We start from the raw sequence: 113,989 nt of genomic DNA, 5'->3' as shown, positions 1-113,989 counted from the left end.
CGCTGATCGAGCGCGGCGACGTGCATCTGTCGCACGACATTCCGGCGAAGGACGCGAAGGAGCTGGCGGCACTGAAGAGCGTGAAGGTGGTCGGCACGCCGATCGAGAACTGCCTGCATGTGCTGTGCCCGAACCTGATCTTCGAGCCGTTCAAGAACAAGCTGGTACGCCAGGCCATCGCCTATGCGGTGCCCTATGAGGAAATCCACAAGAACGCCGCCTATGAGCGCGGCGCCAAGATGTGGGGCGGCGCCAGCATGGAGCCGACGGATATCGCCTGGCCGCAGCCCTTCCCCTACACCACCGACTACGACAAGGCGAAGGAACTGCTGGCCCAGACGCCCTACAAGGATGGCTTCGAGGTGCCGCTGTCCTTTGACCTCGGTACCGCCTCCTGGGGCGAGCCGACGGCCCTGCTGATCCAGGAAGGGCTGGCGAAGATCGGCATCAAGGCGACCATCGACAAGATCCCGGGCGCCAACTGGCGCACCGTGGCGCTGGTCGAGAAGAAGCTGCCGCTGCTGCTGGACAATTTCGGCGGCTGGCTGAACACGCCGGACTATTACTTCTTCTGGGCCTATGTGAAGGGCAACCTGTTCAATGCGTCGAACTATGACGATGCGGAGATGATGCAGCTCATCAACGAGACGCTGCACATGCCGATGGACAACCCGGACTACGCCCCGAAGATCAAGCGGATGATCGCCAAGGCGTTCGACGACGTGCCGCGCATCCCGCTCTACCAGCCCTATCTCGACACCGCCATGCGCCCGGGCGTGGAGGGTTACGAGTTCTGGTTCCACCGCATGCCGGACGTGCGGACGCTCACCTTCAAGACCGCGTAAGGGAGGGCCGGACCCATGGGCATCTCCATCCTGGTGGCCATGCCGCCCAAGGTCCGGCTTGTCGGGCGCCGCCTGTTGCAGGCGGTGCCCGCCCTCGCGGGCATCGTGATCGTTACCTTCCTGCTGACCCGCGCGCTGCCCGGCGACCCGGCGGTCTATTTCGCCGGCCCCGCCGCCGACGCCGCCTCGATCGCGGAAATCCGCAAGAGTCTGGGCCTCGATCAGCCGCTGCCGATCCAGTTCCTGGCCTATCTCGGCGACCTCGTGACCGGCAATCTCGGCATGTCGATCTCGACCGGCCAGCCGGTGCTGCACGAAATCCTCACGCGCCTGCCCGCCTCGGTCGAGCTGACGCTGATCGCCCTGATGATGTCCATCGCCATCGCCGTACCGCTGGGCGTGCTGGCCGCCACCCGGCCGGACAGCTGGATAGACCATCTGTGTCGCTTCGTGGTGACCGCCGGCGTGTCGCTGCCGACCTTCTTCACCGGCCTGGCGCTGGTCTATCTGTTCTATTACCTGCTGGGCTGGGCGCCGCCGCCAATGGGCCGGCTGGATATCCTCTACCTGCCGCCCGCCCATGTGACCGGCTTCTACACCATCGATTCCCTGCTGGCCGGCGATATCGGCGCCTTCGGCAGCGCGCTGGCCCATATTGCCCTGCCGGCGCTGACGCTGGCGCTGTTCACGCTCGCCCCCATCGCCCGCATGACGCGCGCCTCCATGCTGCAGGTGCTGGGCAGCGACTTCATCCGCACCGCCCGCGCCGCCGGCCTGTCGAAGCGCAAGGTGCTGTTCGCCTATGGCTTCCGCAACGCGCTGCTGCCGGTCATCACAACGCTGGGCATGGTGTTCTCCTTCGCGCTGGGCGCCAATGTGCTGGTCGAGAAGGTATTCGCCTGGCCGGGCATCGGCTCCTACGCCATCGAGGCGCTGGTGGTCTCCGACTATGCCGCCGTGCAGGGCTTCGTGCTGGCGATGGCGCTGTTGTTTGTCGCCCTGAACCTGACCATCGACATCGTCTATACGCTGGTCGATCCGCGCCTGCGGCTGGAGGACTGAGCCATGACCACGCTGACCGATCCGGCCGCAGTCCCGGCAACGAAGCGCAACAGCTTCTGGCGGCACTTCCGCTATGTGCTGGCCAGCAACCCGGTGACCGCCCTGTCTTTCGCCCTGTTCGGCATGTTCGTCCTGGCCGCGCTGTTCGGCCCTTGGCTGGTGCCCTATGATCCGCTGGCGACGAGCGGCGACCGCGCGTTGCAGCCCCCCTCCTGGAGCCACTGGTTCGGCACCGACCATCTGGGCCGCGACGTGTTCTCCCGTGTCGTCATCGCCACAAGGCTGGACCTGTCGATCTCCGTCGCCGCCGTGGCGCTGTCCTTCCTCGCCGGATCGGTGCTGGGCTCGCTCGCCGGCTATTATGGCGGCTGGACCGACCGTATCGTCGGGCGCTGCCTCGATACTATCATGGCCTTCCCGCTGTTCGTGCTGGCCATGGGTATCGTCGCGGCGGCGGGCAACACCATCGAGAACGTGATCTACGCCACCGCCATCATCAACCTGCCCTTCTATGCCCGCATGGCCCGCGCCGAGGTGAACATCCGCCGCGAGGCCGGCTTCGTGCAGGCCGCCAAGCTGTCGGGCAACAGCGATCTGCGCGTGCTGGCAGTACATATTTTCCCGAATGCCCTGCCGCCAATGATGGTGCAGATATCGCTCAATCTCGGCTGGGCGATCCTGAATGCCGCCGGCCTGTCCTTCATCGGTCTGGGCGTGCGTCCGCCGACACCGGAATGGGGCATCATGGTCGCCGAGGGGGCCAACTTCATCATGTCCGGCGAATGGTGGCTGGCGCTGTTCCCCGGTGCCGCGCTGATGCTGGCGGTCTTCACCTTCAACCTGATGGGCGACGGTCTGCGCGACCTCGTCGATCCGCAGCGCCGCACCTGAGGGAGGACGGAACCATGAACGCCATCCCGCTGCTCGACGTTAAGGACCTTACGGTCGAGTTCGCCACGCGGCGCGGCACGGTGCGCGCCATCGAACGCGTCAGCGTCGCCGTCGGCAAGGGCGAGACGGTCGGCATCGTCGGCGAATCCGGCTCCGGCAAGTCCGTCACCTCCTTCGCCGTCATGCGCATCCTAGACCGCGCCGGCCGCATCGCCGAGGGCAGTATCGTGTTCGGCGGCGTGCCGGTGCACAGCGCGCCCGAGAAGGTGATGACGGAGCTGCGCGGCCGCGAAATGTCCATGGTGTTCCAGAATCCGCGCGCCGCGCTGAACCCGATCCGCAGCGTCGGGCGGCAGATCGAGGATGTGCTGATCGAACATGCGCTGGCCGTGCGCGCGACGGCGAAGAAGGCCGCCATCGAGATGCTGCGCGCGGTGAAGATCGCCAACCCGGAGGAGCGCTACCACGCCTATCCGTTCGAGCTGTCGGGCGGCATGTGCCAGCGCATCGTGATCGCCATCGCGCTGGCCTGCCGGCCGCAGCTGCTGATCGCCGACGAGCCGACCACCGGCCTGGACGTTACCACGCAGAAGACGGTGATGGATCTGATGCGCGAACTGACGCGCGAGCGCGGCATGTCCGCCATCCTGATCACCCATGACCTTGGCCTCGCGGCGGCCTATTGCGACCGCATCGTCGTCATGGAGAAGGGCAAGGTGGTGGAGCAGGCGCGCACTGCCAGCCTGTTCGACCGGCCATCCCACCCCTATACGCAGCGTCTGCTGCGTGCCACGCCGCGGCTGGATTCGCGCATCCGCGACCTGCTGCCGGAACCACGCCCGGCCCCCGCCGCCGTGCCACGCGGCAAGCCGCTGCTGGAAGTGCGCGAGCTGGTGAAGGAATTCCCGCCGCGTGGCGACAGCCCCGCCTTCCGCGCAGTCGATGGCATCTCCTTCACCGTGCATGAGGGCGAGAGCCTGGGGCTGGTCGGCGAGAGCGGCTGCGGCAAATCCACCACCTCCGCCATGGTGATGCGGCTGACCGACCCGACATCCGGCAGCATCCTGTTCGATGGCGAGGATATCGGCGCCATGCCGGCCGCGCGTTTTGCCCGTGCGCCGAAGCGCAGCAAGCTGCAGATGGTGTTCCAGGACCCGACCGACAGCCTGAACCCGCGCTGGAGCGCCTTCCGATCCATCGCCGACCCGCTGCTGCTGATGGGCGGGCTGAAGGGCACGGATGCTGCCCGTCCCCGCGTCGAGGAGCTGGCTCGGCTGGTGGGATTGCCGGTGGAGTTGCTGGACCGTTTTCCGCACCAGCTGTCCGGCGGGCAAAAGGCACGCGTCGGCATCGCGCGGGCCATCGCGCTGGACCCGAAGCTGGTGATCCTGGACGAGCCGACGGCGGCGCTGGACGTCTCGGTGCAGGCGGTGGTGCTGAATTTGCTGGCCGACCTGAAGGTCGAGCTGGGCATGAGCTACCTGTTCATCAGCCACGATCTGAACGTGGTGCGGCTGATCTGCGACCGTGTCATGGTCATGCGTCAGGGGGTGATCGTCGAGGAAGGCGAGACCGAGACCGTGCTGAAGGCGCCCGCCAGCGACTATACCCGCACGCTGCTTGACGCGATTCCGCACCCGCCGGAAATTCATCAGGGGATCAGCCTGGCAGGAGAGATGCCCGCATGATGCAGCAAAAAAGAAGGCTGCTGCGCACCGGCACCACGGTGGACGAGATGGTGCGCGCGCTGGCCGACGACATCGTGAAGGGATTGCTGCCGCCCGGCGAGAAGCTGGACGAGCCGAAGATGGCGGAGCGCTTCGGCGTCTCCCGCACGCCGGTACGCGAGGCGCTGGGCCAGCTCTGCGCCATGGGGCTGGCGAAGCGTAGGCCGAACCGCGGCTGTGTCGTCGCCACCATCACCGACCAGCGCCTGACCGAAATGTTCGAGGCGATGGCAGAGCTGGAATCGGCCTGCGCCCGGCTTGCTGCCCAGCGCATGACCGCCGGCGAGCGAAGGGCGCTATCCGACATGCACCAGCACTCGGCGGAGCTGGTGCGCGACGGCGCGCTGGAGGACTATTCCGCCTTCAACATGCAGTTCCACGGGCTGATCTATGAGGGCTGCCATTCCGGCTATCTGGCCGATCTGGTGAGTTCCACCCGCAGCCGGCTGGCCCCGTTCCGCCGCGCCCAGTTCCATGTGCTGGGCCGCCTGCGCAAGAGCTGGGACGAGCATGAGGCCATCGTCACCGCGATCCTGCGCGGCGATGCGGAAACCGCCGCCCTGGCCGCGCGCTCCCACGTCATCGTGGTCAGTGCCGCCAGCGCCGGCTTCGTGAACGACCGGAACCTCTCCCAGACGCAGGATGCCTCCGATGCGTGATCTCTCCTTCGACCTGTCCGCGCTGTCTGCCTTCTATGAGGAGGGCGGCAGCCCCGCCGATGTAGCGCTGGAAGCCCTGCGCCGTGCGCGGGCACAAGCGGAGCTGAATGGCTGGATCCTGATCCGTGAGGAACAGGACATCCTCGCGGAGGCGGAGGCGCTGAAGTCCCGTGACCGCGCGGAGCTGCCGCTTTATGGCGTGCCCTTCGCGGTGAAGGACAATATCGATGCGGGCGGCCTGCCGACGACCGCCGCCTGCCCGGAATTCGCCTATGTGCCGGCGGCGGATGCGCCTGCCATCGCGCTGCTGCGCGAAGCTGGAGCCATCCTCATCGGCAAGACCAATCTGGACCAGTTCGCCACCGGGCTGGTCGGCGCGCGCTCGCCCTACGGGCCGGGCCGCAACCCGTTCGACCCGGACTATGTGTCGGGCGGCTCCAGCTCCGGCTCCGCCATCGCGGTGTCTGGCGGCGCGGTCAGCTTCGCGCTGGGCACCGACACGGCGGGCTCCGGCCGGGTGCCCGCCGCCTTCTGCAATCTCGTCGGCTGGAAGGGCAGCCTAGGGCTGGTCAGCACGCGCGGCGTGGTGCCGGCCTGCCGGTCGCTGGACTGCGTGACCGTGTTCGCGCTGACCTGTAGCGACGCCGCCGCCGTGGCGGCGGTCGCCGGCCAGTATGATGCGGGCGAGCCCTTCTCCCGCGCCATGCCGGCGGTCCCGCCTGCCCTGCCCGGCTGGGCGGGCCTGCGCCTTGGCGTGCCGCGCGCGGCGGACTTCGCCTTCTTCGGCAACCCGCACACGCCGGCCCTGTTCGAGGCGGCGAAGCGGCGCTGCACCGATCTGGGTGCGACGCTGGTGGAGATCGACCTGACACCCTTCCTGGAAGCCGCAAGGCTGCTCTATGAAGGGCCGTGGGTGGCAGAGCGCACCGCCGCCGTCGGCGATTTCCTGAAGGCCAATCCCGATGCCGGCCATCCGGTGGTGCGTGGCATTGTCGAGGGCGGCTGGAAATTCGATGCGGTCGATTCCTTCCGCGCGCAATACAGGCTGCGGGAACTGGCGCAGGAAGCGCGCAAGGCGTGGGAACAGGTCGATGCCATGCTGACACCGACCGCCGGCACCATCCACCGCATCGCCGATGTGGAGGCCGATCCGGTGCGCCTCAACAGCCAGCTTGGCTACTACACCAATTTCATGAACCTGTTCGACCTCGCCGCCGTCGCGGTCCCGGCAGGTTTCCAGCCGGACGGGCTGCCCTTCGGCGTCACCCTGTTCGCGCCGGCCTTTACGGATGCCTCACTGCTGGCGCTGGGCGCGTCGCTGCACGAAGCTGCTGGCGTGACCATGGGCGCCACCGGCAAGACGCTGCCGAAATCCAGCCTGGCCATGCCGGCGGGCGACCGCATCGAACTGGCGGTGTTCGGCGCCCATATGAGCGGCCTGCCGCTGAGCGGGGAATTGCTGGCCCGTGGCGGCACGCCGATCTGCGAGATCGAGACAGCCCCCCACTACCGGCTCTATGCGCTGGATAATCTGGTGCCGCCGCGCCCCGGCCTGGTGCGGCAGGAGTCCGTCGGCGCCCCCATCGCCGGGGAGCTGTGGAGCCTGCCTGCCAGCGAACTGGGCGGATTCCTGGCCGGCATCGGCGCGCCGCTGGGTATCGGCAAGGTGGAGCTGGCGGACGGGCGCTGGGTGCCGGGCTTCCTGTGCGAGGCCTGTGCCGTGGCCACCGCCCGCGACATCACCGCCAGCGGCGGCTGGCGCAGCTGGACGATGCGGAAATCAGCCTGAGGAAGGGCGATCAGGCTGCCAGGCGGCCGGTTTCCGCCGCGCGGACGATATCGGCGATCTGGGTGAGTTCATCGGCAAGCGGGTTGGTGCGGCGCCAGACCATGCCGATGGTCCGGGTCGGCCGGGGTGCCGGCAGGCGGACGACGGAGACCGGTGCCGAGCGCGTCTCGACCGGCACCGCCATTTCCGGGATCAGGGTGACACCGATCCCCGCACCGACCATCTGCACCAGGGTGGACAGCGAGTTGCCCTCGATCATGTCACGCGACGGCGAGACCGATATCTTGCAGAAGGAAATCGCCTGGTCGCGGAAGCAGTGCCCCTCCTCCAGCAGCAGCAGCCGCATGTCATGCAGTGTCTCGGCGCTCGGCACCGGCTGGTCCGCATCGGCCTGCGGGCGGACCAGGAAGAATTCCTCCTCGAACAGCGAGACGGCGGCCAGCGCCGGCTCCGCCACCGGCAGCGCCAGGATCGCGGCGTCCAGCCTTCCATTCATCAGCTCGCCGATCAGCCTTTGCGTCGTCGATTCTCGCGGCTGCAAATCCAGCCCCGGATAGGTCTGCGACAGGCTGTTGATGACTGAAGGCAGCAGATAGGGTGCGATCGTCGGGATCACGCCAAGGCGCAGGCGCCCGGTGAAGGGCCGGTGCGAGGCGCGGGCGAGATCCCCCAGCTCCTCCACCGCGCGCAGGATGACCCGCGCACGCACCGCAAGGGTCTCGCCCAGGCTGGTCAGGCGGACCTGCCGCGCGCCCCGTTCGACCAGCGGCGCGCCGATGATCTCCTCCAGTTCCTTCACCTGCAGGGACAGGGCCGGCTGAGAGATCGCGCAGGCCTCGGCGGCGCGACCGAAATGGCCGTGCTGGGCCAGTGCCTCGAAATAGCGCAGCTGTTTCATGGAGATATCAGTCATAAGTTTTTCATATCATACAGATTTGAAAATGCAATTTTATCTTATAACACATCTCGACCATACTTCGATGGCAAGGAAGCGGCGTACAGCAAGAACAACAAGCGCTGAATGACGAATTTCCCGTAATTCCGCAAACCAAGCGTCGGAGACGAACGATGAACGCACCAAGCAAGGGAGCCGCCGGCAAGTGTCCGGTCATGCATGGCGGTAACACCGCCACCAGCACCTCGGTCATGTCCTGGTGGCCGAACGCGCTGAACCTCGACATTCTTCACCAGCACGACAGCAAGACCAACCCGATGGGGAAGGGCTTCAACTACCGCGAGGAGCTGAAGAAGCTGGATGTCGCGGCGCTGAAGAAGGATCTGCACGCGCTGATGACCGACAGCCAGGACTGGTGGCCGGCCGACTGGGGCCATTATGGCGGCCTGATGATCCGCATGTCCTGGCACGCCGCCGGTTCCTACCGGCTGGCCGATGGTCGTGGCGGCGGCGGCACTGGCAACCAGCGCTTCGCGCCGCTGAATTCCTGGCCCGATAACGTCAATCTCGACAAGGCGCGGCGCCTGCTGTGGCCGATCAAGAAGAAGTACGGCAACAAGGTCAGCTGGGCCGACCTGATGGTCCTGGCCGGCACCATCGCCTATGAGTCGATGGGGCTGAAGACCTTCGGCTTCGGTTTCGGCCGCGAGGATATCTGGCACCCGGAGAAGGACGTCTATTGGGGTGCCGAGAAGGAATGGCTCGCCCCCAGCGATGGCCGCTATGACAGCGTCGATGATCCCTCGACGATGGAAAACCCGCTGGCCGCCGTGCAAATGGGCCTGATCTATGTGAACCCGGAAGGCGTGAACGGCCAACCGGACCCGCTGAAGACCGCCGGCCAGGTGCGCGAGACCTTCAAGCGCATGGCGATGAACGACGAGGAGACCGTGGCGCTGACAGCCGGTGGCCACACCGTCGGCAAGACCCATGGCAATGGCGATGCGGCACTGCTTGGCCCCGATCCGGAATCGGCCGGCCTTGAGGAGCAGGGCATGGGCTGGAACAACAAGACCACGCGGGGCATCGGCCGTAACACCGTAACCAGCGGCATCGAGGGCGCCTGGACCACCCACCCGACCAAGTGGGACAATGGCTACTTCCACCTGCTGCTGAACTATGAGTGGGAGCTGAAGAAGAGCCCGGCAGGCGCCTGGCAGTGGCAGCCGATCGATATCAAGCCGGAAGACATGCCGGTCGATGTCGAGGACCCCTCGATCCGCTGCATGCCGATCATGACCGATGCCGACATGGCGATGAAGATGGACCCGGCCTATCGGGCGATCTCGGAGCGGTTCGCGAAGGATTTCGACGCCTTCTCCGACGCCTTCGCCCGCGCCTGGTTCAAGCTGACCCACCGCGACATGGGCCCGAAGGTGCGCTATTTCGGCCCGGACGTGCCGCAGGAAGACCTAATCTGGCAGGACCCGGTTCCGGTCGGCCCCACCGGCTATGACGTTAAGGCGGTGAAGGCGAAGATCGCCGCCAGCGGCCTGACGGCCAGCGAGATGGTCGCCACCGCCTGGGACAGCGCGCGCACCTATCGCGGCTCCGATATGCGCGGCGGCACCGACGGTGCCCGCATCCGCCTGGCCCCGCAGAAGGACTGGGAAGGCAATGAGCCGGCCCGCCTGAAGAAGGTGCTGGGTGTGCTGGAGGGCATTGCCACCCAGAGCGGAGCCAGCGTGGCGGACGTGATCGTGCTGGCCGGCAATGTCGGCGTCGAGCAGGCCGCCAGGGCCGCCGGCTTCGACATCGAGGTGCCGTTCTCGCCCGGCCGCGGCGACGCGACCGACGAGATGACCGATGCCGAATCCTTCGAGCCGCTGGAGCCGATCCATGACGGCTACCGCAACTGGCTGAAGCAGGATTATGCCGTCAGTGCGGAGGAGCTGCTGCTCGACCGCACGCAGCTGATGGGCCTGACCGCCCATGAGATGACGGCCCTGATCGGCGGCATGCGCGTCATCGGCACCAACCATGGCGGCACGACGCACGGTGTCTTCACCGACCGCGCCGGGGCACTGACGACCGACTTCTTCGTGAACCTGACCGACATGGCCTACACCTGGAAGCCGGCGGGCAGGAACCTGTACGAGATCGTCGAGCGCAAGACCGGCAAGACGAAATGGACCGCGACCCGCGTCGATCTGGTGTTCGGTTCCAACTCGATCCTGCGGGCCTATGCCGAGGTCTATGCCCAGGATGACGGTAAGGAGAAGTTCGTGAAGGACTTCGTTGCCGCCTGGACCAAGATGATGAACGCCGGCCGCTTCGACATCGCCTAAGCGACGCCATCCCTCTCATCCGGGAAGCCGGCCGCCATACCCTTGGCGGCCGGTTTTCTTTTGCGCTGACCGAACGCCGAAAAGATCAGAGACGACGCGCGAAAATAATGTCCTGATAGCTAAGGCTTTCATCGACGCGCGGCACCCAGTCGCCAGGCGCCACCCGGTCCAGCGTCAGGCCGGCCTCTTCCAGCATCGCCATGACGATATCCTCCCGGAAGGCGATGGCCACTTCGGGACAGTCCTCGGAATGCGCCCAGAACCGGTCCGTCCGATAGGGCAGTTCCAGCCGGGGCGTACCGGCCTCCAGTGCGGCACGGCTTTCCGAATCCAGCAGGAAGAAGGTCGCCATCAGGCGGCCGCCCGGGGTCAGCACACGTCGGATTTCAGCCAGATAGGCCCGGATATCCGCCTCCCGCATATGGGTGAAGACCGAGGCCAGGAAGACGAAATCGAACGCCCCATCCGCGAAGGGGAGCCGGTAGTCGGCTGCCGATACCGCCCCGCTGGGGTTATAGGCGTCGTTCCGGATATCGGCATGGTGGAAGCGGAAGTTCGGGTAGGCCGGGGTGATGTGGGTGGCGCACCAGTCCACATGCGGCTTGTGAATCTCCACCCCGTCATAGCGGCCGGCGGCGTCCATATACTCGCTCAGCGCATGGGCGATGCGGCCGACGCCGCAGCCGACCTCCAGCACCCTGTCCGTCGGCAGGAGACCGCCCTGCTGCACCAGCACATCGCGGATCGACCGGCCGACCGCCTGGTAATTGTCGCTGCCGCCGACAAGCTGTACCAGTTCCTCGGGCGGCAAGGGCAGTGACGGCTTCTCCCGCCACGCCTCGATGGCGGCGCCGGCATGCACCGCGATCAGCTTTTCCAGCCGGCCCATCTCTTCCAGCACGGCAGGCCGGAACCGGAGGATCGCCGCATCCTCCACCTCGTTGCGGTCATGCAGCTCGAACTCGCGGTCAGAGCGCACCCGCGCCGGCATGTCGAGCGCGAGATCGGCCCGGCCGCGCCGGCGCTTCGCGTCCCATTCCGCCCGCGACTTGGTCATGTAATGGTTGACCTGGATCAGGTCCGTGCTGGCCTCCGGATGCTGTCCGCCCCGTCCCAGCGGGATCGCGCGGCGATGCTCGTCCACCGTCACCCCATCCACCAGATGGTGCAGATGGATGATCGGCCGCTTCAGATAATCGGCCCGCACGATGCTCTTCACATGCCGGTTGATCGGATGCGCTGGCGGGGCGCACCGCCGGAACCTGTCCATCACCAGGCCGGGCTCCCGGCTTTCCGCGCCGGAGGAGCCGAACAGCCGCCAGCCGACCCCGAGGGCCGGTACATCGGGATAGAGCCGCAGGAACTCCGGCAGGGAGGCGGCCTCCCTCGGCACCAGGAATTCGTCGAGATCGATGAAGGCGATCCATTCCGTCACGTCGCGCAGGCGGAACATGGCGCCCATATAGGCGGCGGCCTGACGGTTTTCCGGGAAAGCGGCGGAGGGCCAGGGCAGCAGGTCGATGATGCCGGCTGCCCTCAGCGACGAGAGCATCCTAAGGCTGCCATCCGTGCTTTCATTGTCGAAGATCAGGAAATGATCCACCCCGACCGCCCGGTGATAGGCGATCCATTCCAGCAGGTACGGCCCTTCGTTTCGGACGATGGCGCAGATTGTCAGATAATGCGGCTTCGGGCGTTCCCGCACCGCCATGCCCGGAACCACGGACCGGGCCTCGTCCGCCAGAAACGCCTGCTGAGCGGGGCCAATGGGCACGCCCAGCGATGGAATAAGGGCCGAAACAGTATGAACCTTGTTGTCCAGCAGGGATGCCGGCAGACGGAACTGGAAGGCGTGCCGGCCATCGCCGATGCCGGCATCGCGCAGATCCGGCCGGAAGATATCGGCGATACAGTTGCCGATGCTGACGCCGTCGAGCTGGATATCGACGCTGACCGGCTGGTCCGGCGCCTGCGGATTCCAGGCCCAGCCATACACCAGCCCCAGTTCCACCGCGTCGAGACAGCCGTGCATACGGTTCCTTCGGACAGTCCGGGGAAAGATGGTGGGCCCGGCAGGATTCGAACCTGCGACAACGCCGTTATGAGCGGCGGGTTCTAACCGCTGAACTACAGGCCCGTTAGGTGGCAGACGCCGTGTCCGGCTTTATCCCGCATGGGACAGGCGCCGTCAACCGAGGCGCGCATTCCGCCCGCGCCAAAGAGAAACCCGCCGGCGGAAAGTACGGCGGGTCTCTTTATCCATGACGGAAGCAGCGTCTCAGGTATCGAGGAAGCTGCGCAGCTTGCGGCTGCGGCTGGGGTGCTTCAGCTTGCGCAGCGCCTTTGCCTCGATCTGGCGGATACGTTCGCGCGTCACCGAGAATTGCTGGCCAACCTCTTCCAGCGTGTGGTCGGTGTTCATGCCGATGCCGAAGCGCATGCGCAGCACACGCTCCTCGCGCGGCGTCAGGCTGGACAGCACGCGCGTGGTGGTCTCGCGCAGGTTCGCCTGGATCGCCGCATCCACCGGCAGGATGGCGTTCTTGTCCTCGATGAAGTCGCCCAGATGGCTGTCTTCCTCGTCGCCGATGGGGGTTTCGAGGGAGATCGGCTCCTTGGCGATCTTCAGCACCTTGCGCACCTTCTCCAGCGGCATGGCCAGCTTCTCGGCCAGCTCCTCCGGGGTCGGTTCGCGGCCGATCTCGTGCAGCATCTGGCGGCTGGTACGCACCAGCTTGTTGATCGTCTCGATCATGTGCACCGGGATGCGGATGGTGCGCGCCTGATCGGCGATGGAACGGGTGATCGCCTGCCGGATCCACCAGGTGGCGTAGGTCGAGAACTTGTAGCCGCGGCGATATTCGAACTTATCGACCGCCTTCATCAGGCCGATATTGCCCTCCTGGATCAGGTCCAGGAACTGCAGGCCGCGGTTGGTGTATTTCTTGGCGATGGAGATGACGAGGCGCAGGTTGGCCTCGACCATCTCCTTCTTCGCCCGGCTCGCCTCACGCTCACCCTTCTGGACGGTCTGCACGATGCGGCGGAACTCGCCGATCGGCAGAGCCGCTTCCGAGGAGATATCGGCGACCAGCTGGCGCAGCTTGCGCACCTCTTCTTCCTGGGTGGTCAGGAACTTGTCCCAGGCCTTGGAGCGGCCGGCCAGCGTCTCCAGCCAGTTCGGGTCCAGCTCGTTGCCGAAATAGGCCTTCAGAAAGTCCGGGCGCTTCACGCCGGCCGTCTCGGCCAGACGCAGGATGCGCCCCTCCAGCCCGGTCAGGCGGCGGTTCAGCTCGTAAATCTGCTCCATCAGCGCTTCGATCCGGCTGTTGTTCAGCCGGATCTTGTTCATCATCTCTACCAGCTCGGAGCGCTGCTGTTCGTATTTGGCCTCCGACTGCTTGGTCAGCGCCTCGCCCTTCTGGATCTTCAGCAGGCGGCGCTCCTGCAGCTTCTGCAGCTTGCCATAGGATTCGGCAATCTGGTCGAGCTGCTCCAGCACCATCGGCTTCAGCTCGGCTTCCATCGCCGAGAGCGACATGGTGTTGTCGTCCTCGTCGCCTTCCTCGGCCTCTTCCGACTCGCCTTCCGGCTGATTTTCCTTGGCCTCGGCGGGCGCCGCTTCCTCGTCGCCCTCGCCGTCGCCCTCCGCCTCCTCGGCATCGGGACCGGCGCCATAGGTCGCGTCCAGATCGATGATGTCACGCAGCAGGATACGGCCATCCAGCAGCGCATCGCGCCAGGCCAGGATGGCATCGAAGGTCAGCGGGCTTTCGCAGATGCCGCCGATCATCGCCTCGCGGCCGGCCTCGATCCGCTTGGCGATGGCGATCTCGCCCTCGCGCGACAGCAGCTCGACCGAGCCCATCTCACGCAAATACATGCGCACCGGGTCGTCGGTGCGGCCGATATCGTCATCGTCGATATTGCCGCCCTTCACGACATCTTCGTCGTCATCGCCGGCGGCACCGCGATCCTCGCGCTCTTCCTTGTCCTCATCATCGATGACGTTCACGCCCATCTCGGAGAGCTGGGTCATGATGTCCTCGATCTGCTCCGACGACATCTGGTCAGACGGCAGCGCGGCATTCAGCTCGTCATAGGTGATATAGCCGCGCTCCTTACCCTTCTGGATAAGGCGCTTCACAGCGGCACCGATATTGTCGATCAGCGGCGCATCATTCTGATCGTCGCGGGAATCGTCCTTATCGTCGGTCGTCGCCGGTTTGGTTGCCATTCGCTACTGCCCTCTCGATAAACATATGCGGAACGGACACCCCCCAGCATCCGCCGCATCATTCCCACAACTAAGACTGCTGACCGGACCCGCGTCCGCCGTTTCGCGATCCCGCACTCACGTCGGCAAAAGCCTGATCACCGAAATCCGGGCCGGTGACGAGTTCCTGCAAGGCTTGCCTCAGCGACTCCATGCGCGTCCAGTTTTCCTCGGTCATCTCGCCGGCGAGGGCCGCCTGGGCCTCCGCCAACTGTGCTTCAAGTTCGGCTTGCGCGGATGCCCGCGACAGCAGTTCCTGAAGCACGCTTCGCGCCCTGTCGGCAGAAGCCGAGGCGCCAATGAAACGGGCCGTCTCCTCGACCTCGGGCGACCGCAGCCGCTCCAGGGCCGTGGAATAACCCTGCGCAATTAGGTGGCTCTCGACATGCGGAACGTCAAGGTCGGAAACGCTAGCGGGGACGTGTAGAATCTCCTCCCGCAACCTGTCAAGCTCGGCATCCGCGAAGGGCAGCAGCGAGACGGCCTCCGAAAACTCGTCGATCAGCGCCGGATGATTGATCAGCGCGGCGAGCAAAATCTGCTCGGACCGGCGCGAGCGCAGGGCGAAGGCGAAGCGCCGGCTGCCGGTGCGCTCGATATGCTTCGCCGCCAGATCGGCCTGGGTTTCCGGCTCCCGCCGGCGGGCGCGCGGATTGTACTTGCCGCCCGGCCGGTCGCGCCAGCCGCGCCGGTAGCCCTGTAGATGGCCATCCTCATAGCCATCGCCATAGCCCTGGCGGTAGCCGCCAAGATCGGCATCGCCAGCGGGCCGCGCCCCAGCGGCCGGAGTCGGCGCCGCCTCCCCCATCAGCCCGGCCAGCGCCGGATAGGCCTCGTCCATCTGCCGCAGCAGGGCTGCGCGGTAGAAGCCCTGCACCGTGCGGTCGGCGATCTTCGCCGCATGCTCCTCCAGCGTCTGGCGCAGCAGGGCCAGTTGTTCCGGCGTCTCGTTCTGCAGCTTCGCCTGCTCGATCCGCCACAGCGCCGTGACCATCGGCGCGGCCTCGTCGATCAGCCGGCGCATCGCGGCGGAGCCCTGCTTGCGGATCAGGCTGTCAGGGTCTTCCTTGGCCGGCAGGGTGACGAAACGCAGGGAATAGCCCGGCTTCAGCAGCGGCAGGGCGCGTTCGGCCGCGCGCGCGGCCGCGCGCTGGCCGGCGGAATCGCCGTCGAAGCACAGCACCGGCTCCGGCGCCAGCTTCCAGAGCTGGAGAATCTGCTCCTCGGTCAGGGCGGTACCCAGCGGCGCCACGGCGTAATCGAAACCGCCCATGGCGAGGCCGATCACATCCATATAGCCTTCGGTGACCAGCACGCTGCCGGCCTTGCCCGCCGCCTCGCGTGCCTGGGCCAGGCCATAGAGCACCCGCCCCTTGTGGAACAGCGGGGTTTCCGGCGAGTTCAGATATTTCGGCTGTCCGTCGCCCATGACGCGGCCGCCGAAGCCGATGACTCGGCCGCGCCGGTCGGTGATCGGGAAGATGACGCGATCGCGGAAATAATCGATGGCGCCGCGCGCCCGCTCGCCCGGCCGATCAGAAGCTTCCTCCGCCGGCTTGTGCAGCCCGCCCTCGATAATCAGCGCTTCCTCGAAGCCCTCGGCGACCAGATGCGCCTTCAGCGCGCTGCGCTCGTTCGGCGCATAGCCCAGGCGGAAGCGTTTCAGCGTCGCCTCGTCGAGGCCGCGCCCCTTCAGATATTCCATCGCCTGCTTGCCGACCGGCAGGCGCAGATTGCGCTCGTACCAGCGGCAGGCCGCCTCCATCATCTCTTCCAGCGTGCGGCGCTTCTGGTCGCGCGCGCGCTCCTCCGGGTGCTGGACCGGCACCTGCAGGCCGGCCATCTGGGCCAGCTTCTCGATGGCTTCCGGGAAGCTCAGCGCCTCGGTGTTCATGGCGAAGGTGATGACATCGCCATGCGCCCCGCAGCCGAAGCAATGGTAGAATCCCTTGTCGTCATTGACGGTGAAGGACGGCGTCTTTTCGTTATGGAACGGACACAGACCCTGGAATTCCCGGCCCTTGCGCTGCAGGCGCACGCGCCGGCCAACGATCTCCGACACGGCCAGCCGGTCGCGCAGTTCGTTCAGGAATTCGGGCGGAAAAGACATCTAATCCCAGCGGTTCGTCAAAGCGGTTCGTCGTCGTTCAGCGACACCGTGCCAAGATGCGGGCGCCATCATACGCCGATTCGGCCGATGTGCGAGTCACTATAAGCCACGAAAAGACGAAGCCCCCGGACCGGCCGGGGGCTTCAGCGCAAGAACAGATATGTGCGGTCAGGCCGTCAGATGGCCACGCACCATGCCGGACGCCTTGCCGAAATCCATCTGGCCCGGATAGTTCTGCTTCAGGAAGGCCATGACCTTGCCCATGTCCTTCACGCCGGCAGGCTGGACATCGCTGATCGCCTTCTCGACCACCTTGGTCAGCTCCGACTCGTCGAGCTGACGCGGCAGGAACTTCTGGATGATCTCGATTTCGCCGCGCTCCTGCTCGGCCAGCTCGCAGCGGCCGCCGCGCTCATACATCTCGATCGAGTCATGGCGCTGCTTCACCATGCTCTGCAGCATCTGCTGAATCTCGGCCTCGTCGATGCCATCCGCGTTGCCACGGCCCCGCGCGCAAATGTCGCGGTCCTTGAGGGCCGCCAGGATGAGCCGCAGGGTGGACACGGCGCGCACGTCACGCGCCTTCATCGCTTCTTTAAGCGATTCGTTAAGTCGTTGGCGAAGCATTAAGTTCCTCGCATTCAGGGGCGAAGTCATGCGACGGTAATGCAAAACTGCGTCCCGCGCAAATTGATAAAAATTACCAACTCATTGGTTTTGTTGAGAAAATTTTATTTCTCAACACTTGACGGCGGCACGCGATTTGCTTATCACTCCGGCAATTTGCCCGCCGCTGCCATTCGTGCGCCCGCAACTCCTGCGGTGCGCGGGCGCTCGATATAGGATAGGCCCGATGCCAAATCAATATGGTTTCAACGTCCCGCCCCGGCCAGAGGGGGCGACGGCGGCGCTGGTGCTCGCCGACGGGACGGTATTCTGGGGATATGGACTGGGGGCCGCCACGACGAAGGTGGGCGAGGTCTGCTTCAACACCTCGATGACGGGCTATCAGGAGATCCTGACCGACCCGTCCTATGCCGGCCAGATCATCACCTTCACCTTCCCGCATATCGGCAATGTCGGCGCCAACGATGCCGATATCGAGACGATCACCCCGCCGGCACGCGGGCTGGTACTGCGCGCGCCGGTGACCGACCCGTCGAACTACCGCGCCACGCGGCATCTGGACGACTGGCTGAAGAGCCACGACCTACCGGGCATCAGCGGCATCGACACCCGCAAGCTGACCCGCCGCATCCGCGACCAGGGCGCGCCGAACGGCGCCCTGTGCCACGCGCCCGACGGCAATCTGGATATTGCCGAGCTGCACCGGCTGGCCGCCGAATGGCCGGGGCTGGAGGGCATGGACCTGGCCAAGGAAGTCTCCTGCCGGCAGACCTACAAATGGGAGGAGACCCGCTGGGCCTTTGCCGACGGAGAGCGCCCGGAAGGCTATGGCACGCTCAACAGCCCGAAGAAGCGCGTCGTCGCCATCGATTACGGCGCCAAGCGCAACATCCTGCGCTGCCTGGCGAGCGCCGGCTGCGAGGTCACGGTGGTGCCCGCAACCTCCACCCTTGAAGATATATTGCGCCACGAGCCGGACGGCGTGTTCCTGGCCAATGGCCCGGGCGACCCGGCAGCGACCGGCGACTATGCCGTGCCGGTGATCCGCGAACTGGTCGAGCGCGACATGCCGGTCTTCGGCATCTGCCTCGGCCACCAGATGCTGGCGCTGGCGATGGGCGGCAAGACCGGCAAGATGGAACGCGGCCATCGCGGCGCCAACCATCCGGTGCGCGACAACGAGACTGGCAAGGTGGAGATCACCAGCCAGAATCACGGCTTCGTGGTGCTGCCCGACACGCTGCCCGACAATGTCGAGGTCACCCATGTCTCGCTGTTCGACGGCACGGTCGAGGGGCTGAAGGTCAGGGGCAAGCCGGTCTTCTCCGTCCAGCATCACCCGGAAGCCAGTCCCGGCCCGCACGACAGCCACTATTTGTTCACCCGCTTCGTTGACATGATGGATCGGAAGTAAAGAGAATGCCGAAACGTACAGACATCTCCTCGATCCTGATCATCGGCGCCGGGCCCATCGTCATCGGCCAGGCCTGCGAGTTCGACTATTCAGGCACCCAGGCCTGCAAGGCGCTGAAGGATGAGGGCTACCGCGTCATCCTGGTGAACTCCAACCCGGCCACGATCATGACCGATCCGGGCCTGGCGGATGCGACCTATATCGAGCCGATCACACCGGCCATCGTCGCCAAGATCATCGAGAAGGAGCGCCCGGACGCGCTGCTGCCGACCATGGGCGGCCAAACCGCGCTGAACACGGCGCGCGATCTTGCCCGCGACGGCACGCTGGAGAAATTCGGCGTGGAGCTGATCGGCGCCGATCTGGAAGCCATCGAGAAGGCGGAGGACCGCCAGCTGTTCCGCGAGGCGATGGACCGCATCGGCGTGCCCTCGCCCAAGAGCAGCCTGATCAAGTCGATGGAAGCGGCCGACGCGGCGCTGGCCGATGTCGGCCTGCCGGCGATCATCCGCCCCTCCTTCACGCTGGGCGGCCAGGGTGGCGGCATCGCCTACAACCGCGAGGAGTTCGAGCAGATCGTCCAGCAGGGCCTGCGGCTGTCGCCGGTCCATGAGGTGCTGATCGAGGAATCGGTGCTGGGCTGGAAAGAATTCGAGATGGAGGTGGTCCGCGACCGCGCGGACAATTGCATCATCGTCTGCTCCATCGAGAATATCGATCCGATGGGGGTGCATACCGGCGATTCCATCACCGTCGCCCCGGCCCTGACGCTGACCGACAAGGAATACCAGCGCATGCGCGATGCCTCCATCGCCTGCCTGCGCGAGATCGGCGTGGATACCGGCGGCTCCAACGTACAGTTCGCGGTGAACCCCGAGGATGGCAGGCTGGTTGTCATTGAGATGAACCCGCGCGTCAGCCGGTCCTCCGCGCTGGCCTCCAAGGCGACCGGTTTCCCCATCGCCAAGGTCGCGGCCAAGCTGGCCGTCGGCTACACGCTGGACGAGCTGGACAACGACATTACCGGCGTGACCCCGGCCTCCTTCGAGCCGACCATCGACTATGTCGTCACCAAGATGCCGCGCTTCACCTTCGAGAAGTTCCCCGGTTCGGAGGCGATCCTCAGCACCTCCATGAAGTCGGTCGGCGAGGCGATGGCCATCGGCCGCACCTTCCAGGAAAGCCTGCAGAAGGCGCTGCGCTCCATGGAAACCGGCCTGACCGGCCTGAACGAGGTGGAGATTCCGGGCGCCGAGGGTGACCAGGTGGACCGTGCCGCCATTGTCGCGGCGCTGACGAAATCGACGCCGGACCGGCTGCTGCGCACCGCCCAGGCCCTGCGCCTCGGCCTCACGGTCGAGGAGATTTACGACGCCTGCGCTATCGACCCGTGGTTCCTGCGGCAGATCGAGGAGATCGTGGCCGCCGAGGCGGAAGTCCGCAAATCCGGCCTGCCGGAGAACAAGCAGGGGCTGCACCGGCTGAAGCAGATGGGCTTCTCCGACGCGCGCCTGTCGGAGCTTGCCGGCCTGTCGGAGGATGAGGTTGCCGCGCGCCGGCGCATCCTCGACATCCATCCGGTCTATAAGCGCATCGACACCTGCGCCGCCGAGTTCGCCAGCCGCACGCCCTATATGTACTCGACTTACGAGGGCAACGGGCTGGAGCCGGCGGAGTGCGAGTCCGAGCCGAGCGACCGCAAGAAGATCATCATCCTGGGTGGCGGGCCGAACCGCATCGGCCAGGGCATCGAGTTCGACTATTGCTGCGTCCATGCCGCCTTCGCCCTGTCGGAGGCCGGCTTCGAGACCATCATGGTCAACTGCAACCCGGAAACCGTCTCCACCGACTACGACACGTCGGACCGGCTGTATTTCGAGCCGCTGACGGCCGAAGACGTGATCGCGCTGGTGCGCCGCGAGCAGACCAACGGCACCGTGCTGGGCGCCATCGTGCAGTTCGGCGGCCAGACCCCGCTGAAGCTGGCGGCGGCGCTGGAAGCGGCGAAGATTCCGATCCTCGGCACCTCGCCCGATGCCATCGACCTGGCGGAGGACCGCAAGCGCTTCCAGCAGCTGCTGAAGCAGCTGGGCCTGCGCCAGCCCGCCAACGACACCGCCTTCTCAGCCGAAGAGGCGGAGAAGATCGCGGTGGAGATCGGCTTCCCCGTCGTCATCCGCCCGTCCTATGTGCTGGGCGGCCGGGCGATGGAGATCGTGCACGATGTCAGCCAGCTGCGCCGCTACATGCGCGACGCGGTGAAGGTATCCGGCAAGAATCCGGTACTGATCGACGATTTCCTCAGCCACGCGACCGAGGTTGACGTGGACGCGCTGGCCGATGGCGACGACGTGCATGTCGCCGGCATCATGGAGCATATCGAGGAGGCGGGCATCCATTCCGGCGACAGCGCGTGTTCCCTGCCGCCGATCACGCTGCCGGTCGATATCGTCGAGGAAATCCGCACCCAGACCCGGCTTCTGGCCCAGGGGCTGAAGGTGGTCGGGCTGATGAATGTGCAGTTTGCGGTGAAGGGCCGGGACATCTACATCCTTGAGGTGAACCCGCGCGCCAGCCGCACCGTGCCCTTCGTCGCCAAGGCGACCGGCGTGCCCATCGCCAAGATCGCCTCGCGCGTCATGGCGGGCGAGAAGCTGGCCGGCTTCAACCTGTCCACCCGGCCGCTGAAGCATGTAGCGGTGAAGGAGGCTGTATTCCCCTTCGCCCGCTTCCCCGGCGTCGATCTGATCCTGGGCCCGGAGATGAAATCGACCGGCGAGGTGATGGGCATCGACATGGATTTCGGCCTTGCCTTCGCGAAGTCGCAGCTGGCCGCCGGCGTGGAGCTGCCGCAGTCCGGCACGGTCTTCATTTCGGTGAAGGACGACGACAAGCCGCTGGCCACGATTCTTGCCAAGAAGCTGGTCTCCTTCGGCTTCAAGATCATCGCCACCAGCGGCACCGCCAACCACTTCAAGCAGGAAGGGCTGACGGTTGATCGGGTGAAGAAGGTGCTGGAGGGACGCCCGCACATCGTGGACAACATGCTGAGCGGCCATGTCGATCTGGTGTTCAACTCGACCGAGGGTGCCCAGGCCATCGCCGACAGTTTCAGCTTGCGCCGCACCGCGCTGACCCACAATATTCCTTATTACACGACCGTGGAGGGTGCGAGAGCAGCCGTACAAGCCATCGAAGCCCTGCGGTCGGGGCGGATTGAAGTGGCACCGCTGCAATCCTATGTTACCGGTTCGTTCTAGGTTCTGACCCTGTCGGGACCGGGCGGTAAATATTGACCGCGCGGGCATTTCGGTTTTGCCCCGCGCTTTACTTTTTTGCTTACGGGATGAGGGGACATGGAAAAGATCCCGACGACCGCGGAAGGCTATGAACGTCTCGTGGCGGAACTGAAGACGCTGAAATCGGTGGAACGGCCGGCGGTGATCCGCGCCATCGCCGAGGCGCGCGAACATGGCGATCTTTCCGAGAATGCCGAGTACGCCGCCGCGCGCGAACGCCAGAGCTTCATCGAAGGCCGCGTGCTGGAGCTGGAGGACAAGATCTCGCGGGCCGAGATCATCGATCCCTCGAAGCTGTCCGACGACAAGGTGACCTTCGGCACCACCGTCACGCTGGCGGACGAGGATACCGACGAGGAGACCACCTATACGCTCGTCGGTGCCGAGGAGAGCGACGTTTCCGCTGGCCGCCTGTCGATCCAGGCCCCGCTGGCCCGCGCCATCATCGGCAAGTCGGTCGGCGACACCATCGAGGTGACGACGCCGCGCGGCTCAAAATCCTACGAGGTCGTGAAGATCGAGGTGCGGTAAACCGCATGCTCTGACTGTTTCGGGAAAGGCCGCTTCGTGCGGCCTTTTTCATGGCGGGGTTTGACGGTCCCGTCCGCTTGCCTATTATCGCTTCAGTTCCACCCAGTCGGGCCGGCGTCAGCGCCGTGTTCCTCCAGCCAGTTACCGCGTAGAAAGCCAGGGAGTATCCAGATGGGTCAGTTCGGGATCGGCCAGCCGATGACGCGCAAGGAAGACCAGCGCTTCATCACCGGGACGGGGCGCTACACTGACGATATCCGCCTGCCCGGCGAGGCGCACGGCTTCGTGCTGCGCGCGCCCTTCGCCCATGCCAATTTCACGATTGGCGACCTGTCCGCCGCGAAGGCCGCCCCCGGTGTGCTGGCGGTTCTGACCGGCGAGGATGTCGCGAAGGACGGCATCGGCGACATTCCCTGCCGGGTGCCGATCAAGAATATCGACGGCTCGATGAGCATCCTGCCGCCCTTTCCGATCCTGGCGCAGGGCACGGTGCGGCATGTCGGCGACGCGGTCGCCTTCATCGTCGCCGAGACGGTGGAGCAGGCGCAGGACGCAAGCGAGCTGATCGAGGTCGAGTATGACGAGCTGCCGGCCATCGCCGACACCGGCCGCGCCACCGCGCCGGATTCGCCGCTGGTCTGGCCGCAGGCGAAGAATAACCTCTGCTTCGACTGGGAGATGGGCGACGGCAAGGCCGCCGAGGCGAACGCCGCCAAGGCCCATCACATCACCCGCATCCGGCTGGTGAACAACCGGCTGGTGGTGAACTCCATGGAGCCGCGCAACGCCATCGGCACCTATGATGCGGCGAAGGACAGCTACGAGCTGTACACCACCTCCCAGGGCTCGCACACGCTGCGCGGCCTGCTGGCGGAGAACATCTTCAAGGTGGCGCCGGAGAATATCCGCGTCGTCACGCCGGATGTCGGCGGCGGCTTCGGCATGAAGCTGTTCCTCTACCGCGAACATGCGCTGACCATGTATGCGGCGAAGAAGATCGGCCGCCCGGTGCGCTGGGTCGCCTCGCGCTCCGACGGGTTCGTCAGCGACACCCAGGGCCGCGACCATGTGACGGAGGCCGCCCTGGCGATGGACAAGGACGGCAATTTCCTGGCGCTGCAGGTGAACATTACTGCCAATCTGGGCGCCTACCTGTCGAACTTCTCGACCTATGTGCCGACCATGGCCGGCTCCAACATGTATCAGGGGCTCTACAAGACGCCTGCCGTGCATGTGCATGTGCAGGGCGTGTTCACCAACACCGTGCCAGTGGATGCCTATCGCGGCGCCGGCCGGCCGGAAGCGGCCTATCTGGTCGAGCGGCTGGTGGACAAGGCGGCACGCGAAATGGGCCTCAGCCCCGACGAAATCCGCCGGCGCAACTTCATCCCGCCGGAGGCGATGCCCTACAGCACAGCCCTGGGCGACGTCTATGACAGCGGCGAATTCACCGCCCATATGGAGCTGGCGATGCAGAAGGCCGGCTGGGACGGCATAGCGTCCCGCAAGGCCGAGGCGCGCAAGCGCGGCAAGCTGCGCGGCATCGGCATGTCCACCTATGTCGAGGCATGCGGCGGCGGCTCCGACGAGACCGCGACCGTCAGCGTGAACGAGGATGGCGGCGCGACCGTGCTGATCGGCACCCAGTCGAACGGCCAGGGCCACGAAACCGCCTATGCGCAGATCGTCTCCGAACATCTCGGCCTGCCGCTGGACCGGATCACGGTGAAGCAGGGCGACACGGCGGAGATCGCCACAGGGCGCGGTACCGGCGGCTCGCGCTCCGTGCCGGTCGGCGGTGCGGCGCTGGACGGCGCCTCGCTGAAGCTGAAGGAAAAGGCACAGAAGCTGGCGGCCCATCTGCTGGAAGCCGCCGAGGCGGACATCGAGTTCGAGGATGCGGTCTTCACCATCGCCGGCACCGACCGCCGCATGACGCTGGCCGAGGTCGCCACCGCCGCCAGCGACCCGGCGAAGCTGCCCGAAGGCATGGAGCCGGGCCTGAAGGTCGAGAATGCCTGGAAGCCGCCGGCAGCCACCTTCCCCAACGGCACCCATATCTGCGAACTGGACATCGATGCCGACACCGGAACGGTTGAGTTCGTGAAATACACGGTGGTTGACGATTTCGGGAAGATCATCAACCCGCTGCTGCTGGCCGGCCAGGTGCATGGCGGCGTGGCGCAGGGCATCGGCCAGGCGCTGTACGAACACACCATCTATGACGGCGATACCGGGCAGCTGGTCACCGGCTCCTTCATGGATTACTGCATGCCGCGCGCCGACCAGATTCCCTTCGTCGATTTCGACATGCACAACGTGCCCTGCACCACCAACGCGCTGGGCATCAAGGGCTGCGGCGAGGCGGGCGCCATCGGCGCGCCGCCGGCGGTCATCAACGCCCTTGTGGACGCGCTGCAGGAGTATGGCGTCGATCACATCGACATGCCGGCCACCGCGCCGGTGATCTGGCAGAAAATCCAGTCCGGTAGCGCCAAGGCCGCGGCGTGAGCGCGCCGGACCTCGCCGCCCTGCTGGGGCCGGTGAAGCAGATCGCACGGGAAGCCGGGGAGGTCATCCTCGGCTTCTACCGCGACGGATTCAGCGTCGAGGGCAAGGCGGACGGCTCCCCCGTCACTGCCGCCGACCGCGCAGCCGACGACCTGATCGTCGCCTGCCTGCGCGAGATCGCCCCGGACATCCCCATCGTCTCCGAGGAATCGCACGCTGATGGCGCGCGGCCGGATGTCTCCGGCGGGCGCTTCTGGCTGGTCGATCCGCTGGACGGCACCAAGGAGTTCGTGAACCGCAATGGCGAGTTCACCGTCAATATCGGCCTGATCGACAAGGGCGTGCCGGTGCTGGGCGTGATCCTGGTGCCGGTCACCGGCAGGCTCTACTGGGGTGCCATCGGTCTTGGCGCCGGGCTGGAGACGGAGGCGGGCAGCCATGCGATCACGGCGCGCAAGGCTCCCCAAGATGGGCTTACGGTCGCCGCCAGCCGGTCCCATAGAAATCCGGCGCTGGAAACCTATCTTGCTACCGTTCCGATGAAGGACCAGAAGGTTGCCGGCAGTTCGCTGAAATTCTGCCTGGTGGCCGAGGGCGAGGCCGATCTGTACCCCCGCACCGGGCCGACATCGGAATGGGATACGGCGGCTGGCCACGCCATCGTGCTGGCTGCCGGGGGGCATGTGGAGACCATGGACGGCGCGCCGCTGGCCTATGGCAAGCCTGGCTTCCTCAATCCCGAGTTCGTCGTCAGGGGGAAGAACTAGGAACACGGCATTCCGATGAGCGAGGCAGTTGCCGGCCCGGCCGGCTCACCCAGCACACTCGACCGCGCCTATGAATTTCTGAGTGGCGACGATGCGGCGGACCGCAGCTGCGCCGCGATTCCCGACAGCGCCTGCACGGCGCTGCCGCGCAATTACCTGCTGAATGTCGCGAACGGCGCCTGTACCAAACTGGCCGAACAGCTCGCCAGCCCCGGTCTCGTGCTGCCCTGGGTGATTGGTGCGCTGGGCGCGCCGGCCTTCCTGGTCGGGCTGCTGCAGCCGGTAAAGCAGGCCGGCTCTCTGCTGCCGCAACTGGCCGCCGCCGGTGCCATCCGCCGACTGGCCCGCCGAAAATGGGCCTGGGTCACTGCCGGCATCACGCAGGCATTCTGCCTGCTGCTGATGATCCCCGCCGCCCTCCTGCTGCCACCGATGGCCGCCGGTATCACCATCGTCGCCTTGCTGGCGCTGTTCTCCGCCGCCAGCGGTGTCGGCTCCGTCGCCTTTCAGGACGTGACCGGCAAGACCGTGCCGAAGGGCCGCCGGGGCCGCATGCTGGCCAACCGCGCCGCCATTGGCGGGGCGCTGACGCTGGCTGCCGGCATCGGCCTGCGCTGGGGGCTGGAGGGCGAGGCTGAGAGCCTGTTCCCCTATCTGATGCTGATCGGCGCGGCGGCGATCCTGTGGGCGCTGGGCGCGCTGTGCTTCGCCGCCATCGCGGAAGAGGAAGGGGCGAAGGAAGGCGGGCAAACGCCGCTCGATTCCTTCCGCGAGGGGTTGCATCTGATGCGCGACAAGCCCGGTTTCCGCAAATTCCTGCTGGCCCGCAACCTGCTGCTGTCAGTCGAGCTGGCGATGCCGGTCTATGCGCTGCACGCCCAGCGCACCGTCGGCGAGGGGCTGGGCGGGCTTGGCCTGTTCGTCATCGCGGTCGGTATTGCCGCCATCATCTCCAGCCCGTTCTGGGGCCTGTTCGCCGACCGGTCGAGCCGCCTGGTCATGGCCCTGAGCGGCCTGGTGGCCACGCTGGCTGCCTTTCTGGCGCTGGCCTTGCCGCATCTGGGCGATGCCTATCAGACGCCGGCGGCCTATGCGCTGGTGTTCGTCATCATCGGTATCGCCGAGGCCGGGGTGCGGCTGGGCCGCAAGACCTATCTGGTGGATGGCGCGCCCGCCGACCAGAAGGGCCTCTATGCCGCCTTCAGCAATACGGCGACCGGCGCGCTGACGGTGATCGCCGGGGCGGTCGGCGCCTCAGTGCTGGCGCTGGGCGTGGACAAGGCGATCCTGCTGCTGGGCGTCCTCGGCGTCATCTCTGCGCTGGCCTGCGCGCGGCTGCCGGAAGCTGACCGGATGGCGGCCTGAACCTTTCGTGAGCCTTTCGGGGGCCTTCCGTGGGCTTCGCAGGTCACGCAGCGCTCACCGTCTGGTGATTTGCCCTCCCGGCAGCACGGGCTATCTTGGTTTCCGACAGTGCCGCGAAAGCAGGAGACGGAACCATGCTGATCAAACGCAAGAAGGGCTGGGAGCTGCCGGAATCGGCGGCAACGCCGGAAGCCCTGTTCCGCGACCGCCGCCGGCTGATGAAGGGTCTCGCCGCCGGCTCCATCCTCGCCGCCATGCCGGGGCTGACCGCCTGCGGCAGCGAGGCTGCGCCGATGAAGGACCCGTCCGCCTCGCTCTATCCTGCCATGCGCAATCTGCGCTACCGCGTGGACCGCGAGATGACGGCGGAGGAGCTGGCCACCACCTACAACAATTATTACGAGTTCGGCTCGCACAAGAATATCTGGCGCGCGGCGCAGAGCCTGCCGATCCGCCCCTGGACCGTGACGCTGGACGGCATGGTGGAAAAGGAACAGCAGATCGCCATCGACGATCTGCTGGCGATGGTGAAGCTGGAGGAACGCGTCTATCGCTTCCGCTGCGTCGAGGCCTGGGCGATGACCGTGCCCTGGACCGGCTTTCCGATGCGTCGGCTGGTGGAGATCGCCAGGCCGCTGTCGGGTGCGAAATATGTGCGGATGGAGACCTTCAAGGACCCGTCCATCGCGCCCGGCCAGAAGCAGAGCTGGTACCCCTGGCCCTATGTCGAGGGGCTGACCATGGCCGAGGCCACCAACGAGCTGACGCTGATGGCGACCGGCATCTATGGCCAGCCGATTCCGGCGCAGAATGGCGCGCCGATCCGCCTGATCACACCGTGGAAATACGGCTTCAAGCAGCTGAAATCCATCGTCCGCTTCACCTTCACGGATGAGCGTCCCAAGGGTTTCTGGGAGGAAATCCAGGGCCGCGAATATGGCTTCTGGGCGAATGTGAACCCGGAAGTGCCGCATCCGCGCTGGAGCCAGGCCACCGAGCGGCTGCTGGGCCCGGACACCCGCGTGCCGACCCTGCTCTATAACGGCTATGCCGATTTCGTGGCCGATATGTACAAGGGGATGGAGGGCGAGCGGCTGTTCATGTAGCCCCCGCCTGAAGACCCTAGTTCTTGGCGGCCTTGTAGATTTCCTTGGCCAGCGCGGCGATTTCCCGACCGGCAACGCTGGACGGTGCCGTCTCCGCAATGCCCTTGCCGTCCAGCAGGGCCGCCGCCAGCGCCACCCGGTTGCCCAGCCGCGTCTTTGCCAGCTTCACGCCCAGCTTCGCCGCCGCCTGTTCCATGACATCGGCCAGGTTGGCGCGCGGCGGCACCCGGTTCAGCACCAGCAGCACATCGGTCTTTTCCTGCCTGGCGAGGTCGAGCGTGGCCTGCGTCGCCCACAGATCCATCGGGCTGGGCTGTACCGGCACCACCACCAGGTCGGCGACTCGCACCGCGACGCGTGCCTCTGTCTCGGCGTGCGGCGGGCTGTCGATCACCAGCACGTCGAACTGCTTCTTCAGCTTGTCCACCTCGCCGGCGACGCGCCAGCCGGTCAGCGCGCGGATATCCGGCTGCTCCGGCGCATCGGGCAGCGCACGGCGGATATCCGCCCAGGCGGTGATGCTGGCCTGCGGGTCGATATCGAGCAGCGCCACGCTGCGCCCGGCCTTCGCCCAGGCCACCGCCAGATGGGCGGCGAGCGTGGTCTTGCCGGCCCCGCCCTTCTGCTGCGCGATGGTGATGATGCGTGCGCTCATGGCCTTCTCCCGCTGGCTGTCGAGTGTGCTCATGTTGCACTGCAAAGCAGCGGATAACAAGGCGCGCTCTTGACGCCGCCGCCGCCCTGCGCCATGGCTTCGCGGCCATGACAGAAGCTGTGCGCATCCTGCCCGCGACCGACGCCGCCATCGACGAGGCGGCTGCACTGCTGCGCGCGGGCCAGCTGGTCGCCTTCCCGACCGAGACGGTCTATGGGCTGGGCGGCGATGCGACCGACGACCGCGCGGTGGCCGCCATCTTCGCCGCCAAGGGCCGGCCCAGCTTCAACCCGCTGATCTCGCACCTGCCCGATGTGGCCCACGCGCGGGAACTGGCGCTGTTCACACCGCTCGCGGAAAAGCTGGCCGCCGCCTTCTGGCCGGGGCCGCTGACCATGGTGCTGAAGCGCCGGCCGGACTGCCCGGTCTCGCATCTGGCCTGCGCCGGTCTTGATACCATCGCCTTGCGCGTGCCGGCCCATCCGGTGGCAAAGCGGCTGCTGGAAGCCACTGGCCGCCCGGTGGTCGCGCCCAGCGCCAACCCGTCGGGCCGGGTCAGCCCGACCAGTGCCGAGCATGTCGCCGAGGGGCTGGCGGGCCGGCTGGCGCTGGTGCTGGATGGCGGACCCTGCGCCATCGGCCTCGAATCCACCGTGGTCGATGCAACCGGTGACCGGCCCGTGCTGCTGCGCCCCGGCGGGGTGACGCTGGAAGCGCTGGAGCAGGTGGCCGGTCCCGTCATTACCCCCGAAAGCGATCCTGACGCGCCGACCTCTCCCGGCCAGCTTGCCAGCCATTACGCCCCTGCCCTGCCGGTACGGCTGAACGCGGCCGATGTGCGGCCCGGCGAGGCGCTGCTGGCCTTCGGCCCGGCGCTGCCAGGGGCTGCCATCACGCTGAATCTGAGCGAGACTGGCAACCTCGAAGAGGCCGCCGCCAATTTGTTCGCCCTGCTGCGGGCACTGGACCGACCGGGGCTGGCCGGCATCGCCGTCATGCCGGTACATGAGGCCGGCCTCGGCCTTGCCATCAACGACCGCCTGCGCCGCGCGGCAGCCCCGCGATAGCCCCCTTTTTTCTCCCCCCTCAAGATACCCCCCCTCCCTGACCCTCCCCCGCAAGAGGGGAGGGAACTAAGGATGCTGCCTCTCTTCTCCCTCCCCCTCGACGGGGGAGGGTTGGGGTGGGGGTGACCAACGGAGTGAGAATATGCAGCAACGGCAGCCGGTCGGGGGGCGCGAATGACCTATGCCGCCCCAACGGCCCCTCCCCGCGCTGAGCGGCCTTGTTCCTGCCAAACTGGCGGGTAACATGGGACCAGAGGAAAACGCGACCCCAAGGGAGTTGACCGCCATGAAGGCGCTGGCCGAAACCGTCATCGACGACACGCTGCAACGCATCCGCGCGCTGGTCGGCGACAAGGGCTACATCACCGCCGCCGACGCGATGGAGCCGCATCTGGTGGAATGGCGCGGGCTGTGGCGCGGCCAGGCGCGCGCCGTGGTGAAGCCGGCGGACACGGCGGAAGTGGCCGAGGTGGTGAAGCTGTGCGCCGAGGCCGGCATCCCCATCGTGCCGCAGGGCGGCAACACCTCGCTGGTCGGCGGCTCCGTCCCCTATGAGGATTTCGACGGCATCATCCTGTCGCTCGCCCGCATGAACCGCGTGCGCGCCATCGACCGCATGAACTACACCATGACCGTGGAGGCCGGCTGCGTGCTGGCCGATTTGCAGCGCATCGCGGAAGAGAATGACCGCTTCTTTCCGCTCAGCCTCGCCGCCGAGGGCAGCTGCATGATCGGCGGCAACCTCTCCACCAATGCCGGCGGGGTGAATGTGCTGCGCTACGGCAACACGCGAGAGCTGGTGCTGGGGCTGGAGGTTGCGCTACCCGACGGCACGGTATGGGAAGGGCTGCGCGGGTTGCGCAAGGACAATACCGGCTACGATCTGAAGCATCTGTTCGTCGGCGCCGAGGGCACGCTGGGCATCGTCACCGCGGCGGTGCTGAAACTGTTCCCGAAGCCGACACGGCGCGAGACGGCGATGGTCGCGATTTCCGGCCCGGACGCCGCCATCGAGCTGCTGGCCCGCGCCCGCGCCGCCAGCGCCGACGGTGTGACCAGCTTCGAGCTGATGCCGCGCATCTGCTTCGACTTCGTGCTGGCGCACATCGCCGATACGGTCGATCCGCTGCCGCAGCGTTACGACTGGCATGTGCTGCTGGAACTCAGCTCGACTTCGCCGGAGGATGACGGCCTCGCCGAAAAGCTGCAGAACCTGCTGGAAAAGGCGGCGGAGGATGGCCTCGTGTTGGACGCCGCCATCGCGCAGAACCAGGCGCAGGCGAACGCCATGTGGAAGCTGCGCGAGACCGTCTCCGAGGCGCAGAAGCCGGAGGGGGCGTCGATCAAGCACGATGTCTCGGTGCCGGTCAGCCGCGTGCCGGAATTCCTGCGCCGCGCCGACGAGGCGGTTGCGAAGGCGGTGCCCGGCATCCGCGTGGTCGGCTTCGGCCATGTCGGCGACGGCAACATCCACTACAATTTGTCGGTGCCGAAGGGCGGCGACAATCAGGCCTTCCTGGCGCGCTGGGAGGAGATCAACGAGATCGTCCACGACATCGTGCACGATATGGGCGGCAGCATCTCCGCCGAGCACGGCCTCGGCCGGCTGAAGCGCGAGGAGATCACCCGCTACAAGAGCCAGACCGAGATGGAGCTGATGCGCAAGATCAAGGGCCTGATCGACCCCAAGGGCATCATGAACCCCGGCAAGGTGCTGTAGGCCACCACCCACTCCGACCGTCACCCCCGCACTTGTTGCGGGGGTCCAGGCGTCAACCTGCTGGATCATTGGTCGAGTGAGCTGAACCCTGGATTCCCGGCACCCAGTGGGCTTGGGGCCGGGAATGACAGGTGCGGTGCTGCATTGACAATCCCGCCGGCTTGCCCGTCAGATGACGCAAAACAGCCGTCAGGGAGTCCCGCCGCATGACCGCCTATTCAGCGCCCTTGAAGGACATGGCGTTCGTCCTGAACCGCGTGCTCGACCTGAAGGGGGTATCCTCCCTGCCGGGCTATGAGGCGGCGGAGCCGGCGCTGGTCGAACAGGTGCTGGAGGAGGCCAACAAGCTGGCGCGCGATGTGCTTGCGCCGCTGAACGCGCCGGGCGACCGGGCGGGCAGCCGGATCGAGAATGGCGTGGTGCGCACGCCCGACGGCTTCAAGGCGGCCTATGGCCAGTTCACGCAAGGCGGCTGGAACGGCGTGCCCTTCGATCCCGATTATGGCGGGCAAGGCCTGCCCTGGCTGGTGCAGCAGGCGCTGGCGGAGATGTGGCAGTCGGCCAACATGTCCTTCGGCCTGTGCCCGCTGCTGACACAGGGCGCTATCGAACTGCTGCACGCCCACGGCACGGCGGAGCAGAAATCGCTCTACCTGCCACGCATGATCGCGGGCGACTGGACCGGCACGATGAATCTGACCGAGCCGCAGGCCGGCTCCGATGTCGGGGCGGTGAAGACCCGTGCGGTGCCGGAAGGGAGCCATTACCGGATCACCGGCCAGAAGATCTACATCACCTATGGCGACCATGACTGGACGGAAAATGTCATCCACATGGTGCTGGCCCGCCTGCCCGATGCGCCGGAGGGCACCAAGGGCATCAGCCTGTTCCTGGTGCCGAAATTCCTGGTGAACCCGGATGGCAGCCTGGGGGAGCGCAACGACCTCCGTCCCGTCTCGCTGGAACACAAGCTGGGCATCAATGCCAGCCCGACCTGCGTGATGGCCTATGGCGATAATGGCGGGGCCATCGGCTATCTGGTCGGCGGCGAGAATCGTGGCATGGAATGCATGTTCACCATGATGAACAATGCCCGCCTCGCGGTCGGCACGCAGGGCCTGTCCATCGCCGAGCGCGCCTACCAGCAGGCGCTCGATTACGCGAAGACCCGCATCCAGTCGCGCGATGCCAATGGCTCCGCTGGCCCTGTGGCCATCATCCGGCATCCCGATGTGCGGCGCATGCTGATGGGCATGAAATCAGGCATCGAGGCAATGCGCGGCCTGTCCTACCTCGCCGCCTGGGCGCTGGATCATTCCAAGCGGAACCCCGAAAACGCACAGCGCGCCCGCGCGCAGCGGCTGATCGACCTGCTGACGCCCATCGTGAAGGGCTGGTGCACCGACCTTGGCATCGAGATCGCCTCGACCGGCGTGCAGGTGCATGGCGGTATGGGCTTCATCGAGGAGACCGGGGCGGCGCAGCATTACCGCGATGCGCGCATCCTGCCGATCTATGAGGGCACCAACGGCATCCAGGCGAACGACCTTGTCGGCCGCAAGATCGTGCGCGACGAGGCCGCCTCGATGCATGAGCTGATCGCCGAGATGGCCGGCACGCTCGATGTGCTGCGGCAACAGCCGGGCGATGACATGGAGGTGGTTGCCCGCGCGCTGGAGGATGGCATCGACGCGCTGGAACTCGCCACCGGCTGGCTGATGGCGACCTTCCCGGAGGACCGTTCGCTGGCGCTGGCAGGGGCCGCCTATTACCTGAAGCTCAGCGGCATCGTCATCGGCGGCTGGATGGTGGCGCGCGGCGCGCTGGCGGCGCTCGACGGGCTGTCGTCCGGCGGCGAGGATGCGTCCTTCCTCGAGGCCAAGCTGGTCACCGCACGCTTCTATGCCGAACATTATCTGCCGCAGGCGACCGGCCTGCTGGCCGCCATGGTCGAGGGTGGCCGCAGCACGCTGGCGCTCGACGAGGGGCAGTTTTAGGGGGAGTTTCCCCCTCACCCGGCTCGCTATCGCTCACCACCCTCTCCCGCAAGGGGAGAGGGTTTTCTGGGCGCCCTTTCCTTCCCTCTCCCCAACGCGGGAGAGGGTTGCGGAGCCTTATGAGCGAAGCGAATTCGGCGGAGCTGGGTGAGGGGGACATTTCAATTATCACCACCCTCCCCGCCACCCCTCAGCAGTTCCGCCAGCGTGGCGGCGACAACCAGCGTCGCCTTGTCGAGGTCGGCCAGCACCAGCCTTTCGTCGGCGCGGTGGCCGTTGGCTTCCAGGATGCTGCGCGGCCCGGCGCCATACAGCACGGTCGGCACGCCCGCCGCCATATAGTGGCGGGCATCGGTGTATATCTGCAGGCCGCCGGTGCCGATCTCCTCACCCAATACGGCGCTGGCATGACGGGAGAGCGGGCCGGTCAGCCGTTCCACGCCGGGCAGCGGTCCCAGTGGCGTCGCCAGCAGCAGCCGGTGGATCGCGACGGAAATGCCCGGCAGCGCCTCGACGGCATCCTCGATGGCGAGGCGCAAGGCGGCCTCCACGACGGCGGCATCCTCCTCCGGGATCAGCCGTCGGTCGAGCCGCAGGACCACCTTGTCCGGCACCACATTGGTGTTGATGCCACCGGCGATCAGCCCGACCACCAGCGTCGGGTGATCGATGCCGGGTACGGCAGAGCGCGTTGCCTTCAGCCCGTCGCGCAGGCCGTAGAGCATGGTTAAGATCGCCGTCGCCGCCTCCAGCGCGTCATGCCCTGTCTCCGGCTTCGCGGCATGCGCCGACCGGCCGTTGACCGTCACCTCCAGATGCAGGCAGCCATTATGCGCTGTCACGACCTGATAGGCGAAACCGGCGGAAATCGCGAGGTCCGGCTTGCTGATGCCGGTGTCCAGCAGCCATTGCGGGCCGATGGCGCCGCCGACCTCCTCATCATAGGTCAGGTGCAGTTCGACGGTACCGTCCAGCGCAGCGCCTTCCGACTCAAGACCTTCTAGCGCCTTCAGCGCATAGGCGTAGGTGGCGAAGTCGGATTTCGAGACCGCCACGCCGCGCCCGTACATCACGCCGTCGATGATCGCGGCACCATAGGGATCGGTGCTCCACCCCTCACCGGGCGCGACCACATCGCCATGCGCGTTCAGCGCGATCACCGGCCCCTGCCCGCTGCCGAAGCGTTTGCGGATCACCAGATTGGTGGCGGAGATCATGCCGTTCGCAGCGCACAGTTCGGCGGGCACCGGATGGCGTTCCACCGTAAAGCCCATCTCTTCCAGCAGCTTTGCCGCCGCTTCCGCATGCGGCGCGCAATCGCCCGTCGGATTGTCGGACGGCACGCGCACCAGCGCCGCCAGGAAATCCCGCTGCGCCCGCCGCTCAGTATCCAGAAAGCCACGCAGCGTGTCGTACATATCGTCGCCGGGGTGTGTCACCTTGCCGTCTCCATCCGGTTTTGCCCTACTGTACCGTGGCATTTGACAGGCGGCGATAGTTGCGGACGGAAAAGGGAGCGGGAAAATGGCGGGCTGGCTGATCTTTACCGGACTGAACGGCGCCGTGCTGGTGGCGCTGGGGGCCATCGGCGCCCATGCCTTCGCCGGGGAGGGGCAGGCAAAAGCCTGGTTCGATACGGCCTGGCGTTATCAGGGGCTGCACGCGGTGGCGCTGCTGGCGCTGTCGCTCGCCCTGCTGAAGCTGGAGCCGGGCCTGCCGCGAACCGCGCTGAGCGCCGGCATGGCGCTGTTCGTGCTGGGCACGGTGCTGTTCTGCGGCAGCCTGTACAAGCTGGCCTGGACCGGCAGCGGGCTGTTTCCGATGTCGGCGCCGCTGGGCGGCGGCAGCCTGATCCTCGGCTGGCTGGCGGTCGCCGTCGCTGGCGCGCTGTATCTGCGGCAGGCTGCTTAGGCCAGCAGCGTCTCCAGCGCGTCGTCCACCGCCTCGACCGGAATCGAGCCGATGACCGGTTCGCCATAGGCGCTGGCCTGCAGGAAGATCGAGCGCCGCGTCACCGGGCCGAATTTCTCCGCGCTGGTATGGCCGTACAGTACCACCAGCGGCGTGTCCGCAGCGGCCAGCATGTGACTGACGCCGCTGTCATTGCTCAGCGCACCGGCCAGCCGCGTGCCGATCGCCATGCTGCGCATCGGGTTGAACCCGTCGCCCCACAATTCCGTATCCTGCTCCGGGAACAGGGCGGTCGGTACCGCCGCACGGATATCCAGCAACTCCGCCGCTTCCGCCGGCCCCAGGATGAAGACCGGCACCCGGCCACGCTTCGCCTGAAGCCGCGCGATCTCGATGAAGCGTTCCAGCGGCCAGCGCTTGCGCGCCTCGCCCGCCCCCGGCGCGAATCCGACATAGGCAGGACCATCGGGCAGCTGTTGCCGCGCCTTGTCCAGCAGGTCGGCTGGCAGCGGCAGCGCCCGGTCCAGCGCCGGGCGACGGCCGGCCGCCATCTCGATCATGTCGAAGAACCGCGTCAGGATATGACGCGGTCGCTGATACCCCTTCGGCGGCCGGATGCCGGACAGCCAGAACCGGGCCGCCCCCGACAGGAAGATACCGTCGCGCGCCTTCAGCCGGCGGGCGCACAGGCTACGCCACACCACCTGCTGCGTGTCAAAGACAAGGTCATAGCCGCCGTCAATCGGCAACGGGCGGAACAGGTCAGCCTTGTTCTGGCCGAGCGGGATATTGGCATGGACATGGTCCAGCAGACCCACGGTCAGCGGCGCGATGCGGTCGGCATAGACAGTGGGGCCGGGACACACCCAGTCGATCACCGCATCGGGGAAGGCGCTGCGCAGCGCGCGCAGGAAGGACAGCTTGTAAACGCCATCGCCGATGATCTCCCCGCCGCTATAGACGGCGATGCAGCGATAGCGGCTCGATTCAGCCATTACTCTTGGCCTTGTGCGCGGCGACGGCTTCCATGACCGCCTCGACCGTGATCCGCATCATGCCGTCTGCCTTGTCGGGCACACCATCGGGCGGCAGGAGGGCGGTGATGGCGGTGCTGTGAGTCAGCGGCGGCGTCGCGCCGAACAGGCCGATGGCCGGCACGCCGGACGCAGCGGCGAGATTCAGGAAGCTGGTGTCATTGCCGACATAGAGGTCCATCGCGCCCAGGAAGGCGAGAATCTCGCCCATCTTCATGTCGAAACTCTGGACCAGCCGGCCAGGGTCATCGCCCAGCGCCGCGCGGATCGCCGGCAGGAACGGCTTTTCGTCTGGCCCGCCCAGCAGGAAGAAAGTCCCCCAGCCCGCTTCGGAAAGGGCGGCGGCCAGCGCCGCATAGCGCTCCGCGCCCCATTGCTTGTAGGGCTCCGAACTGCCAAGGCCGAGGGCGATCCACGGCCGGGGACGGTCGGCATAGGCGGCCTGCGCCTGCGCCACCGCCGCCGGATCGAGGCGCAGAAGCGGCTCCTGTTCCGGCTGCGCGATGCCCGCCGCCTTCAGCCATGCGGTGGCGAGGTCGAGCGGATGATCGCGGCGCATCGCCTCCGGCAGGAACGGTACCCGATTGAGGAAACGGCGCTGCCGCCCCATGCCATAGCCGAACCGTTCGGGAATGCCGGCCAGCCAGGCGGCGCAGGCATAGCGCCAGCTATGGTGCAGCACATACACCCGGCGAAAATGTTGGGACCGCAGCAGGCGCGCGAGGCGCAGGACGCCCAGCACGCCGTCATGCGCGCCGCCATTACCATCCTGCGCCCGGTCGAGCCAGATAACCTCGGATACGGCGGGGTCTGCGGCGAACAGCTGGTCGGCGCGGGAGCGCGGCTTGGTGATCACGGCGACAGCGCCTTCCGGCTGTGCCTCGGCCAGCGCGTGGATGTGCGGCAGGTGCCATACCATGTCGCCGACGCCGGGCAGCGGCTGGATGATGGCGACCTTCCCGTCGGCTGCCACCACGTCAGCCATCAGCTTGTCCCGTCCGCGCCAACAAACGCTCGGCGGCGTCCTGGGCCATCTCCACCGTCACGCCGTCCATCAGACGGTCGCCGGGCACGGCGCCACTGTCCACGGCGGCAATAAGCTCGCGCCAGCCCTGCGGCGCGCGCACGAAATCGCACTGCTCGCCCCACGGGCGGTAGCGGCGGTCGTCGGTCGGACCGAACAGCCCCAGCGTCGGCGTGCCGACGGCAGCCGACATGTGCATCAGGCCGGAATCATTGCCGATATAGAGCCGGCAGCGCGCCAGCGCGGCGGCAGTGGAGGGCAGATCGGCACCAATGAAATCGATAGTCTGCTGGTCGGCAAAGGCATCCAGCACCGGCTGGGCGACATCCCGTTCATGCGCGGCGGCGGTCACCAGAATGGCGGCCCCCTGCAGCGGCGCGCCCGGCGCGGTCAGCCGCTTTGCAAGGTCGATGAAACGGTCCACCGGCCATTGCTTGCCGGCCCAGTTGGCCGCCGGCCCCAGCGCCAGCACAGGCTGGTCAGCCGGCAGGATGGCGGCAGCCGCCTCCTGATGCGCGGTGGAGAGATAAAGCCGAGGCGGCGTTGGCACCGCTTCGCCGATCAGCGCGGCCTCTTCCTCCACCACATGGCGGTCGGGGCGGTGGCGGCCCAGCCGGATGAGCCAGAGGCGCGGCAGCAGATAGCCGATCACCGAATTGCGCAGATCGACCGCCATGTACCAGAAAGTGCCGGCGACCTGGCGCCACAGTTTCAGCCAGTGCAGCCCGTGGCGTCGCTTGACCACCGGCAGCACGCGGACAACGCCCGGATGATGTGCAAACAGCGGGGCCGGCAGCGAGCCGCAGGCGACGGTGATCCTTGCCTTCGGGTAACGCGCCGACAGCGCCGACAGCAGCCCCATCGACAGGATCGCATCGCCAACCCGATTGGAGGTAATGAACAGCAGATTCAAGATCGTCCTCAAGCGCTATGCGCGCCTTTCTACTCCTGCACCGCGACCGGAACAACCTTGATGGGCTTGACCCCTGAGGAGGCGATTTCCGGCCGGGCTGGCGCGGTCCGATCGCTGGACAGGTTGTTTTCGATGCCGGCGCCTTCAGGAACGATTGCCTGCTGCGCCGTCAGCCAGTCGCGCGCCATCGAAAGCGAGCGGGCAAGCCGTTCCGCCCGACCGGTCTCAGGGACCGTCACGAGGCTCTTGTCCTTGGGCGCAAGCGCCTGGAAATCCGCAACCGCCTGCGCCGGCAGGCCGGAGCCGTCCCAGGACAGCATCAGGAACTGTCCGTCGAGATGCGGCAGATGCGCTGCCGGCTCAATCGGCTCCAGCAGCCTGTCCGCCGTCAGGCCGAGGAAAGGCCGCGCCCAGGCCGGATGCAGGGCGGTCGTGTCCGCGATCATGGTGCCAAGGCCGGCACCGCCATTGATGAGCACGGTCCAGCCGACACTATGGCCGCCCTCCTGCAACATACGCTGCACGCTGGGCGCAATGACCGCTCCCTGAGAATAGCCGACCAGGCTGACCCGGCTGGTGTCGGCCCAACTCTGACCATCCAGCCAGTCGAGCACGGCACGTACCTGCCCCGGCACGCCAAGTGCGCGGCGGCGCATGTCCGGCGTCAATGCCGCCAGCGCATCGCCATCGAATGCCTGCCGGGAGAACGGCCAGTCATAGCCGATCATCACCGTACGGCCCATATCGCCGAACGGCGCGATATTGTCCCGCCCTTCCCATGAGGAGCCCAGCACGACAACCACCGGCATCGCCTCCCCGGTGATGGCCTGGGGCATGCTGATGGTCACGCCGATCCGGCCCAGCCGGGCGTCCCGGAACAGGATGTGCCGGTCAATGCGGGCACCGGAGACGGACTGGTGTTCCTGCTCGAAGATCAAACGCCCGTCGGCCCGCGGCAGGGAGTCGAGTTCATCCTGCTGCGACAGCCACAACAGCCAGCCGCCGGCAAGCAGCGCCACCGCCGTGACAAAGGCAGCGACCAGCCGCAGTCCGGTTGCCAGACGGCGCGCCAGGGGCCGCGGCAGGAGGGTGCTATATCTGACAAAATCCACCATTACAGCGTCGATTCTTGCCGTCACTTCTTGACGCAAAAGTGACGGCCCCAAGGTGAATCATGGGCATTTGGCGCAAACTGCAGGGCACATCGAAAGGCGAAAAGCCGCACCCGCTTGCTGTCAGTTTTGTTGACAACCAGAGAGGGTTCCTCGAAAACTTGGAGTATCTTCGCGCGCGGTTTCCCCGCGTCTATAAAAGACGGCGGATCTAACCGCGTACAGCCGCAAACTAGGGAGGAACGGTCCGTGACCGGCCAGCAGAATACCCGCACGGGCGGGCAGCTTATTGTCGACGCCCTGAAGCTGCATGGCGTCGAATACGCCTTTGGCGTTGCCGGCGAGAGCTATCTCGAAGTGCTCGACGCGCTTGTGGACGTGCCTTCCATCAAATACATCACCTGCCGCCAGGAAGGCGGCGCGGCCAACATGGCGGAGGCCTATGGCAAGCTGACCGGCAAGCCCGGCGTGTGCATGGTCACGCGCGGCCCCGGCGCCACCAACGCCTCCATCGGCATTCACACCGCCCAGCAGGATTCCACGCCGATGGTGGTGCTGATCGGCCAGGTCGCCCGCGACCAGTTCGGCCGCGAAGCGTTCCAGGAGATCGATTATCGCCGCTTCTTCGCCCCCATCGCGAAATGGGTGGAGCAGATCGACGATGCCGAGCGCATCCCGGAGATCATGCACCGCGCCTTCCACATCGCCAGCTCCGGCCGTCCCGGCCCGGTGATCGTGGCGCTGCCGGAGGACATGCTGCGCGACCATGTCTCGGCCCCCACTGCCCGGCCCTACCAGACATCCCGCCCGCATCCGGGTGCGGGCGAAATCGAGGCGCTGCGCGGCATGCTGGCCAAGGCGAAGAAGCCGATGCTTCTGGTCGGCGGCAGCGGCTGGAGCGATGCGGCGGCGACGGACATCAGCGCCTTCGCCGAGGCTAACAACATCCCGGTCTGCTGCTCCTTCCGCCGCCAGGACGTCGTCAGCACCAAGCATCCGGGCTTCGTCGGCGATCTCGGCACCGGTACCGGGCCGAAGCTGCTGGCGCGCGTGAAGGAGGCCGACCTGCTGATCGTCGCCGGCGCGCGGCTCGGCGAGATGACGACCCAGGGCTATACGCTGATGGGCCTGCCGGAACCGGCAAAGACCATGGTGCATGCCCATGTCGATCCCATCGAGATCGGCCGCACCTTCCGGCCGGAGCTGGGCATCGTCTCCGGCATGCCGGAACTGGCCGCTGCCCTGAAGGCGATGAAGCCGGTTGACGGTTCGGCCTGGGCCGACTGGACCAAGGGTGCTCGCGCTGAATTCCTGGAGTGGTTCCAGCCCGAGCCCTACAAGGGTGACAAGCTGGATGCTGGCAAGTGCATGCTCGCCTTGCGCGACCGGCTGCCGGAGAACGCCATCGTCACCGTCGATGCCGGCAATTTCAGCGGCTGGCCGCAGCGCTTCCTGCATTTCGGCCGTCCCGGCCACCTGCTCGGCCCGACCAGCGGTGCCATGGGCTACAGCGTGCCGGCGGGCGTCGCCGCCTCGATCACGCATCCGGACCGCATCGTGGTCTCCTGCGTCGGCGATGGCGGTTTCGGCATGACCGGCCAGGAGCTGGCGACGGCGATGCATCACGGCGCCAAGCCGATCATCCTGGTGTTCAACAACAACATGTACGGCACCATCCGCATGCATCAGGAGAAGCGCTACCCCGACCGGCGCAGCGCCACCGACCTGACCAACCCGGACTATGCAATGCTGGCCAAGGCGCATGGCGCGCATGGCGAGACCGTCACGAAGACCGAGGAATTCATGCCGGCCTTCGAGCGGGCGGTGAAATCCGGCACGGCGGCGATTATCGAGCTGCGGACCGATCCGGAACAGATCAGCACCCGCACCACCATCACGGCGCTGAAGGCGTCGGCGAAGAAAGGCTGACGGGACACCATGAGCAGCAAAGCCAGAAAGAAGCCGGAAGAGCTTCGCAGCCACCGCTGGTTCGGCGTCGATGACCTGCGGTCCTTCGGGCACCGGTCGCGTGCCAAGCAGATGGGCTACGCGAAGGAGGATTGGGCCGGCAAGCCGGTCATCGCCATCGTCAACACCTGGAACGACATCAACCCCTGCCACAGCCACTTCAAGGTGCGCGTGGAGGAGGTGAAGCGCGGCATCTGGCAGGCCGGCGGCTTCCCGATGGAGCTGCCCGCCATCTCGCTGTCGGAACCGTTCCAGAAGCCGACCACCATGCTCTATCGCAACCTGCTGGCGATGGAGACGGAAGAGCTGCTGCGCGGCTACCCCGCCGATGGCGTGGTGCTGATGGGCGGCTGCGACAAGACCACACCGGCGCTGATCATGGGCGCGCTGTCGATGAACCTGCCGGCGATCTTCATGCCGGCCGGGCCGATGCTGCGCGGCTACTGGAACGGCACGGTGCTGGGCAGCGGCTCGGACAGCTGGAAATACTGGGCGGAGCTGCGCGCCGGCAACATCACGCAGGAGGACTGGGAAGGTGTCGAGGATGGCATCGCCCGCACGCCCGGCACCTGCATGACCATGGGCACGGCGGCGACGATGATGTGCGCGGCCGAGGCCATGGGGCTGACCCTGCCCGGCTCCGCCTCGATCCCGGCGGCCGATTCCAACCATGCCCGCATGGCCACCGCCACCGGCCGGCGCATCGTGGAGATGGTGTGGGAAGATTTGAAGCCGTCCGAGATCGTGACCGAGAAGGCCATTGAGAACGCCATCGCCACCGTGGTGTCGATGGGCGGCTCGACCAATTCCGTCGTGCATCTGGTGGCGATGGCCCGGCGCGCCGGCATCCCGCTGGACCTCGACCGGTTCGACGCGATCTCCCGGCGCACGCCGTTCCTTGCGAACATCCGGCCCTCCGGCAAGTACATCATGGAGGATTTCTACTATGCCGGTGGCATCCGCGCGCTGCTGGAGGAACTGGGCGACGGGCTGCACCGCGACTGCATGACAGTGAACGGCCGCACGCTGGGCGACAATGTGGCCGGCGCGCGCATCATCCAGGACGATGTAATCCGCCCGCGGGCCAATGCGCTGAGCAAGGAAGGCGGCCTCGCGGTCTTGCGCGGCAGCCTGGCGCCGGACGGGGCGGTCATCAAGCATTCCGCCGCCGACCCGAAATTCTGGAAACACACCGGCCCTGCCGTCGTGTTCAAGGATTACAACGACATGGCGCGGCGCATCGACGATGTGAATCTCGATGTCACGGAGAATTCCGTTCTGGTGCTGCAGAGCGCCGGGCCGAAGGGCGGGCCGGGCATGCCGGAATGGGGCATGCTGCCGATCCCGCAGAAGCTGCTGAAGCAGGGCGTGCGCGACATGGTGCGCATCTCCGACGCGCGCATGAGCGGTACCAGCTACGGCACCTGCGTGCTGCATGTGGCGCCCGAGAGCCATGTCGGCGGACCGCTGGCGCTGGTGCAGGATGGCGACCTGATCGAGCTGGACGTGGCCGGGCGCAAGCTGAACCTGCTGGTCTCCGAGGACGAGCTGGCGAAGCGCAAGGCGGCCTGGACGCCGCCGAAGCCGCATTACCAGCGCGGCTATGGCGCGATCTTCCAGAATCACATCACCCAGGCGGACAAGGGCTGCGACTTCGACATTCTCGAAGCCGGCGAACCGACGCCGGAACCGGAGATCCACTGATGGAACTGCCCCGCAACGCATTCAAGAAGAACCTTGCCGAGGGCAAGCTGCAGCTGGGTTTCTGGTCGGCGCTGTGCAGCCCGATCGTCGCCGATATCCTGTCCGAGGCCGGCTATGACTGGCTGGTGCTGGATGCCGAGCATTCGCCGAACGATCCCGTCGATCTGATGCACCAGCTGATGGCGATGGAACATCAGCAGACCACCATGCCGGTGATCCGCGTGCCCTGGAACGATCAGGTGTTTATCAAGCGTGTGCTGGATGTCGGCGCGCGCACCCTGCTGGTGCCAATGATCGAGACTGCCGAGCAGGCCCGCGCCGCGGTCGCCGCCTGCCGCTATCCGCCCGAGGGCATGCGCGGCGTCGCCGGATCCGTGCGCGCCAGCCGCTATGGCCGGATCAAGGACTATCACAAAAAGGCCAATGCCGAGATTTGCCTGCTGCTGCAGGTCGAGACCAAGCCCGGCCTCGACGCGCTGGAGGAAATCGCGGCGGTCGAGGGCGTGGATGGCGTGTTCATCGGCCCGGCCGACCTGTCGGCGGCGCTGGGCTATCTCGGCGACAACCGCAACCCGGCGGTGCGCGAGGCGATCCTCGGCGCGCTGTCCCGGCTGAAAAAGGCCGGCAAGCCGGCCGGCATCCTGGCGCCGGTCGAGGAAGATGCGAAGTTCTGGATCGACCAGGGCTTCGGCTTCGTCGCGCTCGGCAATGACGCGGCGCTACTGGCGCGCCAGGCAGAGGCGCTGTGCGCCCGTTTCAAGGGGAAGTGAGCATGAGTGGGGAAATCACGGTCAAGGCAGATGTCCTGGCCGAGCAGATGACGGCGATCTTCCGGGCCTGGGGCATGGCGGAGGACGCTATCGGCAAGTGCGTCGAGATCATGCTGGAAGCCGACCTGATGGGCATCGATTCGCACGGCGTGACCATGCTGCCGACCTATGAGCAGCTGTTCAAGGATGGCCGGCTGGAGATGAATCCAGAGGTTAAGGTGGTAAAGGAAACGCCGGTCATGGCGATGATCGATGGCGGCGGCAGCCTTGGCCACTACCCGTCCAGCATTGCCATGGACCTTGCCATCGAGAAGGCCAAGAAGGTCGGCATGGCGGCCGTCACGGTGCGTCACTCCAACCATTACGGGGCGGCCGGCGTCTACGCGTTGCGCGCAGCACGGCACGGGCTGATCGGCATCTCCACCTCGTCGGTGTGGAATCCGGCCATCGTGCCGACCCGCGCGGCGGAGCCGATGTTCGGCACCAACCCCTTCGCCTTCGCCGCGCCGACGCGCAAGAACCGGCCCTTCCTTCTGGACATGGCGACCAGCACGGTCGCCATCGGCAAGCTGAAGCTGGCCTGGCTTGCCGGCAAGACCCTGCCCGAGGGCTGGGCCCTGACGCCGGAAGGCAAGCCTGAGCTGAACCCCGAACAGGCGATGGCCACGCGCCTGATGACCCCGCTGGGCGGTTCCGGCACGATGAGCAGCCACAAGGGCTATGGCATGGCGGCCATGGTGGAGATCCTGTCCACCATGCTGGCCGGCGCCACCTATGCGCCGCTGCGCAACCGGCCGGAAGGGCATTACGATATTGGCCATTTCTTCTTCGCCCTCGATCCGCACGCCTTCCGCGACGAGACGGATTTCGAGGACGAACTCGACGCCATGATCGACCGGCTGCACAATGCGCGCCCGGTGGATCCGGCGGAACCCGTGCTGGTTCCCGGCGATCCGGAATTCGACCGCCGGGCCAAGCGCGAACGCGACGGCATCCCCATCGCCGGACCGATGGTGGAGATGCTGGCCGGCATCGCGGAGCGGGCCGGCGCACCCTTCACGCTGGCACGGTTGGCGGCCTGATAGGTTTGTGCGACAATTGATTAGGGATATCATGTGCACGCATGGTATTTTTAGAACACTACTTCAATCGGGAGGATAACAATGAGCTTTAAAGTGAAGACGTCTCTTCTGGCTGCGGGCATGGGTGTCGCCCTGCTGGCGTCCGCCGGTGCGCAGGCCCAGACCGTTAAGCTGATGACCGGCCCGCAGGGCGGTTCCTGGTATCCGCTGGGCGGCGCCATCGCGAACTTCGCCGGCAAGGACGGCATGAAGGTGATGGTCCTGCCGGGTGCGGGTATCGCCAATGTGAAGGCCGTGCAGGCCGGCAAGGCCGACATGGGCTTCGCCAACTCTATCTCGACCGTGGACGGTGTCGCCGGCCGCGCGCCGTTCGAGGAGAAGGCGACGAACGTCTGTAACGTCGCGACGCTGTATCCGCAGTATTTCCAGATCGTCGTGAACGCCGATTCCGGCATCAACTCGGTTGCTGACTTCAAGGGCAAAGCGATCGCCGTGCAGCCGAAGGGCAACACCGCCGAGTTCATCAGCCAGCAGATCCTCGGCGTCTATGGCCTGAAGTACGAGGATATGAGCAAGGTCAGCTACGTGTCCTACACCGACGCCGTGTCACTGATGAAGGACAACAACGCCCAGGCCTTCACGCTGGGCACCACGGTCCCCGCCTCGGCCATCATGGACCTGGCCTCGGCCCGCGACATCAAGCTGGTCAGCGTCGGCGACGACAAGTTCGCCGAGATGCGCGCCCTTAACCCCGGCTACACCAAGCTGAACATCAAGGCCGGTTCCTATCCGAAGCAGGACAAGGACGTTCAGGCCGTCGGCTATGCCACCCATGTGATCGCGCGCTGCGACCTGGATGAGGACGTCGTCTACAAGATGACCAAGGGCCTGGCGGAGAACAACGAAGACCTGACCTCCATCGTCCGCGTGATGAAGGACACCGATATCAAGGTCATGTCGACCGATACCGGCGTTCCGATGCACAAGGGCGCCGAGAAGTTCTACAAGGAAAAGGGCGTGATGTAATCCATCGCCCGTTTACCGCGTAAAGCCCGCCATTTCCTTCCACGGAAGTGGCGGGCTTTTCCCTATAACCTCAACCGCGCGGCAAAGACGCGGATCGCGACGCCCCGACCGGGCGGTCATCAAAGCCCTTGACGACGTAAAATCGTGGCGTCCTGGGGGAGAGCCCAAACAATGTTCCTTCCTGTTTCCCTGACCCGCTGGATCATAACTCTGGTGGCCGTCAGCATGTCCGCGTTCCACCTTTACATCGCTTTCTTCGGCTCGCCGGACGCCTATGTAATGCGCGGCATGCACCTGGCCTTCGCGCTGGTGCTTGCCTTCCTGATCCTACCGGGCTGGAAAGGCACGGCGGACCGCCCAAGCCTGATCGACATTGCGCTGCTGCTGGCAGCCGCAGCCTGCGCGATCTATCCGATGGCGAACCTGAACTACATCGTCAACCGGATGTACTATGTCGATGATCCGGTCATGCTGGACTACATCTTCGGCATCGGCCTGATCCTGCTGGTTATGGAGGCGACGCGCCGCGCCACCGGCTGGGCGCTGCCGATCACCGCAAGCGCCTTCCTGCTGTACGGGCTGACTGCCGGCGGCCAGTCGGTCGGGATCATGCTGGATCAGCTGTATCTGACGACCGAGGGCATCTTCGGCATCCCGCTCTACGTCTCGGCGACCTATGTGATGCTGTTCATCCTGTTCGGCTCCTTCGTGGAGAAGAGCGGCGCCGGACAGCTGTTCATGGATTTCGCGCTGGCCCTGGCCGGCCACACCGCCGGCGGCCCCGCCAAGGTCGCCGTCATCACCAGCAGCCTGTTCGGCACCGTGTCGGGCAGCGCTGTCGCCAACGTTATGACCACCGGCACCTTCACCATCCCGCTGATGAAGCGCACCGGCTACCGCCCGGCCTTCTCCGGCGCGGTCGAAGCTGTCGCCTCCACCGGCGGCCAGCTGATGCCCCCGATCATGGGCGCGGCCGCCTTCGTGATGGCGGAGTTTCTGGGCACCTCCTACCTGGCTGTCGCCGCCTTCGCGATCCTGCCAGCCGTGCTGTACTACGTCGCGGTCTTCGTGGCCGTGCATTTCGAAGCGAAGCGCGTCGGCATGGTTGGCCTGCCGAAGCCTGACCTGCCCCGCCTGGGCAAGGTCCTGAGCGAGCGTGGCCACCTGTTCCTGCCGCTGTTCATCATTGTCGGCGTGCTGCTGGCCGGCTACAGCGCCGCCTTCGCCGCGCTGTGCGGCATCGGCTCGGTCATTCCGACCACCTGGCTGCGTGCCAGCACCCGCAGGACCTTCACCCCGATGGTGATCCTGGACGCGCTTGAATCGGGTGCCCGCAACACCCTCGTGGTGGCGCTGGCCTGTGCCTGCGCCGGCATTGTCATCGGCACCATCACCCTGACCGGCCTTGGCCTGGACTTCACCGGCATCGTGCTGGCGATCTCCCAGAACTCGCTGATCATGGCGCTGTTCCTGACCATGGTCGCGGGCATCATCCTGGGCATGGGCCTGCCGACGACCCCGGCCTACATCGTGCAGGTAGCCCTGCTGGTGCCGGCGCTGGTGAAGCTGGGCGTGCAAGTGGAGGCGGCGCATCTGTTCGTGCTGTACTTCGCCGTGCTGTCGGCCATCACCCCGCCGGTGGCGATGGCAGTCTATGCCGCCAACGGCATTTCCCGCGCGGGTCTGGTGGAAAGCAGCTGGGCGGCCGTGAAGCTGGGCCTGACGGGCTATATCATCCCGTTCATGTTCGTCTTCGGCCCGTCCCTGTTGCTGATCGGCGACTGGGACCGCATCCTGCAAACCGTTGTCACCGCCACCGTCGGCGTCGTCTGTCTGGCCGGCGGCCTGCACAGCTACTTCTTCTGGGGCCGTGCGCGGATCTGGGAGCGGGTAATGCTGATCGCCGCGGCGTTCGTGCTGATCAAGCCGGGCCTGCTGACCGATCTGGTCGGCGCTGGCCTGGTTGCGCTGACCATTGCCAGCCAGATCCTGCTGCGTCCCTCGGAGCCGCAGCCGGTTCCGGCCTCGGAGCGCTCCGACGGGAACTAAGGGCGTAAACTAGACCAAACAAGAAGCCGGCCGGCGCTCGACAGCCCGGCCGGTTTCGCGTTAAGGGATTGCCGCTTCAGTACAGACGATGGATACCCAGCCATGACCGACCCGTTCGCCGAATTCGGCATCGACCTCGCCGATCCGGCCGCCTATGCCTTCTGGAACGAGGAGAATGTCCGCTTCTCCGATGTCGATATGCTGGGGCATGTGAACAATGTCAGCTATGCCGCCTATTGCGAATCGGGCCGCGTGCACATGATCCGCGAGGTGGCGGCGCGCTGTGGCGTGAAGAACGCCTGGGTCCTGGGCCGCCTGACCATCGACTATGGGGCGGAAGTCACCTTCCCCGCCGTCATGCGCATCGGCACGCGCACGGTGAAGGTGGGCACCAAGTCGGTGACGATGGGCCAGGGCCTGTTCGTGGACGGTCGCTGTGTCGCCCGCTCGCTGGCGGCTGTCATCGCCTTCGATCTGGAAACCCGCAAGACCATCGCCGTACCGGAACCGGTGAAGCAGGCGATGCTGGCGCTCAGCCCGCAGCCGACTGTCGCGGTGTAGAACAAGAAAACCCCCGCCAGACCGGCGGGGGTTTTGTCTATAAGCTATAAGCCGCTCAGCCCTTTGTCTCAGGCACCTCGGTCAGCAGCGGCTTGCCGGCGAAATGCGCCTTGATGTTGTCGATCATCAGCTGGCCCATCGCCGTGCGGGTGGCGTGAGTGGCGCTGCCGACATGCGGCTGCAGCACGACATTCTCCGTCATCTCGATGAGGGCCTGGGGCACTTGCGGCTCCTTCTCGAACACGTCGAGGCCGGCCGCACCCAGCTTGCCCGACTTCAGCAGATCGATCATCGCCTGCTCGTCCACCACCGTGCCGCGCGCGACATTGATGAGGATGCCGGTCGGGCCCAGCGCCTCCATCACCTCGCGGCTGATCAGCTTCGAGGTTTCCGCACCGCCGGGGATGATGACCATCAGCACATCCACATCGCGCGCCATGTCCACCAGGTTCGGATAGTACTTGTAGGGCACATCCTTCTTCGATCGGTTGTGATAGACGATGTTCATCTTGAAGGCTGTGGCCCGGTCGGCGATGGCCTGGCCGATGCGGCCCAGACCGACGATGCCCATGGTCTTTCCGGTGATGTTGGTGGTCAGCGGCATCGGCCCCTTCAGCCACTTGCCCTCGCGCACGAAGCGGTCACCGACGACCAGCTGGCGCGCCGTGCACAGCAGCAGCCCCATCGCGGTGTCCGCCACCTCATCATTCAGCACGTCGGGCGAGTTGGTGGCGCGGATGCCGTGCTTCTTGCAGTACTGCACGTCGATGGTGTCGTAACCGACGCCGAAATTGGCGACCAGTTCCAGCTTCGGGAACTTCGCCAGGAAATCCGCATTGCAGCCATAGCCGCCGGCGATCACGCGCAGCGTTGGCGCCAGCTCGACGACCATCTTGTCGGGATCGGGGGCCAGCCAGAGCTTGTGGAGGTTGAACTCCTCCTCCAGCGTCTTCACGGTGCCGGGATAGACGGCACGGGTCAGCAATACATCGGGTTTGTTGCTCACGAATTTTCCTCCGCTTGTTCGGGAATTTGGCAATATGGTTGCGATTTATAGCGGAGATCGCAATCGCCGTCGCGGAAAGGTGCCCTGATGTCCCTGCAAAAGATACTCGGCCAGGTGCCGGTCATCCCCGTGCTGGCAATCCGCGACACAGCGCAGGCGGTACCGCTGGCCCGCGCGCTGGCGGAGGGCGGCCTCACCATCCTGGAGGTCACGCTGCGCACGCCGGTGGCGCTGGAAGCGCTGCGGCTGATCCGTGAGGCTATGCCGGATATCATGCTGGGAGTTGGCACCGTCCTGCAGCCGGAGGATATGGATCGCGCGGCCAATGCCGGCGCCACCTTTGCCGTCAGCCCGGGCCTGACCAAGACACTGGCCGATGCCGGCCGCTATAGCGGTATCCCGCTGCTGCCGGGCGTGGCCACCGTCTCGGAGATGATGCTGGCGCGCGAACTGGGCTACCGCTCGCTGAAATTCTTCCCGGCCGGGCCGATGGGCGGACCGGCGGCACTGAAGGCCATCGCGCCGGTCATGCCGGACCTCGCCTTCTGCCCGACCGGCGGCGTGACGGCGGAGAACATGGCCGACTATCTGGCCCTGCCGAACGTGTTCTGCGTCGGCGGGTCGTGGGTGGCCCCCGACACGCTGGTGCAGGCTGGCGACTGGAAAGGCATCACCACCCTGGCCCGCAAGGCGGTCAGCGCCGCCGGGCGGTGATACGCGCTTGGCCTCGCCGGAATCGATGCCCATATCCTTAAGACCTATTGATTACAGAGGCCTTTTCCCATGCCTGCTTTCCGGCGCCCCCACCGCCGCATCGCCCTGCCGGCCCTGACCGTCCTGCTTGCCGCCTTCGTGCTGGCCGCCTGCACCGGCCCCGGCAGCGTCCGCACGGTGCGTGGCGGGATGAGTGACCCCGGCCCCTTCGTGCGCGACCATCTGCAATATGCGGGGCGTGAAGGCCCGGTGCTGGTCGAGGTGCCCGTCGGCGCCATGGGGCTGACCGGGCAGCAGCTTGCGCCGCGCGTCGCCGACATCATCAGCGGAACGGTCTTCGGCATGACGACGCAGTTCACCGCCGACCGTGCGGCGGTGCAGGAGCCGAACTGGCGCATCATCTTCCTGTTCAACAACGCGCTGAACCTGCGCGCGGACGAGGTCTGCGCGGGCGAGACGCGGCAGAATACGGAAAGGCCGAGCATGAACACCCTGGCCGTGTTCTGCCACCGCGACAGGATGTACGCATCGGTCAGCGGCTATGCCCAGAATTTTGGAGGTGTCGACGATCCTGCCTTTCGCGCTTACGCGCGGCAGCTCGTCGACGAGCTGTTTCCCCGCAACTCGGATGAGATGCTTCGGCTTGGCGGCTGGGATGATTAGGGGCTGTGACCGCTGGTGATGAGGACGGAAATATGAAGGCGCAGGCAATTCTCCGCCCGCTGACCGAAGGGGACCGCCCGGTCTGGCAATCGCTCTGGGATGGCTATTGTGCCTTCTACAAGGTGAGGTTGCCGGCCCCGGTCATTGACGGGCTGTGGGAGAAGCTGACCAGCGGCGATCCGGCGATCCACGGCATGCTGGCGGAGAGTGCGGAAACCGGCGAAGCGCTGGGGCTGATGCATTATGTACTGCATCCGCACACCTGGAGCCTGAAGACAGTCTGCTATCTGGAGGATCTGTTCGTGACCGAGGCGGCACGCGGCCAGGGTGTCGGCCGGGCGCTCATCGAATGGCTGGCCGCCCGGGGACGTGACGAGGGCTGGTTCCGGCTCTACTGGCACACCGACGAGGATAACGAGACCGCCCGGCTGCTCTATGACCGCGTGGCCGGTCCCGCTACCATGGTGCGCTACGCCATTCCCCTGACGAAATAGGGCGGGCCTCAGCTCAGCCGGCGCAGCATCGACAGGAAGGTTTCGCGCTCAGTCTCGGAGAGCGGTGCCAGCGTGTCCTGGCTGATACCGAAGGCGGCACCGTAGAGCCCGTCCACCAGCCTTTCGCCGGCCTCCGTCAGCCGCAGCACGGCACGGCGGCGGTCATCGGGGTCGGCCTGCCGGCAGACCAGCTTGCGCGCGATCAGCCGGCGCGAGACACCCTGGATCGTCGCCGGGTCCATCGCCGTCAGCCGGCCCAGATGGTTCTGCGAGAGGCTGCCCTCTTCGCGCAGCTTGGCAAGGGCGGCCCACTGCGTCGGCGTGACCTGATGTTCCTGCATGGCGGCCAGGAAGATCGCCGTCGCCCGCTGATGTGCCCGGCGGAGCAGATGCCCCACCTGAGCCTCCAGCGCGTAGCCAGCCTCCCCCGGTTCCGCCATCCGCCTCAGTTCTTCTTTTCAGGCGGCAGCACCGAACGGATGTGCAGCTCGCGCAGCTGTTCCGGCGTCACCTCGCTGGGGGCGCCCATCAGCAGATCTTCCGCCTTCTGGTTCATCGGGAACAGGATGACCTCGCGGATGTTCGGCTCGTCAGCCAGCAGCATGACGATGCGGTCGATGCCCGGCGCAATGCCACCGTGCGGCGGGGCGCCGTAATGGAAGGCGTTCCACAGGGCGGGGAACTTCGCTTCCACCACCGCTTCCGAATAGCCGGCGATCTCGAACGCCTTCTTCATGATGTCCGGGCGATGGTTCCGGATGGCGCCGCTCGACAGCTCCACGCCGTTGCACACCACGTCATACTGGTAGGCCAGGATATCCAGCGGGTCCATGGTCTCCAGCGCCTCCTTGCCGCCCTGCGGCATGGAGAAGGGGTTGTGCGAGAACTCGATCTTGCCGGTTTCCTCGTCCAGTTCGAACATCGGGAAATCGACGATCCAGCACAGCCGGAACACATTCTTTTCCAGCAGGTCGAGGTCCTGGCCCAGCTTGGTGCGGGCCTGGCCGGCGAGTTGTGCCGCCTTCAGCGGCTTGTCGCAGGCGAAGAACACCGCATCGCCATCGCCAAGGCCGGTGCGCTGCTTCAGGTCGGCCAGCTTCTCCGGCGACAGGAACTTGGCGATCGGGCCGCGCCCCTCGCCCTCGGCGAACATGATGTAGCCCATGCCCGGCGCGCCCATGCCCTGCGCCCAGCTGTTCATGCGGTCGCAGATCGCGCGGCTGCCGCAGTTCGGCCCCGGAATGGCGCGCACAACGGCGCCCTTCTCGATGTTCTTGCGGAACACGGTGAAGTCGGTGTCGGCGAAGATGTCGGTCACGTCGCTGATGATCAGCGGGTTGCGCAGGTCCGGCTTGTCGGAGCCATATTTCAGCAGCGCCTCGGCAAACGGGATGCGCGGGAACTGGTCCGGCACGCTCCAGTCGGAGAATTCGCGGAAAACGCCGGCGAGCACTGGCTCGACCGCTGCGAACACATCCTCCTGCTCGACGAAGCTCATCTCAAGGTCGAGCTGGTAGAACTCGCCGGGGCTGCGGTCGGCGCGGCTGTCCTCGTCGCGGAAGCAGGGCGCGATCTGGAAATAACGGTCGAAGCCGGAGATCATCACCAGCTGCTTGAACTGCTGCGGCGCCTGCGGCAGGGCGTAGAACTTACCCGGATGCAGGCGGCTGGGCACCAGGAAGTCGCGCGCGCCTTCCGGCGAGGAGGCGGTCAGGATCGGCGTCTGGAATTCGGTGAAGCCCTGAGCCACCATCCGGTTGCGGATCGAGGAAATGACCCGGGAGCGCAGCAGGATGTTCTGGTGGATGCGCTCGCGCCGCAGATCGAGGAAGCGGTAGCGCAGGCGGGTTTCCTCGCCGGCATCCTCGTCACCCGCCACCTGCAGCGGCAGCACATCGGCAGCCGATTCCACCTCGAAACTATCGACGCGCACCTCGATATCGCCGGTCGGCAGCTTTGAATTCACCGTCTCCGCATCGCGGCTGACGACACGGCCGGTGACGATGACCACGCTTTCCGGTCGCACCGTTTCCACACTCTTGAAAACCGGCGATTCGGTATCGACCACGCACTGGGTGATGCCGTAATGGTCACGCAGGTCGACGAAGACGAGCTGTCCGTGATCACGCTTGCGATGCACCCAGCCGGACAGGCGGACGGTCTCGCCGACATTCTCGGCACGAAGCTGGGCGCAGGTATGGGTACGATAGCGATGCATGGCGTCTTCCGGGGCATACGATGTCCGAAGGGCGGACCCTAGACCATTCCGGGCCAGCCTGAAAGCGCGGGGAGTATGCACTTCGCCCGCCGCTAATCAACATCGAAGTGGGTGGGACGCTACCGCACCGTGAAGCTGTAGCGGATTTCACGCTTGCCAGCACCCAGCCCGTCCTTGCGTTCGACACTGGCGCGGCCGGCATAGGTTCCCTTCGGCCAGGGCTGCTGCCCGCGCTTCTTGCCGATGAACAGGAACTGGCGGACCTTCGCCGCTGGCATGGTCTCGCTGGCGCTGGCCATTTCCTCACCGCCCGGACCGGTCAGGGTCATGCGCAATATGTCGCCCGGTGCCAGCCCGTTGAATTCCGCCCAAAGCACGATGGCCTCGGCGCTCTCCGGCAGGGTGTCCGCCGGGAACTGGCCCTTCAGCACCTCGTCATATTTCGGGGCGCGGGGGGCGACGCCGATGGCATAGGGTGCCGGACCGTAGGCCAGCGCCTGCTGCGCAGCGGCATCCCAGAGCGGTTTGTCGCCAGGGCCGCAGGCCGGCCCGCCCTCCAGACCGCGGAACGGATCGACCGTCTTGCCATCCTTGCGCAGGATGAATTCGAGATGCGCGAAATCGGTGGAGCCGGACAGCCCAACCTCCCCCAGCCGCGCGCCCTTCTCGACCTTCTGGCCGGCGCGGACCGCAACCGAGCCCTTGCGCAGATGGCAATATTGCGTCTGCCAGCCACCGGCATGCTCGATCAGCACGCCATTGCCGCATTCGCGGTCCTTCACCGCCTCCTTGCCGATCTCGGAGACCAGCGCATCCTGCATGCCGTCGCGCACGCCCTTCACGATGCCAGGGGCGGCGGCGAACACCGGCACACCGCGTGCAATTTCCGCCAGGCCGGCAAGGGCGATATCGGTGCCGTCATGCCCGTCATAAGCCAGCTTGCCGCAGGCATAATCCATACGGTCGGGGCCGGGATCGACATCGGGCAGCTGGAAGACCCAGCAATCCTTGCGAAGCTCGCAGCCGATGGGCAGCGACAGCGAGATATCCTGCGCCGCGAGGGGGCCGGACAGGAAGAGCAGGAAAAAGGCAGGGATGAGACGCTTCATTTTCAGCATGTCGGATCGCAGGGCGGCAAGATCAACCGCAGGAACGAGAGCGTTTGCATCCTATCGGAAAATTAGCATATGATCGTTATGTCAAATATTGACATAACGGGAGAGAGCGCATGACCACCAATGTCAGCCTGACGCAGGAGCTGGAGGATTTCACCCGGCACTGCGTCGATAGCGGCCGGTTTGGCAGCGTCAGCGAGGTCGTCCGCCATGCGCTGCGGCTGATGCAGGAACAGGAAGGGCGCAAGGCCGCCTTCCTGTCCGCCCTGAAGGAGGCGCGGGCCGGCGAGGCACGGGAACTCGATCTGGTCCTACGCCAGGCCGATACCATCATCGACGGAAGACGCTGATGATGGAGGCCTGCTTCACCCCGGCCGCAGCGCGGGATGTCCGCGCCGCCATCGCCAATATCGCCGACGAGAGCCCGGCCACGGCGCGCGCCTTGCGCAACAGCATCAAGACCGCAGGGCGTCGCATCGGCACCGATCCGGACTCAGGCCTTGAAAGCCCGACGCTGGCCGACCCCCCGATCCGCTTCCTGATCCTGACCGGCTTTTCCTATGTGCTGGTCTATGATGCGGCGGCCAGCCCGGCGCTGATCCTGCGCATGCTGCATGGCGCCAGCGACCTGCCGGAACTGTTCGTCGTCTAGTCGGTCAACACCCGCAGCAGATATTCGCCATAACCGCTCTTCGCCAGCGGCTGCGCCAACCGTTCCAGCTGAGCCGCATCGATGAAGCCGAGGCGGTAGGCGATTTCTTCCGGACAGGCAATCTTCAGGCTCTGGCGCGCTTCGACCGTGCGCACGAACTCACCGGCCTGGATCAGGGAATCGTGGGTGCCGGTATCCAGCCAGGCGAAACCCCGGCCCATCTGCTCGACATTCAGATCGCCGCGTTCCAGATAGACGCGGTTCACATCGGTGATCTCCAGCTCGCCGCGCGCCGACGGCCTGATCGACCTGGCGATCTCCACCACGTCATTGTCGTAGAAATAAAGGCCCGTGACCGCCCAGCGCGAGCGCGGCTGCTTCGGCTTCTCCTCGATGGTCAGCGCCTTATTGTCGGCGTCAAACTCGACCACACCATAGCGTTCCGGGTCGCTGACCAGATAGGCAAAAACCGTCGCCCCGCTGTCGCGCGCGGCGGCACGGCGCAACCGGTCGGTCAGCCCGTCGCCGTAGAAAATGTTGTCCCCCAGCACCAGCGCGCAGGCATCGCCGCCGATGAAGTCCTCGCCCAGGATGAAAGCCTGCGCCAGCCCGTCCGGCGAGGGCTGCACGACATAGGAGAGGTTCAACCCCCATTGCGACCCGTCGCCGAGCTGTGCCTGGAACAGCGGCTGGTCCTGCGGCGTGGTGATGATGAGGATGTCCCGGATGCCGGCCAGCATCAGCGCCGACAGCGGGTAATAGATCATCGGCTTGTCATAGACCGGCAGCAGCTGCTTGGAGACGGTCTGGGTCAGAGGATAGAGCCGGGTGCCCGACCCGCCGGCCAGAATGATGCCCTTCATGATTTTTCTTCTTCCTCTGCCGGTTCGATCCGGCGTTGAACATCCATGGCGTGGTGCAGGATACGGATAATCTCCACCGCATCCGATGCCAGCCGATAGAAAACGACATGACGGCCTGCCGTCAAACTGCGGGTTCCGGGCCGGATATCCTCACGCACCGGACCTAGTTCGGGATTCTCCAGCAAGGCCTTCAGCCGCTCCTTGATCTGCCCGAGATAGCGCTGCCGGGCCGCCTTGCCCCATCGCTGTTCGGTATAGCGCGCGATTTCATCAATGTCGTGCGCGGCTTCGCGTGACAGGCGCAGCCGCATCAGCGTGCCGCGAAATAGGCATCCAGCGTATCTGCGTCGTCCAGGGCAACAAAACGGCCCGCTTCCAGATCAGCCTCACCTTTTGCAATTTCCTCGCGCAGCCGGTCCAGCTTCAGGCGTCGGACCTCATCCTGCTGCTGCATCAGGCGCAGCGCCTCGCGAATAACCTCGCTGGCATTGTTGTACAGCCCGCTTTCGACCTTCTCGCGGACCATGGTTTCAAGCTTTGCGGTCAAAGACACATGCATGGCACGCCCTCCTTCACTTCGATAAAGCATGAGAGTGGCTACAAACTTTGTCAAAGCCTGGATGAGGCCAGTATCTCCCGCAGCACTTCTTGCAGTGCTGTGCGCCAGTTCCGGCGGGGTGGCGCGAAGGCCGCCATCACCTTGCTGCAGTCCAGCGCGGAATTGGCCGGGCGCTGCGCCGGTGTCGGATAGGCGCTGGTCGGGATCGCCTCGACCGTCGGGCGCTTGCCCAGCGCCGGCTGTGCCAGATCGAAGATCGCCTCGGCGAAGCCGTGCCAGCTGGTCACGTCCTCGGCGGTGTAGTGATAGGTGCCATAGGCGGTGGAGCCGGCCAGCAGCTTCCGGGAAATCGCCAGGATCGCCGCCGCGATATCGCCGGCCGCCGTCGGTGCGCCATGCTGGTCGGCAACCACGCGCAGGGCTTCGCGCTCCGTGCCCAGGCGCAGCATGGTCTTCACGAAATTGCGGCCGTGCGCGGCATAGACCCAGCTGGTGCGCAGGATGACATGGCGCTCCAGCTCCTTGCGGACGGCGCGCTCGCCCAGCTCCTTGCTGGCGCCATACACGCCGAGCGGTGCGACCGGGTCGCTCTCGACATAGGCGTCCGCCTTGCTGCCATCGAACACATAGTCGGTGGAGACATGGATCATCGGGATGCCGGCTTCCCGGCAGGCGGCGGCCAGCAGGCCCGGCGCCTCGGCATTGATCTGGTAGGCGATGTCCGCCTCTTCCTCGGCCTTGTCCACGGCGGTGTAGGCGGCCGCATTCACCAGCAGGTCGGCGCCTGCGACAAGGCGCTGGATGGCGGCAGGATCGCGGATATCGGCTTCGGCACGGCTGAAGCCCTGGATCGTCCAGCCCGCCGGCAGGGGCAGCCGCAGCAGTTCCGTGCCAAGCTGGCCATTCGCACCGGTGACGACGATCCGCGCCATCAGCCGGCGCCCGAAGCCTGGCCGAGGCGCTGCCCCTGATAGGTGCCTTCCAGTACCGGCCGCCACCAGCCCTCATTGGCGAGGTACCAGTCCACCGTGCGGGCGAGGCCGCTTTCGAACGTCTCGGCCGGCGTCCAGCCCAGCTCGCGCTCGATCTTCGTGCAGTCGATGGCGTAGCGCTTGTCGTGGCCCGGCCGGTCGGCGACGAAGCTCTTCAAGCCATTATGCGGGCGATGCGTCGACTCCGGCAGCCGCGCGTCCAACAGCGCGCACAGCGCGTCCACTACCTCAAGGTTCGTGCGCTCGCACTTGCCGCCGATATTGTAGCTCTCGCCGACAGCACCCCGTTCCAGCACCAGGCGCAGGGCGGTCGCGTGATCCTCGACATAGAGCCAGTCGCGCACATTGTCGCCCTTGCCGTAGATCGGCAGCTTCTCGCCCCGCATCGCCTTCAAGATCATCAGCGGGATCAGCTTCTCGGGAAACTGGTAGGGGCCGTAATTGTTCGAGCAGTTGCTCATCACGACCGGCAGGCCATAGGTCTCGTGCCAGGCGCGCACCAGATGGTCCGCCGAGGCCTTGCTGGCGGAATAGGGCGAGTTCGGCTGATAGCGGGAGGTCTCGGTGAACAGCCCCTCCTTGCCCAGGCTGCCGAACACCTCGTCGGTGGAGACGTGGTGAAAACGGAAGGCCCGCTTGCCCGCCTCGTCCAGCCCGCGCCAGTGGGTCAGTGCCGCATCCAGCAGGCTGTAAGTGCCGACGATGTTGGTTTCGATGAAGGCGGCCGGCCCGTCGATGGACCGGTCCACATGGCTTTCGGCCGCCAGATGCATGATCGCAGTAGGCTTGTAGGCCGCGAAGATCCGCGCCATCGCCGCGCGGTCGCAGATATCCGCCTGCTCGAAGAGGTAATTGTTCGCGCCCGCGACCGGATCGAGCGAGGCAAGGTTGGCGGCGTAGGTCAGCTTGTCGATGTTGACGACACGCCACTTGCCCTCGGCGACGGCCTGCCGCACCACGGCGGACCCGATGAAACCGGCCCCGCCGGTAACCAGAAGCGTCGGCTGACTCATGCGGTCTCCATCGTGAAGGGGGCCGGAATATCGGCAAGGGCCGGCAGGGCGGCATCCTTGCCGGACAGGACCGGATCGCGGCCTTCCAGCGGCCAGTCAACCGCAATGGCCGGATCGTTCCAGGCGATGCCGCGATCATGCTCCGGCGCATAGGGCGCATCGACCTTGTACTGCACCTCGGTATCGGGCAGCAGCGTGACGAAGCCATGCGCGAAGCCCTTGGGCACATACATCTGCGCCCAGTTCTCCGCACTCAGCTCCGCCCCCACCCATTTGCCATAGGTGGGCGAGCCCGTGCGGATATCCACCGCCACATCGAAGATCGCGCCCCGGCTGACGCGCACCAGCTTGGCCTGCGCGAAAGGTGGAATCTGAAAATGCAGGCCGCGCAGCGTGCCCACGGTCGCCGACAGGGAATGATTGTCCTGCACGAAATCCGCCTCGATACCGGCCTCGGCAAAGGCGGCGCGGTTCCAGGTTTCGGAGAAGAAACCGCGATTATCGCCGAAGCGGCGGGGCGTGATCAGCTTCACATCCGGGATGTCCAGGCTGACGATTTCCATGCGAAGCGGCCCTTCCGGCTGGCGGTCGATCTTCATGCTCGGCGGCGGCTCATACCATGCTGAAACCGTCCCCGGCAAGCACCCACATATAGACAGATGATTGACTATTGTTTTTTGTCAGAAAATCACGCAACATACTTAAGCGTACACCGACGACGGGCGGTCCTGCCCGGCGGTCGACGCCAAGAGCCTCGCGGCATCGATCCCCTCTCGATGTCCCCCCTACCGCGCGGCGACAGGCATCGGCTTCCGGATGGGGCCGCCCGCTTCCGTTGCGGCCCCATCCGGTTCAGGCGTTTTCCGACTCCACCGCTTCCAGGATATCGACCAGGAATTGCGGGTGCGCGAAGGCGGCCTGGTGAATGGCCGGCGTGTAGTACCGCAGCTTCGTCCCCAGCCCGGCGAAGCGCCCGGCAAGGGTTTCGAGCGGCTGGCAGCGTAGCGTTTTATCGTCAGTGCCCCAGCCGAAGGCCATGAAGCCGCCGATATAGGCCGGCACCGGCGCCAGGAAGAAGCTGACATCCTGGAACAGCGTCCCCAGCCGGCGATAGGTGTTCTCCACTGCATAGCGCTCGAAGAACGGAATGCCGTTCTGGGTGACGATGATGCCGCCGGGCGTCAGGCAGCGTTTGCAGCCGGCGTAGAATTCCTGGGAGAACAGGATCTCGCCCGGCCCTACCGGATCGGTCGAATCGACGATGACGACATCGAACCGCTCGTCGGTTTCCTGAACATAGCGTGCGCCGTCGGCGATCAGCAGCTCCATCCGCGGGTCGTCATAGGCACCGCCGCTGATCGACGGCAGATGTTCGCGCGCGATATCGACCACCGTGCGGTCGATCTCCACCTGCACCAGCTTCTCCAGCGGATGCTTCAGCGCCTCTTCCGCCATGCCGCCATCACCGCCGCCGATGATCAGCACGCGCTTTGCCGCCCCATGCGCCAGGATTGGCACATGGGTCATCATCTCGTGATAGACGAACTCGTCAGCCTCCGTGGTCTGGACGATGCCGTCCAGCGCCATGACGCGGCCATAGAGCTGGTGCTCGAAGACGATGAGATCCTGATGCTCGGTCTTGTCGCGGTAGAGCTGCCTGTCAATCCGCAGCTTCTGGGCGAGGCTGGGACGCAGCCGCTCCTCCAGCCATTCCTCACGGCTCACAGGGTCAGCCCCCGGCGATGCTCGCCTAGCCCGACCTGCCCAGGCTCGAAGGCGCGGCGCAGCACCTTCAGCGTCTCATGAGGGCGTGCATCGCCGCACATGAACACGTCCAGCGCGGCATAGCCGCGTTCCGGCCAGGTGTGGATGCTGATATGCGATTCCGCCAGCACGGCAACGCCGGACACGCCGCCATTCGGCGTGAAATGATGCAGATGGATATGCAGCAGGGTCGCTCCGGCCGCCTCCACCGCCTCCTTCAGCGTTTCCTCGATATGGCCGATCTCGTCGAGACGCGAGGCATCCCACAGATCGATGATCAGATGCGTCCCGGCGAAGGCCACGCCATCGCGCACGACAAAATGGTCCTTGTCCGCATCGGTCTCCCCGACAACGGTATAAGGAACAGCAGTGGCCGTGTCGGCCATGACCGGGGTTTCGCTTGGCATGTCTTCCAAGTCCATCCCCGAGCGGATCAGCGCGCTTTTCGCCATTATCGCTCTCCTCCCAGCAGATGACCCAGATATCTGGAACAAGCCGGGCATATGGGAGAAGAGGGGCCGGAAAATCAAGAAAAAATGGCTGTTTTCCTTGTAAAATCATTGTTCTGCAAGAAACGAACAGAGACCGGCGCGACGGCGCAGCTTTCGACCCCCTAAAACCGCTGCTAGGTTATAGGGCCATCACCGCAACAGGCGTCAGATCATGCCAGCGACACACCGCCCGCTTGCCGACGACGATGTGGAGATCATCGCCAATATCCACCGCGAGGCCTGCCTGACCGCCTATGCCTTCATGGGCTGGAACTACAGCTGGCAGGAATGCCGCGACTGGTATGAAGGCAAGCTGCCGGACTGGGAGTGGGGACTTGTCGCGCTGATGGATGGGAAGGCTGCCGGTTTCGCCGCCGGCATGGGCACGCATCTCGACCAGCTGTTCGTGCACCCGCTGCATCAGCGCAAGGGCATCGGCAGCGGCCTGCTGCGCGCTGCCCTCGCCCGCACGCCGCCCATCGAGACGCTGAATGTCTTTGCCGAGAATGCAGGCGCGCGGCGCCTTTACGAACGGTTCGGGTTCCGTGAGGCCGGGACCGTACCGGGTGGCGAGGGCGTTACGCTGGAGCTGCTGTACCGGCGGCAGCTGGCCTGACCCCGGTCCTGACAAAGAAAAACGCCGGCCCCGTTTCCGGGACCGGCGCCAAGATATCGGCCGATAAGCCGGCGTTACGCCGCTTCGTCGGTCAGCGTCGCCGCGTACTCAGTCACATTGGCCATCAGCGCATCCAGCGCGGCGCCGATCTGCGCGTCGCCCTTTGCGGTGACCAGCATGCCATCGACCACGATATCTTCCTCGCTCCAGTTGGCGCCGGCCTTCTCGGCGGCTTCCTTGGTGCTGTCCTCGCCGGTCACGGTGCGGCCGGCCAGTTCCTCGGTGATCGCCAGCAGGGAGATCGCGTCGCCGAAGGCCACAACCGGCTGGTTGCCCTTCAGGAAGGCCTTCGCAATGCGCTTGGCATGCGGATCATCCAGCAGCTTGGCGATGCTGCGCGCGCCGCCCGGAATCAGCAGCGCATCATAGTCGATGGCCAGAGTCTGGGTCAGGTCGGCATCGATCGGGAAGAAGTGGCCCCAGGAATTGTCGTGCCAGCCATTCACCAGCCCGTTCTCACGCGACACGATACGGGTCTGCGCGCCCGACGCGATGAGCGCCTTCTGGGCGTCCGTCATCTGAACTTCCTCGAAACCGCTGGCGACGAGGATGGCGATCTTGCGGCCGGCAAGGCTGGTATCGGTCATATGGAACTCCTTCTGGTTATACGCCGCGCCCTTCGCAGAGAAAAACAGCCGGTCCGGGCAGTCGAAAGGACTGCCGTGCAGAACCCTGCTTGCGGTCTGGCTCGCCATATGGGGACAGGAAAACCGGCCCGATAATGGGCCTCTGTCATCTGCGGCGAGAATGCGCGGGGATTGAACTCGCGCTTTACATAAAGTGAAACCGTGACGCTTTCAAGACTGGTGGGTCGAATAATCTGCGACGATCTGTCGCGTTTACCCGGCTACCGTCAGCTTTGGCCATAAAGGCGCTGTCCGGCGAGCGGCAAACGGGTGCCCAGCACACAGCCGGTATCGGATTCCACGATGTGCAGGGTCTGGCCGTCTGGGCCGCCAAAGGCGAGGTTGGTGGTCAGCAATCCGCGGCAGCTGCGCACCCGGTACATCGGCTCGCCCAGCCGGTTGAACAGCCACACGCTGCCCAGCCCGACATGGCACACGGCCAGCTCGTCGCCGCTGCCCATCGCCAGCCCATCCGGCCCGGTGCCGCCGGACAGCTGCACGAACATCCCGACCTTCGAGGTGCCGCCGGTGGCATGCAGCGGCAGCCGCCAGACCGCATTCGCCCGCGTCACCCCGACGAACAGCTGGGTTTCCGCCGCGTTCAGCACCAGCCCGTTCGGGCTGGGCACGGTATCGATCAGGCACTCCAGCCGTCCATCCGCCGTCCGCCGGAACACGCGGCCCGTCGGATCATGCAGGCCGGTCTGGCCCTGGTCGGTGAAATAGAGGTCGCCGTTCGAGGCGAAGACAAGGTCGTTGCAGCCCTTCAGCCCCTCGGAATGGACATGGCCAACGATGGTTTCCATCGCGCCGCTCTCCGGGTCCAGCTTCAGGATGCCGTGCCGGTAATCGGCGATCCAGATGCTGCCGTCCTTGTGAATTTTCAGCCCGTTCGGCCAGCCGTCATACTGCTTCACCAGCGTCCAGTCGCCGGCGGGCGAGACGCGGAAGATGCGCCCGAACGGGATATCCACCAGATAGAGGTTGCCGGCGTGGTCGAAGGACGGGCCTTCCAGGAAACAGTCCGCCGCCTCGCCGCCCTTGTTGAAGACCGACCAGTCGGTGCGGCGCTTGTCGCGGAATTCGTCCGGCAGCCGGAACAGCACCTCGGTCTGCACATCCTGCGGCGGCGCGTAAAGGCTCATCACTTCCCCTCCCCTGATCGATGCCGGGCTATTAAGCGGGGCGACGGCATAGCGCACAAGCCTGCGGGGCGCATGGCTGCCTGCTCCGGCTCATGGTGGCTCTGGCGAAAACCGGCCTGCTGCCCCATCTATCAGACAGCATGACCGAAAGTCTCGACCCTCTCACGGCACTGCCCGCCGCCGCACCTGCCCTGCCGCTCGCCTTCGACCGTGAGGGGGCGGGCCGGCTGGTCGATACCGCCATCGCCCGCTACTGTGATAGCCGAAGGGCGGCCGTGCCCGACTTTGTGGACCGGCATTTCGGCTTTGCCGGTGCCTGGAAACTGCATCGCCGGGCGCTCGGCTGGGACATGCTGCGGGCACCGGCCAATCTGGCGATGGGCCTGCCGGCGGTCGGCGTAAAGGCCGCCGCCGCCACGGCGCAGCGTCTCGGCCGGCGGGAAACGGCGGAGTGGCTGAACAGCCGCCGGCTGTTTCTCGAAACCGATGTCGGCCGGGAATTGTCCTGGCTGCTCTACACTGACCTTCTTCAGCTGCCCTACAACCAGCCGGGCCGGGAGAATCCGCGTGACGCGCTGGGCGAAACGCTGATGACCGACCCGCGAATCGTCGCCGCCTTCCGCCTGCCGCTTATGGAGCTGGCCCGCCATGCCGACGATCCGGCCTTCCGGCAGCGGCTGGAGCAGGCGCTGGCCACCTATATGGGCAGCCGCACGGCGGCCGCCGACATCACCACCTCGCTCTTCGCGGTTGGGGCCGGTGCCGTCGGCATAAAGGGATTCACGCCAGGCATGCTGTCGCTCGGCCCTGCCGTCGCCAATTTGATGGCGCAGAAGGCCGCCGCCTCCGCCGGGCCGGTCGCCGGGCTGCTGGGCGGGCTGTGGTATGGTCAGGCCGCCGCCTCGCCGCTGCTGGTCGCGGGCGTGACCGGCGGACTGCTGGGAGCCGGCGCCATCATGGCCGCCTTTGCCGGGGTCGTGACCGACCCGGTGCAGCGCCGGCTGGGCCTGCACCAGCGCCGGCTGGTACGACTGGTCGATCATCTGGAGGCCACACTGCGCGGCGAGTCGGACAAGGCCTATGAAATCCGCGACCTCTATGTCGCCCGGCTGCTCGATCTTGCGGATCTGGTACGCACGGCGCACAGGCTGACAAGCGGCGGCTGAGCCGGCAAGATCGGCGCCGACGCCCGAAACAAGGAGTCCACCCGCCGTGCCAGCCCCCAAGCCTGAAGCCCTCAAGAAGCTGACCGCCGCCGAGGTGGCCCTTCCCAGCTTTGCCCCGGTGGCGGAAGCAGGCGCCGACAGCACCGTCTTCGATTTCACCAGCCACCGGCGCGCCCGGGAAGCGCTGGAATTCGCGCTGGGCATCGAGGATCTGGGCTACAACGTCTTCGTGCTGGGCGAGGAGCGCAGCGGCCGCATGACCGCCACGCTGCGCTATCTGGAACAGGCGATGCAGACGCGCCCCGCCCCCAGCGACTGGGTGATCCTGAACAATTTCCGCCATCCGCATCAGCCGCTGCCCTTCCGCCTGCCAGTGGGCACCGGCCGGCATTTCCGCAGCCGCATGGAAGCGCTGGTCGGTGAGGTGACGGAGGCGCTGAAGCGCGCCTTCACCGGCGAGGACTATCAGCGGCAGGTGCGCAGCCGGCAGGAAAAGTTGCAGGAGGAGATCAACGCCCGGCTGGAGGAGGTGCAGAAACGCGCCCGCGCCGCCGGGCTGGAGATCGTGCGCACGGAAACCGGCCTCACCGTCATGGTGCCGCCGCCCGAGGATAAGGATGGCGACGGCAAGCCGGATACGGCCCCGCAGCCGCACTCGCCGGAGACCGAGGCAACCGCCAAGCGCCTTCTGGAAGAGCTGGCGGAGATCAACCGTTGGGCCGGCCAGCGGCAGATGGAGCTGGTCGGCTGGATCAGGGAGCTGAACCAGCGCATTGCCGACCATGCCATCGCCGGGCCGGTCGACAGCGTGCTCGCAGAATTCGGCCAGATTCCGCAGCTCGGGCGCTGGCTCACCGAAATGCGTGCCGACATGACCGAACAGCTGGGCGCCTTCCAGATGGCGATGGAGGGCGAGAGCAAGCCCGGCGTGATGCCGCCGGCACAGCGCTATGCCGTGAACCTGTTCGTCGATCACGGCACCGAGACCCACCCGAAGGTCGTGCTGGAACCCAACCCGACCTACGAGAACCTGTTCGGCCGGATCGAATACCGCCAGGCCGCCGGCTCGCTGGAGACCGACTTCACGCTGATCCGGCCGGGCGCCCTGCATCAGGCCAATGATGGCGGCGTGCTGGTGGTGCGCGCCGAGGCCCTGGCCCGCGACCCCGCCGCCTGGACCTTCCTGAAGGGGGCACTGCGCGACCGGTCGATCCAGATCGAGGAACGCTACCGCGCCGGCAGCGTGCCGATTGCCGGCGCGCCCCGGCCCGAACCGATCCCGCTGGACCTGAAGCTCGTCATTGTCGGCTCCCCCTTCTGGTATTACTCGGTCTTTTCCGGCGACCCGGAATTCCAGGCCTATGTGAAGGTGAAGGCCGATATCGATCCGGACATGGAGGCCACAGCCGGGAATATCGCCTGCTACGCCGGCCTGCTGCGCGACATGATGCGGCAGTTCGACGGCGTGACCCTGTCGCCGGACGCGGTGGACAGGCTGCTGGGCGAGGCCGCGCGCGAAGCCGGCCACCGCCGCAAGCTGACGGCGCGCTTCGAGCTGATCGACGATATTCTGGTGGAGGCCGTCCGGCAGCTGCCCGCTGCCCGGCGCAAGGGCGCCGTGCTGGGCCATGAGGCGGTGGAAGCCGCCATCGCCGCACGCCATCGCCGTAACGCCCGGGTCGAGGACCGTTTGCAGGAAGCGGTCACCGACGGCACGGTGATGATCGATGTGCGCGGCAGGGTCGTGGGCCAGATCAACGCGCTGGTGGTGCGCGATCTCGGCGACCACGCCTTCGGCATGCCGGCCCGCGTCTCGGCCCGTGCCTCGGCCGGCCGGGAGGGTGTCACCAACATCGAACGCGATGTCGATCTCGGCGGGCCGATCCAGCAGAAGGGCGTCATGGTGCTGCAAGGCTTCCTTGCCGGCAGCTTCGCGCGCGACATTCCGCTGTCCTTCACCTGCTCCATCACCTTCGAGCAGAGCTATGGCGGGGTGGAGGGCGACAGCGCCTCGATGGCGGAACTGATCGCCATCCTCTCCGACCTTGCCGACATCCCGGTGCGCCAGGATCTTGCCATCACCGGCTCCGTGAACCAGCACGGCAAGACGCAGGCCATCGGCGGCGCGTATCACAAGGTCGAGGGTTTCTTCCGCACCTGCGTTGAGAATGGCGGGCTGACCGGCGATCAGGGCGTCGTGCTGCCGCGCAGCAACGAACAGAATCTGGTGCTCGACCCCGCCGTGACCGCCGCCATCGCGGAAGGGCGCTTCCATTTGTGGAGCGTGGACAGCATCGAGGAGGCAGCAGAGCTGTTCCTCGATACCGGCTGGAACGAGATACGCAGGCGGGTCGAGACGCGCCTGCGCGCCTTCAACGGCGTCCTCACCGAGGCGCGGCATAAAGGTATCTGATTAAACCCTTCAATAAATTAAGGAAATTTGTCCGTTTCTCCCGCCTTTTCGCCCAATTGGGCATTCTGGCGGCAACCGGAACCGGCCCGGCAAGGCGGGCGTTCTCCTCACAAGTGTCCGGCAAGCGCATCGAACGCAGCGCACCGGACAAACCGTCGGTGGCCCCGCATCCGCGGGGACCGATACAACACAGAGGAGACAGTCATGCGTAAGCATCTGATTGCCACCGTTTCCGCCATCGCCCTTGCCGCGCCCCTGATGGCCGCGCCCGCTCTGGCGACGGACATGAACAAGACCGAAACCAAGGCCGAGACCGGCACCAGCACCAGCATGTCTGGCAGCGCCGGCGCCAAGACCGAAACCGACACCACGGTCGGCCAGGATGTGGACCGGGCCATGGACAAGGCCGGCAAGGAGATCAGCGACGCCTATGACAGCACCGTCAAGGCCGGCAAGGAGCTGGTCGATGGCGATCCGGAGTTCAGCAACAAGATCGTCGGCAAGACCGTCCGCACCACCGATGGCACCTCCATCGGCACGGTGAAAGACGTGGTTGCCGGCGCCGGCGCCACCCAGGTGCAGCAGGTCGTGATCGGTACCGGCGGTGTGCTGGGCCTGGGCGAGAAGAATGTCGCCGTCCCGGCTGACCAGATCCGCTATGACAGCGCGGAGAAGAACGTCGTCGTCTCGATGACCGAGGCCGAGTTCGAGACCCTGGCCAACGCCTCCCCGGGCCGCGGCGAGGCCACCACGGCGGACGCCCAGGCCGGTTTCTCGGCTGACATGGCGGCCATCGTCGGCAAGCCGGTCCATTCGCAGGACGGCAAGGAAATCGGCGAGGTGAAGGACGTCGTGCTGGGCCAGGATGGCAAGCAGATCGACCAGATCGTGATCGGGTCGGGCGGCGTGCTGGGCCTGGGCGAGAAGGAGATCGCCGTGAAGCCGATGCAGCTGCGCGTGAATGCGGAGCAGAAGGCCGTCGTCCTGGCGATGACCGAGGCGCAGTTCAAGCAGGCGCTGGAGGCGGATACCAAGGTCATCCGCTAACCGGCCCTAACGCCGAAAGCTACGTCTAAAAAAGCGACGCCGCCCGGGCAACCGGGCGGCGTTTGCCTGTTCAGGGGTCAGCAACCCAGACTCCCAAACCCAACCTCCCACAGGCATCAAAACCTGTAGTTGGCCCTCACCATGACCTTGCGTGGATCGCCCGCATAGATCTTCACGTCGTTCGACCCACCAAAGAAGTATGTCTCGTCGAACAGGTTATCGACGATCAGCGACAATTTCAGATTGTCGAGCTCATAGTAAAAATTGAGATCGGTTACATGATAGCCTGCCAGACGAACCCGATTGGACTCATCCTCGTCTGTATATCGGGTCGATTCGTAGTGCCACCCAACCCCCATGCCGACCAGGCCTCCGAGGACCTCTTCCGGGTAGTTATATCGGGCAAGCAATGATGCCGTATGCGCCGGCGAGAAGCCCGGCACATTGCCGCGCGCCTCGTCATTGGTGGTTTCGGCAACCTTCGCATCCGTATAGGCGTAGGAGGCCTGGAACTGCCAGTTCAGGGACGGCTGATATTGCACCGTTACCTCGGCCCCCCGGCTCTCGACACTTCCGATAAGGGCGCTGGCGCCATCGACCGTCTCGGAGACATTCTCCTTAACGAGGTCGAAAACGGCAAAGTTCGTGTTCAGCTTGCCGTTCAACAGGCTCAGTTTCAGACCGACCTCATACTGCGTGCCGCTTTCAGGGTCCAACTGCCGGTTATTCTCATCGAAAGTCGGAACGGCCTGCATATTGAAAGACTGCGACAGGCTGGTATAGACCGCAGCCTGCTCGGTGAGCTGATAGGTGATACCGGCATTATAGGCCGTTGTGTTTACCGAGACCGATTCATGAGCCGTCTCGTCGCTGTCCACATAGCGCAGATTATAGTCACCCGATTGCGTGTCGTAGCGGCCGCCGACAAGCAGGCTCAGCTTGTCGGTCAGGAAAATCTGGTCCTGTGCATAGACGCCGAAATTATACAGGTCCCAGTTCCGGTATGAACCGGGGATGGTCTCAAGCACATCGCCTGTGTAGACCGGGTTCATCTGGTCGAGATTGGCGCCAAGCGCGCCGAAGGCGAGACGGTCATATTGACGGTATTCGTACCCGCCGCCCATGCCGACGATGAGGTTTTGCCGGAAGAGAGCATCGAAATCGAATGTCAGGTTGGCGTCGCCGAAATGGTATTCCCGCTCATTGTACTGATGCCGGTTGCGCCGCCGTAGCGTGCCATCCGGCCGTACCGAGTTACTCTCATAAAGCTTGCGCTCGTCGGTGTGCCAGACACTGCGCCATTTGAGGTTCAGCTTCGTGTCCTTGGCGAGTTCGTCGCGGTAGTTGAGGATCAGCGACAGTCCCTCATCATTATCGATATCGCCCGGCTCCTGATAATAGGTCGTCAGGTCGGCGCGCTGATTGATGTCGCGGTTCAGCACGAACAGCCCATCGTCCGCAGCGCGCTCGTCCTTGGCATATTCGAGCTGGAAATCCAGGCGCCTTTTGTCATCGGGGACCCAGGACAAGGACGGGAACAGGTACGCCATCGTGTTGCCCTTGACATGGTCGCGATAGGAATCCTCGCGCTCATAGCCGGCAATCAAGCGATACAGCAATGTGCCGTCTGCGTTCGCCCGGCCGTTAAGGTCGAAAGACCCCGTATAGCTGGTATCGCCATATTCGGGGAACAGCTCTCCTGACAAGGTGATTTCACGGAATTCCTTATCCTCGGGCTTCTTGGTGATCATGTTGACCATCCCGCCCGGGTCCATCCATCCGTAGAGCACGGAGGCTGGCCCCTTCACGACTTCGACCCTTTCGATGTTCGCGGTCGTCGGAGAGCCAAAACGGCTGGTCAGCCCGGGAAGACCATCGACCTGAAGATTCTGCAGATCGACCGACTGTCCCCTGATCGTGAAGCTGTTCGCGGTGGTGCCGCTGCGCGAGAACCCCGGAATATAGGCAAAGACCTTCTCAAGCCGGTCCGCCTTCAGATCCTCGATGACCTGCTCGTTGAAAACATTGGTCGTATAGGGAATCAGGCTTTGATCGACATCGCCTTTCAGCGCAGTGCTGCTCTTCTGCTCGAAATAAGAGTCCAGTTCCGAGAAGACGGTAATCGGATTGAGCGCGTAATCGTACACCGCCGGCGTAGTCTTTGCCGGGGTTTCCCCTTTTTCAGCCTGCCTGGAACTGTCCTGCGCCAAAGCCTGCGTTGTGGCCGCGCTGAGCCACATGGCCCCGGCAACCAGCGCCTTCTTCATCCTCATCTGTGTCCCCTTAAATGACTCAATGACCCCAAAACGCCCGATAAAACGGGCCGGCCAGGCAGATCACCTCAAGGCGCCCCGACGCCCTCTCGTAGAGGTATCCGCAGCCGAAAGTCATAGAAACGATAATAAGAATGAGTTGCAATATTAAAATAGAACACACGATGAAATGGCTGGAACGCACCCACCGCAGGCAAGTGTGATGCCGGGAGTCGTCAGTCTTTCATGGGATTCTGCGTGGCAGCACGCCACAGACTACGGCAACAGGATCAAGCGGCCGGACAGATCCGTGCAAACACCGGATGCTTCTCATCACAGGATGAGAGACACACTTCATGTCAGGGAAAATCTGGAGCGGGTGAAGGGAATCGAACCCTCGTCGTCAGCTTGGGAAGCTGCTGCTCTACCATTGAGCTACACCCGCGATGCTCCTCCTTATAGGCGAAGCTTTCGCCCCCGGCAAGCCGGGGCTCCGCCTCACTTCACGAAGACAAAATAGCTGAACATACCCACAGGGTGGCGGTCTGCCACCGGCCCCATGGTCAATTCCAGATTCTCGAAAACCGCCTGATAGGGGTCGAGCTTGGCAGGGTCGATAGCGCACTGCCGGAAAATCTGGACCAGCCCCGCTTTAACAGCAGCGCCGTATCCCTTACCCACATGCGGCGATATGCAGTCGAAATCACTGAATCCGAGTTCCTTAGCCAAATGCCGCATGTCGGCAAGCGCAAACATGAATTTGTCTTCGATCTGCCGCAGCGCATCGCGGTCGCCTTCCATGTTTGCCCGCTTCTCCGCGCTTCGGCGCGCCACCACCTCCAGAATGGCCTGCTCCCTGCGCGTGAAGGCCGGAACCGGCCGCACCGTTTCCATCATCCTGATTGTACCGGCCGCAAGCGATATAAGGGCATTCGTATCCATTACCGGCTCGCCGAAAACAGCGATGCCGCCGGGCTTCAGGACACGATACGCTGCCGCAATCGCGCGCTCGAAATGCGCCAGATGATGGAGAATCGAGTGGCCGAAAACAAAATCGAAGCTGCCTGGCACAAACGGCAGCTCATTTGCATCAAGCAGATAGAAATGGACAGTGTTGCGGCAGCTCAGCATTTTTATCCGCTGGCACAGCAACCGCATGAACGCAGGCGAAAGGTCGGAACAGTGTATTTCCGCAAATTCGCTATGTTCCGCTAGTCCGCAGGTCAGGTTTCCCGATCCGGCACCGATCTCCAGCACCTTACCCGTTGCGGCCTTTCCCTTACCCGTAACGATGTCGCTATAAAGCCGGGCCAGAATACGGGCGCTGCCGTCGGTTACATGATGCGCGGCGTCATACTCCTCGACATCCAACAATGTGTCGAAACTGGCATCAAGGCGCAGGTCGAGCACGCCATCTTCTTCCCGGCACACATGCCCGCAGGACATACAGCTGTAGCCCCTGCCTGTAGCATCGTCCTGCTGCACCATCAGTGTGGCAGTGGCACAGGCCGGACAAACCAGAATGCCTCGATCAAGAACGTCACCCATCCAGACAGCCCTCAACAGCACTCATCGCCACACGTTGCCACCGGTCGAAAGTCTCTCACGGAGACCGCTATTTATCCAGCGGACCGGTGCCTATCATCCACCTATTGCCAAGCTTCCCGTTGCTTTGTCGGCAGAGGACGCTTATGTAACCGCCCATGTCCGCTGTACAGCCTCTGATCGATCAAATCTGGAAGCCGGAACCCGTCGTCCCGGCCGCCCCCGCAGCCGCGCGCCCGAACCTCGTCGGCATGGACCGCGCCGATATGGCCGCCGCCTTCGCCGCGATGGGCCTGCCCGCCTTCCGCATGAAGCAGGTGTGGAACTGGGTCTATCATCGCGGCGTCACCGATTTCGAGGCGATGACCAACATCGCCAAGGATCTGCGCGGGAAACTCGCCGAGCAATTCCGCATCGAGCGGCCGCAGGTGGTCACCGAGCAGAAATCCACTGACGGCACCATCAAATGGCTGTTGCGCTTCGAGGATGGCAACGAGGTCGAGACCGTCTTCATCCCCGAGGAGGATCGCGGCACGCTGTGCGTCTCCTCCCAGGTCGGCTGCACGCTGACCTGCAAGTTCTGCCACACCGGCACGCAGCGATGGGTGCGCAATCTGGGCGCCCCTGAAATCGTCGGCCAGGTGATGCTGGCGCGCGACAAGCTGGGCGAATGGCCGGCCAGCATGGAAGGGCGCAACTTCACCAACATCGTCATGATGGGGATGGGCGAACCGCTCTATAATTACGACAATGTCGCCAAGGCGCTGAAGATCATCATGGATGGCGAGGGGATCGCGCTGTCCCGGCGCAAGATCACCCTGTCCACCGCCGGTGTCGTGCCGGCCATGGCGAAATGCGGCGAGGAGCTGGGCGTGAACCTGGCCGTCTCGCTGCATGCGGTGACCGACGAGATCCGCGACGTCATCGTACCGCTGAACCGCAAATACAAGCTGGCCGAGCTGATCCAGGCCTGCCGCGATTATCCGGGTGCCTCGAACGCGCGGCGCATCACTTTCGAATACGTGATGCTGAAGGGCGTGAACGACAGCGACGAGGATGCGCACGCGCTGGTCAAGCTGCTGGAGGGTATTCCGGCGAAGATGAACCTCATCCCGTTCAACCCCTGGCCGGGGTCGCCCTTTGAGCGGTCCAGCAACACGCGGATCGACAAGTTCTCCAAGATCCTTATGGCGGCGGGCTATGCCTCGCCGGTGCGCACGACGCGCGGCGCGGATATCATGGCCGCCTGCGGGCAGCTGAAATCCGCCTCCGAAAAGCTGAAGAAGAGCCTGCGCACCGACGCATCCTGAGGGAGTATTCCGGCATGGGCATGTTCGGCTGGAACATCATCTTCGCGCTGCTGATCATCTACCCCATGTGGCGCATCTATGAGCGCACGGGCCTGAACCCGCTGTTCGCCCTGCTGGTCTTCGTGCCCGGCATTGGCTGGCTGCTGGCGCTGCTGCCGCTGGCCTTCATGGACTGGCCGAACAGGCCCCGGGCTTCCGAATCCCGGACCCGCGAATAATGATGGCCGGCATGGAGGTGATCCTGGTGCCCGCCGGCCTGCTGGGCCTGGCGGTATTCGCCGTCACCATCTGGGCATCGGTGCGCGTCCTGCACCGGATCGGCCATTCCGGCTGGTGGGTGCTGGCCAGCTTCGTGCCGGTGCTGAACATCGCGCTGATCTGGGCGCTGGCGCTGCAGCGCTGGCCCAACGACGGCGCGGAAAACAGCGCGGGCGCGAATAACCCAGGGCCGGACGAGCCCCTGTGGTCGCCCGAATCCCTGAAGAGCGCCGGAACCGGCCCTGCGGGCGGCAACACAGAGCCGCCGACCGCCCTGCCGCCCGCGAAAAGCTAGGCGTAAACCCGCTTGTAGAGATCGACGATCTCCGCCGCGTCGGGCACGCGCGGATTGTTGCCGGGCGAGCCGGAGGCGATGGCCTGGCTGGCCATGGTGTCCAGCAGTTCCATGTAGCGCCCCTCGTCGATGCCGTATTCCTTCGGCGTCGGCACCTTCAGATCCTCATTCAGCCGGCGCAGCGCATCCAGCAGCCTATTCACCGCCGACTGGTTGCCCTCATCCTCCGGCGCTATGCCCATGGCGCGCGCACAATCGGCGTAGCGGTCCAGCGCCGCCTCGGCGGAGAATTCCGTCACGGCGGGCAGCAGCATGGCGTTGGACAGGCCGTGCGGCACATGGAAGAAGGCGCCGATCGGGCGGCTCATGCCATGCACCAGCGCCACCGAGGCGTTGGAGAAGGCCAGGCCTGCCTGCGTCGCGCCCAGCATCATCTGCTCGCGCGCCTGCTCATTCTCCGGCTCGAAGCAGGCGGTGCGGATGTGGGTGTAGAGCCGCCGCATCGCGGTCAGCGCATAGACGTCCGACATCGGGTTGCGCTTCTTCGAGACATAGGCCTCGACCGCGTGGGTGATGCTGTCGATGCCGGTATCGGCGGTCAGCCGGAACGGCTTCTTCATCGTCAGCCTGTAATCGACCAGCGCCACCGTCGGCAGGCAGCCCAGCCCCATCACCAGCATCTTCTCGTCGGTTTCGGTGTCGGTGATGACGCAAAATTTCGTCACCTCCGAGCCGGTGCCCGCCGTGGTCGGGATGCAGATCAGCGGCACCGCCGCCTTGTCGGCGGCCTTCGGCACCTTATGGTCGCGCATCTTGCCGCCAAGCGCCGCCAGCGCGTTCATCGCCTTGGCGGTGTCCATCGGGCTGCCGCCACCGAAGGCGATCAGACAGTCGAAGGTGCCGAGGCGCAGCCGGCCCAGCCCGGCCTCCACCACATCCGTCGTCGGATCGGGCACGGTATCGGCGAAGACATCCCAGCGGATGCCGGCGGACTCCAGCGGGTCGGTCACATGCGCCAGCATGCCGGAAGCGCGCATGAACGGGTCGGTCACGATCAGCGGCCGGTGCACCCCCAGCTTGTGCATGACCAGCGCGACCTCCTTGGCGGCATCGCCACCGATCAGCATCATGCGGGGTGTCAGTATATGCGCGATCATGGCGTCCTCTCCCGGTTCGTTCTTTCTTTGCAGGATAAGGCGGTTTGCCGCGGATCGCCAAACGGTGCTTATCGGCCCGTTGTTCTTCCCCATCATGGGGCGCTATAACCAAGCCCGGACAGTCAAACAGGCAGGCCGCAGGGCGATCCCCGGATCGGACCCGGCGTCACGACAACTCGGAGGAACCCCCATGACCAAGACGCTGCAGCATTATGTGAACGGCGCACCGCTGGACGGCACGAGCGGCCGGTTCAGCGACGTGTTCAACCCGGCGACCGGTGAGGTGCAGGCCCGCGTGCCGCTGGCCACCCCGGCCGAGGTGAACAAGGTCGTCGCAGCCGCGCAGGCCGCCTTCCCGGCATGGGCCGCCGCCACGCCGCTGCGCCGCGCGCGCGTCATGTTCAAGTTCAAGGAACTGATCGAGAAGAACATGGACCGGCTTGCCGCCGCGATCACCGCGGAGCATGGCAAGACCTTCCCCGACGCGCAGGGCGAGGTGACGCGCGGCCTGGAAGTGGTCGAGTTCGCCTGCGGCATTCCGCAGCTGCTGAAGGGCGAATATACCGAGCAGGTGGGTGGCGGCATCGACGCCTGGACCATCCGCCAGCCGCTGGGCGTGGTCGCCGGCATCACCCCGTTCAATTTCCCGGCCATGGTGCCGATGTGGATGTTCCCGGTGGCGATTGCCTGCGGCAACACCTTCATCCTGAAGCCGTCGGAGCGCGATCCCTCGGCCGGTCTGATCCTGGCCGAGCTGCTGAAGGAAGCGGGCCTGCCGGACGGCGTGTTCAACGTCGTGCACGGCGACAAGCAGGCGGTGGACGCGATCCTCACCCATCCGGGCATCGAGGCGGTCAGCTTCGTCGGCTCCACCCCGATCGCCGAATATGTCTATCACACCGGCACCGCGCACAATAAGCGCGTGCAGGCGCTGGGCGGCGCGAAGAACCACATGATTGTCATGCCCGACGCCGATCTCGACCAGGCGACAGACGCGCTGATGGGCGCGGGCTACGGCTCCGCCGGTGAGCGCTGCATGGCGGTCTCCGTCGCCGTCGCCATCGGCGACAAGGTGGGCGATGCGCTGATCGACCGGCTGACGCCGAAGGTGCGCTCGCTGAAGGTCGGCCCCGGCATGGACAAGGAAGTGGAGATGGGGCCGCTGGTCACCCGCCAGCATCTGGAGAAGGTGCGCGGCTATGTCGATCAGGGCGTGAAGGAAGGTGCCAAGCTGGTGGTCGATGGCCGCGACCTGAAGCTGCAGGGCTATGAGAACGGCTTCTTCATGGGCGGCTGCCTGTTCGACAATGTCACCACCGACATGACGATCTACAAGGAGGAGATTTTCGGCCCTGTCCTCTCCGTCGTGCGCGCGCCGGACTATGAAAGCGCGGTGAAGATGGTCAACGACCATGAATTCGGCAACGGAACCGCGATCTTCACCCGCGATGGCGATGCCGCGCGCGAATTCGCCAGCCAGATCAAGGTCGGCATGGTGGGCATCAATGTGCCGATCCCGGTGCCGATGGCCTTCCATTCCTTCGGCGGCTGGAAGCGCTCGCTGTTCGGCGATCACCACATGCACGGGCCGGAAGGCGTGCGCTTCTACACCCGCATGAAGGCGATCACCCAGCGCTGGCCGACCGGCATCCGCTCCGGCGCCGAATTCATCATGCCGACGATGAAATGATCCGGGGGACGTGACCGAAACCCCAAATCCGGTGACAGGCAGCGGCCGGGCGGACCTTCCGCTCGGCCGCGTTCTGTTTGCCAACATGCTGCTGCTGGGCGTGGCAATCCTGTGGGGATCGCACATCCCGGTGCTGGATGTGCTGCTGGGCACGCTGGATGTCTGGACCGTGGCGCTGTTCCGCTACCTGATCCTGATTCCGGTGGCGATGTGCTGGCTCACCCTCTCGACGGCGCAGCCCTTCCGCCCCGCCCCGCCGAAGGATGCAGAGGCAGATGCCGGCATCCCGGCGCGCTTTCCACTGCGCCGGATCGCAATCCTGGGCATCCCCGGCGTGCTGGGCTTCGCGCTGTTCTATTCCTCGGGCATCTATTTCGCCGGACCGATCTCCGCGGCCATCATCGCCACCTGCTCGCCCGTCGTGGCGACGCTGGTGAACTGGATCATCAGCGGCACCCGTCCCGGCCGGGAAATGTGGCTGGCCATGGCCTTCGCCGTCACCGGCGGGCTGATCGCCGTGTTCAGCCGCGAGCCAGCGGGGCCGGGCCAGGATCACCGCGTGCCGGTGCTGGGCGAGGTGCTGCTGGTCTGCGGCATGATCTGCTGGAGCAGCTATTCGGTCTTCGCACAGCGCTGGCTGGCCGGCTATTCGCAGCTGCAGATCACCGGCTTCACCATGACGGCGGCGGGCACCGGCATGGTGCTGCTCTATCCCCTGCTCTGCCTCGCCGGCATCGCCCAGCTGCCCGACGCGCTGCCGCCGCTGACCATCGTGGTCGGCCTCATCTATGTGGCGCTGCTGCCCACCCTGTTCGGCACCTTCCTGTGGCATAGCGGCATTGGCATCGTCGGCGTGCCGGTGGCTGCCCTCTATATGAACTTGCTGCCGATCTTCGCCGTGCTTATCTCGATGCTGATCGGCGCCATCCCGACCACCGGCCAGATCATCGGTGGGCTGGTGGTGCTGGCCGGCGTCGCCCAGGCACAATTCCACAGACTGAAGACCCGCCCCACATGAGCGATCCCCGCTACGCCCTGTATTACTGCCCGCCCGAGGACAGTGACCTGTACCGTTTCGGCTGCCGCTGGCTGGGGCGCGATGCCGTCAGCGGCGCGCTGCGCGAACAGCCGGCGGTGGCCGGCGTCACGCCGGCGCGCCTCGCCAACGTCACCAGCGATGCCCGGCATTACGGCTTCCACGGCACGCTGAAGCCGCCCTTCCGGCTGCATCCCAAGGCGACGGAGGCGCAGCTTGTCAGCAGCGTCGGGCGGTTCGCCGCACAGCTGCGCCCCTTTATCGCGCCACCGCTGGTGCTGAAGGAGCTGTCGGGCTTCCTGGCCCTGCAATGCGCCACGCCATCGCCGGAGATCGACACGCTGGCCGCCGCCGCCGTTACCGCGCTTGACCGTTTCCGCGCGCCGGCCACGGAATCGGAGCTGGCGAAGCGGCGCGCCGCCGGGCTGAGCGACCGGCAGGAAGAGATGCTGGTGCGCTGGGGCTATCCCTATGTGATGGACCAGTTCCGCTTCCACCTGACGCTGACCTGCCGCCTGCCCGACGAGGCTGAGCGAGCCGCCTTCCGTCAGGCGCTGGAGCCGATGGTGGCGCGTTTCGCAGCCGAGCCGTTGCGCGTTGAGGCGGTCGCCCTGTTCCGCCAGGACAGCCGGGAGACACCCTTCCTGCTGACGCGCTATTTCCCGCTCAGCAAGATCTAGCGCGCGGCCAGGATAGCGGCAGGCACCCGATCATTCCGGGCGATGGGCACGTCGCTGATCTCGCGGATCAGCTTCTGCAGGATGGCGCGGGAGAAGTCGGCATAGTCGGCGGCATCGATGACGAAAGCACCGGGCCCGCCGATGACATAATCCTGATAGTGCCGGTCGAGATTCTTTTCCTCGTTCAGAATGGCAAGGCCATTCACGGTGATGCCCTGCCCGACCGCCTCGTCGCGTGCCTCGCGCACCGGATCGACGCCATTGTCGATGCCATCCCCCGACACGTCGATCACCTGCCGCAGCCCGCGATAGGGGCCGGCCGGGAACTGCCGTGACGCATAACGGATGGCATTGCCGATGGAGGTACCGCCGCCATCCACATCGCGCGGCATCATCTGCAGCGTATCGGCAAGTGCCTCGGAGGCTGCCGGACTATCGACCAGCTGCCAGGGCACGGAGACATGCTGGGCGTTGGTGCCCGCGCTGGCCCATTGCACCACCGTGACGGCAATCGCCCCCAGCGCGCCGCTGGAGATGGCCTGCTTCACGCGCTCGTCGCGGAAGGCGTGCGCCAGACCGTTGGCCATCAGGTTGAATTCGTCGAAATCGACCGAGGAGGAAGCGTCGATGGCGAGCACGAGCTGCAGATCGACGGGAATCTCCGCCCGCGCCGCGCGGGACGGCAGCAGCAGGCCAAGCGCCAGCAGGACCAGCAGCAGACAATGGCAGGAGCGGGATTGGACCAAGCGCGTCATGCCTCATGAGATAGAGGCAAAGCATGGCAGGAAAACGGTCGTCTCGCCAGAAAAGCGCGAGAGCGCCCCTCAGTCCTGCTCCTCAATGGCTTCCATATCCTCGTCGGAATAGCCGAAATGATGGCCGATCTCATGGATCAGCACATGGCGCACGATGTCCTGCAGATCCTCGCCGGTCTCGCACCAGTAATCCAGGATCGGCCGGCGGTAGAGGAAGATCATGTCCACATCCTGCGGCACGTCCAGCAGGCTGCGGTTGGTCATCGCCACGCCGCGATAGAGGCCCAGCAGATCGAAGGGCGTTTCCACCCCCATCTCCAGTTCGGTATCCTCGTCGGGGAAATCCTCGATCCGCAGTAGCACATCGCGCACATGCTGGCGCAGCGGATCGGGGATGACCTGCAGCGCGGCCAGGGCCATCTCCTCGATATCCTCAAGGCTGGGTGCCGTGGTGTGGATCGGTGTCTTCATGTGATCGACGATAGCGCGCCCGGGCTGGGCCGCCAAGCTGGCGCCGACGGGGAATTTCAGGAGTTTGGAAGCAGCCATGGAGGTCTTTTCGGATGGTACAGCGACTGACGGATACGGAAATCGACGCGGCGTTGAAGGAACTGGCGGGATGGCGGCGGGTTGAGGGGCGATCCGCAATCGCCCGCAGCTTCAAATTCGCCGATTTCAATCAGGCTTTCGGCTTCATGGCAAGAATCGCCCTGATGGCCGAGAAGCTGGATCATCACCCGGAATGGTCGAACGTCTATAACCGGGTGGAGATTACGCTGACGACGCATGATGCCGGCGGGATCAGCGCGCGCGACCTGAAGCTGGCGCGCTTCATCGACAGCCTCTGAGCACCGCCCGAAAAGAGGAGGCCGCCCGGATATCCGGACGGCCCCTTCCCATTCGTCTTATTGGGCGGTCTGCTACTCGCGCTGCGTACCGAACAGCTGCAGCAACATGACGAACATGTTGATGAAGTTCAGGTACAGCGACAGCGCGCCCATCAGCGCCTTCTTGCCGGCGATCTCGCTGCCGTCCAGCTCGACATACAGTTCCTTGATGCGCTGCGTGTCCCAGGCGGTCAGGCCGGTGAACACGATGACGCCGATCACCGAGATGGCGAACTGCAGCGCCGTCGAACCGACGAAGATGTTGACCACCGACGCGATGATGATGCCGATCAGCCCCATGAACATGAAGGAGCCGAGGCGCGACAGGTCACGCTTCGTGGTGTAGCCGTACAGGCTGGTCGCGGCGAACATGCCGGCGGTGATGAAGAACACGCGCGCCACGCTCTCGCCGGTGAAGACCAGCAGGATCGAGGACAGCGACAGACCCATCACGGCCGCGTAGGCCCAGAACACCATCTGCGCCGTGGCGTAGGACATGCGGTTGATGCCCATCGACAGGCCGAACACGAAGGCCAGCGGCGCCAGCATCACCACCCACTTCAGCGGCGAGGCATACAGCGTCATGCCCAGATCGGTCAGTGCCAGCGGGCTCCAGCTCTCCACGGCCATCTGCGCGACGGCGTAGGCGACGATACCCGTCAGCGCCAGGCCGCTGGCCATGTAGTTGTAAACCTTGAGCATATGGGCGCGAAGCCCGGCATCGATGTCCGCCGAAAGTGCTTCCGCCCGGTTCATATACTGCTTTTGAGTATCCATCGCTTCCCTCTGCTATGCGGTGGACGCAAACTGCATCTGATGTAGGCGAATTGCTCCACGGCTTCAATAGATATAGGACCGCAGAAGGCCGATTTAAGGGCGCGCCGCTTTCTCGGCGCTTGCAACCCGCCCTCAGGCCGCTATACCGGATACCGACTTACCGCGCCGGACCTTCCGTACCGACGTGCCAGCCTTCATCCCGTGAGGAGACCATCCGCCATGGAAAAGCGCCGCCTTGGCCGTACCGACATCGAGGTCAGCGTCATCTGCCTCGGCACCATGACTTTCGGTGAACAGAACACCGAGGCCGAGGGGCATACCCAGCTCGATTACGCGCTGGATCACGGCGTGACCTTCATCGACACGGCGGAAATGTATCCGGTGCCGCCCAGCGGCAAGACCTATGGTGCCACCGAGGAAATCGTCGGCAACTGGATCACCGCCCGCAAGAACCGCGACAAGTTCGTGCTGGCGACGAAGGTGGTGGGCGCCAGCCGCAAGGGCTTTGAGCATATAAGGGGCGGCCAGGCGAAGCTGGACCGCAAGAATATCCATCAGGCCATCGACGATTCGCTGCGCCGGCTGAAGACCGACTATGTCGATCTGTACCAGCTGCACTGGGCCGACCGGCAGACCAACACCGCCGGCCAGTTCGGCTATGTCCACAAGGAATCGCCCGGCGCCACCCCGATCGAGGAGACGCTGGAGGCGCTGGCCGAGATCGTGAAAGCCGGCAAGGTGCGCGCCGTCGGCCTGTCGAACGAGACGCCCTGGGGCGTGCATGCCTTTCTGCGCGCCGCAGAGCAGCTGAACCTGCCGCGCGTTGTCAGCATCCAGAATGCCTACAGCCTGCTCTACCGGCCGTTCGAGATCGGCCTGTCGGAAATGGCGATCCATGAGAATGTCGGGCTGCTCGCCTTCTCGCCGCTCGCCATGGGTGCGCTCAGCGGCAAATATCTCGGCGGTGCGATTCCGCAGGGCTCGCGCATGGACCGGTATTTCTCGCGCTATGGCCGTTATATCGCGCCGAAGCCGATGGCGGTGACCGAGAAGCTGGTGGCGCTGGCAAAGGAAAACGGCCTCAGCCCGACGCATATGGCACTGGCCTATGTGAACAGCCGGCCCTTCGTGACCGCGAACATCATTGGCTCCACCAGCGTCGAGCAGCTGGCCGAGAATATCGGCAGCGCCGATGTTGCCCTGTCGGACACGGTGCTGAAGGGCATCGAGGCGATCCTGAACGAGGAGCCGATGCCGGTTCTCTAACCCAGCGCGGGGAGCAGGACGGGCGGCGCCAGTTTCGGCACCTCCGCCTGCACCAGCGCCAGGACGATCCCCGCCACGCCCTTGAACAGGCAGGGGTCGGGCGCCGCGAAGGGCAGCGCGTCGCTCCACAGGCCCGGCCTGTCACCGGACCAGCGCAGCCGGGCCGCTTCCGCCAGCGCCGTATCCTCCACCCCGGCCAGCCCGAGCACGGACAACCGGCCAGCCAGCCCGCAACACAGATCGCCGGCTTCCCCGGCGGGATCGGCAGCGGTGGTTGCGAGCGCCCGTGCCAGCTCCGTCCGGCGCTCCGCGAAGCCCTCCGGCGCCAGCCTCAGCAACGCCGCGCGCGCCAGCGCCACACCCGGCGCGCCATGGCACCAGGCGGTCGAAGGGCGACCTTTCCCGTTGGGGTCCGGCCAGTTGCCCGTATCGGCATTGAACAGCCGGTCCTCCGGTAGCAGGGCGGCCTGTGCCGCCGCGAGATAGCGCTGCTGTCCCGTCGCGTTGAAGGCAGAGGCCAGCGCCACCGCCATGCCGGACTGGCCATGCGCCAGCCCCGCCACCGGCTGACCGCGCCGGGGACGCCAGAGAAGTGCGTCCTCATCTTCCGTCGCCAAGGCGAGCAGCCGGTCCGCCCAGCGCGCCATCAGCATGGGCAGCGCGGCATTCCCGGTCCGGCGTGCCAGCAGGTGCAGCGCCGGTAACAGCCCGGCGATACCGTCATAGAAGTCGAAGGAGGAGACCGCCGCCGGATCACCCAACCGGTCCGCCAGTGCCTGCGCATTCGCGACATAACCGGGTTCTTCCAGCAGATCGCCGGCCCAGACCAGCGCGGCGATCATGCCGCCCAGGCCGACCGCATGACCGGCACCGAACGCCTGCGCCAGCGATTGCGCTGTCCCATCCGCCGCGAGATGGCGCAGTGGCAGCAGCGCCTTGGCCGCAAGGTTCAGCCAGTCAGACCGCCCCCGGTGCCGGCCAGCCGCCACCAGCGCCAGCGCGATACCGGCACTGCCGTGGTAGAGGCCGTGGCCGGCGACGCGAAACGAAATCGGCAATTCCTCATGCGGGCGCAGCCAGTCCACCCCGCCATCGCCGCGCGGAATCGCTCCCGCCGCCAGCCACCCCGCCAGCCGGTCCAGCAGATCGCCCTCCACAGGCAGAGGCGTGGGGGCAAAGGCGCCGCGCAGGATGGCCGTGTGTCGCGCCAACGTCTTTTCGTCCAGCCCCCCTATGGCCTGCCTTGCCGCCTCCAGCGGCGACCGGTCGCCCAGCCTTCCGACCGGCGCGCCAGCGGATTCGGAGAGGATGCCCTCGGACGGGCTGAACAGGAAGGCCGGCACATCTCCCCGGCCGAGCGCCGCCGCCTCTGCCGCCAGCAGCCGTTGCCAGTCGGCCTCCGCGATACCCGGCAGGGCCGGACGGGCGATGCGCGCCGCCTGCCGCTCCACCGCGTCGGGCATGGCCATCATGTCCGGCTCGCGCAGCCGGACCAGCAGCCGTCGGTAGGAGTCCGTCGGCAGTGCGACGAAACGGCAGCGCGCATCGGCAAAACCGGCCAGCGGCCCATCTTCAGCGAGAAAATCGGCGCGCTGCGCCAGCATTGCCTCCAACGCCTGCCGGTAGCCTTCCTGCAATGCCGGCAGATGCGCGCGTATATCCTGCTCCGCGCCGCCAAGGCGCGGCAGGCAAGGTTCCTCCGGCTGGCGCAGAATGTCCGCGCGGCGAATCCAGTCGGTGCCAGTATGACGGAAGCCGTGATCCGGCAGCGGCACCGGCGGCAGCGGCGGCCCGCCGGAACCGATATTGCGCCACTGCCCCTCACCCAGCGGCAGCAGGAAGGGCAGCAGCCCGCTCTCCATGAAGGGCGGCGGGTCGGACAGGCGTTTCAGCCAGTCTGGCATCGCGTCCGGCGCCAGCAGGCATTCCAGATCGACGATGACCGGATAGGCGCCCGCCGCGATCAGGTTCTCGGAATGGATATCGGTGCCGCGCATCAGGCCAAGCACCGCCATCAGCATGCCGAGTCGGCGGTAGAATGCCGCCACCTCGCCTTCGTCGCGGCTATCGGCGGGGGTGACCCATTCCATCCAGCCATGCGTGCCGCGATCCAGCACGCGCGGCAGGCGCTGATCCGGCAAGGCGGGATTGCGCACCGCCAGCCAGCGCAGCACACCGGCGAATCCGGCCTCCGCCGCCAGCGAGCGTGGCTTGTAGGCCAGCTTGGTACCGTCCGCGAAGTCGATACTGGCAACCATGCGCCCCTGCGCATGCGGATCGGACAGACCGAACCCGATAGACGAAAGCGCCGGCACGCCTTCCGCCCAGCCTGGCATGAAGCCGCGCAAGGCGGCGCGATCCGCCTGCAGCCGCACCGCCAGCTCCAGCGCGGTGGCGGAATGATGCTCGATGAGAAGGGTCAGCGCCGTGTCGAGGCCGGGGTAAAAACACCGCAAATCATCAAGGCCGCCAGCTTCCATGCCAGCGGCAAAGGCTGCGTAGGTGGTGCGGGACACATCCTCCGGCGGTTCGTCGAGCAGGAGAGAGATTGGCGGCGGCGCGGGACGGGCCTTGTCGAACGCCGCGAACAGAACCGGCGCTGCAAGGGTGCACAGCCGTTCCAGCAGGAAGGGACGCAGGCCCTCGCACACCACCCGCCCGACTGTCGCGTCCACCCCCGACACTTCCGTGGCCAGATTAAACTCCTCCAGCGCACTGTCGCACAGCGGCCGGAGGATATCCTCGAACGGCTTTGTCACTCAGGCGGCAAGGAAATACGGGCTCAGAACCAGTTTTCGGTGAACTTGCCGGTGCACATGCAATAGCAGCCCTTGGTGGTCATGCAGTAGGGCGAGCCGCCGCCGGACACCGCTTCCAGCGCGGCATCGTCCAGCTCGTCATCCGGGCCGGCCTTGCTGGCCGTCATCTGCGCCTTGATCTGCTCGGCGGAGATATCGATGCCCTTCGATTTGGCGATGCCGGCCAGCGCCTCGGCGGCGTCGCCCATTTCCTTATGACCGGACAGCTTGTCGAGCAGTGCCTTGTCCGACTTCACGGCTGCCTTCAGCGCCTCGAATGCCTGATTTGCCATTACCTTCCTCCCTGTCGGCTTTTTTGGCCTACCGTCACTTGGTGAAAATGCAGTAGCAGCCCTTGGTGAACATGCAATAGGGCGAGCCGCCGCCGGACACCGCTTCCAGTGCTGCATCGTCGAGCTCGTCGTCCGGGCCGGCCTTGCTGGCCGTCATCTGTGCCTTGATCTGATCAGCATTCAGCGCAATGCCCTTCTGCGCGGCAACGCCGGCCAGAAACTCTGCGACATCGCCCACTTCCTTCACGCCGGACAGTTTCTGGACCAGTGCCGGATCGGCTTCGACACTCTTCTTCAGGCTCTCGAAATTCTGCTGCGACATGATGATTTCCGCCCTCAAACCAATGATGGCGGGCAGCATATCGCAACCGGAAAATGCAGACAATTGACTGTTTTTTAAGAAAAAATGGTGACAGCGATCAGATCAGAGTGTGATCGAGCGGGCCTCCGCTTGCCCTGTATCGGCGGTATCGGGCACACCCTCATCCGGCACCTTGCGCGGAATGACGATGTTGCCGTCCTTGTCGAAATAGGGGACGCCATAGCGCTGCACTTCCTCGGCAAGATCGCGCAGGGCCTCGACCGCCTTCGTCATCCCTTCGCGCAGCGTCTCCACCGGATTGCCGGAAGGTTCCTCGGCGCGCGCCTGCGGGACAGCAGCTGTCAGAAGCAGGGCCGCCAGTATCAGAACGCGCATGTCCGCCTCCCTTATTCGTTGCGCAGCAGCGGGGCCGCCTTCTGGCCCAGCGCCCGCCAGGTCCCGGCAAGACCCAGTGCGACGGTAATGACCGTACACAGCAATGATGTCCAAATCACGACACCGGGCGCGAACACGAAGTCGGAACGCATGACGAAGACCAGCACCGCCCAGGCGACGATGGTGCCGACGACAGAGGCGATCAGCGCCACCATCGCTCCCAGCAGGCCGTATTCCAGCAGGAAGGCCGCCAGCACGTCGCGCCGCGTCGCCCCCAGCACCTTCAGCACCACCGCGTCATAGACCCGGCGGTGATGGCCGGCGACCACCGCCCCACCCAGCACCAGCGTGCCGGCGAGGATGGCGACCGAGGCGGTGATCCGCACCGCCTGCCCGACCGCCTCCAGAATCTGGTTCGCGGCCTCCAGCGCGTCCTTCACGCGGATCGCATTCACATTCGGCAGCTCGTCGGTGACGGCGCGCTGCACCGCCTCCTCGGCCGCCGGACCATCGGTGTTCACCGTGGCGATGATGGTATGGGGTGCAGCCTCCATCGTGCCCGGCGCGAAGATGATGACGAAGTTGATCGACAGATTGCCCCAGTCGATCCGGCGCAGATTGCCGATGGTCGCGGTGATGTCCCGGCCCAGCACATTGATCGTCAGCGTGTCGCCGATGCCGATGCCCATGCCGGCGGCGATCTCCGCATCGAAGGAGATCAGCGGCGGCCCCTTGTAATCCTCCGGCCACCAGTCGCCGGCGACGATCTGCGTTCCCGGCGGCGGGGCGGCGGCATAGGTCAGGCCACGGTCGCCGCGCAGCACCCAGCGCACCTCCGGATCGACGGTCACCTGGTCGGAAGGCACGCCATTGATGGCAGAGACGCGGCCGCGCACCATCGGCGTCCGTTCGACCTTGCTGATGCCCGGCACCGCATCGACGGTCTGCTGGAAGCGGTCGATCTGGTTCGGCTGGATATCGATGAAGAAATAGCTGGGTGCCTGCTCCGGCAACTGCTCGGTCACCTGCCGCGCCATATTGGCCTGGGTCAGCGCCACCGCGACCAGCACGGTGATGCCCAGCCCCAGCGAAAGCGCAATGCTGGCGGTCGGCGCGCCCGGCCGGTGCAGATTGGCCAGCGCCAGCCGCAGCGTCGGCTGGCGCGGACGCCCCGCCGCCGCGACGCCCAGCATCAGCAGACGCGCCGCCCCCAGGAAGATGAGGACGGCACCGATGGCGCCAAGCACGAACCAGCCGGCCAGCACCCGCTCATTGGAGGAGAAGATGGCAAGCGCCGCCAAAGCCACCGCCGACAGGCCGAGCGCCAGGATATAGGGCAGGCCGACCCGGCCGCCCTCGCCGCTGACCAGCTGGCGGAACAGGCCCGCCGGGCGGATGTCCTTCGCCTTCGCCAGCGGCCAGAGCGAGAAGGCCAGCGCCGTCAGCAGGCCGAACAGGCCGGCGAGCGCCAGCGGACCGGCATAGAGTGCCGGCGCCACCTGCACCGGGATCAGCTGGTTCAGCACCGCCGCCGCAGCATAGGGCAGCGCCGCGCCCAGCACCAGCCCGGCGGCGATTCCGGCCAGCGCCAGGATCATGACCAGCGACAGGTAGGTGCGGAACACCACCGCGCCTTCGGCACCCAGGCATTTCAGCGTGGCGATGGTGGTGGATTTGCCGTCCAGATAGCTCTTCACCGCATTGCCGACGCCGACGCCGCCGACCAGCAGCGCGGTCAGCCCGACCAGCGTCAGGAACTGCGCCACCCGGTCGATGAAGCGCCGCAGGCCCGGCGCCGCTTCGCTCAGGCCGCGCACGCGCCAGCCATTCTCGGCGGCATAGCGGTCGCGGAAGTCCCGCATCCAGGCGGCATGGTCGGTGCCGGCAGGCAGCACGAGGCGGTAATGATAGTCGATCAGCGTGCCAGGCTGGATAAGGCCGGTCGCCTCCAGCGCGTCGCGGGCGATCATCACACGCGGCCCGAAGCTGGCGAAGCTGACCGCGCGGTCCGGCTCGCGCAGGATCGTGGCCCGCACCTCGACATCCAGCTCGCCGACGCGGAGCCTGTCACCCAGAGCAAGTCCCAGACGGTCGAGCAAATTGGGTTCGATGACCGCCCCCCAGACGCCGCCGCGATTGGCGAGCGCCTCTTCCAGCGGCACGGCGGGGTCGAGTTCCATGGCGCCGATGAGCGGATAGGCGCCGTCCACCGCCTTCAGTTCGGAGAGCGAGCGCTGGTCACCGTTCGGATTGCGCGCCATCGCCCGCATGTCGGCGACATGCGACAATCGTCCTTGCGTTTGCAGATAGGCCAGCGCCTCCGGCGTGATCGGCCGGTGCACCGATTCGACATCGACACTGCCGCCCAGGATCTGGCTGGCATCGGCGCGCAGGCCGGCCAGCAGCGATTCGGAGACGGAGCCGACACCGGCAATCGCCGCCACGCCCAGCATCAGGCAGGCGAGGAAGATGCGGAAGCCTTTCAGCCCGCCGCGCAGCTCGCGCCGGGCAAAGCGCAACCAGACTGGCATCCCCCAAACTGGCATATCAGCCCCCGGCCGCAGCGGCGAGGCTGGCCTCGCCCGCGCGCTCGTCGGAGACGATGCGGCCGTCCGAAAGATGGATGGTGCGCTGGCAGCGCCGCGCAAGATCAAGGTCGTGGGTGATGAGAACCAGCGTGGTGCCGAAGCGGCGCTTCAGGTCGAACATCAGTTCGATGACCTGCTCGCCGGTATGGCCGTCCAGATTGCCGGTCGGCTCGTCCGCCAGCAGCAGCGACGGGCCGGCAACGAAAGCGCGAGCCAGCGCCACGCGCTGCTGCTCACCACCGGACAGCTGATCGGGATAATGGCCGGTACGATGGCCGAGGCCGACCGCCTCAAGACCTTCCGCCGCCCGGTCGAACGCATCTGCCGCCCCGGCCAGTTCCAGCGGTATGGCGACATTCTCCAGTGCGCTCATGGTCGGCACCAGCCGGAAGGCCTGGAACACGATCCCGACATGGGCGCGGCGGAACAGCGCCAGCCGGTCCTCGTTCATGCCGCCCAGATCATGGCCGGCAACGCGGATCGAGCCGCCGGTCGCGCGCTCCAGCCCCGCCATCAGCATCATCAGCGAGGATTTTCCGGCCCCGGACGGACCGACAATGCTGACCGTCTCGCCCGCTGCGATGGTGAGGTCAATTCCGCGCAGGATGTTGACCTCGCCCGCCCCGCTTCTCAAGTTAAGGCGCACATCGTCGAGCTGAATGATCGGATCGCGCGACGAGTCCGAAGCCGAGGAAGAGGGCGCTGTCATGTCGCAAGCCTGCGCTGTTGCCGGGACTGATTGTGGAAACCGCCGGGCTGCTGCAGTGCGGCAGGCCCAATCCGGATATGGCCCGCTGCGCAAGATATTCAACGGACTGATCATACCAGCGCTGCTGGCCGCCCTGCTGTTCACCAGCACGGCGGCGCGGGCGGAGACCGTCATCCTGGGCCTGGGCGACAGCCTGATGGCGGGCTATGGCCTGCCCGACGGCAAGAGCTTCCCGGCGCAGCTGGAAGAAACCCTGCGTACTGCCGGAAAGCAGGTGCGGGTGGTGAATGCCGGCATGTCCGGCGACACCTCGACCGGCGGCCTCGCCCGCCTGGACTGGGCGCTGGCCGAAAAGCCGGATGCCGCCATCGTCGAGCTGGGGGCGAATGACGGGCTGCGCGGCCAGCCGGTCGAACAGCTCTACGCCAACCTCGATGCCATCCTGACCCGGCTGAAGCAGGAAAATATTCCCGTGCTGCTGGCCGGCATGCACGCCCCGCCCAATTTCGGGCGCGACTATACCGAGGCCTTCCACGCCGCCTACCACCGCCTCGCCGAGAAGCACGACGTGGTGTTCTACCCCTTCTTCCTGGATGGGGTGGCGACGGAGCCATCGCTGAACCAGCCGGACGGCATCCACCCTAACGAGCAAGGAGTCGCCGAGGTGGTCGGGCGCATCCTGCCGAAGGTCGAGGAACTGTTGGCCCGCGCCGGAAACTGATAGCGAAATTAATAGCGCATGAAGAGGTTGATGATCCGCCCCACCGGACCGGTCAGCTTCAGCGGCGCATCCGTGACGGCAAGGCAGATGCAATCCTCGCCGGCATCGGCCACCGGCGTGTGCACCAGCTCATCATCGGCAATCGAGACATCGCCGCGCCCGTAATGACCCGTGTCGTCCGAGAAGCCGCCCGCCAGCACCAGCGTCATCTCGCTGCCGCCGTGCGTATGTTCCGGCATCGCCTGCCCCGCCTTGATACGCAGCAGACGGGTACGGTAGCCGCTGTCGCCAATCGGCAGCTCGATCTCCTGCAGCGACCGGGTCACGTTGCGCCAGGGCAGTGCGCTCAGATTATCGCCAAGATAGGAGCGCAGCGGCTCCGGCAGGATCCGCTGCGTCGTCTCGTCATAGCGAACTGCCGGCTTATGCGCGGGCAGATCGGCAGGCTCCTCGTCGAGCCGGGCCAGCACCGCGTCCAACGCCGCATCGGTCAGGTCGGCCGGCTTGCTGTCCGCCAGCATCGCGCCACCGATACGCTCGTAATCGGCCACCTTGGCCCGGCACTCCGGGCACAATGCCAGATGGGTTGCAACCAGCAGGCTGACCGGCTCGCTCGCCGTGCCCGCCGCATAATCCATCAGATGTTCTTCGCTTACATGAAACATCATCACATCAACTCACTTGCTAGGCTCTGGCGCAGCTTCGCCAGGGCAAGTCGGATACGCGACTTCACCGTCCCGATTGGGATACCGCTCTCGGCCGCTATCGTGCCGTGCGACTTGTCCTCGAAATAGGCAAGGCGCAACAGGTCCGCCTGTTCTGGCGGCAGGGTCTTCAGGGCCTGTTTCACGACCGCGTCGCGCTGGGTCTCGAACACCACATCGTCAGCAGCGGCCGGGGCGCTGGGCACAAGCGCCGGGTCTTCCGGGTCGAGTTCCGGCCGCCGCGTGCGGCGCAGGGCATCAATCCGCTTGTTGCGGGCGATGGTGAATATCCAGGTGCTGGCGCTGGCCTGCGACGGATCAAAAGTCTCGGCGCGGCGCCAAACCATCAGCATGGCTTCCTGGACGAGTTCCTCGACACCTTCCGGCGCCGTCCCCTGGCGCATCAGGAAAGATTTCAGCCGGGGCGCGAAATGCGAGAACAGCGCCGCAAACGCATCCCTGTCACGATTGCGCCCGACGGCGATCAAGAGTTCTTCCTGGGTCTTTACCGACATCGATCCGGCTTCGCCGCCCCCTTTTGCGGGCCGTGCCACGCCCGCCCCCTTATGTAGGGGGTTTCCGCCCATCCCTGCAAGCGAGGGAACCACAAAGCAGGACAAGGCAGGGCTGGCCGGCGAGCGGTCGCGTCGAAGCTTCAGACTGATGTCAATTTGTCCCTGCATGAAAACTTATACGGGGGCGGTGGCGTTGCCGGATTACCGGCCGCCTCAAAAAAGTTCGATTTGCCGCCTAGAAGCCAGCTGGCATCAAATTGACGGCCAACCGGGGCAATCCTGGGTTGGCAGGGCATAGGGCTCTCGCTTAGGTTACCGACATGATGAAGTCGATTCGCATCTCCCCGCTCTTTCGCCTCGCCCTCTGGACAGCCTTCCTGTCCCTGGCGTCCCTGCCCGCAGCGACCGGCCAGGCCAGTGCCCAGCAGCCCAAGCAGATCGGCACCTACAACGCCTGGAGCGCCTTCACCTATCAGGAGAATGGCGGGATCGTGTGCTACATGGTCAGCGAGCCGACCAAGGATGAGGGCGATTACACAAGGCGCGGCAAGATCTACACGCTGGTGACGCACCGCCCCTCCAAGAAGTCGGTCGGCGTGGTCAGCGTGATCGCCGGCTATCAGTACAAAGAAGGCAGCGAGATCAGCGTGAATATCGGCGGCACGACCTACCGTCTGTTCACCGTCGATGACCACGCCTGGGCCGCCACCGCGCAGGAAGACAAGCAGCTTGTGGACGCCATGAAAAAGGGCTCCAGCATGGTCATCAAGGGCGTGTCCTCGCGCGGCACCGAGACCACGGACACCTACTCGCTGAGCGGCTTCACCAAGGCCTATGAGGAAATCAGCAAGGCCTGTAAGGTCGCGGGCTGAATTCTTATCTAGACCAAAAAAAGCCCCGCCAGTTGGCGGGGCTTTTCGCGTCTGGGTGCCAGCCGGTAATCAGGCGGCCTTGCGCAGATGCGTGGCGATCAGTGTCTCGGCGATCTGGATGGCGTTCAGTGCCGCCCCCTTGCGCAGATTGTCCGACACGCACCAGAAGCCCAGACCGTTCTTCACGGTCGGGTCCTTGCGGATACGGCTGATATAGACCGCATCCTCGCCGGCGCTTTCCTGCGGCGTGACATAGCCTTCATTGGCGCGGTGATCGACCACGGTGACGCCCGGGGCCTTCTGCAGGATGGCGCGCGCCTCGTTCTCGTCGATCGGCTTCTCAGTCTCGATGGTGACCGCCTCGGCATGGCCGATGAACACCGGCACGCGCACGCAGGTGGCAAACACCTCAATGGAAGGGTCGAGGATCTTCTTGGTCTCGACGCGCATCTTCCATTCTTCCTTGGTCGAGCCGTCATCCATGAAGATGTCGATGTGCGGGATCACGTTGAAGGCGATCTGCTTGGTGAAGACCTCCTTGTTGATCGTATCGTTCACATAGACCGCACGGGTCTGGTTGAACAGCTCGTCCATCGCCTCCTTGCCGCCGCCGGACACCGACTGGTAGGTCGAGACCACGACGCGCTTGATCTTGAAGCGGTCGTGCAACGGCTTCAGCGCCACCACCATCTGGATGGTGGAGCAGTTCGGATTGGCGATGATGTTGCGCTTGGTGTAGCCGGCAATCGCCTGCGGATTCACCTCCGGCACGATCAGCGGCACATCCGGGTCCATGCGGAACTGGGAGGTGTTGTCGATGACGATGGCGCCCGCCTTGCCGGCACGCGGGGCGTGCACGGCGGAGATTTTTGCCCCCGGCGAGAACAGCGCGATATCGGTGCCTTTGAAGTCGAAAGTCTCCAGATTCTGGACTTTCAGCACGGTGTCCTCACCATAGGACACCTGCTGGCCGGCCGAACGCTCCGAGGCGAGCGCGACAACCTCGTCGGCCGGGAAGTTACGCTCGGCCAGGGTAGTGAGCATCTCATGCCCGACAGCCCCCGTGGCACCGACAACCGCAACCTTATAGCCCATAACCGGACTCCCGTGAAAAAAGCGTGTTAACGTCTGGACTGGTTGAAATACGCTTTCATCAGCTGCATTGCAACATTAGCCGCAGTGCAAATGACGAGGAGGCGTCATGCAGAATCCTGAAGCGCCGATCCGGACCTATAATGAGTTCTGGCCCTTCTATCTGCGCGAACATGCGAAGCCCGCGACAAGGGCGCTGCATTATGCGGGCACCGGGCTGGGATTGTTCCTGCTGGCCGCCGCCATTCTGACCGGCACGGGCTGGCTGTTCCTGGCCGCGCTGATCGCCGGCTACTTCTTCGCCTGGATCGCGCATTTCCGGGTGGAGCGGAACCGCCCGGCCACCTTCCGCTACCCGCTGTGGTCGCTGTACAGCGATTTCCGAATGTTCTTCCTGTGGGCCACCGGCCGGCTGCGCCCGGAACTGGAAAAGGCCGGAATCCAGCCTTAGCGTCCCCCCTCGTCGCCGCCTGCTCCGCCGAAGCCGAACGGCCGGTTGAAGGCGGCCCGCCCCTCGGAGGGCTGGTCCAGCAGCAGGCTCTGGATATCGACCGTGACATCGCGCGCGCTGCGCAGGCAGATACTGCCGAAGATCGTGTCCATGCTGTCGATGGCCAGCGGCCCGGTTTCGCCGGCGGCAAGCGCACCTAGGCTGTTGGCGCTGAATCGCTCGACCGTCAGCCGGAAATCGGCGCACTGGCCATCCTCCATCGCATCATGCTGGTTCATCCCCTTGCTCAGCACCACCTGGTGGCCAAGGCTGGGGCGGAACCGGACATTCGACATGAAAGCGCCGCGATAGACCTCCACCAGCTGCACCGCCAGCCGGCCCGGGTCGTAATAGCTTTTCGGATAGGCGAGGCTGGCGGAGATATAGGCGCCGGCCTCCGAAAGGGCGGCGGCACCGGTGAAGCGTTTGGCGGCTTCGGCGGGCGCGGCGACCGCCATGACGGGAAATGCCAGCAGCAGGATCACGGCAAGACGCATCGGCCCCTCCATCAGAAACAACGCATACAAAGTAACCGCAAACGCTAGTGCCTGTCATCCTGAAGGGGCAGGGACTATGCTGGGGCGATGACAACCGACCTGCCCTTCTGGAAACGCAAGAGCCTGCGGGAGATGACCCGCGCCGAATGGGAATCGCTGTGCGATGGCTGCGGGAAATGCTGCCTGCTGAAGCTGCTGGACGAGGATAGCGGCGCCGTCGATTACACCGATGTCGCCTGCAAGCTGCTGAACATCGAGACCTGCCGCTGCCGCGACTACAAGAACCGCAACCGGCTGGTGCCGGGCTGCGTCGTGCTGTCGCCCGGCAAGCTGGAACATCTGCCCTGGATGCCATCCACCTGCGCCTACCGGCTGCTGCATGAAGGCAAGGAGCTACCAGACTGGCACCCGCTGGTCTCCGGCGATGCCAGCACCGTGCATTCCGCCGGTATTTCGGTGCGCCGCCGCGTCATCCCGGAAATGCTGGTGGATGAGGACGACCTGGAAGACCACATCGTCACCTGGCCGGCCTGATCACCAACGCAGAAATTACTGAGCGCGCCAACCAATACGAACGATTCGCATTTTCGTTGACACTCATTCGCACTCTTATCATATGATCGGGGTCCGCACGCTGAAGACGTGCCCGCTGGGACCCGAATCGCCATGTATGTCTGCATCTGCAACGCGATCTCCGAACGCCATGTGCGTACCGCCATTGCCGAAGGCGCCACGACCGCCGGCAAGGTGTATCGCGCCTGTGGCAGCCAGCCGCAATGCGGGCGCTGCAAGCAGAGCATCTGCGAGATGCTCGGCGAGGCGAAAGCGGCGACCGCTACCCTTATGCAGCCAGCGATGGCGATGGCCGGCGGCGATTAACTCGCACTTGCCTTGGAAGTGATTATCACTATCCCTTAGGCGTTGAATTTATTGATATTTTGTCCGCCCGCATTTGCCGGGAAGGGTGTGCTTGTGTATAATGCCCCTCTGCCGCATCACCAAACGCAAGAGGGCCGCCATGAAGGGCGACAAGAAGGTCATCCAGCATCTGAACAAGATCCTGTTCAACGAGCTGACGGCGATCAACCAGTACTTCCTGCATTCGCGTATGCTGCGCAACTGGGGGATGGAGTACCTCGCGAAGAAGGAATACGAGGAATCCATCGACGAGATGAAGCATGCCGATGCGCTGATCGAACGGATTCTGTTCCTCGAAGGGCTGCCCAACCTGCAGGATCTCGGCAAGCTGCTGATCGGCGAGGATGTGAAAGAAGTCCTCGAATGCGACCTGAAGCTGGAGCTGGCCGGCGTGCCCGACCTGCGCGACGCGATCAAGCATTGCGAGGAGGTGCGCGACTATGTCAGCCGCGAGCTGCTGGTCGATATCCTGGAGAGCGAGGAGGAGCATATCGACTTCCTCGAAACCCATCTGGAACTGATCGGCCGCATGGGCATCCAGAATTACGTGCAGCTCCACACCAAGCCGGCGGAGGATTGATCTTCCACGATTAGCGCCGCATTCTTGGCGCTATGATCGATTTCACCGGCAAGATTGTTCTCATCACGGGCGGGGCGAGCGGTATCGGGCTCGCCACCGCCCGCGCTTTTTCCGGGGCCGGCGCGCATGTCGCCATCGGCGATCTGTCTGGCGAAGCGGCGGAAACCGCTGCGGCCAGCTTAGGCGCGGACCATATGGGCCTGGCGCTGGACGTCACCGACGAGAGCAGCGGCGAGGCTTTCGTCGCCGCCGTGGAGAAACAGCACGGTCGGATCGACGTGCTGGTGAACTGCGCCGGCATCTCCGACAGCTTCACCCCGACGCTGGAGCAGCCGCTGGAGCAGTTCCGCCGGCTCATCGACATCCACCTGACCGGCACCTATGCGATGTGCCGCCACGCGGCGAAGCCGATGCTGGCACGGGGGGCGGGCGCCATCGTGAATATCGGCTCCATCGCCAGCTGGACCGCGCTGCCGCGCCGCAACGGTTATACCGCCGCCAAGACCGGCACGCTGGGCCTGACCCGCGCCCTGGCCTGCGAATGGGCGCAGAGCGGTGTGCGGGTGAACGCCGTCACGCCGGGCTATATCCTCACCCCCTTCGTCGAGAAGCTGATCGCCGAGGGCAAGTTGGACCAGAAGGTGCTGGCGCGCCGCTGCCCGTCCGGCCGGCTCGGCACGCCGGAGGATGTGGCGAAGGCGATCCTGTTCCTCGCCTCCGACATGGCCGGCTATATTACCGGCGCGGCACTGCCGGTCGATGGCGGCTGGATCGCCTATGGCGCGCCGGGCGACGCGGCGGCGGTGGAGTAGGCAACAGCCAGGAAGCTATATCAGCTCAATACGCGCCCGTACCCCGGCAGCATTCGTCAAACGCCGGTCGCGTGTCAGCAACGGGGCGTCCAGAACCTCGGCGAGGGCGACATACGCCGCATCATAGGCAGTCAGATTGTTCCGCAGCTCCCAGATGCGCGGCAGCAGGAAATCGTGTGGGTATCTCTGTATCGGGAAATCCGCGAGATCGACCAAGGCGAGACGCCCCCTCTCATGGTCGATGTGGCCGCCGGCAGTGAATCGCCGGATTACCTGGGCAGTTTCGACATCCAGCAGATGCGGCGCATGAAAGGTTTCGCCTGGTGCAAAAAGCCTAGCCTCGGCAGCAGCCGCCTCCGGCGTACGCAGAATCACGTCGAGCAGAACGGAGGCATCGACGACAATCACGCACGGTCGCGCTCTGCGCGCAGCGCTTCAGCCGGCGTTACGGGAAGCGCAGTTTCCGGCCGGCTACGCATCCGTTCCCGCAACTCATCAAGCGTTGGACGTTCCGCCACATGCCTGAGTTCACTAAGCAAATAGTCGGAAAGCGACATGCCGGCCAGCGCCGCCCGGGACTTGAGGCGACGATGCAGCGTGTCCGGCACATTACGAATCTGAATCATCGTTCCCATGGCTTAAGCATGGGTGCATGTGCATCACATGTCAATAAGCCCGAATATACTTCGGGTTAAGGAGCTAAGCCCTACTTCACGTCCGGGCGGTAGGCCTTCACATCGTCATACTGCACGAACTCGACGACATTGCCGTCCGGGTCCTCGCAGAAGACGAGGAAAGTGCCGGGCCGCACCTCGACCTTGTCCTCGCCGGACAGGATGTTGATCTCCGCCTTTTTCAGCTTCTTCACGACCGCATCCAGGTCGGAGACGATGAAGGTCATGTAGGCCATGCCGTAGCGGTCCAGCACGAAGGCGCTGATGCTGGGCGCCTCCGCCGGGGTCTGCGGCTGCAGCAGCTTGATCCGTTCGCCATAGGGGGTCTGCAGGCGCACCACGCGATAGCCGGCGGTGGACAGGCCGGCGCTCTTGGCCTTGTCGGTTGGCACCGACACATCGCCCACCGGCTCGCAGCCCAGCAGCTTGGTATAGAATGGCAGCAGCCGGTCGATATCCGGCGTGCAGATACCGATTTCGAGCGGAACGACCTGCTTCATGGAACCCGGTCCCTGTGACTATGCGTTGTTGGCTACTGCCTCCAGTCACTTTCCTACGCGCAGGAAATCGGCGAGAAGCAGGATCTGCTGGTCCAGCATGTGCCGCCCGTAATGCACCGGACAGCCACGCTGTTTGGCTGCTTGTAGCAAAGGCGTCTCCACTGGGTCCATGATGATTTCAGCGACCAGCATGTCCGGCGTGAGCCTTGACACATCCATCGGCAGCGGATCGCCCGGCTTCAGCCCCAGCGAGGTGGAATTGACGATGGTGTCGTGCCCCGCCGGATCGTCGCTGCCGGCACGGACATCGACCTTCGGATAGGCCGATTTCACGGCGGCGGCTAGTTCCTCCGCCTTCACCATGGTGCGGTTCTGGATCGTCAGCCTCTCGCAGCCCTCCGCAGCCAGCTCGAAGGCAATCGCCCGCGCCGCCCCGCCGGCACCCAGCAGCAGGATGCGCTTGCCGGTCACCTCGAAGCCCTGATGGCGCATGCCGGCAACGAAGCCCTTGCCGTCGAACATGTCGCCGATCAGTCGCCCGTCGGGGTCGCGCCTCAGCGCATTGATCGCCCCGATCAGCCGGCCTGCCGTGCCCAGCTCGTCGCACAGTTTCGCGATCTCCAGCTTGTGCGGCACGGTGATGACGATGCCGCCGAAATTCTCGGTGGCGCGCAACCCGTCGGCCCAGGCCTTCAGCTTCTCCGGCTTTACATGGAAAGGCACCATGACGGCATCGACGCCGCGCTCCGCGAACAGCGGGTTGAACAGCATCGGCGCGCGCACATGGCCGATGGGATCGGCAATGATGCCGTAGAGTTTCGTCTTGCCCGTGATCATCAGAAATTCACCTGGTCACCGCCCTTGAGGTCCAGCATCTGGCGCGCCTCGGCGGGGGTAGCGATCTCCAGCGAGAGCTCTTCCAGGATGCGGCGGATTTTCGCCACCTGCTCGGCATTGTTCTCGGCCAGCTTGCCCTTGCCGGCATAGATCGAATCCTCCAGCCCGACACGCACATTGCCGCCCATGATGGCGCCCATGGTGCACAGCGACATCTGGTGCCGGCCGGCGGCCAGGATCGACCACTGATAGGAATCGCCGAACAGCTTGTCGGCAATCTCGCGCATATGCATCAGGTTCTTATGGTCGGCGCCGATGCCGCCCAGGATGCCGAAGATGGTCTGCACGAAGAAGGGCGGCTTCACCAGCCCGCGATCCACGAAATGGGCAAGGTTGTAGAGATGGCCGACATCGTAGCACTCGAACTCGAAGCGCGTGCCGCAGCCCTCCCCCAGCTCCTTCAGGATGAATTCGATATCCTTGAAGGTGTTGCGGAAGATCGCGTCGCGGCTGGCCTCCAGATGATCGGCCTCCCACTGGTGCTTGAAGCTCGGATAGCGGTCCAGCATCGGGAACAGGCCGAAATTCATCGAGCCCATGTTCAGCGAGCACATTTCCGGCTTGGCCTGCAGCGGCCCGGCCAGCCGGTCCTGCACGCTCATGCCCTGGCCGCCGCCGGTGGTGATGTTCACCACCGCATCGGTCGATTGCTTGATGCGCGGCAGGAACTCCATGAACACCTTCGGGTCCGGTGTCGGGCGTCCGTCCTTGGGGTCGCGGGCATGCAGATGCAGGATCGAGGCCCCCGCCTCCCACGCGCCGATGGCGTTCTCGGCAATCTCGTCCGGCGTGATCGGCAGATGCGGCGTCATCGTCGGCGTATGGATCGAGCCGGTGACGGCGCAGGTAATGATGACTTTCTTGGCGTTGGCCATTGTTCCCGTTTCCCTCTGTCCCTGTCTCTGTAACGGTTTAGCAAACCGTTGCGTTATGGCGGAGATATCTTTCCTGTCCGCAGCAACCTCCCCAGACCGTCACCCCCGGCCTTGTGCCGGGGGTCTAGGCTTCAGCCCGCTGGATCGTCGGTCGAGTAAGCTGACCCCTGGATTCCCCAGGCGCCCATGGGGACAAGCCCGGGAATGACGAATGGAAAAATAGCGCCGCTCCTCCTACTCCCCTATCTTCTTCGCCGCCTCGCGCTTGTGCGCAATCAGCGCCATCAACCTGCGGTCGCGCCAGCCCTGCCGTTCGCCCAGCCTGTCGGCGGGCAGCGCCTGCCGGCGCTCGCCTTCCAGCACGTCGGACAGTGCCTTGTCCCAGCGTCGGGGCTGCGCCTGTTCATGCTGCATGTCCCAGTACATCGGGGCATAGCGCGCGATATAGTCGGCCACGCCGGCAGGCGCGTTCAGGTCGATGGTCTCGAACGGCCCCATGAAGGACCAGCGCAGGCCGAGGCCGTCCTTGATCGTCTTGTCCACATCCTCGGTGCTGGCATAGCCATCGGCGACCAGCTTGAAGGCCTCGGCCAGCAGGGCGCCCTGCAGCCGGTTCAGGATGAAGCCGGGAATCTCCTTCTTCACCAGGATCGGCACCATGCCCGCCTGCTCGTACAGAGCGCGGGCGCGCGCCACCACCTCGGGATCGGTCCAGGGGGCCGGCGACAGCTCGACGATGGGCACCAGATGTGGCGGGTTGGCAGGATGCGCCACCAGGCAGCGCGCCCGGCCCTTGAGGTCTTCGGTGAACAGCGAGGCGCGGATATTGGAGGAGGAGGAGGCAAGGATGGCGCCAGGATCGGCGATACGGTCCATCACGGCGAAGATTTCCTGCTTCGCCTCCTCCGTCTCCTTCACATTTTCCTGCACATAGGAAGCGCCCTCCAGCGCCTCCTCCAGCGTCGCGGCGGTCGATATCCGCGCCTTCGCGGCGGCCGGATCGTCCAGCAACCCGCTCTCGTGCAGTTCCTTCAGCGCACCGTCGATCAGCCCGAGGGCGGCATCCAGCGCCGGCTTGCTGACATCGTGAAACTTCACCTTGTGGCCGGCCCGCGCGAAGCAGATCGACCAGGCCCGCCCGATCAGTCCGCTGCCGATGACGGCAATCGTCCCCTTATCTCCTCCCATCGCGCTCGCTTTCTCCACTTGTGGGTTGGCGCTTACGGGGGCGATGCTAAACCGATAGAACGACGCTGTACAACAGCACTCCATGCAGGGCCGGCAAGCCCTGCTGGAAGGGCGCAAGGGAGGGGAAATGGGCAGTCACAAGAACCGCACCGTGCTGGTGACGGGGGCGGCGCGCGGTATAGGCTTCGCCATCGCGGAAGCCTTCGCCGCGCAGGGCGCGAAAGTCGCGCTGGTCGATCTCGGAAAGGAGGATGTCACGGCGGCTGCCGGAAAGCTGGCGGCGGCAGGTACCACCGCCATAGGGCTGGCCGGCGATGTCGGCGACTTTGAGGCGATGCGGGAAGCCGTCACCGAGATCGAGGGCGCGCTCGGCCCCGTCGATATCCTGGTAAACAATGCCGGCATCTCGCCCAAGCATGAGGGCCGCCGCCATGAGGTCTGGGAAATGGACCCGGAGGAATGGCGCCGCGTGCTGGATGTGAACCTGACCGGCTGCTTCAACCTCACCCGGCTGGTGACGCCCGGCATGAAGCAGCGCGGGCACGGCAGCATCGTCAACATGGCCTCGGTCGCCGGGAAGTCCTATTGCGACTTCGTCGGCGTGCATTATTCCACCACCAAGGCCGGGGTAATTGGTTTCACCCGGCATCTGGCGGGGGAGCTTGGCCCCTACGGCATCACCGTGAATGCCATTGCGCCGGGCCGCATCGACACGCCGCTGATGCGCGGCGTCAACCCGGCGGTGAATGAGGCCATTGCCGGCGAGACAGCGCTGCGCCGCCTCGGCCAGCCCTCGGAGGTCGCCGACATGGCGCTGTTCCTCACCTCCGATCAGGCCCGCTTCGTCACCGGCCAGACCGTCGATGTCGCCGGCGGCTGGCTGATGACGTAGCGCTGAAAATCAGCGCGGGGCGAGTCGGACCGCGCCGTCCAGGCGGATGGTCTCGCCGTTCAGCATGATGTTGTTGCAGATCGCCAGCACCAGGTCGGCATATTCCTCGGCCGTGCCCAGGCGCTGCGGGAAGGGCGTGGACTTACCCAGGCTGTCCTGCACCTCGGCCGGCAGGCTGGCCATCATCGGCGTCTGGAACAGGCCGGGCGCGATCGCCATGACGCGGATGCCGCTGCGCGCCAGGTCGCGCGCCGCCGGCAGCACCAGCCCGGCGATGCCACCCTTGGAGGCGGAATAGGCCGCCTGGCCGATCTGCCCGTCATAGGCCGCAACCGAGGAGGTCATGGTGATGACACCCCGCTCGCCATCCGCCAACGGCTCCAGCTTCGCCATCTCGGCGGCGGTCAGGCGGATCATGTTGTAGGTGCCGATCAGGTTCACCTCGATCACCTTGCGGAAGGTGTCGAGGTCGGACGGGCCGTCCTTGCCGACGATGCGCGCTCCGCGCACGATACCGGCGCAATTCACCACGATGCGCGGCGCGCCCAGCTTGGCGACCACTTCCGCCACCGCCTTCTCGCCGGCCTCCGCGCTGGAGACGTCGCAGCCGATGCCGATGCCGCCGATCTCGGCGGCGACCTTAGCCGCACTTTCGGCATTCACATCCAGCACCGCAACCTTGGCGCCCTCTTTCGCCAGCAGCCGCGCGGTTGCCGCGCCCAGACCGGAACCGCCGCCGGTCACCAGCGCCACATGCCCCTTGGGATGCATCGCTCCCCTCCTCCCTGATTGAATGATGGCCGTTCATAGCAGATCGCGAAAGGCGGCGCGACGTCTCAACCTGTCATTGCCGGGCTTGACCCGGCAATCCAGGGGCCACGGTCTGAGACGTTTCAGGCAGAGCACCGCCTCTGGATGCCCAAGACGCCCATGGGATCAAGTCCGGGCATGACAGAATGGTTTGACAACAACCGTTGATCCCGACAAACGCCGTACGCCTTGCTTGCAGTGATTAGCGGACTAAAGTGGCGGACGCTTCTTCCGCCAGACTGAAAGCCGGCCACGACCATGACCGATGCATCGACAGACGACACGCCCGACATCCTCTCGCCCGAGGTGGTGAAGAACACGCTCTACCTGATCGACGGGTCGGGCTACATCTTCCGCGCCTATCACGCGCTGCCGCCGATGAACCGGGGCGATGGCACGCCGGTGAACGCGGTGTTCGGCTTCTCGGCGATGCTGATGAAGCTGGTGGAGGAGATCGACGCGCAGCATCTGGCGGTCATTTTCGATTCGGCGCGCGAGACCTTCCGTAACGAAATCTATCCCGCCTACAAGGCGCAGCGCCCGGAACCGCCGGAGGATCTGCGCCCGCAATTCTCGATCATCCGCGACGCGGTGCGGGCCTTCAACGTGCCGTCCATCGAGATGCCGGGCTTCGAGGCGGACGATCTGATCGCCACCTACGCGAAGGAGGCGCGCGCGAAGGGGATGGATGTCGTCATCGTCTCCTCCGACAAGGATCTCATGCAGCTGGTGCGCGACGGTGTCACCATGCTGGACCCGATCAAGAACCGGCCCATCGGCCCGGACGAGGTGATGGAGAAATTCGGCGTCGCCCCGGACAAGGTGGTGGATGTGCAGTCGCTGGCTGGCGATTCGGTCGATAACGTGCCGGGCGTGCCGGGCATCGGCGTGAAGACGGCAGCGCAGCTCATCACCGACTATGGCGACCTGGAAACGCTGCTGGCGCGCGCCACGGAAATCAAGCAGCCCAAGCGCCGCGAAAGCCTGATCGAGTATGCCGAGCAGGCCCGCATCTCCCGCGAGCTGGTGAAGCTGCGCGACGACGTGCCGCTGGAAGTGAGCGTCGATCAGCTGGAGGTGAAGGACCCGGAGCACGCCACCCTGCTGTCCTTCTTCGAGGAGAATAACTTCAAGCGGCTGGTCGCCCGGCTGCAGGCGCTGGAAGTGCAGGAGGGCGAGGCCCCGTCCAGCCTCGGCATGGCCGCCGAGATCGCCCCGTCGGAGACCGCCTATGAAACGGTGGTCGAGGAGGCCGACCTGAAGCGCTGGATCGCCGCCGCTATGGAGGCCGGCACGGTCGCGGTCGATACCGAGACCACCTCGCTGAATGCCATGTCGGCGAAGCTGGTCGGCATCTCGCTGTCGGTCGAGGCGGGCAAGGCCTGCTACATCCCAGTCGGGCACGGGGCCGGCGATGGCGCGGATCAGGGCAATCTGCTGGACGCCCCCACCGAGCGGCCGAAGCAGATCGACAAGAAGCGCGCGCTGGAGCTGCTGAAGCCGATGCTGGAGGATTCGTCGGTCCTGAAGGTCGGCCATAACATGAAATATGACTGGCTGATCTTCCGCCGCCACGGCATCGAGGTGGCGCCGGTGGATGACAGCATGCTGATCTCCTACGTGCTGGAAGGCGGGCTGCACGGCCACGGCATGGACGAGCTGGCGGAGCTGCATCTCGACCACAAGACCATCCCCTTCAAGGAGGTCGCGGGCAGCGGCAAGGACCAGGTGACCTTCGACAAGGTGCCGCTGGACAAGGCAACCGAGTATGCCGCCGAGGATGCCGACATCACCGGGCGGCTGCACCGGCTGCTGAAGCCGCGCCTGCGCGAATCGCATGTGCTGACGCTGTACGAGACGGTGGAACGCCCACTGGTGCCGATCATCGGCGAGATGGAACGCGCCGGCATCAAGGTGGACCGCGAGGTGCTGGCCGACCTGTCGAAGGATTTCGCGCGCCGCATGGGCGAATACGAGCTGGACATCTACAAGCTGGCGGGCCGCGAGTTCAACATCGGCTCGCCCAAGCAGCTGGGCGAGATCCTGTTCGACGAGCTGGGACTGCAGGGCGGCAAGAAGGGCAAGACCGGCGCCTATGCCACCGGCGCCGAGGTGCTGGAGGCACTGGCCACGCAGCACGACCTGCCGGCGAAAATCCTGGAATGGCGCCAGCTCGCCAAGCTGAAATCCACCTATGCCGACACGCTGGTCGAGCAGATAAACCCGGAGACGGGGCGTGTGCACACCGCCTTCGCCATGGCGGCAACCAGTACAGGGCGCCTTTCCTCCTCCGATCCGAACGTGCAGAACATCCCGGTCCGCACCGAGGAAGGGCGGCGCATCCGCCGCGCCTTCGTCGCCGAGAAGGGGCACAGGCTGCTGTCGGTCGATTACTCGCAGATCGAGCTGCGCATCGTCGCCGATATCGGCGGCATCGAGGCGCTGCGCCAGGCCTTCCGTGATGGCATCGACATTCACGCCATGACCGCCAGCCAGGTGTTCGGCGTGCCGCTCGACCAGATGGACCCGATGACGCGGCGCAAGGCCAAGGCGATCAATTTCGGCATCATCTACGGCATCTCGGGCTTCGGCTTGGCCCGCCAGCTTGGCGTCGAGCAGGGCGAGGCGGCAGCCTATATCCGCGCCTATTTCGAGCGCTATCCGGGCATCCGCGACTATATGGACCGGGCCAAGGCGGAGGCGAAGAAGCAGGGTTACGTCACCACCCTGTTCGGCCGGCGCTGCCACGTGCCCGGCATCACCGACAAGAACCCGGCCCGGCGCGCCTTCGCCGAACGCCAGGCGATCAACGCGCCGATCCAGGGCACGGCGGCCGACATCATCAAGCGCGCGATGATCCGCCTTCCCGCCGCACTGGAGAAGGCCAGTCTCAAGGCCCGCATGCTGCTGCAGGTGCATGACGAACTGCTGTTCGAGGTACCGGAGGCGGAGATCGAGAAGACCTCCGCCCTGGTGCGCGAGGTGATGGAGGGCGCCACCCGCCCGGTGCTGGAGCTGTCCGTGCCGCTGGTCGCCGAGGCCGGTGTCGGCGACGACTGGGAAGCGGCGCACTGATGCCAGGCTAGTCGGCTTCCTTCAGCAGCACGCCGCCATCCCAGCGGCGACGCAGGGCGAGTGCTGCCAGCATCGCCAGCAGCGACAGCGCGACCGGCAGGTAGAAGGCGCCGCCGCCGGTCTGGCCATACAGCCAGCCGGACAGCGGCATCGCCATGCCGAAGGCCACGCCCGACACCATACCGGCATAGAGGCTCTGCGCCGTCGCCGACAGATTGTCCGGCACGGCACGGGTCAGGAAGGCCATCGCCGCCAGATGCGCCGCACCGAAGGTAACGGCGTGCAGCAGCTGCACGATGGCCAGCACCCACAGCGCCGTCGTCTCCGCCGACACGCCCCAGCGCAGCAGGCCCGCCGCGCCGGCCAGTGCCAGCAGTGCCGCCGGGCCGATGCGGGCGGTCACCCGCGCACCGACCGCGAACAGCAGGATCTCGGCAATCACCCCCTCGGCCCAGAGCAGCCCGATCACCGTCTCCGACAGGCCGCTGGCCCGCCAGTGCAGGGCGGAGAAGCCGTAATAGACGGCATGGCTCGCCTGCGCCGCCGAGGCCGCCAGCAGGAACAGGAGGAATGACGGATGCCGCGCCAGTGCCAGCGCCGCCCCCTTGCGCGGTGCCGCCATGCGGCCGGCATCAGCCGGCAGGCTCAGCGTGGTGAGGAAGGTGGCAATCGCGGCAGCCACCACAAGCACATGGATGACGCCTGCCCCATAGAGGCCAATCAGCCAGCCGGCGATCACCGTGATGACCATGAAGGTGATCGAGCCCCACAGCCGCACCCGCCCGTAATCGATGCGCCCAGCGCGGGCCTGCCGCAGGGTGATGCTCTCGCCCAGCGGCATCATCGGCGAGAATACCGCACCGACCAGCAGCGATAGCAGGAGGAAGGCCGCGAAGCCGCTGACCACACCGAAGGCGGCAAGCGTCAGCGTGCTGGCAACGCCGAGGCCGATTACCACCAGCTTCGTCCGCCCGGTGCGGTCGGCGATGCGGGCAAAGAACAGGTTGGCGACGATCTTCACGATGGAGCCGACGGCCAGCAGCACGCCGATCTCCGTCGGGTTCATCTCGCGGTGGGCAAGCCAGACCGGCCAGAACGGCAGGTAGATGCCGGCCACCGTGAAATAGGCGCCGTAGAAAGCCGCCATGCGCAGCGCGAGCGCCGAGGGCATGGGCTACTCCAGGCCGAAGATTGCGGTGAGCGCGATCAGCGTTCCCACACCGGCGATGCAGCCGGCGAACACGTTGCGCCGCACCAGGAAGAAGGCCGCCAGCGCCGCCGCCGTGCCGGCGATGCGGAAGACCAGCGGCGCTTCCTGCAGAACGCCGACCGGCATCAGGATCATCCGTGCGATCAGCGCCGCCAGCAGCCCGTAGGCGATGCAGCCGACCCACTGGAACACCTGGCTGTCCACAGAAATGCGGCCGGCCAGCGCCACGCCGAACACGCGGATGCAATAGGTGACGAGACCGCCCGCCAGGACCACGAAATAGGGCCAGTAGGAGCCGAACGCCTCAGCCATGGCCGCCCTTCCCGCTGCCCTTTCGCGGCAGCCAGCGGTCGATATAGAAGCCCAGCGTGCCGGCGCCGAGACCAGCGATCATCAGCCCCCAGTCGGCGTCGATCTGGAACAGTAGCGGCCCGGCGGCGACGCCGATCAGCAGCGACAGCACGCGCGAACGCTGGCCCAGATCGCCCATGAACATCAGCATGAAATAGATCGGGTTCAGGAACACCAGCCCCAGCGACACCTGCATCGGCACCGTGGCGGAAAGCAGATAGCCCGTCGCCGTGCCGATCATGGAGGCCGCCCACACCATGGCCCCGAAGCCCAGGAAATAGGGCAGCCGCTCCTCCGGCGGCAGGGAGGGCGCGCGCCGCATGGTGAACACCCAGGCCGTCACCGCGCAGAAATGCGCCGCCAGGTAATAGCGCCAGCTGGCCCGCCCCGGCACGCGCAGCACTGGCGTTAGCGTCACCGCCATCGGCAGCAGGCGCATGTTGGTCATCGCCACGGCAAGGCAGATGGCGAACAGCGAGCTGCCCAGCGCCATCAGCTCGATCAGCACCACCTGGCCGGGCAGCGCCCAGCCGGTCATGGTGGAGAACAATCCAAGGGTCAGGCTGTAGCCGCTTTCGCGCACCAGTGAGCCGAAACCCAGATAGGAGGCCCCCAGCACCAGCGCCGGCAGTCCCAGCGCATCGATGGCGCCGCCCCGGAAGGCACGCGCACCGGAGCCAAAGGGCCGGTACTGGGTTTCCGCCGCAGCGGAACTATCGGAAGATGAATCAGGCACGAGGGATGCGATAGCGCAAAAGCCCTATCCTGTCGAACCCCTCCCGCTGCATGCCCCGGATGCGCGGCCTTCCAGGCAAACAGGCCTAATCGAACAAGCCGGTCTTCAGCCCGTTCTCGCCAACCTGCACCTGCCAGGGCGGCGAGCCGTGCACGCCCGGCGCCAGGCGCGACTTCTGCTGGGCGCTGAGGAAGGGCGCGAGGTTCAGTTCGCGCGGCGGATTCACCGCCACTTGCCGGGTCAGCGGGTCCATCGCGAAGAGCGGTGCATCGAAGCGGATGGCCTCAAAGGACGGCATGTCGCGGCGATAGGCGTTGAAGCGGAAGGCACCATCCCGGCAGGCGCTGACAATCCAGTAGAAATCGTCGGAGCGCAGGAAGGTCCCGCGCGGCGCCGGCTGGTCGAAGCCGCTGGCCGCCAGCGCCGACCGCAGGGCGTTGATTTCCGCCGCGCCGACCGTCACCTCCGACTCCTCGCCGCGCCAGGGACGCAGCGGATCGACCACCGACAGTCTGTCGAGATCGGCATTGGTGAGGACATGGGATTCGAGCCGCCCCGTACCGGACGGACCGACGATGATGTCATAGGTCCGGATCTGCTCTTCCGCGCGGGCGTTATAGACGAAGCGGTAGCGCTCCGGCGATCCGGGCTGGCATGTGGTGCGCAGATCGTCACCGCCCAGATAGCTGAACCAGGTGAGGCTGCGGCGCAGCGGATTGTCCGTCGGGCCGGTCGAGGCACAGCCCGCCAGCCCGACCAGCAGGGTGATCACGAAAATGTGAACGGTATTAGAGAACCGGAACCGGCGCTGCATGCTGCCTCCATCCCCCTGCTGTCGAACGGAAAATCCGTGCCGTCATTTTCTGAGATGGGAATGCGCCGGAATGAGGGCAATGACAGAAATCGAGAACGCAAGTGAATAGCGCTTGCACTGGTATTTGCTGCGCCTTTATAGGGTAGTGAAAGTCACTCGCAAACTGCGGGTGACAGACGAGACGTTAGGAGGTCTGCCACATGCGTACTCTCTTCCACAAGCTGGCGCTGGGCGCCGGCGTCGGCATCGTTGCGCTGGGAACCGGGTTCGTTCCGTCCATGGCGCAGGCCGCCGAGGTGAATGTCTATTCCGCGCGGCATTACGATACCGACGATGCGCTGTACCAGAACTTCACCAAGCAGACCGGCATCAAGGTCAATCTGATCGAGGCGAAGGCCGACCAGCTGATCGAGCGCATCAAGGCCGAGGGCCAGAACAGCCCGGCCGACCTGCTGATCACCGTCGATGCCGGCCGCCTGGTCCGCGCCGAGGAAGCCGGCGTGCTGCAGCCGATCAAGTCCGAGGTGCTGGAGAAGGCGATCCCCGCCAATCTGCGCGACCCGCAGGGCCACTGGTTCGGCCTGTCCACGCGCGCCCGCGTCATCATCTACGCCAAGGACCGGGTGAAGCCGACGGATATCAGCACCTATGAGGATCTGGCTGACCCGAAATGGAAGGGCAAGCTGGCGATCCGCTCCTCTACCAACATCTATAACCAGTCGCTGGTCGGCTCGATGCTGGCCGCGCACGGCCCGGAAAAGACGCTGGAATGGTCGAAGGGTGTCGTCGCCAACCTGGCGCGCGCGCCGAAGGGCGGCGACCGCGACCAGATCCGCGCCGTGGCGGCAGGTGAAGCCGACATCGCGGTCTCGAACACCTACTATCTGGGCCAGATGATCAACGGCAAGCCTGAGGATCAGGAAGCTGCTTCCAAGGTTGGCGTGATCTTCCCGAACCAGGACGGTCGCGGCACCCATGTGAACATCAGCGGCGCCGGCGTCGTGAAGACCGCGCCGAACAAAGAAAACGCCATCAAGTTCCTGGAGTACCTGACCACTGCGGAAGCCCAGCAGTACTTCGCCGAGGGCAATTACGAGTATCCGGCGGTCCCGGGCGTTGCCTGGAACGACACGCTGAAGAGCTGGGGCGAGTTCAAGCAGGACAAGCTGAACGCCGATGTCTTCGCGATGAACAACACCAAGGCGCTGCAGATCACCGATCAGGCCGGCTGGAAGTAAGCTACCATCCTTGCGGTACCGGAAAGGGCGTGTCCGCAGGGACGCGCCCTTTTCTTTTATCTTCCTACCGCTGTCCGGGCCGGGAGCGGGCGATCATCAGGCTGAGCAGGATGACCGGCACCATGCCGACCAGCACGATGGCGAGCGACCCGGTGGAGGCCTGCTCCAGCCGCTCGTCCGAGGCCAGATTATAGACCCGGATCGCCAGCGTATCGAAATTGAACGGCCGGATGATCAGGGTTGCCGGCAGTTCCTTCATCACATCGACGAAGACGATCAGACCGGCGGTCAGCACGCTGCCGCTGATCATCGGCACATGCACCTGCCAGATCGTGCGCCCCGGCCCCTTGCCCAGAGTGCGCGCGGCCTGGTCCATGCTGGGCGTCACCTTGGCGAGGCCAGCATCCACCGCATTCAGCGACACCGCCAGGAAGCGCACCACATAGGCATAGAGCAGGGCCGCGATGGTGCCGCTCAGCAGCAGGCCCGTCGAGAAGCCGAAGGAGGAGCGCATCCAGCCATCGAGCGCATTGTCGAAGGTCGCCAGCGGAATCAGGATGCCGACCGCGATGACCGACCCCGGCACGGCATAGCCCAGTGCCGCCACCCGCGCCGCACCGCGCACCAGCGGCGACGGCTTCAGGCGCTGGCCATAGGCGATCAGCAGCGACAGCATGACCGCCAGCACCGCCGCCAGCCCGGCAACGACGAAGCTGTTCACGGCATAGCCGATGAAGCGGCTGCCGAAATAGGGGTCGCCGACCGACAGATGCATCTCCAGCAGCACGGCGGCCGGCAGCACGGCGCCCAGCAGGATCGGCAGGGCACAGGCCAGCATCGCCAGCGCCGCTTTCCAGCCGCGCAAGGATACCGGCGAGATATGGGTGTAACGGCCCGAGGTGTGGTGATAGCGCGCCTCGCCACGCGACAGCCGCTCCAGCAGCAGCAGCCCCAGCACCAGCGCCAGCAGCACCGCCGACAGCTGCGCCGCCGCCACCCGGTCGCCCAGCCCGAACCAGGTGCGGTAAATGCCGGTGGTGAAGGTGTTCACCGCGAAATACTGCACCGTGGCGAAATCGGCCATGGTCTCCATCAGCGCCAGCGTGACGCCGCCGATGATCGCGGGTCGGGCCAGCGGGATCGCCACGCGGAAGAAGCTGCGCCACGGCCCGCAGCCCAGCGTACGGCTGACCTCCAGCACGCAGATCGACTGCGACAGGAAGGCGGCCCGCGCCAGCAGGTAGACATAGGGGTAGAGCACCAGCGCGAACATCGCGATGGCGCCCTCGATGGAATAGACCTCCGGAAACCAGTAATCGCCATAGCGCCAGCCGGTCATCTCGCGCAGCGCCACCTGCGCCGGCCCGCCGGATTGCAGCAGGTAGGTATAGACATAGGCCAGCACATAGGCGGGAAAGGCCAGCGGCAGCAGCAACAGCCACTCGAACAGCCGCCCGCCGGGGAAGCGGCACATGGTGACCAGCCAGGCCGTACCGACGCCGATCACCGCGACGCCGGCGCCGACGCCCAGCAGCAGCACCAGCGTGTTGCGCACATAATCCCACAGCACGGTATCGGCGAGATGCCGCCAGACATCGCCGGCCGGCTGGAACACATGCCCGCCGACCACGAGGACCGGCACCGCCACCAGCAGCGCGATCACGACCGAGATCACCGGCCATACCGACAGGCTGCCGCGCAACCGGCCGGTGCGGCCCTGCGGCGCAAGGGTGGTGGTGGGGACGATCCGGTCCGGCGCGATGCCTTCTGTCACTTGCGGTTGTCCTGGAAAGACGGGACGGCAGGCCGCTGCCTGCCCTACCCCTGCCGAATAGCACCCGCCGCGACGAAAGTGCAAGTCATTGGCATTCCAAGGCAGCCCTGAAGCGACGAAGAGTCACGGGGCCGGCCATGGATGCGGGGCGGATGGCCTTCCCCTCATGTCCTTCGAGACGCCGGCATAACGCCGGCTCCTCAGGACGAGGGCATTGTTGGAATACTAACAGTGCCCCCAGGTGACCTCATGCTGAGGAGACTGCGCCAGTTTCTGGCGCAGTCGTCTCGAAGCATAGGGCGGGTTCTCCCCCCTTACGCATTCGCCCCGCGGATCGCGCCAATCACCGCGTCGGTGACCTCCCGCGTGGTGGCCTTGCCGCCGACATCCGGCGTCAGGATGCCGGCCGCACAGACCTGCTCCACCGCTGTCATCAACCGCGCCGCGGCGGCACCCTCACCCAGATGCTCCAGCATCTGCGCTGCGGTCCAGAAGGTGGCCACCGGGTTGGCGATGCCCTTGCCGGTGATGTCGAAGGCGGAGCCGTGGATCGGCTCGAACATGGAGGGGAAGCGCCGCTCCGGGTCGATATTCGCGGTCGGCGCCACGCCCAGGCTGCCGGCCAGCGCGCCCGCCAGATCGGACAATATGTCGGCATGCAGATTGGTGGCGACGATAGTGTCCAGGCTCTGTGGCTTCAGCGTCATGCGCACGGTCATCGCATCGACCAGCATCTTGTCCCAGGTCACGTCCGGGAATTCCTTCGCCACCTCGGCGGCGATCTCGTCCCACATCACCATGCCGTGGCGCTGCGCGTTCGACTTGGTCACCACGGTCAGCAGCTTGCGCGGCCGCGCCTGGGCGAGGCGGAAGGCATAGCGCATGATGCGGGTGACGCCGACGCGCGTGAAGATGGCAACCTCCGTACCGACTTCCTCCGGCAGGCCCTTATGCGCCCGCCCGCCATGGCCGGAATATTCGCCCTCGGAATTCTCGCGCACGATCACCCAGTCCAGATCCCCCGGCCCGGCATTGCGCAGCGGCGAGGCGATGCCCGGCAGGATGCGCGTCGGGCGCACATTGGCATACTGGTCGAAGCCCTGGCAGATCGGCAGGCGCAGGCCCCATAGGGTAATGTGATCCGGCACGTCGGGCGCGCCGACCGCGCCGAAATAGATCGCGTCGAACGGCTTCAGCTGCGCCAGCCCGTCCGCCGGCATCATCACGCCATGCTTCTTGTAGTAATCCGAGCCCCAGTCGAAATTCTCGACGACAAGCGAGAAATTGCCCGCGCGCTGCGCCAGCGCCTGCAGCACCGCGACACCGGCCTCGATGACTTCCGGCCCGATGCCATCGGCGGGAATGGCGGCGATCTTGTACTGGCGCATGTCTGGTTGCTCCCTCTGGCGTCGTTCTTGCCGATGCTCTTAGCCCCTTTCGCCGGTTCAGGGAAGGGCGCGGAACTACAGGCAGGCTTTCGGTAAAAGAAAATCCCCGCCTCCTTGCCGGAGGCGGGGATCGTCTTTCGTCGCTTCGTATTACCGGTCTTGCCGAAGCCGCTTAGACGATGTTGTCGCCGTCGAAGCCGGTCACGGCGTTATTCACCGTACCCAGCAGGCGCAGATCGCCTTCCGCTACGGTCGCGTTGCCGTCGGCTTCCGTATAGGCATAGATGCCGAACTGGGTGGCGGCGCCATTGCCGACGATGAAGATATGCACATCGCCCGCCGAGAAACCCGCCGCATTGCCGCTGAAATCGCCAATGGCGGTAAGGACGTTCGCCGTATCGGTCAGAGCAGCCGCCGTCGCATTATTGATATAGATGACCGTGTTGGTGCCGGTCGCGGAGCCGGAGGCAACCGATTCGAACGAGGCCTGACCACCCACCACATTCTGGATGTTGGTGATACCGGTGAAGTCGAGCCGGTCCACCGCCCCGGACGCGCCGGGCGCGGTGAAGCTGCTGATGCTATCACCGTTCGCGAACACACCGCCGCCGCCGACGGCACCGCCCTGGTCCACACCCGTATAGACGAAGGTGTCGACGCCGGTGTCGCCATTCATATCATCGATCCCGGCACCACCGATGATGGTGTCATTGCCATCGCCGCCGCTTATCGAATCATTCCCGGTGCCGCCGTCAATACTGTCATTACCGTCGCCGCCGCTCAGCGTATCGTTGTCGCCAAGGCCGGTAATGGTGTCGTTGCCCGCACCGCCGCTGAGGTTGTCGGCGCCTGCGGTGCCAGTGATGGTCTGGTTGACGATGAGGGCGGTGGTGCCGGTGTTGCCGCTGCCGTTGGTCAGCGTGTTGTTGGCAGTGGAGAGT

General features: G+C 65.5%; 107 protein-coding genes and 2 tRNA genes (1 of these 109 cut by a window edge). 52 read left to right on the top strand and 57 right to left on the bottom strand.

Annotation, left to right across the window (positions count from 1 at the left end; genetic code table 11):
- The 6 genes in view from P24_RS06070 to atzF are tightly spaced (at most 15 nt apart) and all read left to right on the top strand, a layout consistent with a single transcriptional unit that may run on beyond the window.
- Positions 1-845, top strand: partial view of an ABC transporter substrate-binding protein gene (locus P24_RS06070; protein ID WP_008943817.1) — the 3' portion only. It extends 775 nt beyond the left edge of the window; 845 of the gene's 1,620 nt are visible here — the last part of the coding sequence; the start codon falls outside the window, past its left edge; its stop codon occupies positions 843-845.
- 15 nt (positions 846-860) lie between these two features.
- Positions 861-1,907 carry an ABC transporter permease gene (locus P24_RS06065; RefSeq protein WP_008943816.1) on the top strand — a complete coding sequence of 349 codons (1,047 nt, stop codon included), beginning with the start codon at positions 861-863 and terminating at the stop codon, positions 1,905-1,907.
- A gap of 3 nt (positions 1,908-1,910) precedes the next feature.
- Positions 1,911-2,798, top strand: a complete 888-nt coding sequence (locus tag P24_RS06060; RefSeq protein ID WP_008943815.1) for an ABC transporter permease — start codon at positions 1,911-1,913, stop codon at positions 2,796-2,798.
- A 14-nt stretch (positions 2,799-2,812) separates the two neighbouring features.
- The gene (locus P24_RS06055; RefSeq protein ID WP_008943814.1) at positions 2,813-4,486 is read left to right on the top strand and encodes a dipeptide ABC transporter ATP-binding protein; all 1,674 of its coding nucleotides are present in this window, start codon (positions 2,813-2,815) and stop codon (positions 4,484-4,486) included.
- The gene (locus P24_RS06050; RefSeq protein ID WP_008943813.1) at positions 4,483-5,184 is read left to right on the top strand and encodes a GntR family transcriptional regulator; all 702 of its coding nucleotides are present in this window, start codon (positions 4,483-4,485) and stop codon (positions 5,182-5,184) included. The genes P24_RS06055 and P24_RS06050 overlap by 4 nt, the downstream gene beginning before the upstream one ends.
- Positions 5,177-6,973: an allophanate hydrolase gene (atzF, locus tag P24_RS06045; RefSeq protein WP_008943812.1), complete on the top strand. Its 1,797-nt coding sequence runs from the start codon at positions 5,177-5,179 to the stop codon at positions 6,971-6,973. Before P24_RS06050 ends, atzF begins: the two co-directional genes overlap by 8 nt.
- A 10-nt stretch (positions 6,974-6,983) precedes the next feature.
- On the opposite strand, the gene P24_RS06040 is transcribed toward atzF, so the two are convergent.
- Positions 6,984-7,886: a hydrogen peroxide-inducible genes activator gene (locus P24_RS06040; RefSeq protein ID WP_008943811.1), complete on the bottom strand. Its 903-nt coding sequence runs from the start codon at positions 7,884-7,886 to the stop codon at positions 6,984-6,986.
- A 155-nt stretch (positions 7,887-8,041) separates the two neighbouring features.
- On the opposite strand from P24_RS06040, the gene katG reads away from it, so the two are divergent.
- Positions 8,042-10,216, top strand: coding sequence for a catalase/peroxidase HPI (katG, locus tag P24_RS06035; protein WP_008943810.1), 2,175 nt, complete (start codon positions 8,042-8,044; stop codon positions 10,214-10,216).
- An 85-nt stretch (positions 10,217-10,301) separates the two neighbouring features.
- Here katG and P24_RS19100 read toward each other — a convergent pair whose 3' ends face one another.
- From P24_RS19100 to P24_RS06005, 5 genes are all read right to left on the bottom strand, one after another.
- Positions 10,302-12,248 carry a glycosyltransferase family 92 protein gene (locus P24_RS19100; protein WP_008943809.1) on the bottom strand — a complete coding sequence of 649 codons (1,947 nt, stop codon included), beginning with the start codon at positions 12,246-12,248 and terminating at the stop codon, positions 10,302-10,304.
- Between the two features lie 29 nt (positions 12,249-12,277).
- A tRNA-Ile gene (locus P24_RS06020) sits at positions 12,278-12,353 on the bottom strand.
- Between the two features lie 141 nt (positions 12,354-12,494).
- The gene (gene rpoD / locus P24_RS06015; RefSeq protein ID WP_008943808.1) at positions 12,495-14,453 is read right to left on the bottom strand and encodes an RNA polymerase sigma factor RpoD; all 1,959 of its coding nucleotides are present in this window, start codon (positions 14,451-14,453) and stop codon (positions 12,495-12,497) included.
- 70 nt (positions 14,454-14,523) lie between these two features.
- A complete protein-coding gene (gene dnaG, locus P24_RS06010) occupies positions 14,524-16,602 on the bottom strand; it encodes a DNA primase (RefSeq protein WP_008943807.1) in 2,079 nt (692 codons plus the stop codon).
- A 168-nt stretch (positions 16,603-16,770) separates the two neighbouring features.
- Positions 16,771-17,229, bottom strand: coding sequence for a GatB/YqeY domain-containing protein (locus tag P24_RS06005; RefSeq protein ID WP_040706731.1), 459 nt, complete (start codon positions 17,227-17,229; stop codon positions 16,771-16,773).
- 226 nt (positions 17,230-17,455) lie between these two features.
- Here P24_RS06005 and carA point away from each other — a divergent pair, with 226 nt between their 5' ends.
- From carA to msrP, 7 genes are all read left to right on the top strand, one after another.
- Positions 17,456-18,643, top strand: coding sequence for a glutamine-hydrolyzing carbamoyl-phosphate synthase small subunit (gene carA / locus P24_RS06000; protein ID WP_008943805.1), 1,188 nt, complete (start codon positions 17,456-17,458; stop codon positions 18,641-18,643).
- A 5-nt stretch (positions 18,644-18,648) separates the two neighbouring features.
- The gene (carB, locus tag P24_RS05995; protein WP_008943804.1) at positions 18,649-21,903 is read left to right on the top strand and encodes a carbamoyl-phosphate synthase large subunit; all 3,255 of its coding nucleotides are present in this window, start codon (positions 18,649-18,651) and stop codon (positions 21,901-21,903) included.
- A gap of 96 nt (positions 21,904-21,999) precedes the next feature.
- A complete protein-coding gene (greA, locus tag P24_RS05990; protein ID WP_008943803.1) occupies positions 22,000-22,473 on the top strand; it encodes a transcription elongation factor GreA in 474 nt (157 codons plus the stop codon).
- A 171-nt stretch (positions 22,474-22,644) separates the two neighbouring features.
- Positions 22,645-24,984 carry a xanthine dehydrogenase family protein molybdopterin-binding subunit gene (locus P24_RS05985; protein WP_008943802.1) on the top strand — a complete coding sequence of 780 codons (2,340 nt, stop codon included), beginning with the start codon at positions 22,645-22,647 and terminating at the stop codon, positions 24,982-24,984.
- Complete coding sequence (gene cysQ, locus P24_RS05980) at positions 24,981-25,751, top strand: 3'(2'),5'-bisphosphate nucleotidase CysQ (protein WP_008943801.1); 771 nt, start codon at positions 24,981-24,983, stop codon at positions 25,749-25,751. The genes P24_RS05985 and cysQ overlap by 4 nt, the downstream gene beginning before the upstream one ends.
- A 15-nt stretch (positions 25,752-25,766) precedes the next feature.
- Complete coding sequence (locus P24_RS05975; RefSeq protein ID WP_008943800.1) at positions 25,767-27,116, top strand: MFS transporter; 1,350 nt, start codon at positions 25,767-25,769, stop codon at positions 27,114-27,116.
- A 134-nt stretch (positions 27,117-27,250) separates the two neighbouring features.
- Complete coding sequence (gene msrP, locus P24_RS05970; RefSeq protein ID WP_008943799.1) at positions 27,251-28,222, top strand: protein-methionine-sulfoxide reductase catalytic subunit MsrP; 972 nt, start codon at positions 27,251-27,253, stop codon at positions 28,220-28,222.
- A 16-nt stretch (positions 28,223-28,238) separates the two neighbouring features.
- Here msrP and parA read toward each other — a convergent pair whose 3' ends face one another.
- On the bottom strand, positions 28,239-28,877 hold the full coding sequence (gene parA, locus P24_RS05965; protein WP_008943798.1) for a ParA family partition ATPase: 639 nt from the start codon (positions 28,875-28,877) through the stop codon (positions 28,239-28,241).
- 107 nt (positions 28,878-28,984) lie between these two features.
- Between parA and P24_RS05960 the strand changes: the two genes are divergently transcribed.
- The 3 genes from P24_RS05960 to P24_RS05950 all read left to right on the top strand — a co-directional run bounded on the left by P24_RS05960 (position 28,985) and on the right by P24_RS05950 (position 33,661).
- Positions 28,985-29,944, top strand: coding sequence for an L-threonylcarbamoyladenylate synthase (locus tag P24_RS05960; protein WP_008943797.1), 960 nt, complete (start codon positions 28,985-28,987; stop codon positions 29,942-29,944).
- 286 nt (positions 29,945-30,230) lie between these two features.
- Positions 30,231-31,664, top strand: a complete 1,434-nt coding sequence (locus tag P24_RS05955) for an FAD-binding oxidoreductase (protein ID WP_008943796.1) — start codon at positions 30,231-30,233, stop codon at positions 31,662-31,664.
- A 206-nt stretch (positions 31,665-31,870) separates the two neighbouring features.
- The gene (locus tag P24_RS05950; protein WP_008943795.1) at positions 31,871-33,661 is read left to right on the top strand and encodes an acyl-CoA dehydrogenase; all 1,791 of its coding nucleotides are present in this window, start codon (positions 31,871-31,873) and stop codon (positions 33,659-33,661) included.
- Positions 33,662-33,822: 161 nt separating this feature from the next.
- On the opposite strand, the gene P24_RS05945 is transcribed toward P24_RS05950, so the two are convergent.
- Positions 33,823-35,100 carry a M20/M25/M40 family metallo-hydrolase gene (locus P24_RS05945; protein ID WP_456319853.1) on the bottom strand — a complete coding sequence of 426 codons (1,278 nt, stop codon included), beginning with the start codon at positions 35,098-35,100 and terminating at the stop codon, positions 33,823-33,825.
- 85 nt (positions 35,101-35,185) lie between these two features.
- On the opposite strand from P24_RS05945, the gene P24_RS05940 reads away from it, so the two are divergent.
- Entirely contained in the window at positions 35,186-35,572 is a 387-nt protein-coding gene (locus P24_RS05940; protein WP_008943793.1) for a DUF423 domain-containing protein, read from the top strand.
- Here the strand turns inward: P24_RS05940 and P24_RS05935 are convergent.
- Genes P24_RS05935 through P24_RS05920 form a run of 4 tightly spaced genes read right to left on the bottom strand, consistent with a single transcriptional unit; the run spans position 35,569 to position 39,658 of the window.
- Positions 35,569-36,567 carry a glycosyltransferase family 9 protein gene (locus P24_RS05935; RefSeq protein ID WP_008943792.1) on the bottom strand — a complete coding sequence of 333 codons (999 nt, stop codon included), beginning with the start codon at positions 36,565-36,567 and terminating at the stop codon, positions 35,569-35,571. The genes P24_RS05940 and P24_RS05935 overlap by 4 nt on opposite strands.
- Positions 36,560-37,591 (bottom strand): glycosyltransferase family 9 protein, encoded by a 1,032-nt coding sequence (locus tag P24_RS05930; protein ID WP_008943791.1) that lies wholly within the window; start codon positions 37,589-37,591, stop codon positions 36,560-36,562. Before P24_RS05930 ends, P24_RS05935 begins: the two co-directional genes overlap by 8 nt.
- Positions 37,584-38,543: a glycosyltransferase family 9 protein gene (locus tag P24_RS05925; protein WP_008943790.1), complete on the bottom strand. Its 960-nt coding sequence runs from the start codon at positions 38,541-38,543 to the stop codon at positions 37,584-37,586. The genes P24_RS05930 and P24_RS05925 overlap by 8 nt, the downstream gene beginning before the upstream one ends.
- A gap of 29 nt (positions 38,544-38,572) precedes the next feature.
- Entirely contained in the window at positions 38,573-39,658 is a 1,086-nt protein-coding gene (locus tag P24_RS05920; RefSeq protein WP_008943789.1) for an alpha/beta hydrolase family protein, read from the bottom strand.
- A 246-nt stretch (positions 39,659-39,904) separates the two neighbouring features.
- Here P24_RS05920 and P24_RS05915 point away from each other — a divergent pair, with 246 nt between their 5' ends.
- The 7 genes from P24_RS05915 (at position 39,905) to P24_RS05885 (ending at position 48,815) form a co-directional block, all read left to right on the top strand.
- On the top strand, positions 39,905-41,584 hold the full coding sequence (locus tag P24_RS05915) for a thiamine pyrophosphate-binding protein (RefSeq protein ID WP_008943788.1): 1,680 nt from the start codon (positions 39,905-39,907) through the stop codon (positions 41,582-41,584).
- 9 nt (positions 41,585-41,593) lie between these two features.
- Positions 41,594-43,327 carry an L-arabinonate dehydratase gene (gene araD, locus P24_RS05910; protein ID WP_008943787.1) on the top strand — a complete coding sequence of 578 codons (1,734 nt, stop codon included), beginning with the start codon at positions 41,594-41,596 and terminating at the stop codon, positions 43,325-43,327.
- Positions 43,327-44,097, top strand: coding sequence for an HpcH/HpaI aldolase family protein (locus tag P24_RS05905; protein ID WP_008943786.1), 771 nt, complete (start codon positions 43,327-43,329; stop codon positions 44,095-44,097). The genes araD and P24_RS05905 overlap by 1 nt, the downstream gene beginning before the upstream one ends.
- A gap of 2 nt (positions 44,098-44,099) precedes the next feature.
- Positions 44,100-45,179, top strand: a complete 1,080-nt coding sequence (locus P24_RS05900) for an Ldh family oxidoreductase (protein WP_008943785.1) — start codon at positions 44,100-44,102, stop codon at positions 45,177-45,179.
- An 81-nt stretch (positions 45,180-45,260) separates the two neighbouring features.
- Positions 45,261-46,205: a TAXI family TRAP transporter solute-binding subunit gene (locus tag P24_RS05895; RefSeq protein WP_040706727.1), complete on the top strand. Its 945-nt coding sequence runs from the start codon at positions 45,261-45,263 to the stop codon at positions 46,203-46,205.
- 171 nt (positions 46,206-46,376) lie between these two features.
- Positions 46,377-48,254, top strand: coding sequence for a TRAP transporter permease (locus tag P24_RS05890; protein ID WP_008943783.1), 1,878 nt, complete (start codon positions 46,377-46,379; stop codon positions 48,252-48,254).
- Positions 48,255-48,356: 102 nt separating this feature from the next.
- On the top strand, positions 48,357-48,815 hold the full coding sequence (locus P24_RS05885) for an acyl-CoA thioesterase (RefSeq protein ID WP_008943782.1): 459 nt from the start codon (positions 48,357-48,359) through the stop codon (positions 48,813-48,815).
- A gap of 55 nt (positions 48,816-48,870) precedes the next feature.
- Here P24_RS05885 and P24_RS05880 read toward each other — a convergent pair whose 3' ends face one another.
- Entirely contained in the window at positions 48,871-49,821 is a 951-nt protein-coding gene (locus P24_RS05880; protein ID WP_040706725.1) for a 2-hydroxyacid dehydrogenase, read from the bottom strand.
- 87 nt (positions 49,822-49,908) lie between these two features.
- Here P24_RS05880 and P24_RS05875 point away from each other — a divergent pair, with 87 nt between their 5' ends.
- From P24_RS05875 to P24_RS05865, 3 genes are all read left to right on the top strand, one after another.
- Positions 49,909-50,535, top strand: coding sequence for a bifunctional 4-hydroxy-2-oxoglutarate aldolase/2-dehydro-3-deoxy-phosphogluconate aldolase (locus P24_RS05875; RefSeq protein ID WP_008943780.1), 627 nt, complete (start codon positions 49,909-49,911; stop codon positions 50,533-50,535).
- 69 nt (positions 50,536-50,604) lie between these two features.
- Positions 50,605-51,198, top strand: coding sequence for a hypothetical protein (locus P24_RS05870; protein WP_008943779.1), 594 nt, complete (start codon positions 50,605-50,607; stop codon positions 51,196-51,198).
- A 32-nt stretch (positions 51,199-51,230) separates the two neighbouring features.
- A complete protein-coding gene (locus tag P24_RS05865) occupies positions 51,231-51,692 on the top strand; it encodes a GNAT family N-acetyltransferase (RefSeq protein ID WP_008943778.1) in 462 nt (153 codons plus the stop codon).
- Positions 51,693-51,700: 8 nt separating this feature from the next.
- Here the strand turns inward: P24_RS05865 and P24_RS05860 are convergent, their stop codons facing one another.
- From P24_RS05860 to P24_RS05850, 3 genes are all read right to left on the bottom strand, one after another.
- Positions 51,701-52,132 carry a MarR family winged helix-turn-helix transcriptional regulator gene (locus P24_RS05860; protein WP_008943777.1) on the bottom strand — a complete coding sequence of 144 codons (432 nt, stop codon included), beginning with the start codon at positions 52,130-52,132 and terminating at the stop codon, positions 51,701-51,703.
- Between the two features lie 5 nt (positions 52,133-52,137).
- Positions 52,138-53,910, bottom strand: coding sequence for an aspartate--tRNA ligase (gene aspS, locus P24_RS05855; protein ID WP_008943776.1), 1,773 nt, complete (start codon positions 53,908-53,910; stop codon positions 52,138-52,140).
- Positions 53,911-54,029: 119 nt separating this feature from the next.
- Positions 54,030-55,019 carry a M23 family metallopeptidase gene (locus tag P24_RS05850; protein ID WP_192813232.1) on the bottom strand — a complete coding sequence of 330 codons (990 nt, stop codon included), beginning with the start codon at positions 55,017-55,019 and terminating at the stop codon, positions 54,030-54,032.
- A 119-nt stretch (positions 55,020-55,138) separates the two neighbouring features.
- Here P24_RS05850 and P24_RS05845 point away from each other — a divergent pair, with 119 nt between their 5' ends.
- Both P24_RS05845 and P24_RS05840 read left to right on the top strand, forming a co-directional pair.
- Positions 55,139-55,375, top strand: a complete 237-nt coding sequence (locus P24_RS05845) for a type II toxin-antitoxin system ParD family antitoxin (RefSeq protein WP_008943774.1) — start codon at positions 55,139-55,141, stop codon at positions 55,373-55,375.
- The gene (locus P24_RS05840) at positions 55,375-55,677 is read left to right on the top strand and encodes a type II toxin-antitoxin system RelE/ParE family toxin (RefSeq protein WP_008943773.1); all 303 of its coding nucleotides are present in this window, start codon (positions 55,375-55,377) and stop codon (positions 55,675-55,677) included. The genes P24_RS05845 and P24_RS05840 overlap by 1 nt, the downstream gene beginning before the upstream one ends.
- On the opposite strand, the gene rfbA is transcribed toward P24_RS05840, so the two are convergent.
- From rfbA to speD, 8 genes are all read right to left on the bottom strand, one after another.
- Positions 55,674-56,540 (bottom strand): glucose-1-phosphate thymidylyltransferase RfbA, encoded by an 867-nt coding sequence (gene rfbA, locus P24_RS05835; protein ID WP_008943772.1) that lies wholly within the window; start codon positions 56,538-56,540, stop codon positions 55,674-55,676. The genes P24_RS05840 and rfbA overlap by 4 nt on opposite strands.
- Positions 56,537-56,851 (bottom strand): type II toxin-antitoxin system RelE/ParE family toxin, encoded by a 315-nt coding sequence (locus tag P24_RS05830; protein ID WP_008943771.1) that lies wholly within the window; start codon positions 56,849-56,851, stop codon positions 56,537-56,539. The genes rfbA and P24_RS05830 overlap by 4 nt, the downstream gene beginning before the upstream one ends.
- Entirely contained in the window at positions 56,851-57,099 is a 249-nt protein-coding gene (locus P24_RS05825) for a type II toxin-antitoxin system ParD family antitoxin (RefSeq protein WP_008943770.1), read from the bottom strand. Before P24_RS05825 ends, P24_RS05830 begins: the two co-directional genes overlap by 1 nt.
- 50 nt (positions 57,100-57,149) lie before the next feature.
- Positions 57,150-58,031, bottom strand: coding sequence for a dTDP-4-dehydrorhamnose reductase (rfbD, locus tag P24_RS05820; RefSeq protein WP_008943769.1), 882 nt, complete (start codon positions 58,029-58,031; stop codon positions 57,150-57,152).
- A complete protein-coding gene (rfbB, locus tag P24_RS05815) occupies positions 58,031-59,104 on the bottom strand; it encodes a dTDP-glucose 4,6-dehydratase (RefSeq protein ID WP_008943768.1) in 1,074 nt (357 codons plus the stop codon). The genes rfbD and rfbB overlap by 1 nt, the downstream gene beginning before the upstream one ends.
- The gene (gene rfbC / locus P24_RS05810) at positions 59,101-59,667 is read right to left on the bottom strand and encodes a dTDP-4-dehydrorhamnose 3,5-epimerase (protein ID WP_040706773.1); all 567 of its coding nucleotides are present in this window, start codon (positions 59,665-59,667) and stop codon (positions 59,101-59,103) included. The genes rfbB and rfbC overlap by 4 nt, the downstream gene beginning before the upstream one ends.
- Before the next feature lie 289 nt (positions 59,668-59,956).
- A complete protein-coding gene (gene speE / locus P24_RS05805) occupies positions 59,957-60,829 on the bottom strand; it encodes a polyamine aminopropyltransferase (RefSeq protein WP_008943766.1) in 873 nt (290 codons plus the stop codon).
- Positions 60,826-61,275, bottom strand: a complete 450-nt coding sequence (speD, locus tag P24_RS05800) for an adenosylmethionine decarboxylase (protein ID WP_408962315.1) — start codon at positions 61,273-61,275, stop codon at positions 60,826-60,828. The genes speE and speD overlap by 4 nt, the downstream gene beginning before the upstream one ends.
- 256 nt (positions 61,276-61,531) lie before the next feature.
- Between speD and P24_RS19095 the strand changes: the two genes are divergently transcribed.
- Positions 61,532-61,975, top strand: coding sequence for a GNAT family N-acetyltransferase (locus P24_RS19095; RefSeq protein WP_008943764.1), 444 nt, complete (start codon positions 61,532-61,534; stop codon positions 61,973-61,975).
- Between the two features lie 74 nt (positions 61,976-62,049).
- On the opposite strand, the gene P24_RS05790 is transcribed toward P24_RS19095, so the two are convergent.
- Complete coding sequence (locus tag P24_RS05790; protein ID WP_008943763.1) at positions 62,050-62,622, bottom strand: DJ-1/PfpI family protein; 573 nt, start codon at positions 62,620-62,622, stop codon at positions 62,050-62,052.
- A gap of 266 nt (positions 62,623-62,888) precedes the next feature.
- Positions 62,889-63,806 carry an SMP-30/gluconolactonase/LRE family protein gene (locus tag P24_RS05785; RefSeq protein ID WP_008943762.1) on the bottom strand — a complete coding sequence of 306 codons (918 nt, stop codon included), beginning with the start codon at positions 63,804-63,806 and terminating at the stop codon, positions 62,889-62,891.
- Between the two features lie 140 nt (positions 63,807-63,946).
- On the opposite strand from P24_RS05785, the gene P24_RS05780 reads away from it, so the two are divergent.
- The 3 genes from P24_RS05780 to P24_RS05770 all read left to right on the top strand — a co-directional run bounded on the left by P24_RS05780 (position 63,947) and on the right by P24_RS05770 (position 68,432).
- Positions 63,947-64,972: a DUF6635 family protein gene (locus P24_RS05780; RefSeq protein WP_156816193.1), complete on the top strand. Its 1,026-nt coding sequence runs from the start codon at positions 63,947-63,949 to the stop codon at positions 64,970-64,972.
- Between the two features lie 46 nt (positions 64,973-65,018).
- Positions 65,019-67,385, top strand: coding sequence for a Lon protease family protein (locus P24_RS05775; protein ID WP_008943760.1), 2,367 nt, complete (start codon positions 65,019-65,021; stop codon positions 67,383-67,385).
- 204 nt (positions 67,386-67,589) lie between these two features.
- Positions 67,590-68,432, top strand: a complete 843-nt coding sequence (locus P24_RS05770) for a PRC-barrel domain-containing protein (protein ID WP_008943759.1) — start codon at positions 67,590-67,592, stop codon at positions 68,430-68,432.
- Positions 68,433-68,548: 116 nt separating this feature from the next.
- Here the strand turns inward: P24_RS05770 and P24_RS05765 are convergent, their stop codons facing one another.
- The 3 genes from P24_RS05765 to P24_RS05755 form a co-directional block, all read right to left on the bottom strand.
- Positions 68,549-70,705 (bottom strand): TonB-dependent siderophore receptor, encoded by a 2,157-nt coding sequence (locus P24_RS05765; protein ID WP_083859573.1) that lies wholly within the window; start codon positions 70,703-70,705, stop codon positions 68,549-68,551.
- Positions 70,706-71,055: 350 nt separating this feature from the next.
- Positions 71,056-71,129 (bottom strand) — tRNA-Gly (locus P24_RS05760).
- Between the two features lie 53 nt (positions 71,130-71,182).
- The gene (locus tag P24_RS05755; RefSeq protein WP_083859571.1) at positions 71,183-72,232 is read right to left on the bottom strand and encodes a class I SAM-dependent methyltransferase; all 1,050 of its coding nucleotides are present in this window, start codon (positions 72,230-72,232) and stop codon (positions 71,183-71,185) included.
- Positions 72,233-72,387: 155 nt separating this feature from the next.
- Between P24_RS05755 and rlmN the strand changes: the two genes are divergently transcribed.
- From rlmN to P24_RS05740, 3 genes are read left to right on the top strand one after another with little or no spacing between them, the layout of a single operon-like run.
- Entirely contained in the window at positions 72,388-73,539 is a 1,152-nt protein-coding gene (gene rlmN / locus P24_RS05750) for a 23S rRNA (adenine(2503)-C(2))-methyltransferase RlmN (RefSeq protein WP_008943756.1), read from the top strand.
- Positions 73,540-73,553: 14 nt separating this feature from the next.
- A complete protein-coding gene (locus P24_RS05745; RefSeq protein WP_008943755.1) occupies positions 73,554-73,757 on the top strand; it encodes a hypothetical protein in 204 nt (67 codons plus the stop codon).
- A gap of 11 nt (positions 73,758-73,768) precedes the next feature.
- Positions 73,769-74,092 (top strand): DUF805 domain-containing protein, encoded by a 324-nt coding sequence (locus P24_RS05740; protein WP_083859585.1) that lies wholly within the window; start codon positions 73,769-73,771, stop codon positions 74,090-74,092.
- Here P24_RS05740 and P24_RS05735 read toward each other — a convergent pair.
- The gene (locus P24_RS05735; RefSeq protein ID WP_008943753.1) at positions 74,089-75,249 is read right to left on the bottom strand and encodes an iron-containing alcohol dehydrogenase; all 1,161 of its coding nucleotides are present in this window, start codon (positions 75,247-75,249) and stop codon (positions 74,089-74,091) included. The two genes, P24_RS05740 and P24_RS05735, sit on opposite strands and share 4 nt — an antisense overlap.
- Positions 75,250-75,439: 190 nt before the next feature.
- Between P24_RS05735 and P24_RS05730 the strand changes: the two genes are divergently transcribed.
- From P24_RS05730 to P24_RS05720, 3 genes are read left to right on the top strand one after another with little or no spacing between them, the layout of a single operon-like run.
- Positions 75,440-76,939 carry a CoA-acylating methylmalonate-semialdehyde dehydrogenase gene (locus P24_RS05730; protein ID WP_008943752.1) on the top strand — a complete coding sequence of 500 codons (1,500 nt, stop codon included), beginning with the start codon at positions 75,440-75,442 and terminating at the stop codon, positions 76,937-76,939.
- A 10-nt stretch (positions 76,940-76,949) separates the two neighbouring features.
- Positions 76,950-77,957, top strand: coding sequence for a DMT family transporter (locus P24_RS05725; protein ID WP_008943751.1), 1,008 nt, complete (start codon positions 76,950-76,952; stop codon positions 77,955-77,957).
- On the top strand, positions 77,954-78,655 hold the full coding sequence (locus P24_RS05720) for a DUF1045 domain-containing protein (protein WP_008943750.1): 702 nt from the start codon (positions 77,954-77,956) through the stop codon (positions 78,653-78,655). The genes P24_RS05725 and P24_RS05720 overlap by 4 nt, the downstream gene beginning before the upstream one ends.
- Here P24_RS05720 and P24_RS05715 read toward each other — a convergent pair.
- Entirely contained in the window at positions 78,652-79,410 is a 759-nt protein-coding gene (locus tag P24_RS05715; protein ID WP_008943749.1) for a DUF1194 domain-containing protein, read from the bottom strand. The genes P24_RS05720 and P24_RS05715 overlap by 4 nt on opposite strands.
- 69 nt (positions 79,411-79,479) lie before the next feature.
- On the bottom strand, positions 79,480-79,959 hold the full coding sequence (locus tag P24_RS05710) for a metallopeptidase family protein (RefSeq protein WP_008943748.1): 480 nt from the start codon (positions 79,957-79,959) through the stop codon (positions 79,480-79,482).
- 14 nt (positions 79,960-79,973) lie between these two features.
- On the opposite strand from P24_RS05710, the gene P24_RS05705 reads away from it, so the two are divergent.
- Positions 79,974-80,258: a 4a-hydroxytetrahydrobiopterin dehydratase gene (locus tag P24_RS05705; protein ID WP_008943747.1), complete on the top strand. Its 285-nt coding sequence runs from the start codon at positions 79,974-79,976 to the stop codon at positions 80,256-80,258.
- Between the two features lie 72 nt (positions 80,259-80,330).
- Here the strand turns inward: P24_RS05705 and P24_RS05700 are convergent, their stop codons facing one another.
- On the bottom strand, positions 80,331-81,074 hold the full coding sequence (locus P24_RS05700; protein ID WP_121221729.1) for a Bax inhibitor-1/YccA family protein: 744 nt from the start codon (positions 81,072-81,074) through the stop codon (positions 80,331-80,333).
- Between the two features lie 219 nt (positions 81,075-81,293).
- On the opposite strand from P24_RS05700, the gene P24_RS05695 reads away from it, so the two are divergent.
- Entirely contained in the window at positions 81,294-82,340 is a 1,047-nt protein-coding gene (locus P24_RS05695; protein WP_008943745.1) for an NADP(H)-dependent aldo-keto reductase, read from the top strand.
- On the opposite strand, the gene P24_RS05690 is transcribed toward P24_RS05695, so the two are convergent.
- The 6 genes from P24_RS05690 to P24_RS05665 form a co-directional block, all read right to left on the bottom strand.
- On the bottom strand, positions 82,337-85,099 hold the full coding sequence (locus P24_RS05690) for a type 2 lanthipeptide synthetase LanM family protein (protein ID WP_008943744.1): 2,763 nt from the start codon (positions 85,097-85,099) through the stop codon (positions 82,337-82,339). The two genes, P24_RS05695 and P24_RS05690, sit on opposite strands and share 4 nt — an antisense overlap.
- 23 nt (positions 85,100-85,122) lie before the next feature.
- The gene (locus P24_RS05685; RefSeq protein WP_008943743.1) at positions 85,123-85,431 is read right to left on the bottom strand and encodes a Nif11-like leader peptide family RiPP precursor; all 309 of its coding nucleotides are present in this window, start codon (positions 85,429-85,431) and stop codon (positions 85,123-85,125) included.
- A gap of 34 nt (positions 85,432-85,465) precedes the next feature.
- A complete protein-coding gene (locus tag P24_RS05680) occupies positions 85,466-85,753 on the bottom strand; it encodes a Nif11-like leader peptide family natural product precursor (protein ID WP_156816192.1) in 288 nt (95 codons plus the stop codon).
- Between the two features lie 102 nt (positions 85,754-85,855).
- Positions 85,856-86,128 carry a hypothetical protein gene (locus tag P24_RS05675; protein WP_008943741.1) on the bottom strand — a complete coding sequence of 91 codons (273 nt, stop codon included), beginning with the start codon at positions 86,126-86,128 and terminating at the stop codon, positions 85,856-85,858.
- An 11-nt stretch (positions 86,129-86,139) separates the two neighbouring features.
- Positions 86,140-88,659, bottom strand: a complete 2,520-nt coding sequence (locus P24_RS05670; RefSeq protein ID WP_237740166.1) for an ABC transporter permease — start codon at positions 88,657-88,659, stop codon at positions 86,140-86,142.
- A gap of 16 nt (positions 88,660-88,675) precedes the next feature.
- Positions 88,676-89,425: an ABC transporter ATP-binding protein gene (locus P24_RS05665; RefSeq protein WP_040706717.1), complete on the bottom strand. Its 750-nt coding sequence runs from the start codon at positions 89,423-89,425 to the stop codon at positions 88,676-88,678.
- A 55-nt stretch (positions 89,426-89,480) separates the two neighbouring features.
- Between P24_RS05665 and P24_RS05660 the strand changes: the two genes are divergently transcribed.
- Entirely contained in the window at positions 89,481-90,146 is a 666-nt protein-coding gene (locus P24_RS05660) for an arylesterase (protein ID WP_237740165.1), read from the top strand.
- A gap of 8 nt (positions 90,147-90,154) precedes the next feature.
- Here P24_RS05660 and P24_RS05655 read toward each other — a convergent pair whose 3' ends face one another.
- Entirely contained in the window at positions 90,155-90,814 is a 660-nt protein-coding gene (locus P24_RS05655; protein ID WP_008943737.1) for a ChrR family anti-sigma-E factor, read from the bottom strand.
- A complete protein-coding gene (locus P24_RS05650; RefSeq protein ID WP_008943736.1) occupies positions 90,814-91,365 on the bottom strand; it encodes a sigma-70 family RNA polymerase sigma factor in 552 nt (183 codons plus the stop codon). Before P24_RS05650 ends, P24_RS05655 begins: the two co-directional genes overlap by 1 nt.
- 320 nt (positions 91,366-91,685) lie before the next feature.
- Between P24_RS05650 and P24_RS05645 the strand changes: the two genes are divergently transcribed.
- On the top strand, positions 91,686-92,237 hold the full coding sequence (locus P24_RS05645) for an invasion associated locus B family protein (protein ID WP_008943735.1): 552 nt from the start codon (positions 91,686-91,688) through the stop codon (positions 92,235-92,237).
- 69 nt (positions 92,238-92,306) lie between these two features.
- Here P24_RS05645 and P24_RS05640 read toward each other — a convergent pair whose 3' ends face one another.
- Positions 92,307-93,332 carry an aspartate-semialdehyde dehydrogenase gene (locus P24_RS05640; RefSeq protein ID WP_008943734.1) on the bottom strand — a complete coding sequence of 342 codons (1,026 nt, stop codon included), beginning with the start codon at positions 93,330-93,332 and terminating at the stop codon, positions 92,307-92,309.
- A 106-nt stretch (positions 93,333-93,438) separates the two neighbouring features.
- Between P24_RS05640 and P24_RS05635 the strand changes: the two genes are divergently transcribed.
- On the top strand, positions 93,439-93,780 hold the full coding sequence (locus P24_RS05635) for a DUF962 domain-containing protein (protein WP_008943733.1): 342 nt from the start codon (positions 93,439-93,441) through the stop codon (positions 93,778-93,780).
- Here the strand turns inward: P24_RS05635 and P24_RS05630 are convergent.
- Entirely contained in the window at positions 93,777-94,316 is a 540-nt protein-coding gene (locus P24_RS05630) for a hypothetical protein (protein WP_008943732.1), read from the bottom strand. The two genes, P24_RS05635 and P24_RS05630, sit on opposite strands and share 4 nt — an antisense overlap.
- An 87-nt stretch (positions 94,317-94,403) precedes the next feature.
- Between P24_RS05630 and P24_RS05625 the strand changes: the two genes are divergently transcribed.
- From P24_RS05625 to P24_RS05610, 4 genes are all read left to right on the top strand, one after another.
- Positions 94,404-94,850: a YcgN family cysteine cluster protein gene (locus P24_RS05625; protein ID WP_008943731.1), complete on the top strand. Its 447-nt coding sequence runs from the start codon at positions 94,404-94,406 to the stop codon at positions 94,848-94,850.
- A 132-nt stretch (positions 94,851-94,982) separates the two neighbouring features.
- Positions 94,983-95,195 (top strand): (2Fe-2S)-binding protein, encoded by a 213-nt coding sequence (locus P24_RS05620; RefSeq protein WP_008943730.1) that lies wholly within the window; start codon positions 94,983-94,985, stop codon positions 95,193-95,195.
- 139 nt (positions 95,196-95,334) lie between these two features.
- Positions 95,335-95,814 (top strand): bacterioferritin, encoded by a 480-nt coding sequence (bfr, locus tag P24_RS05615; RefSeq protein ID WP_008943729.1) that lies wholly within the window; start codon positions 95,335-95,337, stop codon positions 95,812-95,814.
- Positions 95,815-95,846: 32 nt separating this feature from the next.
- Positions 95,847-96,626, top strand: a complete 780-nt coding sequence (locus P24_RS05610; RefSeq protein ID WP_008943728.1) for an SDR family NAD(P)-dependent oxidoreductase — start codon at positions 95,847-95,849, stop codon at positions 96,624-96,626.
- A gap of 15 nt (positions 96,627-96,641) precedes the next feature.
- On the opposite strand, the gene P24_RS05605 is transcribed toward P24_RS05610, so the two are convergent.
- From P24_RS05605 to P24_RS05585, 6 genes are all read right to left on the bottom strand, one after another.
- Entirely contained in the window at positions 96,642-97,034 is a 393-nt protein-coding gene (locus tag P24_RS05605; protein WP_008943727.1) for a type II toxin-antitoxin system VapC family toxin, read from the bottom strand.
- On the bottom strand, positions 97,031-97,252 hold the full coding sequence (locus tag P24_RS19635; RefSeq protein ID WP_220660280.1) for a FitA-like ribbon-helix-helix domain-containing protein: 222 nt from the start codon (positions 97,250-97,252) through the stop codon (positions 97,031-97,033). Before P24_RS19635 ends, P24_RS05605 begins: the two co-directional genes overlap by 4 nt.
- Before the next feature lie 80 nt (positions 97,253-97,332).
- Positions 97,333-97,800, bottom strand: a complete 468-nt coding sequence (locus P24_RS05600) for a VOC family protein (RefSeq protein ID WP_008943726.1) — start codon at positions 97,798-97,800, stop codon at positions 97,333-97,335.
- 45 nt (positions 97,801-97,845) lie between these two features.
- Complete coding sequence (locus P24_RS05595) at positions 97,846-98,637, bottom strand: shikimate dehydrogenase family protein (RefSeq protein ID WP_008943725.1); 792 nt, start codon at positions 98,635-98,637, stop codon at positions 97,846-97,848.
- Positions 98,637-99,572: a BKACE family enzyme gene (locus tag P24_RS05590; protein ID WP_008943724.1), complete on the bottom strand. Its 936-nt coding sequence runs from the start codon at positions 99,570-99,572 to the stop codon at positions 98,637-98,639. Before P24_RS05590 ends, P24_RS05595 begins: the two co-directional genes overlap by 1 nt.
- A 234-nt stretch (positions 99,573-99,806) precedes the next feature.
- Positions 99,807-100,760, bottom strand: a complete 954-nt coding sequence (locus tag P24_RS05585) for a 3-hydroxyacyl-CoA dehydrogenase (RefSeq protein WP_008943723.1) — start codon at positions 100,758-100,760, stop codon at positions 99,807-99,809.
- A 127-nt stretch (positions 100,761-100,887) separates the two neighbouring features.
- Here P24_RS05585 and P24_RS05580 point away from each other — a divergent pair, with 127 nt between their 5' ends.
- Positions 100,888-101,652 (top strand): SDR family oxidoreductase, encoded by a 765-nt coding sequence (locus P24_RS05580; RefSeq protein ID WP_008943722.1) that lies wholly within the window; start codon positions 100,888-100,890, stop codon positions 101,650-101,652.
- Between the two features lie 9 nt (positions 101,653-101,661).
- Here the strand turns inward: P24_RS05580 and P24_RS05575 are convergent, their stop codons facing one another.
- Complete coding sequence (locus P24_RS05575) at positions 101,662-102,423, bottom strand: SDR family NAD(P)-dependent oxidoreductase (protein ID WP_008943721.1); 762 nt, start codon at positions 102,421-102,423, stop codon at positions 101,662-101,664.
- 297 nt (positions 102,424-102,720) lie between these two features.
- Between P24_RS05575 and polA the strand changes: the two genes are divergently transcribed.
- Entirely contained in the window at positions 102,721-105,537 is a 2,817-nt protein-coding gene (gene polA, locus P24_RS05570; RefSeq protein WP_008943720.1) for a DNA polymerase I, read from the top strand.
- Positions 105,538-105,544: 7 nt separating this feature from the next.
- Here the strand turns inward: polA and P24_RS05565 are convergent, their stop codons facing one another.
- The 4 genes from P24_RS05565 to P24_RS19090 all read right to left on the bottom strand — a co-directional run bounded on the left by P24_RS05565 (position 105,545) and on the right by P24_RS19090 (position 108,648).
- A complete protein-coding gene (locus P24_RS05565) occupies positions 105,545-106,708 on the bottom strand; it encodes an MFS transporter (RefSeq protein ID WP_008943719.1) in 1,164 nt (387 codons plus the stop codon).
- A 3-nt stretch (positions 106,709-106,711) separates the two neighbouring features.
- Complete coding sequence (locus tag P24_RS05560; RefSeq protein WP_008943718.1) at positions 106,712-107,059, bottom strand: AzlD domain-containing protein; 348 nt, start codon at positions 107,057-107,059, stop codon at positions 106,712-106,714.
- Positions 107,052-107,834 (bottom strand): AzlC family ABC transporter permease, encoded by a 783-nt coding sequence (locus tag P24_RS05555; RefSeq protein WP_008943717.1) that lies wholly within the window; start codon positions 107,832-107,834, stop codon positions 107,052-107,054. The genes P24_RS05560 and P24_RS05555 overlap by 8 nt, the downstream gene beginning before the upstream one ends.
- Positions 107,835-107,919: 85 nt before the next feature.
- Positions 107,920-108,648 carry a hypothetical protein gene (locus P24_RS19090; protein WP_008943716.1) on the bottom strand — a complete coding sequence of 243 codons (729 nt, stop codon included), beginning with the start codon at positions 108,646-108,648 and terminating at the stop codon, positions 107,920-107,922.
- Between the two features lie 200 nt (positions 108,649-108,848).
- Between P24_RS19090 and P24_RS05545 the strand changes: the two genes are divergently transcribed.
- Positions 108,849-109,886, top strand: coding sequence for a Fe(3+) ABC transporter substrate-binding protein (locus P24_RS05545; RefSeq protein ID WP_008943715.1), 1,038 nt, complete (start codon positions 108,849-108,851; stop codon positions 109,884-109,886).
- Positions 109,887-109,950: 64 nt separating this feature from the next.
- Here the strand turns inward: P24_RS05545 and P24_RS05540 are convergent, their stop codons facing one another.
- The 3 genes from P24_RS05540 to P24_RS20260 all read right to left on the bottom strand — a co-directional run.
- Positions 109,951-111,660 (bottom strand): ABC transporter permease, encoded by a 1,710-nt coding sequence (locus tag P24_RS05540; protein WP_008943714.1) that lies wholly within the window; start codon positions 111,658-111,660, stop codon positions 109,951-109,953.
- A 314-nt stretch (positions 111,661-111,974) separates the two neighbouring features.
- Positions 111,975-113,048, bottom strand: a complete 1,074-nt coding sequence (locus P24_RS05535; protein WP_008943713.1) for a tartrate dehydrogenase — start codon at positions 113,046-113,048, stop codon at positions 111,975-111,977.
- 172 nt (positions 113,049-113,220) lie between these two features.
- A partial coding sequence (locus P24_RS20260) for a calcium-binding protein (protein ID WP_008943712.1) occupies positions 113,221-113,989 on the bottom strand: 769 nt, incomplete at its 5' end.

It is taken from the genome of Oceanibaculum indicum P24, from assembly GCF_000299935.1.
Taxonomy (GTDB): domain Bacteria; phylum Pseudomonadota; class Alphaproteobacteria; order Oceanibaculales; family Oceanibaculaceae; genus Oceanibaculum; species Oceanibaculum indicum.
The sequence above is the reverse complement of the archived record's forward strand: the minus strand, read 5'-3'. Positions and strand labels throughout refer to the sequence as shown.

Bases quoted from the DNA above. Each gene is read 5' to 3' on its own strand.
- P24_RS05535 (WP_008943713.1), bottom strand. From the start codon at position 113,048: ATGCGCCAGTACAAGATCGCCGCCATTCCCGCCGATGGCATCGGGCCG.
- P24_RS19095 (WP_008943764.1), top strand. From the start codon at position 61,532: ATGCCAGCGACACACCGCCCGCTTGCCGACGACGATGTGGAGATCATC.
- P24_RS05700 (WP_121221729.1), bottom strand. From the start codon at position 81,074: ATGGATACTCAAAAGCAGTATATGAACCGGGCGGAAGCACTTTCGGCG.
- P24_RS05885 (WP_008943782.1), top strand. From the start codon at position 48,357: ATGACCGACCCGTTCGCCGAATTCGGCATCGACCTCGCCGATCCGGCC.
- P24_RS05595 (WP_008943725.1), bottom strand. From the start codon at position 98,637: ATGATCACGGGCAAGACGAAACTCTACGGCATCATTGCCGATCCCATC.
- P24_RS05930 (WP_008943791.1), bottom strand. From the start codon at position 37,591: ATGGCTGACGTGGTGGCAGCCGACGGGAAGGTCGCCATCATCCAGCCG.
- P24_RS05780 (WP_156816193.1), top strand. From the start codon at position 63,947: ATGACCGAAAGTCTCGACCCTCTCACGGCACTGCCCGCCGCCGCACCT.
- P24_RS05890 (WP_008943783.1), top strand. From the start codon at position 46,377: ATGTTCCTTCCTGTTTCCCTGACCCGCTGGATCATAACTCTGGTGGCC.
- P24_RS05755 (WP_083859571.1), bottom strand. From the start codon at position 72,232: ATGGGTGACGTTCTTGATCGAGGCATTCTGGTTTGTCCGGCCTGTGCC.
- P24_RS05955 (WP_008943796.1), top strand. From the start codon at position 30,231: ATGAAGGCGCTGGCCGAAACCGTCATCGACGACACGCTGCAACGCATC.
- rfbA (WP_008943772.1), bottom strand. From the start codon at position 56,540: ATGAAGGGCATCATTCTGGCCGGCGGGTCGGGCACCCGGCTCTATCCT.
- P24_RS05715 (WP_008943749.1), bottom strand. From the start codon at position 79,410: ATGACGCGCTTGGTCCAATCCCGCTCCTGCCATTGTCTGCTGCTGGTC.
- speD (WP_408962315.1), bottom strand. From the start codon at position 61,275: ATGCCAAGCGAAACCCCGGTCATGGCCGACACGGCCACTGCTGTTCCT.
- P24_RS05670 (WP_237740166.1), bottom strand. From the start codon at position 88,659: ATGCCAGTCTGGTTGCGCTTTGCCCGGCGCGAGCTGCGCGGCGGGCTG.
- P24_RS05735 (WP_008943753.1), bottom strand. From the start codon at position 75,249: ATGATCGCGCATATACTGACACCCCGCATGATGCTGATCGGTGGCGAT.
- P24_RS05545 (WP_008943715.1), top strand. From the start codon at position 108,849: ATGCGTACTCTCTTCCACAAGCTGGCGCTGGGCGCCGGCGTCGGCATC.
- P24_RS05600 (WP_008943726.1), bottom strand. From the start codon at position 97,800: ATGAAGCAGGTCGTTCCGCTCGAAATCGGTATCTGCACGCCGGATATC.
- P24_RS05730 (WP_008943752.1), top strand. From the start codon at position 75,440: ATGACCAAGACGCTGCAGCATTATGTGAACGGCGCACCGCTGGACGGC.
- P24_RS06050 (WP_008943813.1), top strand. From the start codon at position 4,483: ATGATGCAGCAAAAAAGAAGGCTGCTGCGCACCGGCACCACGGTGGAC.
- araD (WP_008943787.1), top strand. From the start codon at position 41,594: ATGAGCAGCAAAGCCAGAAAGAAGCCGGAAGAGCTTCGCAGCCACCGC.
- polA (WP_008943720.1), top strand. From the start codon at position 102,721: ATGACCGATGCATCGACAGACGACACGCCCGACATCCTCTCGCCCGAG.
- P24_RS05625 (WP_008943731.1), top strand. From the start codon at position 94,404: ATGACAACCGACCTGCCCTTCTGGAAACGCAAGAGCCTGCGGGAGATG.
- P24_RS05950 (WP_008943795.1), top strand. From the start codon at position 31,871: ATGACCGCCTATTCAGCGCCCTTGAAGGACATGGCGTTCGTCCTGAAC.
- P24_RS05655 (WP_008943737.1), bottom strand. From the start codon at position 90,814: ATGATGTTTCATGTAAGCGAAGAACATCTGATGGATTATGCGGCGGGC.
- carA (WP_008943805.1), top strand. From the start codon at position 17,456: ATGCCAAATCAATATGGTTTCAACGTCCCGCCCCGGCCAGAGGGGGCG.
- P24_RS05675 (WP_008943741.1), bottom strand. From the start codon at position 86,128: ATGCGCGTTCTGATACTGGCGGCCCTGCTTCTGACAGCTGCTGTCCCG.
- P24_RS19100 (WP_008943809.1), bottom strand. From the start codon at position 12,248: ATGCACGGCTGTCTCGACGCGGTGGAACTGGGGCTGGTGTATGGCTGG.
- P24_RS05630 (WP_008943732.1), bottom strand. From the start codon at position 94,316: ATGCGTCTTGCCGTGATCCTGCTGCTGGCATTTCCCGTCATGGCGGTC.
- msrP (WP_008943799.1), top strand. From the start codon at position 27,251: ATGCTGATCAAACGCAAGAAGGGCTGGGAGCTGCCGGAATCGGCGGCA.
- P24_RS05865 (WP_008943778.1), top strand. From the start codon at position 51,231: ATGAAGGCGCAGGCAATTCTCCGCCCGCTGACCGAAGGGGACCGCCCG.
- P24_RS05705 (WP_008943747.1), top strand. From the start codon at position 79,974: ATGGTACAGCGACTGACGGATACGGAAATCGACGCGGCGTTGAAGGAA.
- bfr (WP_008943729.1), top strand. From the start codon at position 95,335: ATGAAGGGCGACAAGAAGGTCATCCAGCATCTGAACAAGATCCTGTTC.
- P24_RS06005 (WP_040706731.1), bottom strand. From the start codon at position 17,229: ATGCTTCGCCAACGACTTAACGAATCGCTTAAAGAAGCGATGAAGGCG.
- P24_RS05580 (WP_008943722.1), top strand. From the start codon at position 100,888: ATGGGCAGTCACAAGAACCGCACCGTGCTGGTGACGGGGGCGGCGCGC.
- P24_RS05575 (WP_008943721.1), bottom strand. From the start codon at position 102,423: ATGCATCCCAAGGGGCATGTGGCGCTGGTGACCGGCGGCGGTTCCGGT.
- P24_RS05710 (WP_008943748.1), bottom strand. From the start codon at position 79,959: ATGGCTGCTTCCAAACTCCTGAAATTCCCCGTCGGCGCCAGCTTGGCG.
- P24_RS06065 (WP_008943816.1), top strand. From the start codon at position 861: ATGGGCATCTCCATCCTGGTGGCCATGCCGCCCAAGGTCCGGCTTGTC.
- P24_RS05565 (WP_008943719.1), bottom strand. From the start codon at position 106,708: ATGCCCTCGGCGCTCGCGCTGCGCATGGCGGCTTTCTACGGCGCCTAT.
- P24_RS05935 (WP_008943792.1), bottom strand. From the start codon at position 36,567: ATGGCTGAATCGAGCCGCTATCGCTGCATCGCCGTCTATAGCGGCGGG.
- P24_RS05900 (WP_008943785.1), top strand. From the start codon at position 44,100: ATGAGTGGGGAAATCACGGTCAAGGCAGATGTCCTGGCCGAGCAGATG.
- rlmN (WP_008943756.1), top strand. From the start codon at position 72,388: ATGTCCGCTGTACAGCCTCTGATCGATCAAATCTGGAAGCCGGAACCC.
- P24_RS19635 (WP_220660280.1), bottom strand. From the start codon at position 97,252: ATGATTCAGATTCGTAATGTGCCGGACACGCTGCATCGTCGCCTCAAG.
- P24_RS05975 (WP_008943800.1), top strand. From the start codon at position 25,767: ATGAGCGAGGCAGTTGCCGGCCCGGCCGGCTCACCCAGCACACTCGAC.
- P24_RS05560 (WP_008943718.1), bottom strand. From the start codon at position 107,059: ATGGCTGAGGCGTTCGGCTCCTACTGGCCCTATTTCGTGGTCCTGGCG.
- P24_RS05620 (WP_008943730.1), top strand. From the start codon at position 94,983: ATGTATGTCTGCATCTGCAACGCGATCTCCGAACGCCATGTGCGTACC.
- rfbB (WP_008943768.1), bottom strand. From the start codon at position 59,104: ATGAGTCAGCCGACGCTTCTGGTTACCGGCGGGGCCGGTTTCATCGGG.
- P24_RS05830 (WP_008943771.1), bottom strand. From the start codon at position 56,851: ATGCGGCTGCGCCTGTCACGCGAAGCCGCGCACGACATTGATGAAATC.
- P24_RS05680 (WP_156816192.1), bottom strand. From the start codon at position 85,753: ATGTCGCAGCAGAATTTCGAGAGCCTGAAGAAGAGTGTCGAAGCCGAT.
- P24_RS05845 (WP_008943774.1), top strand. From the start codon at position 55,139: ATGACCACCAATGTCAGCCTGACGCAGGAGCTGGAGGATTTCACCCGG.
- P24_RS06055 (WP_008943814.1), top strand. From the start codon at position 2,813: ATGAACGCCATCCCGCTGCTCGACGTTAAGGACCTTACGGTCGAGTTC.
- P24_RS05905 (WP_008943786.1), top strand. From the start codon at position 43,327: ATGGAACTGCCCCGCAACGCATTCAAGAAGAACCTTGCCGAGGGCAAG.
- P24_RS05685 (WP_008943743.1), bottom strand. From the start codon at position 85,431: ATGGCAAATCAGGCATTCGAGGCGCTGAAGGCAGCCGTGAAGTCGGAC.
- P24_RS05790 (WP_008943763.1), bottom strand. From the start codon at position 62,622: ATGACCGATACCAGCCTTGCCGGCCGCAAGATCGCCATCCTCGTCGCC.
- P24_RS05770 (WP_008943759.1), top strand. From the start codon at position 67,590: ATGCGTAAGCATCTGATTGCCACCGTTTCCGCCATCGCCCTTGCCGCG.
- P24_RS05745 (WP_008943755.1), top strand. From the start codon at position 73,554: ATGGGCATGTTCGGCTGGAACATCATCTTCGCGCTGCTGATCATCTAC.
- P24_RS05870 (WP_008943779.1), top strand. From the start codon at position 50,605: ATGCCTGCTTTCCGGCGCCCCCACCGCCGCATCGCCCTGCCGGCCCTG.
- P24_RS05960 (WP_008943797.1), top strand. From the start codon at position 28,985: ATGACAGAAGCTGTGCGCATCCTGCCCGCGACCGACGCCGCCATCGAC.
- P24_RS05875 (WP_008943780.1), top strand. From the start codon at position 49,909: ATGTCCCTGCAAAAGATACTCGGCCAGGTGCCGGTCATCCCCGTGCTG.
- P24_RS05645 (WP_008943735.1), top strand. From the start codon at position 91,686: ATGATGAAGTCGATTCGCATCTCCCCGCTCTTTCGCCTCGCCCTCTGG.
- P24_RS05650 (WP_008943736.1), bottom strand. From the start codon at position 91,365: ATGTCGGTAAAGACCCAGGAAGAACTCTTGATCGCCGTCGGGCGCAAT.
- rpoD (WP_008943808.1), bottom strand. From the start codon at position 14,453: ATGGCAACCAAACCGGCGACGACCGACGATAAGGACGATTCCCGCGAC.
- P24_RS05720 (WP_008943750.1), top strand. From the start codon at position 77,954: ATGAGCGATCCCCGCTACGCCCTGTATTACTGCCCGCCCGAGGACAGT.
- katG (WP_008943810.1), top strand. From the start codon at position 8,042: ATGAACGCACCAAGCAAGGGAGCCGCCGGCAAGTGTCCGGTCATGCAT.
- P24_RS05765 (WP_083859573.1), bottom strand. From the start codon at position 70,705: ATGAGGATGAAGAAGGCGCTGGTTGCCGGGGCCATGTGGCTCAGCGCG.
- P24_RS05940 (WP_008943793.1), top strand. From the start codon at position 35,186: ATGGCGGGCTGGCTGATCTTTACCGGACTGAACGGCGCCGTGCTGGTG.
- P24_RS05590 (WP_008943724.1), bottom strand. From the start codon at position 99,572: ATGGCCAACGCCAAGAAAGTCATCATTACCTGCGCCGTCACCGGCTCG.
- P24_RS05610 (WP_008943728.1), top strand. From the start codon at position 95,847: ATGATCGATTTCACCGGCAAGATTGTTCTCATCACGGGCGGGGCGAGC.
- rfbD (WP_008943769.1), bottom strand. From the start codon at position 58,031: ATGGCGCGGATCGTCGTCACCGGTGCGAATGGCCAGCTTGGCACGGAA.
- P24_RS05860 (WP_008943777.1), bottom strand. From the start codon at position 52,132: ATGGCGGAACCGGGGGAGGCTGGCTACGCGCTGGAGGCTCAGGTGGGG.
- P24_RS05825 (WP_008943770.1), bottom strand. From the start codon at position 57,099: ATGCATGTGTCTTTGACCGCAAAGCTTGAAACCATGGTCCGCGAGAAG.
- rfbC (WP_040706773.1), bottom strand. From the start codon at position 59,667: ATGGAAATCGTCAGCCTGGACATCCCGGATGTGAAGCTGATCACGCCC.
- P24_RS05740 (WP_083859585.1), top strand. From the start codon at position 73,769: ATGGAGGTGATCCTGGTGCCCGCCGGCCTGCTGGGCCTGGCGGTATTC.
- P24_RS06040 (WP_008943811.1), bottom strand. From the start codon at position 7,886: ATGACTGATATCTCCATGAAACAGCTGCGCTATTTCGAGGCACTGGCC.
- parA (WP_008943798.1), bottom strand. From the start codon at position 28,877: ATGAGCGCACGCATCATCACCATCGCGCAGCAGAAGGGCGGGGCCGGC.
- carB (WP_008943804.1), top strand. From the start codon at position 18,649: ATGCCGAAACGTACAGACATCTCCTCGATCCTGATCATCGGCGCCGGG.
- P24_RS05895 (WP_040706727.1), top strand. From the start codon at position 45,261: ATGAGCTTTAAAGTGAAGACGTCTCTTCTGGCTGCGGGCATGGGTGTC.
- P24_RS05985 (WP_008943802.1), top strand. From the start codon at position 22,645: ATGGGTCAGTTCGGGATCGGCCAGCCGATGACGCGCAAGGAAGACCAG.
- dnaG (WP_008943807.1), bottom strand. From the start codon at position 16,602: ATGTCTTTTCCGCCCGAATTCCTGAACGAACTGCGCGACCGGCTGGCC.
- P24_RS05840 (WP_008943773.1), top strand. From the start codon at position 55,375: ATGATGGAGGCCTGCTTCACCCCGGCCGCAGCGCGGGATGTCCGCGCC.
- greA (WP_008943803.1), top strand. From the start codon at position 22,000: ATGGAAAAGATCCCGACGACCGCGGAAGGCTATGAACGTCTCGTGGCG.
- aspS (WP_008943776.1), bottom strand. From the start codon at position 53,910: ATGCATCGCTATCGTACCCATACCTGCGCCCAGCTTCGTGCCGAGAAT.
- P24_RS05850 (WP_192813232.1), bottom strand. From the start codon at position 55,019: ATGAAGCGTCTCATCCCTGCCTTTTTCCTGCTCTTCCTGTCCGGCCCC.
- P24_RS05635 (WP_008943733.1), top strand. From the start codon at position 93,439: ATGCAGAATCCTGAAGCGCCGATCCGGACCTATAATGAGTTCTGGCCC.
- P24_RS05665 (WP_040706717.1), bottom strand. From the start codon at position 89,425: ATGACAGCGCCCTCTTCCTCGGCTTCGGACTCGTCGCGCGATCCGATC.
- P24_RS06060 (WP_008943815.1), top strand. From the start codon at position 1,911: ATGACCACGCTGACCGATCCGGCCGCAGTCCCGGCAACGAAGCGCAAC.
- P24_RS05785 (WP_008943762.1), bottom strand. From the start codon at position 63,806: ATGAGCCTTTACGCGCCGCCGCAGGATGTGCAGACCGAGGTGCTGTTC.
- P24_RS05585 (WP_008943723.1), bottom strand. From the start codon at position 100,760: ATGGGAGGAGATAAGGGGACGATTGCCGTCATCGGCAGCGGACTGATC.
- atzF (WP_008943812.1), top strand. From the start codon at position 5,177: ATGCGTGATCTCTCCTTCGACCTGTCCGCGCTGTCTGCCTTCTATGAG.
- P24_RS05920 (WP_008943789.1), bottom strand. From the start codon at position 39,658: ATGGTGGATTTTGTCAGATATAGCACCCTCCTGCCGCGGCCCCTGGCG.
- P24_RS05695 (WP_008943745.1), top strand. From the start codon at position 81,294: ATGGAAAAGCGCCGCCTTGGCCGTACCGACATCGAGGTCAGCGTCATC.
- P24_RS05640 (WP_008943734.1), bottom strand. From the start codon at position 93,332: ATGGGCTATAAGGTTGCGGTTGTCGGTGCCACGGGGGCTGTCGGGCAT.
- P24_RS19090 (WP_008943716.1), bottom strand. From the start codon at position 108,648: ATGCAGCGCCGGTTCCGGTTCTCTAATACCGTTCACATTTTCGTGATC.